Source organism: Paenibacillus sp. FSL K6-1566 (assembly GCF_038050475.1).
Taxonomy (GTDB): Bacteria; Bacillota; Bacilli; order Paenibacillales; family Paenibacillaceae; genus Paenibacillus_AQ; species Paenibacillus_AQ lactis.
The window spans coordinates 3968844-4084186 of sequence record NZ_JBBOSR010000001.1 but is presented as its reverse complement, the minus strand read 5'-3'; the positions used below and the strand labels follow the sequence as shown (position 1 = coordinate 4084186).

Genomic DNA, 115343 nt, shown 5'->3' with positions numbered 1-115343 from the left:
ACCGGCCTGAAGACCCCGCAGCAGCCCCAGTTCGGTTCCGCTGCCGTACAATTGTTTGAAGCCGCTCGTGATGGCTCCGATGGCGTAGTTGCCGATTACGCTGCCGATGCCCATCATCGTGACCGTGAAGGTAATCGCCGTATCGCTCTCCTTCGGGTATCGCTTGGCAATCAGGGCCATAACCGTCGGATAAATCGGAGCGATGCCGATTCCTGCCGCTGCGAATAGAAAGGCATAGGATTCCCCGCCGAAAATGGCGATAAAGGTGCAGATGCCCGTGAATCCCGAGAGGATGATAATCGACAAGGTGAATCCGATCCGGTCCGTAATCGGCCCTAGCAGCAGGCGCGCCGCGGAGAAGCACAGGAAAAATGCGGATAGCATGCCGGCTGCCGCAGCCGGATCCCAGTTGTACGATTTTTCAAGAAAATTAACGAGCCAGCCGCCGACTGCCATTTCCGATACGACGCCGAAGGACAGGATGATGACGATCAGCCACAGCGCCCGATCCTTGATTAATTGCTTCAGAGGCGTCCGCTCGGATTCAGGATGATCGTCGCCCGGAAATTTGCTCATCAGCGCAGGGATCATCGGCAGTACGGAGAGCATCAGCATCGCCAAATACATGCCTCGCCAATCAATGGTGTAGCCGAGAACGGTGACGGTCATCAATCCCGAGGCGAGCATCGGAGCCACGGTAGAGCTGATGCCATAGAAAAAATGGGACAGGTTCATCATCGTTCCCGTATTGCGGACGAATATTCTTGCAGCCAGAATGGCGAGGCCAATCTCCAGCATCCCGTTCCCGATGTACATCAGGAAGTACGAAGCGGTGAACATCGGGTAGCTGTGGGATAGGAAGATGAAAATGCCTGAGACCGCCATCGAACCAAAGGCAAGCATGCTCACCCATTTGATGCCGATCTTGCGGGTCAGGATGGCCGTAAATGAGCAGGCGATCAAATAACCGAGCGCATTGAGCGACAGCAAGGTGCCGATCTGCATTTCATCCAGCCGAAAATCCAGTTGAATCCGGGGAATGGCCGGTCCTTTAATATTTTCCGAAATTCCAAAAATGATAAAGCCGAGGAAGATCGTTGCCAAATGGAGAATGTAGCTTTTTTTCTGCGGGTTGCTTACGGTTGTTTGCAGTTGAGTGTTCATTCGTAATCCCCTATCCTTTATGTTCATATGTTAGCTAAATAGCATGATTGGCGTCACCCCGACATCTTCCCAAGTAATAATCGTGCAGCTTTCTCTTTCATATTGAGTTGGGGTTCTGCGTCCAGCCCGTCCATTATACAACATTTGGACAAGCATCCGGCCGAGCTTAAAAAGAAAGAACTCATAAAGTTTATAACGTCAATGCCGGATATACAACTGAAACAAGAAGAAATCAGGAACAATAGGCCATGTATCTGTTGACATCGGCTGGACTCCATGAGAAAATGTACGCGCGTACATAAAATTGCAGGAGGCATGGTGATTATCGCTAGTCGTAAGGAAGTCGCACAGCTTGCCGGTGTATCGGAAGCCACCGTATCCCGGGTATTAAACGGGGTTGGTCCGATCCGGGAGGAGACCCGGCAGCGGGTGATGGAAGCCGCAGAACGGCTCGGATATACCCCGAACGCGCTGGCCCAAAGCTTTGCGCGCCGCCGGAGCGGCAACCTCGGCGTTGTCATGCCGTATCTGCCGAAAGCACGGATCTTCTCCGCGTATTATTTCTCGGAAATTTTAAGCGGCATTGGCAGTAAAGCGCTGGAGGGCAAATATGATTTATTGATGCTGTTTCGCGAACCGGGCGGCACCATGGACTATTTGAATTTGTTCCGGACTCAGAAGGTCGACGCCTGCATCATCCTTGGAGCCAAGGACGAGGAGGGCGAACGAGCGGCTATCCGGCAGCTGAGCGAAGGAAGACACCCCTATTGCTTGATTAATCAGCACTTTGAAGGGGAGTGCTTTCACGTGATGGACGCCGATCATGTGGAGGGCAGCTACGAAGCCGTGAAACATCTTATTGAGCAGGGCTTTCGGAGGATCGCCTTTCTCAACGGCCCTCCGGAATATTCCAACAGCCGGGATCGTATGTCCGGGTACTGCCGGGCATTGGAAGAGGCGGGAATCGAGCTTGATGAATCGCTGCTGTTCGAAGGTAACTTCAGCCGGAAAAGCGGATTTGCAGCAGCGGAGAAGGTTGCTGCCCGTTTGAAGGGCATCGACGCCGTATTTGCGGCGAATGACCGGATGGCGATCGGGCTTCAGCAGGGCCTGCGCTCGATGGGTGTCCCGGAGGAGGAGATGCCAGCCTTCGTCGGCTATGATGATTCGGATGCCGCCGAGCTCGGAGCCCCGCCGTTAACGAGTGTAAGGGTTCCCTTCTATGAACTGGGCTGCTTGGCCGCTGAGCATGTTCTCGGCATGCTGGAGCAAACGCCGTCTTCCGCTGTGAGCCGTATCCCGCTTCACCGGAAACTGCCTACCCGTCTGGTTATCCGTGCTTCATCGTTGAAACGAAAGTAATGAATAACAAAGGAGGAATGAACAATGAATCAACTGCGAGTCGGAATGATTGGCTACAAATTTATGGGCAAGGCGCACAGCAACGCGTACCGGAGCCTTCCGATGTTTTTCCCGAATGCCCTGAAGCCGGAAATGAAGGCGATCTGCGGCCGCAATGCTTCGGCGGTTCAGGAGGCGGCGGATCAGCTTGGATGGAATGAAAGCATTACCGATTGGCGCGAGCTGATCCAGCGGGAGGACATCGATCTGATTGATATCAATGCTCCTAGCGATGCCCATAAAGAAATTGCGATTGCGGCTGCGAAGGCCGGCAAGCATATTTTCTGCGAAAAGCCCCTGGCGTTAACGCTCGCCGACGCAAGAGAAATGCTTCAGGCAGCCGAGGACGCAGGCGTCCGGCACATGGTCGGGTTCAACTACCGGTTCTCGCCGGCGGTCCGGCTTGCGAAGAAGCTGGTTGACAGCGGCAGACTCGGACAAATCTATCATTTCCGCGCATGGTTTCTGCAGGACTGGATCATGGATCCGCAGTTCCCGCTCGTATGGCGGCTGCAGAAGGAAGTGGCCGGCTCAGGCTCCCATGGCGATCTCGGCGCCCATCTGATCGACCTGGCTCATTATCTGGTCGGCGACATGCAGGAGGTTATTGGGATGAGCGAGACCTTCATCAAGGAGCGTCCGATTGCCAGCGAGATGACGGGGCTGAGCGCCAAAGGCAGCGGGGATGGGCCTAAAGGCAAGGTGACGGTGGACGACGCTACGTTGTTCCTGACCCGGTTTGAGAACGGCGCCCTTGGCAGCTTCGAGGCCACGCGTTTTGCTGCAGGCCATCGCAGTACGAACGCCTTCGAAATCAACGGAAGCCTGGGCAGCGTCAAATTCGATTTTGAACGGATGAACGAGCTGGAGGTTTATTTCACATCCGACGAGGAGGATGTACAGGGCTTCCGGCGGGTGCTTGCAACGGACCCTGTCCATGATTATATGGAGGCTTGGTGGCCGCCGGGGCATACGATCGGTTTCGAGCATACCTTCATCCATGAAGTCCTGGAGCTGTCCCAAGCGATTGCGGAAGGCAGACAGCCTGTCCCTAGCTTTGAGGACGGCGTGAAGTGCCAAGCTGTTCTGGAAGCCGTGGATAAGTCCATTGAAGAACGCCGGTGGGTGTCACTGTCGGAGATGTAAGCAAGACCATACAGAAGAATTCGGTGACTCGCGAAAGCGTGTGGTGTAATTGAGATTGCGATGTTAGAGGTATCATTGTGACGGCAGCCGGTGGAAGCGGATGCGCGAGAGCGTGAGAGCGTTAGCCGAACGAAGACTTTGAACCGGACGTTATCGAGCTTTTATTATACAGATCATATAAAGGAAGTGCGGAGTATGAAAAAGGCATTAATCGTATGGGGCGGATGGGATGGCCATGAGCCGGAGCAGGTGGCAGGCATCTTCGCCGGACTGCTGCGCGAGGCGAAGTTTGACGTTGAGGTTTCAGATACCTTGGATGCGTTCAACGACGGAGAGAAGCTGAAAGAATTGGATCTGATCGTCCCGGTATGGACGATGGGCGACATATCCAAGGAGCAGGTTGCGAATGTATCCGAAGCGGTGCAAGGAGGAACCGGCATCGCCGGATGCCACGGCGGAATGTGCGACTCGTTCCGTAACAATGTCGATTGGCAGTTTATGACCGGCGGCCAGTGGGTCGCGCACCCCGGCAACGACGGCGTTGAATATCTGGTAGAAATCAAGCAAAGCTCCAGCCCGCTGGTTGAAGGCATTCAGGACTTCACGGTGGTATCCGAACAATACTATCTGCATGTCGATCCGGCGGTTGAAGTGCTGGCGACGACCCGTTTTCCGGTCGTATCCGGACCGCATGTGCTGAACAAGGCTGTTGACATGCCGGTTGTCTGGACCAAGCGATGGGGATACGGTCGCGTGTACTACAACTCCTTGGGACATCATGCGGATATCGTGGATATGCCGCAGGTCAAGGAATTGATGCGCAGGGGCCTGCTATGGGCGGCTGAAGGCAAGACCTTGTACGGCGGCGGCGATCTCAAGCTGTTCAACGGCGAGCAAGGGTATACCGGGATGGGAGACAGCCAGTAGGCTGCACAAAAGGAGACGAAGTCATGAACAAGGTTAAAGCAGGGATCATTGGCTGCGGAAAAATCAGCGGCATCTATATGGAAAACTGTCAAAAATTCGATATTCTGGAGCTGAAGGCATGCTCGGATATTGACCGTTCCCGCGCAGAGGAGCAGGCTGCCCATTACGGCATCCCCCACGTATACACGACGGAAGAGCTGTTGGCCGACCCCGAAATCGAAATTGTCATCAATCTCACCATTCCGGCGCTGCATGCCAAGATAACGCTCGATGCGCTGCAAGCCGGGAAGCATGTATACGTGGAAAAGCCCTTGGCCGTCACCCGGGAGGAAGGGCTGGTCGTGCTGGAGACTGCGAGAGAGAAGGGGCTGCTGGTCGGCTGTGCCCCGGAGACCTTCCTCGGAGCGGGGATCCAGACGGCATTAAAGCTCGTCAGGGACGGCAAGATCGGCACGCCGATCGCGGCTACGGCATTTATGATGAGCCGGGGACACGAATTTTGGCATCCGGACCCTGAATTTTATTATGCCGCAGGCGGAGGACCGATGTTTGATATGGGACCATACTATTTGACGGCGCTTGTTCAGCTCCTCGGCCCGATTCGCAGCGTCAGCGGCATGACTGGCAAAGCGTTGACCGAGCGGACCATTACGAGCGAGAAGAAGTATGGGCAGAAGATTCAGGTGGACATTCCGACGCATGTGGCCGGACTGCTCCGGTTCGATAACGGCGCCATCGGGACGCTCATTACCAGCTTTGACGTGTTCGGCGGCAGCACGCTTCCGAATATCGAAATTTACGGCACCCAAGGAACAATGCTTGTACCGGACCCGAATACGTTCGGCGGTTCCGTGAAATACCGCTTGACCGGAGAAAGCGAATGGACCGAGGAGCCGCTTCTGCCGGGTTACGATCAGAACACGAGAGGCATCGGACCTGCGGACATGGCGTACGCTATCCGAAGCGGACGATCCCACCGCGCAAGCGGTGAATTGGCTTATCACGTGCTGGAAGCCATGTGGGCATTCCATGATTCCTCCGATTCGGGCAAGCAGTACGAGATGAAGAGCACTTGCGAGATGCCGGCGCCGCTTCCGCTCGATCTGCCGTTATACACGCTGGATCAATAGAAGCGAATTTTATAAGCGTACATTTAGTATTTTGAATCATGATGAATAGTGAATAAACAAGGGGCTCTGACGAAGGTCTTATGACACTTCGCGAGGGCCCTTTTTCGCGCTAAAGGAACTCAAGTGTTTCCAGGTTAAGCATGTTGTTCACGCTTAAGCAGGACTCTACGCTCCTATTCCTTGACGACAAGGCCGAAGATTCTGGTAAACAAAATAGCCTGTACGGGGGATATAATGCAGCCCTGAAGGTCCTCCAGCGTAACGCCTAAATTATGAAAATCCGTCCGGCTTAGATCGATACCGGCAAGCTTCGTGCCGGAGAACTGCGCCTTATCGATCTGGCATTCGGCAAATTCCACCTTCGAAAGCTCCGAATGATAAAAATCCGATTGGATCAGCGTCGTCGACTGAAAGGATACGCCCTTCATATTGGCAAACCGAAAGGTGGCATAATCGCCTGCGCACTGCTCGAACCGGACGTTTCGAATAGTGGCTGCCGCCAGATCGATGCCTACCAGCTTACAATGATGGAACTCTACGCGATGCAGGATGGCTTCGCTGAAATCGACGTTGGATAGATCGCATTGCCGAAATACGATATCGGTGAGTTCGGCGTGCCGAAGCGAAACCCGTTCGAAGGCCACGTTATCAAACGTCATTTGATCGAATAGCACTTTATGTGCCGTAATATCGGAGAGCGTCTCGTCTTTGCAGGAGAACTGCTGGAATGACGATTCGTCATCAATCCCTGCTTCGGATAGACGGATTGGCTCAAGCTGTTTCGGGAGCTTGGGCTTGATGATCTTTAAGGGTGGTGCTTCTGCATAGGACATGGTACTTCCTCCACATTAGGTATTAGGGGCCAAAGGTTCATGCAAAATCCATGACGACTTCTATGAAAGTCTCGATTCATGGAATCCGATGAAGTTAAAATTATTTTGGCAAATGCAGTATACCATGTCCTTCATTTCTTGTCCGGTCCAGGGTGTTGATCGCTGCATCAAGGATTCCGCCTTTTGAATCCGGAGACCAGGCCAGCAAACTCGCCCGGCCGGAGCCGGCAAGATCCAGAGCCAGCGGGATGATTTCCTTCCCCGGAAGCCATGGCCCAAACCGTCGAGCTTCCGGTCCGAATGTTGTTCCGCTGCTGTACACAATGTACCAATACCCCTGGACCCGATCCATGAGCAACAGGTCATCACACCCGTCCCCATCCACATCCGTAAGGCGAAACGACGTGATGCTGCCGAGCTGGGATGCATCCGTTCTATACCAAACTCCCTCATAGTTGAAGTGACCGCCTTGGTTAACCCAAACCTCGCAGATCTCCTTGGACGGATTCCACAGGACGAGATCGTCCTGCCCATCGCCGTTTACGTCGCCGATGCCTAGAACTAGACGTGGTTCAGGATCATATACGATCCGCTCAGGTAGAAGCAAAGGTTGTTTAAAACCGTGCAGGTCACCGAAGGCAAGAGCGACTTGGCCTGAAGCCCTGTTCCATAACAGCAAGTCATCCCGTCCATCCCCGTTAAAGTCGCCGGTGTATGCATCCCAATCCGCAAAATCCGGCGCATGAAGCCAGACCCCTGATGGATGCATGCTGCCTTCGGCTGTACCGAGTGCTATATGACACTGCCCGAGCTGAGGATACCATACCGCGATATCGTCGATTCCGTCACCGTTGTAATCCCCCACAACTTCCTTGCCGCCGATACGATCGGGCCAGCCAGCCAGAATGGGCCGCATGCTGCAGAGGCCATTATCGATTTTAATCAAGCTGTTGGCGTTTAGCGAAGCACGGTACCAAGTGTCGGAATCAAGCTTGCGGATAAGCAATGCCGCTTCTTGGCGGGCTTGTGAGCCGGGACGGCCTGCAATCGCATGGACCCGGTCGCCGTTACTCCAAGGAAGACTGCTCTCCCTGAAGTCCGGGATAAAGGGCATGAAGGAGGTTACAGAGACAAATGTACGGCCCGAGCGCTTGATGGCGCTAATGATTCTTTTTAACGGAGAGGACGGATCATATTGAGCGGTGCCATCGGCTTGAAGCTTTATATAAGGAAACTCTAAATAAGGATGGTAAAAGAATGACGCCAGCTCTGTCGGCGGAAGCTTCTCTTGCACCGCTTGCTGAATGCGCCGGACATCCCCCTCAATGTTGTCACCCGCTACATAGTACAGCGGCGTGGGCACGTAATAGGTTCCGTTACTCAAGCTATGTCCAGATGGGCTGAAAAGGGCTGCGGCATTTAGGCTTGGTGCATGAGGTGGAGTTTCGTACATCAGTCCACAGCAGCTTTCAAGAATTCGCCGCTGCGCCCGAGAAGCTGTATAATGCGGCGTTTCGAACCAGACGGCAGTAAGCCCGGCCTGCTCCATTAAGCTCCGAGCGAGCTTCAAACGCCGGTAAGCATAGGATCGGGTCAGTTCACGGCGTGAGCTGGCGGCCAACGGGGCATCGTCCGGAGGGCAGTCGTGCAAGCAGCCGTCATAGGCGAATTCGAACCCGTCCCCGGTGGTGGCATTCGCATATTGGTGGGTATATCCATGTACTCCGAATGATGCGCCAAAATGAACCATTTTATGAAGGAGACGGAGGAAACGGACGGATACGGGGTCGTCAGGATCGGTCAACGACCTGTCGATTCCACGAGCAGGGTCTTTATACCGAGGTATGACGGCAAGATGGAACGGTATGGATTGGGTGTGAAGCTCGCTTGCAATCGCGAGCAGCTTGGCTTGCTGTTCTTCCGTTTCGTACCATCCGCCGGGGCTGATGTCTTCAAGCCGGATTAATGCTTTTGACATGAATAAAACTCCTTCGACATTAAAGTGAGTTCACCTTAAGTATATGTATGCGGCGCATGGGCGGGCGCTACGACTGTCCAGCGTAAATGAGAACGCTGTAGAAAATGAACGGAATAATCAGGGAAGATTAAAGAATACTAAGCAGTGCCAATCTTGATATGGAGGTGCAAGCATGAATATACACCGTGCCCAGGAAATTGCCGCTTCGCCGGTTATGGCGAATGTGCTCCTCAACGGAACCCCGATCTATATCCAGCATGTGGACGAGGATCGTGAGACCGCCCGTGTGTTCCCACTTGACCAGCCGGAGAACGAGCAGGAGGTTCCACTGGATCTGTTGATCGAACAATAGCTGTAAAGCTTTACAACCCGAAGCGTTGCGCTTCCGTTTAAGACTGTAAATCATCAGGACAGTGTACTTGACGGAGGAGCAGCCTAGTTAAAAAAAACTAGCAACTACAAGATGGCGGTGCCCGGGATGAAAACCGTGCGCCGACATCTTTTTGTTATCGTCGAATGCTGACTGTAACGCAGATAGCAGTTGATATACGCAGACAGCTATGATTTACACGATATCTGTGATTCGATTTAAAAACTCGTAACTTTTATAGTTGCTATAACTCAAAATGTACCCATAACTCAGAAAACCGTATTTCCAATAGATTCTTGTAACTTAAGTAGTTTGTGACTGACTATACATCGCGTACATGAAAGCATCACTTCGTAAAATAAATTGGGGATTCCGTCAGATCTAAGAACTTTTGGGGGGGCCGGCAAAAGAGAATTGAGAGAAGTAACGGCCGATACCAATATCCGCAGTGCTTTTCCAAAACAGACTGGCGCTACTGATACCACACTGGGGGTTGGTCTTTACAAAGATGCAATAAGTTCGAATATTATTCGGTCACTTATCCAGTTTGACACCTCTTCTATCCCGCAAGGGGCAAATGTGTTGACTGCTGACTTAAATCTCTGGCTAGCATCAGTATCGAATGATACAGATATAAATGTGACTTTACACGCTATAACCAAACCATGGACAGAATACTCGGCCTCTTGGATGTTGATGCTACAAATCTTTGGACAAAACAGGGAGGAGACTACATTACTTCGCAGATGTCCACAACACCTGTTGGACCAATGACTTCACTATTTGCAAACTACAAATGGTCTTTATCTCCAAATTTAATTGAAAGCTGGGCTAAAGATCCTAGTTCAAATAAAGGTTTTTTGATCAAGAGCTCAGCAGAAACAACAAACAGCTATAAAAAGTTTATTTCTGGTGACGATACAACAAACGCAACTTACACGCCGTTGCTCAGTGTAACCTATTACTCGGCTAGTAGACTTGGATTAGAAGATTATTGGACATTTGATAGCCACTCTTTAGCTAATGGGAATAGCTATACAAATCTTGGTACCGGTAATAATGTGATTCAATTTACAGATTACTCACTTACCGGCAGAGGGAATGTATCTCTTGATTTCATCCGAACATATAACTCAAAATCTGTAGAGGCATCACCATTTGGTTATGGTTGGTCATACACCGGGTCTGAGACAATAATCGATGCCTATAAGACTGGTAAGGTATTGTTTACAGATAGTGATGGTACTACACATGAGTTTCAATATAATTCTGTTTCAAAAAATGCAAATAATGCGGTCGATAGCTATGTTTATAATGGTCTAAATCAATTAATTAAAGAAACCAACGCTCTTGGAAAAATATCAAAGTATACGTACGATAATAATGGAAATCTGATCCAGACAAAAACACCTAATGGTAACACTATTTCAACTTCCTATAACAAACTAAACCAGGTAAAATCGATTATTGCAGACGGGGTTCAATGGACATATATTTATGATCCAAATGGCAACCTGATTTCCATTAATAATGATCATCAATTTACTTATACGGATGACGATCAAGTTGAAAGTGAAACAGACCGTGGAAACATAAAAAATTATGAATATGATTCGACTAAATTCCCTGCAAGATCATATTTATAACTTGTTATAATTCCATCTGCTTCTGAAACTTGTTCCAAATGATTCAGCTTATCATATTGATATGACGTCGTACTTCCATTACTGTCCGTTCTACTTATGACATTACCAACGCTATCCGTAATTGTTGTGGTCGTATTGTTTGCAGCGTCTGTTATCATCTGAACATAGTTACCTTTTTCATCATAGCTATACAATACAACTGAATTGTCAGGATAGGTCACTTTCATCAGATTTCCGTAGTTATCATAGGCGTAAGATGTAACTTGTTGTTTGGCATCAGTTATGGTTTCAACATCGCCGTATGCTGTATAAGAATATGTTGTTACGTTATTTTTTGGATCCTTAGCCGTTAAAACATGATTAAACTGATTATACGTATAACTTGAAACGTTTCCTTCTTCATCAGTTTCAGAGAGCATATTTCCGTTTGCGTCAAATGTTCGTCTTACACTCTTTGTTTTCGGATCAATTATCTCGGTGAGATTATAATTGCTGTCAAAAGTGTATTGCGAATTATATCCTTGAGCATCCGTAATGGCTTTCGCCGCATAATTAGAGTCGAGCATGTAATTCGTCGTATTTCCGTTTGGATCTGTAACGGATGCTGTATGAGCAGTTAGATTATAGCTGTATGTTGTACCGGGTCTTGTTTCTAAATCTTGTCCCGATCCATCCGTAACTGGTTCTTGTATTTTTTCCAGCAGCTCTGCATTGTACGTGTACGTTGTTGTACGACTATTTGGATCAATAACAGTTTTTATATAATTGCTGCTATATTGAAACTGTGTGCGACTGTAAGTGCCATCACTGCTATATTGATCTACTGCAATCAGTTTCCCATTCTGATAGGTATAATCTGTTTTACGACCTTCCAAGACAGAATAATCCACTAAACCACTAGCATCATAATTAAAAGTGATTATACGTCCTGATGGATCTGTAATGCTCGTCAGGTTTCCATTCGAATCGTACTGATATGTGATTTTATTCTCATGGAGATCCATTTCATAACTAACTCTAGCTTTAATTATGCTGACATGTTCATCATTTGAAACTGTTTTAAAATGCAATTTATAACCATGTTAATCAGTCAAATCATAACCAATAGTGGCTCCGTAAGAGTTTTTTACTTTGGTTAAAGTTAGATATTTCCCTGCAGGTGAAACATAAGTTCCAAATAATCTGCTCGAGACATTAACTTTCACTGCTGGAACATCATTAAGCTCTAATCTCCAGTATGTCTATAATGAGTTGGATCAAGTTGTTAGCGTTAAGAAAAACAATCAAACCCTTGTGTCTTATGAATATAACGCAGTCGGTGCCTTAACAAAAACTATTCGCGGAAATGGCCTCTTTACGAGAGCTTTGTATGACACCGGGAATCGATTACAGTCATTCGGAAACTATACGGCTAGTGATCAACTAATTAGCCAGCAAAGCTTTACGTATGATGGCAATGGTAATATCTCTAGGATCCAAACAGGTAAAGGGGCCGTTTCTTACACCTACGATGAACGAGACCAACTGACTAAGGAAGTGCTGACTGATGGCACTGAAGTCACTTACGATTATGATAAAGTAGGAAATCGAATACAAAAGTCCGTTACAAAAGGGACTCAAACGAATACAACCAACTACTCGTATAACGAAGGGAATCATTTAGAATCTGTCGATGGACAGACATACAGTTATGACTTCAATGGCAATCTGGTTAATGACGGGCAACACAAGTACATCTATGATGTATTTGATCAACTAATTGAAGTCAAGCAAGCGGAGGAGCAATTCCTATTTAAAGCAAGCTACGATGAGCAAGGAAGACGGATTCAGACCCAGACTGCAGACGGGATAACCAACTATTTTTACGACGGCGATCAGATCACGTATTATACGAAACCGACGGTAACAATAATTTCACAGTTGAATATACTTGGGACAATGCAGGTAATCCGGTTGCAATGACGGTAGATGGCCAGACATATTATTACCATCTGAATGGCCATGGCGATGTCGTTAGCATGACAGATCATAACGGTTTGGTTGTTGCATCATATGAATATGATGCATGGGGTAACATTTTGGCGAAAGATGGAGTCTTAGCTGATAAGAATCCTTATCGTTATGCTGGGTATAGATAGGATGAGTCTACAGGATTATTTTATTTAACTTCCAGATATTATAATGCCAGCCTCGGAAGATTTATTATAAAAGATAAATATTTTGGAATTAATTATGTTCCTTTAAGTTTAAATCAATTTACTTATTCAAATAACAATCCTGTAATGTATACTGATCCAAGTGGATCTTCTGTAAGTGGTGTATTTGGGACAGCTGGTGTTGCTGCGGCCGCAGACGGACCTTTACCAATTGGAGATATAGTAGCTGGTGGAATTCTACTTGGATATGGGATATATAAGGGATTCCAGTGGGCCACTAAACCCAGAGCATCTTTAAGTGATGGTATCCCAAAAAACTATTAAAAGATAAAGATCATGTAGATCTAGGCCAGTTTACTGAGCCTGCAAAAGGAAAGAAAAAGTATACAAACAAGAAAACGGGTTGGTCCATTGAAAAAGATACGGCCGGACACGCAGGTAAAAAATGGAAATTGAAAGATGCGAAGGATAAACGACAAAGATCTCTAGATGGGAATGGGAAAATAATAAGCAAATAACTTATATAAGAAAGGCATGGTTGGTATAAACAAAACTTACCATGCCTGGATATAAAAAAGAATTAACTACGAGGAGGAACATATGTCTATTCAGAACTATTTAAATGAAAGGTTTCCTGGACTAAGCCTCCGTACAGGTATATTTAACTCTTGGTCGTACGGAATTCGTTTTGAATTAGGTGACCCAACAATGAATGATATTGATCATGACCTTTATATGAATCAAGTTTATTTACGAGCAGTGAGCGTTTTCAAGCATTTATTCCCGTTGAATGATGAGATTTATTTATGTGCATATGTACTCAATGAAGATAGCATAAAAATACAAAAAGTAAATTTTTTTAAAAAGTACGTTAAAACGAAAGAATTACTAAAAAAGTTGTCTTTCACTGATGATTATGATAGTGAATATGATCTGAAATATAAAACTTTTTGCTTAAAATGTAAGGTTTCTGATGTAAAATACCTCAATCTAATCAAAGCGATATGCAATAGGGATATGGGGATCAAACCCATCATAAAACATGATATATTTTTTGTTAATATCAATCGTGAAGTAATATTACAAATTTATGATGATAGAGGTTGTGATGTTATCTACACAACAAAGCAAGGGTTACAAGGGGTTTACAAGGATTTTAATAACTGGATTTTGCAATATGATAGAATCGAAATTGATGAGAAGCTATCGTAAATGAATTTTCATGATGGCGAAAGCCACATTAACGTATTTTAAATGGGTTGCTACTTGTAGCGCGTTAGAAACTAATATCAACTAAACCGATAGATAGATAAAAAACGAAACATAGGCGGCAGTTCTTCTAGAATCAAGAGTATAAAAGAAGTCGCTATTCTGAACTTACCCCTATCAGTGTTGCTGTAGAGAAGATCAACGGTAGCGTCCTTGATTCTGGTAAGTTTGGTATTAACGGAACATTCTTTAACTCTACTACTGGGAATCTTCTTGGTGTAGCTGTCAACAATGGTGTGGCTGTAAAAAGCGGGGGAACTCAAACGGCCGATGCTCTGGTAGATTGGCGTATCACAGCCTACAAGACGGGGCGTAATGTATCACTTTAATCCTCGTGAAGGTGGACTGGCACTGGATAATAGAGTTGTCAAAAGTTTCACCGATTATCCTGGCGTTGGTACCAGTAATGCGAAAAGTGTAAAATGGGCTATTGGTGGTATTAGCCTACATCTTACTCAAAACTACTCGAGTACTCAGTATTATAATGCCATTAATGCTTCTCCAGAGTTCGCCGCCAACATCGGTTCGAGTAGTCAGACTGGACGAACGGCAATCGCGTTTGCTGCACTAAACGGTCGCTCGACCATTATCCTTCTAACGATGAAAGATGCAACTCTGTGGGATGTACGTGAATTTTTACGCTCATACGGAGCTACAACAGGGGTTGCGCTCGATGGTGGTGGTTCTTCACAAATCAGATACCGTGTAGATTCCAGTACCGTGGGACAGTGGGAACCTAAACCAGACCCTAACCGATCCGTATATTCCATGGTCACCGTAAACCCAACAACTTGGCTCACAGGTAAAGGATTTTAATCCAAGTGATCATTAAAATTGAAAAGCAAGCTTTAGGGCATACGCCTTAAAGCTTGCTTTTTTTGGTTGCAGCTTAATGCTTCAGTCGCTGATCCAATTGATTTTCCATCCTTCATTCGTCTCGGTGAAGCAGAACATTTGTTTGTCTTCAACAATATTAGAGTCGCCACGCGGGACTTTTTGCTTTTTACTTACTTCAACAACTTTATCATTTGCTCCCACGTCCAGATCACTAACATCCGGATTGAAATCAAGGTTAGTTATTTCGATAACCTCTTTGCCTAGATCATCATGATTCTCCATAGACTTAGGGTCTACATATAACTCGCCATATGCTGTTACATTATTTTCAGCAAAAATGGTTAAGTAGCGATTTAACACTTGAACAATTTCCTGCTCCTCACCCATATAGTCTTCTTCATTCAGATAAGTCGTTGTATTTGTCACGTCATTTTGAGCATCGTCTTTTATGGATGGATTTGTATTTTTATTGGAACTACAACCAACAACGATTAGGGCGACTGCTATTAAATATAATAAAGATTTTTTCATGATGAACCTCCAATCATAAAAAGTATACCTTGCCTACTTTGTAGTTTCCACATCCTCCCCTTATTAATATGACGTTTTTAGGCATCTAAAGGGTTACATACCATCAAAAAGCAGCCACGAATCGTGGCTGCTTTTTGAGCGAAGGAGCTTTCCCGGATTTGAGCACTTGAAGGAGCTCATCCAATAAAATAACTTCTATTCTCCGTTCTTCTCCTATACAGATTGAATTGCTTGTGCAAGCCGTGACAACGATTGATCTAAGCAATCTAACTTCTCACCAATAGTCTGCAAAACATAACGTATCAAAATAAAGCAAAGTGTAACCGGAAAACCGACATTTGTGACCAGCGAAATGATATCTGTAGCTTGCATATCCACTTCGGAACAGATGTTCTTATTCCGGTTGTAAAATATGTCCAAAAAACTCCTATATTAATAGAAGCAGAACAAGAGGGAGGGGGATTTATGGACAGCCAATCAATAATGATTGAGCGTTTCCGCAAGGAGGTATATCGGATAGGATGGCGATTGCAATATCGAAACAGAAGAATACGTCAACATGAATTTTCTTTGTTCGATAACGTCTCTGTACAACATCATACTTCCGATACAATCGATAACCGAATTTTTGTGCAGGATCTTCTTTTAACACTACCCGAAAAAGGGAGAAGCATTATTCATAAACTTTACATCGATGAATTAACAGAAGCCGAGGTGGCGGCGCAGTTACATATAAGTCAGCAGGCGGTGAGTAAATGGAAGAAAAAAATGATTCAACAATTATCACAGACCATGAATTTTTGATTCTATTACAAGCAGCTAAACAAAAAGACTCAGAGGCAATGCTACGAATCATTGAGTTATTTCAGGGGGATATCGAGAATATCAGCAGGACGATCCGTATACCAAGAGAGGATGCGTTGTCGCATATTATTACGGAGTTGTTGGAATACATTCAATCCGAAAATCACTTGTAGCATCAGCGTTTGATTGTTTACGCTGAAGCATAATGCCCGAAAGCTGACGGTGTTGCCTGTCCGGGGATTGACGAATATAATGTCCGTATCACAGAAAAGGAAAAGGATGCCTCCATATAGCGTGAGCCTGTTCGCGCAAGCTCACTGGAGACATCCCCTCACAAAACGTATGATCATTGTATCAAATTACGAGCTGGTTGAGAAGATCCCCGGCGTTTTTTGTTAGGTGTGCAGAAATTGTTCCTAGTCCTTGTTGCATTGCGAGTTTGACGGTGATCGGGAGCCGAAAACGGAAGCTTGTACATGCTACGGGAGAAAAGAGCGTCTTGGTCATCCGAAGACTACGTTGTACGGCTTGCCGGAAGATTCATCATGAGTTACCGGACTGCATTGTGCCTTACAAGCGTTACGAATCAGAATGTGTGGAGAATGTCATTGCGTCTGAACCCACGGAAGTAGATGTTGCCGCAGACAACTCCACACTGTACCGTTGGCGGACTTGGCTTTGCTCAATGGCTACCTACTGGTTAGGGTGCCTAGAGTCCATCGCCATTCGCTTTCATCTAGATGTTGTGAAGGAACCGTCCGCACCTTCACAAACTGCACACCATAGATTCGGACGTTATGTCGGAGATGCCGATGGATGGCTAGCAAGAGTTGTCCGACCTGTTGTGAATTCAAAATTGTGGGTACATACCCGTTCTGCATTCTTGTCCGAAGCCCTCTGAGATAGACTCGTAAACGAATCTACCAAAAGAGGTGTAAACGGATGAAAGATCAGAAGAAAGCGGAACAGATCGCTGCGGATCGTGTGCAGCTCCTTGCCCCGTTGCTTACGGAAGGGCTCGACCCGGCAAAGGCGAGGGAAATCAAGCAAAGAATTTGCGAGCAAATCGGAATATCGGAGAGAACGCTGCGGCGGTATTTAGCAGCCTACCGGCAAGATGGCTTTGGCGGATTAAAGCCGAAGAGCAAAGGAAAACAACCCACAGCCCCCGCCATTCCACCGGAGGTCTTGGAGCAAGCGATCTTGCTGCGGCGGGAAGTGCCAAGTCGCAGTGTTGCCCAGATCATTCAGATCTTGGAATGGGAAGGCCGCGTTAAGCCAGGTCAAATCAAACGGAGCACGCTTCAAGAGAAGCTCACTGAACGTGGTTATAGCACAAGGCATATGCGAATGTATGCAAACTCAGGTGTAGCGGCTCGACGATTCCAACAGCCACACCGCAATCGTCTATGGCACTCGGACATAAAGTACGGTCCGTATCTGCCCATTGGACCGGACGGAGCGATGAAACAAGTGTTTCTCGTTACCTTTATCGACGACGCGACGAGGTTTGTCCTGCACGGTGAGTTTTACCCGGTCATGGACAAGACGATCATTGAAGACAGCTTCCGAAAGGCCATTCAGAAGTACGGTGTTCCGGAAGCCGTGTACTTCGACAACGGGAAGCAGTATCGAACTAAGTGGATGACGCGAACGTGCTCCAAGCTCGGCATTCGCCTTCTGTTTGCTAGGCCATACTCGCCCGAATCAACCGGGAAAGTTGAACGCTTCAACCGGGTGGTAGATTCTTTCCTTAGCGAAGCAGCACTTGAAAAACCAAAGACGCTTGACCGCCTGAATGAATTGTTCGAAGTTTGGCTTTCGGAATGCTACCAGAACAAGCCGCATTCAGCACTTGACAAACGAAGCCCTGAAACCGCCTTTCGAAGTGACAAGAAGGCGCTTCGGTTTGTGGAACTAGAGATACTCGCCAATGCATTCCTTCATTGCGAAACCCGCAAAGTCGACAAAACCGGGTGCATCAGCTTCTTGGAGCGTAAATATGAAGTGGGGCTTCCGTTCATCGGATGTACCGTGGATGTCGTGTATGACCCGGCGGACATCACCGAGCTCGTGATCGAGTACGAAGGTCACGAACCATGGAAGGTAAAGGAACTCGTAATCGGGGAACGTGTCGGGAAACGTCCTCCACTGCCGGATCAACTTCAGCCGCTGCCGGCAGATTCATCGCGGCTGTTAAGCGTTGCTGAAGTACAAAGTCGCGGGCGCCGCGCTGAGCAAGTGCCGGCCATCAGCTTCCGTAAGAAAGGCAAGGTGAATGGCAATGTTTGAGGCATTCTATGAGCTTAGCCGTTCACCGTTCTCCAGGGACATTCTGCCTAGTGAGTTATATGAGTCGGAAATTTTGGAGGAGACGCTGGGGCGGCTAGAATATGCGGCAGAACGGCAATGGTTTGCGGTCGTGACCGGTGACTGCGGAACCGGAAAGACAACAACGATTCGGCGGTTTGCCGAAGAACTGGATCCTGCGAAGTTCAAGGTGCTCTATCTGTCGGATTCAAAACTGACACCGCGGCACTTCTACAAGGGGCTGCTGGAACAACTCGGTTGTGAATCGAAGTTTTATCGCGGGGATGCGAAACGTCAGCTGCATCGAGAGATCGAGCTCATGCGGGGAATTCATGGACTGCAGCCCGTCGTGGTCGTGGATGAAAGTCATCTTTTGGACCGAGAGATGCTGGAGGAAGTTCGCTTTCTACTAAATTTCAAGATGGATGCTCAAAGCCCAATGGCCCTCATCCTCGTCGGGCAAAGTGAATTGTGGGATCGCATTAACCTACAAGCCTACGCTGCGATTCGTCAACGCATCGATCTTCAATGCAAACTTCCGCATTATGACCGGGCCCAAACAGGAGCCTACATCGAGAGACACATGACTTATGCCGGTGCGGAACGAGACATCTTCACTGACGGAGCTATTGACGACATCTATCGTTACTCTGGCGGAGCAGCTAGGCTAATTAACAAAGTATGTACTCATTGCATGCTCTACGGCGCACAGAACAAACACCGCATTATCGACGATCATATGGTTAAGCGCGTCATTCAGGGAGAATTATCATAATTCTCCCTCTCGTATATCCGGATGCGGTCAGATTAACCGTCAATAGCAGGATAACTTACACCATCAATCTCCGGACATTATGCGTTAGCAATAACATTTGATCATCTTTTGGTAACGGATATGTATTCTCTGTAATCTGACTAAATACATTTTCATACATCGTTACTTTGGTCATCTTCATCTCTTTTTCTTTGTTTTTATATCAAATACAAAACTATTTTTCTATAAATTTAAACAGATATATCTTTAGGTACTTTGAACTTGTAAAAAATTGTCGAATCTGATACTAATTTACCTTTTATATATGAAAACATTTACATTATCCCATTGGGAGTAATAAGATAAATTGGCAACTACATAATAGGAGGACATAATTATGAAGAACAGCAAGATTATGGTCACAGCAGCACTAGCAGGCTTATTATCTGTCGGAGGCTTTGCGAATTACGGGCATGCAGAGTCTATGGAACCTGATTCGTCTAATTCAACACAAGTTATTGAACCAGCTGCAATTAAACCAGGTACATGGGCCAGTGCTGGTTTCAAAATAATTAAATATGCTTCTAATACTTGGCTATTTCATCGTGAAGCCACTAAATCGGTTACCGCTGAAGCAATAACTTTAAGCACTGGAGATATAGGCTTTAACAATAACGGAGGATCTGGATATGGTGCATCGACAAAATTCCAAGTCTACGTCAACGAAATTGGACAATTAATAGATGCTTGGCCAGAAACAAACATTTTGAACTACCTAGAAAAACTGTCAATTATAATTACTGACGAACAAAAAGGAACAGATGTTGTTAGCAAAACAGCAACACATCAGCAGCACATCATGTACACAGCCAATCATCACGGTTATTACACTGTTCGGTGGGTCGATGAAGATAAAATGAAGTGGGATCTTTGGTTAAATGTATGGGATAAAGCGTATGGAGGAATCGGAACTTCAAGTGCTACACAGATTCATACACTAGAAAATGCAGCAGGAGACCAGATTAAGGCCAAAAAAATTAACGGTTCTTATTACTTCATCCCTTCGACTGATCATAAGAGCAGTCAAAAGTTTGATGAAAATAAGTCCCTAAGTATGATAGACATTCAAAATCAGTTATATGATAATGTACTACAGAAAGATGTCAATCAGTTTAAAAACTATAATGTTGGGGACAAACTCACTCTGGATGACTCGATTCAATCCATCGAATATGACACCCAAACCAACAGCACGATAATTGGATTCAAAGGTAAAGATGATACTTTGGTAAGATGGGCGTTCAATGGTGATTTGACAAAGGAATACGCAGAAGGTGACGTTCTCAAACTAAAACTAACTGTTGTAACAGAGGCTTCAGAGTTTGAATCTTTAGATTTCATTCAAGAGGCAACATCTAACACTAAAGCTCCAGAGATTACAGACTACTTAGTAAAATAAGGTGTGGTGTGCAGCATGAAATTATTTGCCAAAGTGCTTATCTTTATTCCTCTTTTTTTAATTTTGTATATTGCTGGTAAGTACTTTATTTCTGATCTCTTTAATTTTGGCAATCGACTTTATCAAAACTTGTTCGATGTCATTTATATTGTTCTCTCTATTCTTGTATCACTAATATTCTCGAATATAATAGTTGATAAACTTAATAACAAAAGATAATTGTTAGCAAACCCCTAACTCTTTTTATAGTTAGGACGATGGGTCTTTGTTCAAACTGAAAACGATAGATAAATAAAAATTAAAAAGGCAGCCGGTCGTTGTGATCGGCTGCCTTTTTATATATTGAATTCCTATTTAAGTTCCTCTCTCGATTTCTCTTTGATAACTTAGATAGTCATATTTAATATGATCAAATTGCGATCCAATTTGTGTTAAAACTTCTCTAATCATCTTATCATATCTAGTTTCAAGCCATTCTGATACAAAATTACTCGGTGTATATATGGTAAATGTCTGCTCACGTTTAATACAAAATGTACCTTTAAACCACGTATTAAAAGAAGGTGCCGATACTTTCTTTTTGAATTTAGTCAGTGCCATATCCCAAACGGTTCGGTCCTGCTCTGTGATCTCTCTATCCAAAACCTTAATCTTGTTTCGAAGCTCTTTATCCAGCTCGAGTGGAGTCTTAGTTTTACGGACAACAGTCCCTTTACTAATGACATCCTCATAAACCTCGCTATAATCTATTGATGGATCCAAATTTAGAATCTGATCAAATTGTTCGACGATGCCCTGCATATAACGATCGTGGTCAATCTTAAGCTCAGTTGGGAGCTGCTCATAAAGTTCCATAGGAAGGAAAGGGACTTTCTTTCGAATTTTAAATAATGGACTTTCTTCCATGTTGTTCTTATCCGCATTTAGAACATTAAAAACAAGTACAAAACCATATTTCTCAAGGTTAGCAAGAATTTTTTTCACTGTGTTTCGGCTCTTATTCATCTTTTGTGAGATGAGGTTTATATCGGGCCAGCAATAGTCTTTGTCTCCATAGCAATAGCGCTTAAGATGGCCATACAGCGCGACTCCTTCGGCAGAAAAAAAATGACCCCAGTAATCCCAAATATAATTACTAATGATAGTAGTCATGTGACCATCCACATAGGGGATAGGCTGCCCATGTTTATCGAGTGTAAATCGCTTTATTTCTTCTTCAGGTATGTAAATCTTCTCTAGCTTTTTTTATGTTTACTATAGAATGTTCTGAAATGAAAGAACAGGAATGATGGCAGTCATTCGAGAATGTTCCTTTAGGGACTTGTACGAGCCAAAAGGAGCTCCAAGCGCGGCGCAAGTCCCGAAAAGGGACTTGTCCTGGCCAAAAGGAGCTCCAAAAGCGGAGCAAGTCCCGAAAAGGGACTTATGTAAAGAATGGGGAGGTAATTCAATGTATATCAGAACTGCAGTTGAAGCCGATGCAGAAGGCATCGCAAGCGTGCATGTGAACAGCTGGAAGACGACATACCGGGGGATTGTTGATGAAGCGTACTTGAATTCGCTGTCGGTCTCGGACCGGGAGGAGAGATGGCGCTGGAAAATCGGCAACCTTCGGGATGACGAGGAGCTCTTGGTTGTTGCCGATGATCAAGGGGCCATCTACGGCTTCATGACCTACGGGATGGAGCGTGAGGACAAGCTGCCGCATGAAGGCGAGCTGTACGCGGTCTATTTACTGAATGAGATTCAGGGCCAGGGTTGGGGGAGACGACTGTTCGCAAGGATGAAGGAATTCTTGAGTACCAAGGGCTTTACTTCCTTGATGGTATGGGTCCTTGAGGGGAATTCTGCTCAGGCATTCTACCAGCGTATGGGCGGGCGTGAAATCAAGCGGAAGGAGATCGAAATTGGCGGAAAGATGTATACGGAATTTGCTTTAAAATGGGATTCTATAGAGCAGCTACCGTAACGGGAGGTCTGAGCCGATATCGGAGTGTTTACATCTAAGCATGAATGCAATAAGATAGATAATATACCCCATGGGGTAATGAGTTGAACGATAAGTTAATATGCTCCTTGGATCGAGTCATCTAGCGCCGAGTGAGCGCTTCATCCATGGAACTGTCAACTAACGATTCTCTATTCACGGCCACTCTTTTCATTTTCACGGATACACTCTTCACGGTCATTGCACGGTCATTTTCACGGTCACTCTTTTCATGATTACTCTTAATTGGTTACTCTAAAATGGGTCACTTTGATCAATTACTGCCCTTCATAAATGGTTGCTGTATATAAAAAGTTCCTCTACATAAATGATTTGCCCTACGCAACAGCTATCATCTCAGAACATTGCAAGGAGGTTCCCCAGTGACTGTCATTCCGATTGGCCCGTTTATGATCCGGGCGGATATTGCCGTATTCCTGATCGTTGCCATGGCAGGGTATATGACGCTCCGCGTCCGGTTACATCGTCTTGAGCATAGGGATTGGCTGCTTGATACTTACGTTTATTCGCTGCTGATCGGCTTCGCCGTATGGAAATTCGGTATGCTCATTTGGGACCCGGTGCGTACGCTCCGCCACCCCTTGTCTCTAATTTATATGACCGGCGGAGTGCGCGGAATAGGGCTTGGGAGCCTTGCAGCCGGCATCTACGTCCTCGTTCGGTGGAATAAGATGAGATCACTGGGGTCGCTGTTAATCAAGTCCTTCCTCATGGCCGCACTGGCTGGCGGCTTTGTTTATATACTGCTCGATGGGCCGATCACGGACCGTCCGATCGGGGCCGGGCAGCTACTGGTGATGCTTCTGCTTATCGTTCTGTTGAGCTCCGCCTGGTTAACATTTGATTCTCCCTTACCGCAATGGTTGACATTCGGTCTAGGCAGGAACGGAGCGGTTATGCTTGTGATCGGATCTTTGCTTGTGTGGGCGGTATATAATCACCTGAACGACTCCGTCAACGGCTCGACGGGTGACCGTCCTGCACTAACGGACGATCCCGATGGAATCGCCGAAGGCCTCAAGCCGGGGAAACTTGCGCCTGATTTTGCATTGCAGACAGTAGACGGACAGGAGGTCCGGCTGTCGGATTACCGCGGCCGTACGGTCCTCCTTAATTTCTGGGCTTCCTGGTGCCCGCCGTGTAAAGCGGAAATGCCCTATATGGAGGATTTTTATAATCGGCATAAAGCAGAAGACGTCGTTATTCTAGCCGTTAATATGACGCATCTTGAAGGCAGCATGGAGGACGCTGCATCCTTCGTGGACTCGAATGGTCTCACATTTCCCGTGTTGTATGATCGAGACGGAACGGTAACCGGAACGTACGAGATCACTGCTTATCCGACAACCTATGTGCTGACGCCGAATGGCGTTGTTTCGGGGAGGTACCAAGGAGCCATAAACGAGGAGCTCATGGTCAAGGCTTACCGGCGTGCAAGCGGGTCTTGAACCGAGGGGCAAATCGCGGATTTTTAACGTCCAGGACACCTATCACTGCCGCACACTCTCCAGGAAGAATATAATACACAAACGCTGGGGAGGGGGAAAGTCGAGTGCAGCAAATACCGGTTTCGGCTGATGTATGCCGGGGATACATTGGTAAACAAGTATGCGCGGTCCTGTATGACGGAACTGAAGTTGTAGGCACGATCCGAGGCGTTCATGATCACGGACTTGAGCTTGAGTATGCCTCGAATCCTTCAGCTTCGATTTTGTCTGTAAAAGGGAAAAAAGGAAAGAAAGCTGCGAAATCCAAGAAGGCTGGCGCACAAACGTCTGCGTTTGGGCCGTGGGGTTACGGCGGCTACGGCTATGGCTTCGGCAACGTTCTTGCATGGGAAGCAATCGCCCTGTTGTTCCTGATCCCGTTTTTATTCATTTAGCAGGCTGCAGCAGGAGTTCGGTTGGAAAAAGAATGATCTCCTAAACAAAGGAGATGGAAGAAGACGGGGCGTAAGCGCGGCTTGCCCTGTCTTCTTTCGTATCCAGGCGAAAGATCACCGGCCATGCGATGAACGGTTGATTCGTTGATTGGCGTGCTGTACATAAGCTTGGCCTACCATCCAGGCCGAAAGAATGAATGCTACCAGGAAGAAGAATGCTGCCCCAATGGGAAGTGCCGACCACTCGAACAGCGTGTAACCGAGAAGCGTTTGCCATCCGATTGCCATGAGGCCGAGCAGGTAGGAAATTCCGGTCAGATGGATAACGATGAGCCTTGATGCCGGATTGAGTGTAATCATGGACAGCCATGCTGCAAACGGAACGACCTGCAGGGCGTGAAACCCGAATCCGTGGAGCCAGATAATATTGCCGCCTGCTCCGGTGAAGCGTCCGGTGTTGACGGAGATCCAGATTCCTGCAGCAAACGAGATGATGACGGCGATCATGGCATAGCGTATGCCGAGCACGATTTCCGGATTGGCGTTGAGCACCCGTCTGCGAAAATATTGAACGGCGATGATGACATAAAAGAGGACAAGCAGCAGCGCAACCAGTACGAATATATTGGAAACGGCCTCATCGAAGACCGTCCCGTTCCGAACGAACCGGGGATCGACGCCCCTGAAGTTTTGAACGGTTTCCGCGAAATAGGAATAAAGCGCGAGCAGAATATAACTCCAGCGAAACCAAGCCTTGGACCTGGTTCCCATACCCGAGAAAGGGAGGATCGCTGCGGTCGAAAGCAGAAATATCCCGAGCGCGGCATTAAACGAGAATGCTTTTCCAATATTCCCTTCCGGTGCGACCGGTCCCCCGTATATCAGTACCCAGATCCCGCATATCCCCGCCAGCAGAAATCCGAGCAGTCCTGCGACGATCAACGATTTTTCCTGTTTAAAAATATCTGCAATATGCGTCGGCCCTTCTTGAATCCTGTGATTCATGTTCAACAACACCCTCTCCATTAGACTTTCTCAAATTTACAAGAGAAGAGACCTGTTCTTTAACCGTCCGGAGAGGGATGTTCTGCCGTTCGCAGGGCGGATTTCATCCCCGACTTTGGATGGGAGCTCCTTGATCAACTAAACCGGCAGGCTCTAACGCACAAGCAATAGCAGCATGTACCCGGGCCGGGCCACATCACATCCTAGGACTTGAGGCTGTAACGTCATAGGCAGTTAGCAGAGAACCTTTCCTAGGGCACGATTTTTCGCATAGGATTAAGGACATGCGTAGGGGATGAGCAGAAGGAGGCCCTAGCGGCTAGGACCGAGTTTCCTAGATTTGAAAATGGTATAATTGGCCCCTTTGTTTTATTGCCCATCCCCTGATTTCAGACTAAAATTGAAAAATGTGGTTAATCGTTTGGGGAATCGGTTAATGGTTGATGGGGGTATCCCGCGGGTTCCAATCATGCCGGTAGAATAGGAACACCAAACTTGAATGAAATGACAGACAGAAGGGGCGTTATATCGTTTATGTCCAATCGAATTTTGATTACACCCGAACAGCTGGAACAGGTCTCAACCCAGTTCGCGCAGTCCGGACAACAGAGTCGGGAGATTGTCGATCGTCTATCGCGAAGCATTCTTGAGATGGAGAGCCAGTGGGAAGGAATGACCCGGGAACGGTTCTACGGGGATTATCAACAGGCTAGAGCTACCATGAACAAATATCTCGAATGCCTTCAGACGATCTCTTCGGATCTGAAGCAAATCTCGGTGAAGTTCCGGACAACGGACGAAATGATCAACGGAGCGGGAGCTGTTCCTGCCGGAGGAGTTGGAGCAGGAATCCTGGCAGGCACTGCAGGAGCAGCCGGGGCAGCAGCGTTAGCGGGATCGGCAGGATCTGGAGCTCTCGGCATGACGGCAGCTGCGAACGGCAAACCGGCAGGCGTCCAGACTGCCAGTGCAGAGGACTTACTGGATAAGGCGCTCAAAGGCGTAGAGGCGGAAGGCAGCGTCGTTAAAAATGAAGAGAATGGTCTGTATACCAAAGCGATTACCGGCAGCGCAAGCGCGAATTTAACCGAAGGCGCAAGTGCCAGCGGCGCCGTGGTGGAAGCCGGTTATGAGAACGATTACGTGCAAGGCTCCGTCAGCCTGGTGAAGGGCGAGCTGGAGGCATCGGTGAAGGACGGCACGCTGAGTCTAGGTGCCGAAGCAACGCTGAACAAATACGAAGGCGGGTTCAAAATTCCGCTGCCTTTCACGGACAGAGAGCTCCATATCGGCGGGTCCGCTTCGCTCGGTACGGTCGGAGCGTCGGCAGAGGTCGGGAAAAGCGGCTTGAAATTCCATATACCGCTGGGTCCGGGAGCCAGCCTCGTCGGAGTCGGGGGTTCCATATCCGTCAAGTAAGGGAGGAGTGCCGTACAATGAGCGGTAAACAGCAGCGTTTTAAATACATAATGATCGTCATTGCCATTGTCGGCATATTGGGCACGGTGATTCCGAACCTGCTCGAGACCGATTATGCGGCAGCAGAGAAAGCCGTAATCTGTATTTCCTATCTCCTAGGAGTTCCTCTTGTCGTATTTGTCGTATATAAAATAGGCAGTAGATTAATGAAGGGTTGATGATCATGGAAACGCAAATGGATCAGCGAATGAATCAAGAGCATCAGGGGCAAGGAGAGAAACATTTGCTTCCGATCGGATCGGTTGTCAAATTCAAAGATTGGGATCAGACGCTGATGATTTACGGAAGAATGCAGAACGACTCGAAGACGCTGAAGCGTTGGGATTATGTTGCCTGCTTCTACCCGCATGGCAATCTGACGAAGGATTCCAATATCTTTTTTAACCATAAGGATATTTCCGAAGTCGTCTTTACGGGCTATATCAATGATGAGGAAATTGCCTTCCGGGACGCTTTGCTGGAGGGGATCGAGAAGGCGGACCAAGCTGCTGCAGCTGCGGCGGCGGGGCAGGATAAATAAGAATCGAACGAATCGGCCCGACGAAGAGCTGTCTGTGCGCATAAAGGATGCGTGCGGGCAGCTTTTTGTATTTTTTTAAAGCTCCGTTTTTATAAGTTGCGTCTTTTATAAAGCGGCTGTTCCGCATATTCGGATTGATTTTTGAATGGGTGCTGAATGTTGACTTAGGGGGCAGGTGGATTAGGCAGGTGTGGATTTGGGTTTATTGCTTTTTCAGAAAATTTCACAAAAAAAACAAAACAAAAATCTTTGTTTATTTTTGAAAACAAGCTATTCAAAAACAAACAAACATGATAAGATGAGGGCAAATACAAAGCAATCGAAGACATGAATCGGAGGGGAAGTTTTCATGGTACAGAGCTTATGGGAACATTCGAAGGCGCAGCAGGCGCAGAATACGCGTGAGGAGCTTGTTTACCGCTCGAATCTGATCGGCGCCGACCGCCGTGTCTGTAATTGGGGCGGTGGTAACACGTCAAGCAAAACAACGATTAAGGATTTCCGCGGCAAAGACGTTGAAGTTATGTATGTCAAGGGAAGCGGTTCCGACCTTGCCACGATGAAAGCGGGCAATTTCACAGGTCTGCGAATGGAAGACATCCGGCCGCTGTTTGAACGCGAGTCGATGACGGATGAAGAAATGGTCGCATATCTTGGTCACTGCATGGTCGATGCCAAGGACCCTCGGCCTTCCATCGAAACGCTGCTGCATGCTTTCCTTCCGTTTCCGCATGTGGATCATACCCATCCGGACGCCATTATCAGCTTGTGCTGCGCACATAACGGCAAAGAAATCGCGCAGGAAATTTTCGGAGACCAGTTTGTGTGGGTGCCGTATGTACGTCCTGGCTTCACCCTCTCCAAGATGATTGCCGAGGGCGTGCTCGCCAATCCGAAAGCCGAGCTCGTATTGATGGAGAAGCACGGCCTCGTTACCTGGGGAGATACATCCGAAGCATGCTACGCCCAAACAATACGGATTATTAGCGAGGCGGAGGCGTATATCGAGGCGCGGATCGATGACAGCAAGCTGTTCGGCGGACGGAAGTTTGCTCCTCTGCCTCAGGACGTCCGCAGACGCATTGCCGGCGAGATCATGCCAGCTATTCGCGGCGCGGTGAGCGACAGCAAGAAGATGATCCTGACCTTCGACGACCAGGATGATGTGCTGGATTTCGTATGCGGCAGCGATTCGCCGAAGCTGTCTCAGGTCGGTGCAGCTTGTCCCGATCATCTGGTTCATACGAAGGTGGTTCCGCTCTTTATCGATTGGACGCCGGATGCGGATGACGCCCAAAGGCTGCAAGAGAAGCTTGTAGCTGGAATTGCGGCGTACAAGGAGCAGTATCAGGTTTATTTTGAACGGAACCGGCACGAAGGGGACGTCATGTTCGAAGCCGCCCCGCGCGTTATCCTCATCCCGGGGCTCGGCATGATTAATACCGGCAAGAGCTGGGCGATGTCCCAGGTCAGCGGCGCGCTTTACCACCGTGCCATTGCGGTGATGCGCGGGGCGACAGCGCTGGGTGAATTCGTCTCCCTGAGCGAAAATGAATCCTACAACGTGGAATATTGGCCGCTGGAACTTTACAAGCTGACCCTTGCTCCGGCCGAGGCGGAATTCTCCCGGCAAGTGGCATTCATTACCGGCGGTGCCGGCGGCATCGGCAGCGCAGCGGCTCGCAGGCTCGTCGCCGAGGGGGCGCATGTCGTGCTGGCCGATTTGAATCTGGAAGGCGCGCAGAAGGTTGCGGAAGAGATTAATGCGGCATACGGCGATGGCCGTGCCATTGCCGTAAAAATGGACGTAACCGACGAATCCGCGGTGCAGCAGGCCTATCATGAAACTTCCTTGACGTACGGCGGTGTGGATATCATCGTGAACAATGCAGGTCTTGCGACATCAAGTCCGCTCGATGAGACGTCGTTGAAGGAATGGAACCTGAATATGAATGTACTTGGGACCGGATATTTCCTCGTAGCCAGAGAGGCCTTCAAGCTTATGAAGGTACAAGGCATCGGAGGCAGCATGGTGTTCATCGGCTCCAAGAACTCCATCTATGCCGGCAAGAACGTGACTGCCTACAGCTCCGCGAAAGCGCTGGAGGCGCACTTGGCACGCTGCATCGCGGCCGAGGGCGGAGAGTACGGCATCCGGGTAAATACCATTTTGCCGGATGCCATCCTGCAGGGCTCGGCGATCTGGAACTCGAACTGGAGAAACGAGCGGGCGGCCGCTTACGGCATTGAGCCGGATCAGCTCGAGGAGCATTACCGTAAGCGCACCACGCTGCTGGTTAATATTTATCCGCAGGACATTGCTGAAGGCATCGCCTTTTTCGCATCGTCGAAATCTTCAAAAACAACCGGATGCATGCTGACGATAGATGGTGGGGTTCCTGCCGCATTTACTCGCTGATCAGACAGAAGGCAACAAGCTGGACTCCTTGGTGAAGCATCCAGGCCGTTCAGGCACGGCCATGAAAGGAAGCAGGGGCTTGTCCCCTGCTGACCTTATCTTTTTATGAGGCGGGAGGTACCAAGATGAGGCAGGATATTGCACGGAATTATGAAGAGGCGAAGAAGCAGTACGCATCCCACGGCATCGATGTGGACCAGGCGCTTGCCGAGCTCTCGGACATCAAAATATCCATTCACTGCTGGCAGGGAGACGATGTGCGCGGCTTTTTGTTCCGCGACCAGGAATTGTCGGGCGGCATCTCCGTTACGGGCGAGTATCCGGGCGCCGCAAGTACGCCGGAAGAGCTGCGGGCCGATCTGACCAAGGCGATGTCCATGATACCGGGGACGCACAAGGTCAATTTGCACGCCATTTATGCGGACACGGATGAAAGCGTTGACTTGGATCAATTGGAGCCCAGACATTTTCAAAAATGGGTGGATTGGGCGAAGGAACAGGGCATCGGTCTGGACTTTAACCCAACGTGCTTCTCCCACGACAAGTCCAAGGACGGCTTTACGCTAAGTCACCCGGATCCGGAAATCCGTCAATTCTGGATTGACCATTGCAAGGCTTCCCGGCGGATCGGCGCCTATTTCGGCGAGCAGCTGGGGCAGACCTGCGTCACGAACATCTGGGTTCCGGACGGTTACAAGGATGTTCCGGTTGATAGGATGGCTCCAAGACAGCGGCTCAAGGATGCGCTGGACGAGATTTTCGCCGAAGAGCTGAATCCGGCCTGGAATCTGGATGCGGTGGAGAGCAAGCTGTTCGGTATCGGCTCAGAGGCGTATGTCGTCGGATCCCATGAGTTTTACATGGGGTACGGAATGCGCAATAACAAGCTGATCTGCCTGGATGCAGGCCATTTCCACCCGACGGAAGGAATCGCCGGGAAGCTGTCATCTTTAGCGCTGTTCACGGACGGCATTCTGCTTCATGTTAGCCGCCCGATGCGCTGGGACAGCGATCATGTCGTCATTATGGACGACGAGCTGCTGGAGATTGGAAGAGAGCTCGTGCGGAATCATTTGCTGCCAACGACGCATATCGGCTTGGATTTCTTCGATGGAAGCATCAATCGAATTGCTGCCTGGGTGATCGGAACGCGCAATACGATCAAAGCGCTGCTGAGAGCAAAGCTGGAGCCGACCGAGAAGCTGAAGCAGGCGGAGCTGGATGGCGATTACACCACACGCCTGGCTTTAATGGAAGAGTTCAAATCGTATCCGTTCGGAGCCGTCTGGGATTATTACTGCGAGAAGATGGGCGTGCCCGTTCGGGAGGAATGGCTTGCCGAAGTCAAGCGTTATGAGCAGGATGTGCTGCTGAAGCGATAAAGGGATGCGGCATGCTGCAGTGAAATCAGTATAATTAAACAGCTATGGACCGAAATAGTGATAGCGTTCTCAAGAAAAAGTCTACAACGGGACCAGAAGGAGGCTTGGGATAGGTGAGCGTTCTTGCGTTTGACTTAGGAGCAAGCAGCGGCAGAGCGATGCTCGGGCGGCTGAATAGCCGGACCATCGAAATGAAGGAGATCCACCGGTTTCCGAATGATCCGGTTCGCGTCGGTGACCGGTTTCAGTGGGATATTCTAAGGCTTTATCACGAGATTAAGCAGGGACTGCTCCGGGCAAAAGGGGAACAGGAACTGCCTGCCAGCATCGGCGTCGATTCATGGGCGGTCGACTTCGGCCTCCTTGATGCCCGGGGCGAGCTGCTCATGAACCCTTACCACTATCGGGATCCGGCCACGGAAGGGGTCATGGAGCGGGTGTTCCGCGAAATCCCGCCTGCCGAGATCTTCAGCCGGACAGGAATTCAATTTCTCCCGTTCAATTCCATTTACCAGCTCGTTTCCATTCAGCAGTTAAGGCCATTTCTGCTTCAGGAAGCCGGCAGCTTCCTGATGATTCCCGATCTCCTCCGGTATTTCCTTACCGGAGAGATGGTCAGCGAGTTTACGAACGCCACGACGACCCAGCTGTATAATCCCGTAGCCCGCGGATGGGACGACGAATTACTCAGGAAGCTGCACCTGCCTTCAAACATCTTTCAATCCGTGCTTCAGCCGGGGACGATGGCCGGCAAGCTGCGCGAATCCGTAACCGGCGAGCTCGGGCTTCCTTCGATACCGGTCTACGCGGTTGCGGAGCATGATACCGCCTCTGCCGTCGCAGCCGTTCCGGCGCTGGAACGTTCCTTCGCGTATCTGAGCTGCGGAACCTGGTCCCTGATGGGGACGGAGGTTGAGAGACCGGTCCTGACCGAAAGGGCAAGGGAGCTGAACTTTACGAACGAAGGGGGCGTCTACGGCACATTCCGCCTGCTCAAAAATATCATGGGGCTGTGGATTTTGCAGGAAGCGAAGCGTTCTTGGGAGCTCGAGGGCGTATTGTACTCGTATTCCGAATTGGTTATGATGGCAGAAGCGGAGCCTGCATTCGCCTGCTTTATCGATCCGGACGACCCGGTGTTTCTGCCGGCCGGAGACATGCCGAAACGGATCAGGGAATATGCGGCTCGAACCAACCAGAAGCCGCCGCAAACCCCAGGCGCAATCGTACGATGCATTATGGAGAGTTTGGCGCTGCGTTACCGGCAGGTGCTGGAATTGACCGAGGCGCTGTCCGGTCAAGCCTTCAAGGGGCTGCATATGGTCGGCGGCGGCATTCACAACGAATCGTTGTGCCAGTGGACGGCGAATGCGATCGGCAAGCCGGTATGGGCCGGTCCTGCGGAAGGGAGCGCCGCCGGCAATATGGCGGTGCAATGGATTTCGCTTGGCGAGCTTTCGGATATTTGGGAGGCTCGTGCCGTAATTAGAGACTCCTTCGAGGTTCGCGTATATGAGCCTGCGGATGTCCCGTTATGGGAAGAAGCCTACGGTTTGTTCAAGCAAAGAACCGGAGGGAACACAATACAACAATAGTAAGGATGAGGGCGGTATCATGCTGGTTGCTGAACGATATGAGAAAATTGTACAGTTGGTCAACGAGAGAGGAAGCATCCGTGTTGCGGAACTTAGCCGGATATGCGGCGTGACGGAGGAGACGATTCGCCGGGATTTGGACCGGCTGGAGGAATCGGGACGCCTGCGCCGTTCGCACGGGGGCGCGGTCAGCGTGAAGGATCAACCGGAAATTCATCGGTCGCAACCGGAGGTGCCGTACGCGGAACGGGAAATTATGAATGCGGCGGAGAAGCAGCGGATCGCGGAGGAAGCGGTAACCTTGATTTCGCCGAACGACCGGATCCTGCTGGATGCGAGCTCGACCGCGTGGTATATGGCCCGGATTATTCCGGATATCCCGCTGACCGTGCTGACCAACTCCATCAAGGTGGCGGCTGAGCTTAGCGCCAAGGAGAAGGTGCAGGTCATCTCGACCGGCGGCATTTTGGCCCATCGTTCGCTGTCATTTGTAGGGCCGCTTGCGGAACGGTCGCTGGATGCGTATTACGTGGATAAAGCGTTTCTCTCCTGCAAAGGCGTTCATTTGGAACGGGGGCTCAGCGAATCCAACGAGCTTCAGGCCAGAATCAAGCATAAAATGATGGGCATGACCGATCAGGCCATTGTCTTGGCCGATGCCAGCAAATTCGGCGTTCAGGCTTTTACCCAGGTTGCCGATCTGTCGCAGGTGCACATGATCATCACGGACCGCCGGCTGCCGGATCACGAGGCAGAGCCCTATCAAGCGCTGGGCATCTCGTTTCGATCGGTTTAGTCTTGATCGGCTTGTTCCGTACGGCCCATGTCATACAGTCCCCCGCAAGGGGGGCTTTCTCGATCATTCGACTCGGCAGAGTCATTTTTTATACATCATAATGTGTGCTAAGCGGGGTGGAGGAAGTTGAAAATATCATTATTTGTCACATGCCTCAGCGACGCTTTGTTCCCGCGGGCGGCTGAGTCCATGACCCGGCTGCTGGCGAAATACGGCGTTAAGCTGGAATTTCCGGATATTCAGACCTGCTGCGGTCAACCGGCCTTTAACAGCGGGTATTGGGACGATGCGCGAACTTCTGCGCGCACCATACTCGATGCTTTTGAAGACAGCGATTTTGTGGTTGCCCCTTCGGGCTCGTGCACGTATATGATCCACCATTATTCGGAGCTGTTCAAGGGAGATGCCGAATACCTGGAGAAAGCGAAAGCGCTTCAATCCAAAGTCTATGAATTTTCGCAGTTCCTGGTCGACGTCATGGGCATCTCGGATGTAGGCGCTTATTTTCCGTATAAAGTTACGTATCATCCTTCCTGTCACGGCAGCCGCTTGTTAGGCATCAAGGATGAGCCGATTCGCCTCTTAAACGGCGTTAAGGGCTTAGAGCTGGTTCCGCTGCCCTATGCTGAGGATTGCTGCGGCTTCGGAGGCACCTTTGCCGTGAAGATGGCCGACATTTCCGGTGCGATGGTAACCGAGAAGAGCGACCACGTGCTGGAAACGGAAGCCGAAGTGCTTGTCGGCCTGGATATGGCCTGCCTGCTGAATATTGCAGGCAATCTGCGGCATCGGGGAGAAAAGGTTCGGGTGATGCATCTGGCGGAGCTGCTGTATGAGGGGGTGAGCGTCCATGAGCGCGGCTGAGAAAGGTCAGACGGTAAAGGAGCGTGCCCGCGATGCTTTAGGAAACGATTTTCTGCGCAGCGCGGTCCGGTTTACGACCGAGCGGCTCCGGCTAGGCAAGAAGCTGGCAGCGGAGGAGCATGGCAACTGGGACGATTGGCGTGAGCGTGGGCGGCAGATCCGACTGCATACGATCGCTCATCTGGATTACTACTTGAATGAGTTTGCGGAGAACGCCCGGGCGAACGGCGCTCATGTCCATTTTGCCGATACGGCCGAGGAAGCCGTTGCGATCTCTCTTGAAATCGCTAAGCATGCATCCGCGAAGTCGGTAGTGAAATCGAAGTCAATGGTTTCGGAGGAGCTGCATCTCAATCAGGCGCTCGATTCCATCGGCGTGGAGGCGATTGAAACAGACCTTGGAGAGTACATTATCCAGCTGGCGAATGAAACGCCTTCCCATATCATTATCCCGGCCATTCATAAAAATCGGCATCAAATCGCAGGACTGCTGTCCCGGGAAGCGGGAGAGGATTTGCCTGCGGACACGGCGGTATTGGCCGGCTTTGTCAGAACGAAGCTGCGCGAGAAGTTTTTGGCGGCGGATATCGGTATGACCGGCTGCAATTTCGCGATCGCGGAGACCGGTTCGATGGTGCTGTTCGAGAATGAAGGGAATGCAAGGATGGTCACGACCGTTCCGAAAACGCAGATCACCCTGATGGGGATGGAGCGGATCATTCCTTCCTGGTCAGACCTTGAAGTGATGGCGACATTGCTGCCAAGATCGGCGACGGGCCAGAAGCTGACCGTCTATATGTCGGGGATTACGGGACCGCGGAGGGAGCAGGATGCGGACGGACCGGATCAGATGCACATCATCATTATCGATAACGGCCGATCCCTTCAGCTGGGCGATCCGGAATTTCAGGAGCTGCTGAATTGCATCCGGTGCGGAGCCTGCCTGAATGCTTGTCCGGTATACCGGCATATTGGCGGTCATGCTTATGGCGGCACTTACAGCGGTCCGATCGGCGCCGTGCTGACGCCGGCATTGAAGAAGAACGTCGCGGAATGGGACGATATCGCCAATGCTTCAAGTCTGTGCGGAGCCTGCTATGAGGCGTGTCCGGTCAAGATTCCGCTGCATGATATGCTTGTCTACCTGCGCAGAAGGAAGGTCGAGGCCGGGCGCGGGAACAAGGCGGAGACGCTGGGAATGAAAGGCTTCTCGGTCGTGATGGGGAATGCGAAGCGGTACCGAAATGTCGTCCGGCTGGGTAAGCTCGGTCAGAAGCTCGTCGTTCGCAACGGTGAGATTCGTGCCCGAATCGGGCCGTTGAAGGGATGGAATACGTACCGGGTGACCCCGGAGCTGCCGAAGGATTCATTCCGGGACCGCTGGTCGAAGGTTGAACAGGAGCTGTACAGCGAGTCCGCACCGATGAACCCTGAAGTGGCCGACAGGCTCAGTAAGCTGATGGACCAGCGAAAGAACGGAGGGCATGGTCAATGACGAATCCAGTACAGCCTGACGAGTGGCTGAAGCGACTGGAAGCCCGGTCGCGGGCGAAGCAGGAGACTTTTATGGACGGCATCGCCGCTAAATTGGGCCGGGAGCGGGTTCGGACAAGGCCGAAGCATCCGTTCCGGGGCGCGCCGGATTTCTGGAAGGAATTCCAATTGCCGATTGAGGACCGCATTCGCCAGTTTACGGCGAATTTTGAAGCCGCCGGCGGTCATGTAGTGAGGGTGAAAAACCGGGCGGAGGCGTCAACGTTTATCGTGGATAAAGCTTCCGAGATGAGCGCGGGATCGATCCTGATCAACGACGAAGTGGAGCTCTCCACATTAAACCTTGCGTCGTCGCTTCCGGATGCTATCGTACGCAGCTGGAACGAGGATCAAGATGAGAATTGGCGGGCCGTTGCATCCCGCTCCGATATCGGAATTGTCATTGCGGATTACGCGGCCGCTTATACCGGTTCGCTCGTTGTTACATCTTCGCCAGCCAAGGGGAGATCCGTCAGTTTGCTGCCTACCGTGCTGATGGCGATCGTTCCCGTCGACCGGATGGTTACCCGGTTGGGTGAAATTCTGGTGCGTTTTGATGAAGCGGGGCGGGAGCAGCTGCCTGCAGGTATTCACTTTATATCCGGACCGAGCCGATCCGCCGACATCGAGAACGATCTCACAATCGGTGTTCACGGCCCTGGAATCGTGTTTGCGATATTGGTGGATCATGATTCGGATGCATAGTGCCGTCTGAGGCGCCCATGCCGATGGTCTGCTTCTAAATGGATGACACAGAGTTGCAGGTGGTGGATGGTTCAACCACGGCAAGCAATCGATTGAAATCGATTCATTGACAAGAGGCTGTTCCCGGAAGAATGAACACGGGACAGCCTCTTTGCAGTCAAATCGTTTATTTTCCGTCTTCCAGGGCTTGCAGACGTTTCTCCAGCGCCTTAAGCTGCTCCTGATTTCCAGACAGCATGGACAGGATATCTTTGCGTAATCGGTTGAAAACAATGGCGCATTCCTCCCGCGTAATCGGTGCGCCCGGCCGGCTCCCGTCAAAATAACCGTTCTTGGTCATCTCATCCCAAGCCGCGGCGGCCCAGGGACTTACCACATGAATATCGCGTCCCGGTTGATCCACCTGATTCCCTCCTTTTCGCTGAAGTCCCAATGCCTTAGCAATCCCAGCCGTATGGCCGGCCGCCAAAGCGCTCATAACCTCCTGCCGTTTCAATAGGGCAGCATCCGCTGCAACGTCGACAAACAGATTCTCGGTGAGGACTGCGGGCATCGCGCTTTCGCGAAGCATGTGGAGGTTTTTGGTCTTTTGCCCGCGATCCGTTATCCCCAGCTGCCTCAATGCGGACATGATTTCTGAATGAAGCACATGATGAAATGCGATTGAAGCTGCGGAAGCATGAGGGTACCGATAGCTTTCAAATCCTCCAGAGCCGCCGCCGGCATTGCAGTGAATGGACACGAGAATATCCGCTTTCTCCCGATTGGCTGCAGCGGTCCGGTCCGGCAGTTCAACAAAAACATCGGTAGAGCGGGAGAGGAATACCTTCACGCCGTCATATTCGGATTCCAGTCTTTTTTTGACGGCAAGAGATAATGCAAGCACAATATCCTTCTCCTGCAACCCGTTGGCAGTGGCGCCCGGATCCTTACCTCCATGTCCGGCATCGATCCAAACCTTCTTCAAGATGTTTCACCGCCTTTAAGGATTGTGAGATCCTGATAACCGATCAGCCGATGCGGCGAGCGGAAAGGCCAAGGATTTCTGGCCTTGGGACGGTTGTGTGCAGACCGATACGATGTACCCGCCGCAAGGACAAGGATCATATATTAGGGTACGCCGATTCGGTACATTTGGTGTTTGCTTCTGTCCATCCGGGGGAGAAAAAGAGTTGGGATTACTTTCCTTTCCGCGTCAGCTCGGCCAGCTTATCCCATTGCTCGCTCGTAATCTCGGACAACGCGTTGAACTGCCCGGCACCCTGCAGCCACTCACCGCCATCGATGGTTATGACCTCGCCGTTGATATAGGACGCATAGTCCGAGATCAGATAAGCCGCCAGATCGGCGAGCTCCTCCGGCCGGCCGACCCTGCGGAGAGGGACGCGATCCACCAGCTTCTGTTCAAGCTCGGGGGTGGGAGAAAGCCTGGACCAGGCCCCTTCCGTCGGGAAGGGTCCCGGAGCGACTGCGACCTGTCGTATCCCGTATGGGGCCCATTCTACAGCCAGTGAACGGGTGAGCGCAAGGACGCCTGCCTTCGCGGCGGCGGAAGGAACGACATAGCCTGATCCGGTCGATGCGTAGGTGGTCACAATGTTAAGCATTGTTCCCGGATGGCCTTGATCGATCCAGCGTTTGCCAACTTCGAGCGTAGCATAGAAGGTACCGTGCAGGACGATATTGAGCACGGCATCGACGGCCCGCGGCGACAAGCGTTCGGTCGGACTGATAAAGTTGCCGGCCGCATTGTTGACGAGCACGTCGATCCTCCCGTAATGCGCTTCGGCAGCGTCCACAAGCTCGGCGATTTGGTCGGGATCCCTCACGTCACAGGTCTTATACCATACCTCGAGCCCTTGGCCTCTGAATTCCTCGGCAGTCTGCTTTAACCGTTCTTCGCGGCGCCCGCATAGGGCGAGCCGCGCCCCAAGCTTCGCGAAGGTCTCTCCCATCGCCCGACCCAGTCCGGTAGCTCCGCCTGTAATCAAAACAACCCTTTCCTTAAGCAAATCATTTGCGAACAATCCCATGCTCATCTTCCTTTCGTATTGAGTTCTGGATATGACGTTACGGTTGATGAATTCGTTCATACCTAAAAATTCTGTGCGAACCCGCGATAACCCTCTTAACCATTGGAAACGCTTACGGCTGATGTTTCAATTTCTATGCGGAAGGTTAGGTTATTTAGAAATGTTAGACTAAACGCATATCTCGTCGCTAATTCTACATCCTATAGGACACGATACCATCACGAGACGAGGAGCCTTGCATGAATCTGAAATCATTGACGGACGGGCTGATTCTGAAGACGATTACCGGCAGTACTTCATTACAGATAACGAATCTGGATACCGACTCCCGCAATATAAAGCCGGGCGGTCTGTTCATTTGCGTGCCCGGATTTCGTGTCGACGGACATGACTATGCTCGGGATGCCGTTACTAATGGGGCTGTTGCTGTCGTTGCGGAGCAGGACCTGCCGGATCTCCCTGCGGATGTAACCTGTATCAAGGTCCCGGATGTGCGCCGTGCGCTGCCGATTCTCGCGAACGCTTTTTTTGGGAATCCTACTGGAAGACTTAAACTCATCGGCATTACAGGGACAAACGGCAAGACGACGACCACCCATATGGTGGAAAAGATATTGAATGACTGTGGGCGAAGAACAGGCATTATCGGCACGTTGTATATGCGGGTAGGCGAGCATACGGAGCCCACTCTCAATACGACGCCGGATACGATCCAGCTTCAGCGGTATTTCCATACCATGGCTGCGCTTGGAGCGGAATATGCCGTCCTGGAAGTGTCCTCGCACGGTCTGGATATGGGGCGGGTGCGGGGATCTGATTTTCAAACCGTCGTGTTCACGAACTTGTCCCATGATCATCTGGACTATCATTTGAATATGGACAGCTACCGCAACACGAAGGAGCTCCTCTTCTCCCAATTGGGCAACAGCAGCCGGGATATGCAGAAGAAAGCCGTGCTGAACGCCGATGACGAGGCATCGGCGTATTATGCGAAGCGAACATCAGCGCAGGTCGTGACCTACGGCATAAAGGAGCATGCACACATTCGCGCGGAGGACATCCGCTACTCTTCGGAGGGATGCGACTTTATGGTCCGCTCTCCTTGGGGGGATGGGCGGTTTTCTATGAAAGTCCATGGAACGTACAATGTCTATAACGCGCTGGCAGCGATCGCCGTCGGTTTAGTGGAAGGGCTTCGTTTGGAGGAAATTCGGCACAGTCTTGAGCAATTTGCAGGAGTTCAGGGCCGTTTTCAAGAAATACAAACCAATAAGAGCTTTCGGGTCATGGTCGACTATGCCCATAATCCCGACGGGCTGAAGGCCGCTCTGCAGTCGGCAAGATCCATTACCTCGGGCAAAATGATCTGTGTGCTTGGCTGCAGAGGGGAGCGAGACCGGCTGAAGCGGCCCATCATGGCCGATATCGCCGCCACGCATAGTGACTATGTGTTTTTTACGACAGATAATCCGTTCTCAGAGGATCCGGAGGTCATCCTGGCGGAGATGCTGAACGGTCTGAATGCCCGGGAATCGATCAATTGGGAAGTCGTTCTGAATCGTAAAGAAGCGATCCAGCGAGCGGTGGAGATGGCAGGGGATGAGGACCGCATCATCATTACCGGCCGCGGTCATGAACGGCGTTACGTCGCGGGCGGAACAACCGAGTTGTTCAGCGATGAGGAGATTGTGCTCCACTCGCTTGCCGGATCCGAAGGAGGCATTCAGACTGCGACCGCCCCAGACTTATAAGAGCAGAGGAGTGTTGCGATGAAACGATATGTTTTCATACCGTATGTCTTGATTACGGCGATTATGCTGCTGATGCCGGCATGCTCGGGCAGATCCGTTCCCCCGTCTTCGGGAGGGGAAGAACGTAGGGAAAATGTTGAGCGTGGGACTGGCGGTTCTTACAAAGTGCTTGCCGAGCATTTGGAAACGCCGTGGGCCATTGATTTTCATGGGGAAGTCATCTTTCTTAGCGAACGGGAAGGGAATATCGTTCAAATCCGGGACGGCGATTTATCGAGACTGCCTGTAGTCACGAGCAAGCCGATTGCCTCCATTGGCGAAGGCGGTCTGCTTGGCTTCGTCCTCGCACCCGATTACGAGAAATCGAACGCGGCCTATGCCTATCATACGTATGAACAGGATGGGGCGGTCAAGAACCGGTTGGTGCGTCTTAAAGAGAATGCAACGTTGTGGAAGGAGACGGATTCTCTCATCGAGGACATCCCGGGATCAAATGTGCATAACGGCGGAAGAATCGCGATCGGTCCGGACGGGTTCCTCTACATCACGACCGGAGATGCCGGTAATGGCGAGCTGGCGCAGGATCCGGAGAGCCTGGCGGGGAAAATCCTCCGAATCTCGCTGGATGGCTCGGTTCCAGCCGATAATCCTATGCCGGATTCCTATGTATACTCGTTCGGGCATCGTAATGCACAGGGCCTTGACTGGAATTCCGACGGGGAGCTGTACAGTTCCGAGCACGGGCCTTCTGGGACCCCCGGCGGGCACGATGAAATCAATAAAATCGCCGCCGGCGGCAATTACGGATGGCCTGCGATGATTGGCGACACGAGGAAGAGCGGCATGGAACAGCCAGTATACCATACAGGCGAAACTGCGTTAGCTCCTTCAGGTGTCGCGTTCGACGAGCAGGATTTGCTGTACGTTGCTACCCTTCGAGGCAGCAAGCTGTACCGGTTTGATCCGGACAAGGCCGAGCTTGAAGCGGTGCTGGCGGGCGAGGGAAGACTCCGGGATGTTAAGGTGCAGGACGGCCGAATCTATGTGATTACCAATAATACGGATGGACGGGGAGTGCCTGGTGAACGGGATGACCGGCTGCTTGTACTGGAATTGTAGACGCTCAATCATAATCGATTATTTCGGGAATAGAATAAAGCAGGAAGGTGTACGAGCCTTTGGTTAAAGGGCTCTATCGGGATGAGAGGATTTGCGGACAGGGCGATATAAAAAAGAACGACCCATCCTGTATGGACGGGTCGCCTCGTGGCAAGAATGGATATTACATTTGCGCTTCATGCTGCTTGTTGCGTATGTGGTACACGCATTTTTTGCCGCCTTTGGCCAGACATTCGGTACGCTCCACATCTGCCCCGAGCAGTGACCGGAATAAATCCAGCTCGCAGCGGCAGGCATGCTGATAGCGGCTTGCGACCTGAGAGATGGGGCAGTTTAATTCTTCGAGAATGAACTCTTCTTCGGCGACCTTTTTAATTTCAACCATGTACCCGTTGTCATTCTGAATTTGCGCCAGCGCAGCGACCCGTTCCTCTAACGCGTCCGCAGCGACGGTAGGCGAATATTTGCTTCGCAGCGTCTCTTTCCGCTTATCGAACAGCAGGGAGATCATCTCGTCTCCTGCCTCATCCTGCAGCTCTTGAAGCAGGTCCAGGGCGAGGGAATGATAGTTTCTAGGGAAGAAATCCTCCGCAGATTCGGTAAGACTGTATAGGGAAACGGGTCTGCCCATGGGCTGCTTCACCGTTCGAAATGTAATATAGCCCTCATTCTTTAAGCTCTCCAGATGGCGCCGAACCGCCATTCCGGTAATTCCGAGCGCCTCGGTAATGGACTTTGTGCTCAGCTCGCCGTTTATTTTTAATAATTGCATAATATATTCGCGTGTGCTGTAAGCGACTTCTTGTTCCATAATAATCACCGCCTTGATTCTCGATGAGTAGCTTCCACAGCTGTGTTGATTGAGATGAAAGCAATATGTCTCATCTTATGTCTTTGATGGATAGAAGTCAACCGATTCGCCTGGATTTTCGGCATCCGTCGGGTGCGGCCGATTGACATTCGGCTATGCTCCCTACATAATTATGATATATTTTAGTATACAAAGTATGGAAATTGAAGATTTATGATTTTGCAGCAGATTTCGACCGGACGAATCATGGATGAATGATCACACATGGGAAGGTGGAATAACCGATGTATGTCATTGGATCGGCTTGTATTGAAGAGAAGGCGGGAGAATGCGTTGATGTGTGCCCTGTAGACTGTATCGAGGAAGGCGACGACCAATTCTATATCGATACGGACATTTGCATCTCCTGCGGCGCCTGCGAGGCTGCCTGCCCGGTGGCGGCGATCTATTATTTCGAGGATTTGCCCGAGGATCAGAAGCATTATTTTGATAAAGCGGTTGAGTATTATAGGAGCAAGTAACAGCGCTCCGGTATGAGGCTATCCGCTCTGTTGTTCGTCCGTTTCCGGAATGGAATAGTAAGTGGTAGAAACGGACTCCCAAAGGATCGGCTATCCTCAGACCTTCGCTGGGGGTGTGGGACCTCGCCCTGACCTTCGGTAGGGCGAGCAAACCAAAGGCAAGTGCGAGACAGGCCACCTTGAATGAGGTGGCCATTTTTTGCGCTCCGGTTTGAGGCTATCCGCTCTGTTGTTCGTCCGTTTCCGGAATGGAATATTAAGTGGTAGAAACGGACTTCCAAAGGATCGGCTATCCTCAAACCTTCGCTGGGGGGGACCTCGCCCTGACCTTCGGTAGGGCGAGCAAACCAAAGGCAAGTGCGAGACAGGCCACCTTGAATGAGGTGGCCATTTTTGGCGCTGAGGCTTGGAGATATCCGCTCTGTTGTCGGCGCTCCGGTTTGAGGCTATCCGCTCTGTTGTCCGTCCGTTTCCGGAATGGAATATTAAGTGGTAGAAACGGACTTCCAAAGGATCGGCTATCCTCAAACCTCCGCTGGGGGGTTGGGGGCTCGCCCTGACCTTCGGTTGGGCCTTGCTCTGGGAAGACAACGTCGGCCACCCTAATTGAATAGGGTGGCCTTTTTGTGTGACTCCGGTTTGAGGCTATCCGCTCTGTTGTCCGTCCGTTTCCGGAATGGAATATTGAGTGGTAGAAACGGACTTCCAAAGGATCGGCTATCCTCAAACCTTCGCTGGGGGTTGTGGGACCGCGCCCTGACCTTCGGTAGGGCGAGCAAACCAAAGGCAAGTGCGAGACAGGCCACCCTTGAATGGGTGGCCATTTTTTGCGCTGAGGCTTGGAGATATCCGCTCTCTTGTCCGTCCGTTTCCGGAATGGAATAGTAAGCAGTAGAAACGGACTCCCAAAGGATCGGCTATCCTCAAACCTCCGCTGGTGGTGTGGGGGCTCGCCTCGACCTTCGGTAGGGCTTGCTTGTTGAAAAGCGAAGGCCGCCCATTAGTATGGGGTGGTCCCTTCATAGAAAAAAACATGGAAAAGAGTCTTCTATGCCTTTTTTTTCGCTTAAATAGGTTTTTTTGATAAACGATTAACGTTTCGCATAAGGGAACGCTATCTGGTGTTTCTATATACATAAGCAAACGAAATTGCGAAATCTATGGATTTCATGCTCAGCTCAGGGTTTGTTTGACTTATAGCCAACACTGGTTGATACGGTTCAGAAGGAACGGTATGAATCATAATCGTTCAAGGAGGAGCGAGGTTGATGAAGAAAGACATAGATTAGCAATAGATCGTCCTAATCGCACGGTATTGGACATCTACTGCGTCCCTGCTTTGTGTGTTCCAACGTGTTATTTCAGAATTTCCCTTCAATACCCATCTAATGCCCCGTATAACCGCTCCCTAAACAGCAGTATCAAAACACCAGCCCCATTTTCAATAACTAAAACAACTACCCAAACAACAAGCCCAATATGCGCCAACCCAAAAAACGACCCACTCACTTCCCCGACGCCACCGCAATTAGACACGCAAGCCAACTCACACCATAACACTTAATGGACAAGGCTCAACGGAAAGCAGTTGGAGTTCCCCGCCGCTGGATCAGACCGCTGTTCTTAGAATTCATTTCTTCAGTGGATTAATTTTGACATTCCCGATAGTGACCTTCGCTTTTTTGAAAATTGTTATGTTAGGTACATGTCATATTGTACGCTTGTAAAAACCAAATGTATCCGTACAGGAGAGCTGTGTTTTTTCAGAGTAAAATTGAAATGCTTACATTGGTAATAAAAATTTGAGGAAAATTAAATGTGTCATATATATTGACACATTCATAAATGCCATTTTATTATTAATATCATCACTGGAGAATAAAAATGAAAAATATGATATTTAACACAGAATTTTGATGATTAACCACCTAATAAGTTGGAAGAATGCGCTAATTAATCTATTGATGAAATTAAATAGGGGATGTCTTCATGAAAAAGCATGACCAGGATTTTATGAAGCGGCAGAACAGACTTACGGTGTTCCAGATCATCAAGAATGAACAGCCGATTTCAAGAGCAGCCATTGCGAAGCAGACGGGCATGAGCCCGACGACCGTCAGCCGGATTGTAGCCGAACTGACGGATGAGGGATATGTGCATGAAACGGAGGAGCAGGTTTCCGCCGGGCGCGGAAGAAAATCCTCGCTCATCCGACTGCTGGATACCGCGGTTATTTCGATTGGCGTGGAGCTGGACCGTGATCGGGCGAATATCGGATTCGTCGATATCCAAGGAAACGTTCTGTGCAGCGAGAGTTTCAGCAGACCGCCGAACGAGGAGGCGAGCACGACCGTAGCGAGGATTGGAAGCACGATCGAAGATCTGATTGCGACTGGCGGCATCGACCGCAAGCGCATCGTGGGCATCGGCGTCGGGCTTCCCGGCATCATCGAGGTCCAGGAGGGGATTGTTAAATTCTCCGTACAGCTGGGCTGGAAGAATATCCGCCTCGCCGACCTGCTTCAGGACGTGACCGGGTTTCAGGCTGTCGTGGACAATGAGTTGAAGGTAAAGGCCCTAGCCGAACAGTTGAAGGGCTCCGCCTATGGTTCGAATCGGACGGTTCTCCTCGGCTTTGGTAATGGCGTCGGCTCTGCCTTGATACTGGAAGGCGAAATCTATCGCGGGGTGACGAACAGCGCGGGTGAAATCGGGCATACGACGGTGGACCCGGAAGGCATGATGTGCGACTGCGGTAAGGCCGGTTGTTTGCAGACGTATATTAACATCCCGTCCCTATTATCCGAAGCGAGTAAAATCAAGCCGGTCCGCACGATCGAGGAGCTGTTTGCCGAGCGGCGTGCGGGTACTCACTGGGCCTGCTACTTAATCGATCGCGCCCTTGCGTATATGGCCATCACGGTCAATAACGTGGTCAGCATGTACAACCCGGACAGCGTCATCCTGAGCGGCGAAATCCTGGACAAGTTCCCGGAGGTGCATGAAGAGATCGTCAACCTTTGCTCGAGGTATGTGTGGGAGCCGCTTCAGGGCAGCTTTTCCATCGTCCGTTCGAAGCTGCATGAGGAAGGCGTCATGATCGGCTCGGGTATGGTGGCGCAGGATCGTTATTTTCAATTGAATTAATTCATCAGGAGATCGGGGGAAATAATCATGAGATTTGTTCCATTGGTAGAGGAATACCGCGGCAATGTGCTGGAAAATGTCCATTACGGCGCGGTGAGCGTCGTCGATGAAAGCGGGAAGGTGCTCTATGCGGCAGGCGATCCCCATCATATGACGTTTTTGCGCTCTGCTGCAAAGCCTTTTCAAGCACTGCCGGCTATGAAGCGCCGTATTGACGAAGTATACGGACTGACCGGCGAGGAGACGGCTCTGTTTGCGGCTTCCCACCGGGGAGAGAGCTTCCACATTGATGCCCTTGAATCGCTCATGGGCAAAATTGGCATCCAGGAGGACGCGCTCCACTGCTGCGCTACATACCCCTTGAACGAGGATGCGAAGGCCGAGCGCCATCAGAACCATGAGGCGAAGCGCCGGATTTTCCACAACTGCTCCGGCAAGCATAGCGGAATGATTGCATTGTGCAAGCATATGGGCTGGGATGAAGCGACGTATTACCAACCCGAGCATCCGCTGCAAAAGGAAATCCTTGAAACGCTCGCCGATATCGCGGAAGTTCCGGTATCCTCCATCCCGCAAGGGATTGACGGCTGCGGTCTGCCGATCTTCGCGATTCCGCTGGACCGGATCGCCTATTCATTCTTGAAGCTCGCTTGTCCGGACTTGATCCAGGACCCGGAGACGGCAGAAGCTGCAGCAAGGATCGCGAAGGTGATGAACGAATACCCCGATATCATCGCAGACACGAAATTCGTATGCTCTGCACTTTTGAAGGATGACAACCTGACTGCCAAGGGCGGTGCTAAAGGAGTATACGGCATCGGGCTTCGGAAGGAACGATTGGCGATTTCCCTTAAGGTATCCGACGGTTCCGAGCAGGTATGGCCATGCATCATCGCGACCATTTTGGAGCGGCTGGGTTATAGCAACCAAGCCACGATCGACCGGCTGTACGAGCTCGTGCCGAACGAAATTCTCAACGACGGTGGAACGCTTGTAGGTGAGCGCCGCGCCGTATTTGAATGGAACAAATAGAGGGAGCGTATTTTGAACGCAACAAATAAAGGGTGAGGAATTCGGGTGCTCCTCGATCCATTCCAGGGCATGCCGAGTGAATCTATAGATTCTTTACTACATCAAAGGGGGAGTAAACAATGAGATTCAAGAGTAGAACATGGTCACTGCTCATGCTGTTGCTTGCATTTACAATCGTAGCATCAGCTTGCGGCGGCAAAGGTAGTGGAGGCAGTGAAGGGGCCAGCAACGCCGGCGGGGAAAGCAAACCGGTGACGAAAAACAACAAGGATATCACCATCGGGATCAACGCGAATTTCCTCACGATGGATCCGCATAATGCCGGCGATACGCACTCGATCTCCGGTGCGCGCACGATGTACGAAGGCTTGATGGGTTTCAATGAAAAGATGGAACTCGTTCCGGTCTTGGCTGAAGATTACAAAGTCAGCGAAGACGGTCTGACTTATACGTTTAATCTTCGTAAAAACGTGAAATTCCATGACGGCACCGACTTCAATGCCGAAGCTGTAAAAGCTAACCTGGATCGCATCCTGGACGAAAAGAACAATCTCAGAATGCGCCGCAGCTTCTCGACGGTATCCGACGTGAAAACACCGGATGAGAATACGGTTGTCATAACGCTTAGCCAGCCGTACAGCGCATTTCTGAACAAAACCGCCATGGCGCTCATGATCAGCCCTAAAGCGCTTAAAGACGGCGTGGATGTGACGAAGAATGCGGTAGGAACAGGCGCATACAAGTTCAAGGAATGGGTTCAAGGCGACCGCTTGGTTGTCGTTAAGAATGAAGAATACTGGCAGGAAGGGCTTCCGAAGGTGGACAGCATCACGTTCAAGCCTGTACCGGAGAACGGTTCCCGAATTGCCATGCTGAAGACCGGCGAAGCGGACTTCATCTACCCGATGCCGACGGAGCAAGTATCCGAGGTCGAAGGCGATTCCAACATTGTGGTGGATAAAATCGATTCGACGATCGTTCGCTATATCACGCTGAACACGATGAAGAAGCCGTATGACGATCTGAAGGTTCGTCAAGCGATCAACTATGCAATCGATAAGGATGCCTATATCAAGGTTGTTAAATCCGGTCTTGGATCTAAGCTGAAGTCTTCCATGTCCTCCATGACCCAGTACTATTCGGAGCAATCCGGTTATGACTATGATCCGGAGAAAGCAAAGGCGCTGCTCGCGGAAGCGGGATATCCGGACGGATTCGAAGCCGAGATCTGGGGCGAGAACGATTCCGAGACGATGAAGGGCATGCAGTTTATTCAGCAGCAGCTTGCGCTTGTCGGCATTAAGGTTGAAGTGAAATCGATGGAAGGCGCGACCTTGTCCGATCAGATCAACTCGGCTACGCCGGAAAATGCGAAAATCCAAATGTGGTACGTGAGCTGGTCTCCTTCTTCCGGCGATGCGGACGGTGCGACGAAAGGTCTGTTCAGCAGCGAGTTCTTCCCGCCTGCAGGCTCCAACACCGCATATTACAAAAATGATAATGTCGATCAATGGATCAAGGATGCAAACGCATCGGTTAATCCGGACGAAGCTAAAGAAATCTATGCCAATATCCAGAAGCAAATCTGGGAAGACGCTCCATGGGTGTTCCTGGGCGTAGACCAAGTCATTACGGGTAAACGCGCTTATCTGGATGGCGTGAAAGTATTCCCTGACGGCTCGATCAATGTATTGAATGCCGAAGTGAAGTAATTCTGGCAGCACGGGTTTGCTGAAATGTTGAACTAGGGTGGGCCGCCTCTTTTGATGATAAGGAAGCGGCCCATTTATTTTTAAGGCTGGCATGTTGAAAGGAGGCTTATCCTTTGGGAAGATATGCAATTCAGAGGCTGCTGGGTGTCATCCCTCTGTTATTCATTGTGTCGATACTTGTGTTCATGTTTATTCACCTGATTCCCGGAGACCCGGCACGGCTTGTCGCAGGTAAGGAAGCCACCCTTGAGGAGATCAACGGGATACGGGAGCAGCTGGGACTAAATCTGCCGCTGTGGCAGCAATATGTTAACTATATGGGTGATCTGTTGAAGGGTGACCTGGGTGTTTCCATTACCTCCGGACTGCCGGTCGTGGATATGCTGGAAAGCCGGTTTTTTCCGACGATCGTGCTAACGTTTACGAGTCTTGGCTGGGCGCTGGTCATCGGACTCTTGATCGGGATCGTGTCCGCCGTCAATCGCGGCAAATGGCCGGATTACCTCGGGATGCTCACTGCCATTTCGGGAATCTCCCTGCCGGGCTTCTGGCTGGGTCTCGTTCTGATTCAAATCTTCTCCGTCGAGCTGGGCTGGTTCCCAACCGGCGGCGTTGACAGCTGGCAATCGTATATTCTTCCTTCGTTCACGCTCGGTGCGGGAATTATGTCCATGCTCGCACGGTACTCCCGCACGTCGATGCTTGAATCGATGCGTGAGGATTATGTCCGGACCGGACGGGCGAAGGGTCTGCGGGAATTCGTCGTTGTCGGAAGACACGCGCTGCGCAATTCCTTGATCCAGGTCGTTACGGTAGCCGGGCTTCAATTTGGCTTTTTGCTCGGGGGCTCGGTTATGGTCGAAACCGTATTCAGTATTCCGGGGATGGGCCGGCTGCTGGTCGATTCCATCGCGTTCCGGGATTATACGGTCATTCAGGCGCTGCTCCTGATGTTTGCGACCGAATTTATTCTGATTAACCTGATTGTCGATTTATTATACGGTGTACTGAATCCAAAAATCCGGTATGCATCGAAATAGGAGGGGGAGCTCATGAGCGACAATTCTTCAGTAACGGTCCATTCATCCTCCGTACCGGGGGAGGCTGTGGTGAACAGCCCGGTCAAAGGGAAGTTCAGCACGTTTGTATCCAAGTTTATGAAGCAAAAGCTTGCCGTCGTATCCGGCGTGTTCATCTTGATATTGCTGGTGCTGGCCGTCATCGGCCCGCATATTGTTCCATATCCTCCGAACGAGCCGAACTACGATGCAATGATGCAAGGCCCTTCGGCTGCGCACTGGGCAGGGACCGATGAATACGGACGGGATATTCTCAGCCGTCTGATCGACGGAACCCGGCTGACGATGTCGGTCAGCCTGAGCGCCGTATTTATTTCGGCTATTGCCGGTACGATTTTGGGGCTTATCAGCGGCTATTACGGCGGCTGGATTGACCGCCTGATCATGCGCGGAAGCGACGTTATGTTCTCCTTCCCGGATCTGCTTCTGGCAATCGGCATCGTGGCGATTCTCGGTCCGGGCTTGTCCAATGTCGTCATTGCGGTAGCGGTATTCGGAACGCCTTCCTTCGCCCGAATTATCCGAAGCGTGACGCTGTCCGCGAAAGAATCGCTGTACGTCGAAGCTGCCCGCTCGATGGGCGCGAAAAACAACCGGATCATCTGGAAGCATATCTTCCCTGAAACGGTGCCGAGCATCATCGTCAACGTTTCGATGAAGATCGGCGGAGCCATTCTCGCGGCATCCTCCCTCAGCTTCCTCGGGCTTGGCGCCAAGCCGACGGAGCCGGACTGGGGCGCGATGCTCAGTATGGGACGCGATTATTTAAGCATCGCACCGCACATCGTATATTTTCCGGGTCTGCTCATCTTCTTGACGGTTCTCGCGTTCAACCTGATTGGCGATGGACTCAACGATGCGCTGGATCCGAAGTCGAAGAACGAATAGGGGGGATTGAACGTGACGCAAACATTGCTAGAAGTCAAAGGACTCAAAACCGAATTCAAGCGGGACGGTTCCTCGGTGCTCGCCGTGGCGGGCGTGGACTTTCACATTAACAAAGGCGAAGTGCTTGGGCTCGTGGGCGAATCCGGCTGTGGAAAAAGCGTGACCTCCCTGTCTATCATGAGACTGCTCAAGGATACGCCCGGCCGAATAGCCGGCGGATCGGTCTTGTTTGAGGGCAAGGACCTCGTGCAGCTGCCGGAAAAGGACATGCGCCGCTACCGCGGCAATGAGCTTGCGATGATCTTCCAGGAGCCGATGACCTCGCTTAATCCCGTGCTCCGCATCGGAAAGCAGCTTGAGGAGTCGATCATGCTCCATCTTGGATACGGCCGGAAGAAAGCGCGCGAGCATGCGATCGAATCGCTGAAGCTCGTCGGGATTCCAAGGGCCGATGAAGTGGTTGACGATTATCCGCACCAATTGTCCGGGGGCATGCGGCAGCGGGTCATGATCGCGATGGCGATGGCCTGCAATCCGAAGCTCTTGATCGCGGACGAGCCTACGACGGCGCTTGACGTGACGATCCAGGCACAAATTCTCGAACTGATGAACCGCCTGAAGAAGGAACAGAACATGGGCATGCTGCTTATTACGCATGACCTCGGCGTTGTGGCGGAGATGTGCGACCGGGTGGTCGTCATGTATGCTGGCCGGGTCGTGGAAGAGGCGAGCGTGACCGAGCTGTTCGAGAATCCGCAGCATCCGTATACCAAGGGACTCATCGCCTCGGTGCCGAAGCTTAGACAGAAGGTTCGTCGGCTGGAATCCATTCCGGGCAACGTTCCCGATCTGCGCAACATGCCTCCGGGCTGCAAATTTGCGCCCCGGTGCCCCTATGTGATGGAGCGCTGCTTGTCGCAGGAGCCGCAGCTGCTCCCGGTTGCGAATGAAGCAGATCGAAAGAGCCGGTGCTGGCTGACGCAGGAAGGGCATGCGAAAGGGGGAGAAACGGCATGAACGAATCACCGCTATTAGAAGTACGAAACCTGCAGAAATCATTTACGGTCAAAAAAGGCTTCTTCGGCAGTTCCAAGCAGCTTCGCGCCGTTGACGGAATCTCCTTCGCGATTCGGAAGGGCGAAACCTTCAGTCTCGTCGGAGAGAGCGGCTGCGGCAAGTCGACCACCGGCCGGCTTGTTACGCGCCTGTTAACGCCAAACGACGGCGAGGTTATTTTCAACGGAACCGATATCAGCCGTTTCAACGAGAACCAGATGCGCCCGCTGCGAAAAAATATGCAGATGGTGTTTCAGGATCCTTACGCCTCGTTGAATCCGCGGATGAAGGTGAAGGAGCTCGTAGCGGAGCCGCTGCTGATCCACACGAAGCTAAGCGCAAAGGAACGTGACAAGCTGGCCGGAGAGCTGCTTGAAACGGTGGGTCTGAACAGCTTTCATGCCGAGCGCTACGCCCATGAGTTCAGCGGCGGGCAGCGCCAGCGGATCGGCATTGCACGTGCGCTGTCGGTACGGCCGAGCCTGATCGTAGCGGATGAGCCCGTTTCGGCTCTCGACGTATCGATCCAGTCGCAGGTGCTGAATTTGCTCCAGGATTTGCAGGAAGAGTACGGCCTGACGTATCTGTTCATCTCTCACGATTTAAGCGTCGTCGAGCATATCAGCGATCGGATCGGCGTTATGTATTTGGGAACGCTGGTCGAATCAGCCGATAAGGATACGCTCTATGACCGTCCGCTGCATCCTTATACCCAGGCGCTGCTGTCCTCGGTGCCGGTACCGGATCCTAAGCTGAAGAAAGAACGGATTATTCTGAAGGGGGATCTGCCAAGCCCGGTTAATCCGCCGACGGGATGCCGTTTCCATACCCGCTGCCCTGCCTGCATGGAGGTGTGCAAGCAGAAGGCGCCGGTCTTCCGGGAAGTCGAACCGGGCCATCAGGTGGCCTGCCATTTGTATGATGAGGAGATCATGAAGCAAGCTTAACCGGATCGAAACGCTCGGTTGAAATAGAGCCAGAGGAGGGAAATACGCCGATGAATATCATATTTGATGAATCGCATGTTGCCGATAGCCGGGTCTATGCGATATATGAGGGAGACGAGCCGCCGTTTCGCCTCCCTGATTCCCGAAAACGAAGCGGAAGCTTAACATGGCTGTATGCACGTTCCCGGGATGAGGCGGATTATTTAATCGCAGGCATGGGTTCAAGAGAGCAGCTAACCGTAGAGAAAGTGCGTAAAGCAGCGGCTTCAGTTGCGCGGGCTCTGCTGAAGGAACATAAAACAAGCGCTGTTCTCATCCGTAAACCGCTTGATACGGGTTCGGAGAAAACCAAGCTGACGGAGGCAGAGGAATTCCAGGCCTGGATGGAAGGCTGGTTATACGGATTGTATCGGTTCAATAAGCATCGAGGCATTACGGCAACGGAAGCCACGATTAAGCTTCATATCCGATCGAAGGATTGGGAAGGAATCCCGAGGGAAGAGCTGGATACCCTGCTGTCCATCGCCGCGATCCGCGAACGGGGAACGAGGCTTGCCAGGGACTTGGTCAATGAGTCGCCGGAGACGCTGAATCCGGAAGCGTTCGCTGCTGTATTGGAGGAACACTTCAAGAACACGAAGGCCAAGCTTCATGTATACCGCGGCCACGAGCTCCATGAGCGCCAGATGAATGGACTGCTTGCGGTCGGGAAGGGCAGCCGATTCGAGCCATCCCTGGTTGAAATTTCGTATGACGGCTTGCCGGCTGGACAGAAGGGCCCTCATGTCGTGCTAATCGGCAAAGGCATTACCTTTGACATGGGCGGCATGAACGTCAAGACCGGCAGGGATATAAGCGATGCGCGCATGGATATGGGCGGCGCGGCTGCCGTAGCCGGCGCTATGGAGATTCTGATCTCCCGGAAAGCGCCGGTGAAGGTAACAGCTCTTATCGCGGTTGCCGATAATCTCCCGGACCAGCATGCGATGCTGCCGTCCTCCGTCATCCACTATCCGAACGGCATCAGCGTCCAGGTCGCGAATACGGACGGTGAAGGCAGACTGATCATTGCGGATGCGCTGCTTCATGCGGCAACCCTTCAGGCGGATCAAGTGATCGACATCGCGACGCTGACAGGCAATGTCGGCGCTGCGCTCGGGCTCGAGCTGGCAGGGATCTGGGGCGATGAAGCGATGACCCGTCACCTGGTCGAAATCGGCGAACGCAACGGCGAACGGCTCTGGCCAATGCCGCTTGTGGACGAATACGAGTCCGAGCTGCGGAGCGACTACGCGGATTTGCGCAATGTCGGCACGTCGACCTTGGCCGGCGCAATTACGGCCGCCCTGTTTATCCGGCATTTTGTTCCGGAATCGATGAAGTGGGTCCACATCGACATGGCGGGAACGGTTCAGTACAAGCGGGAGTTTCCGCATGCTGCTGCGGGAGCAACCGGCTACGGCGCCAGGCTGCTGGCGGATTATGTAGAGAAGCAGTTTCATAAGAAACCGGCTTCCGGGAAGGGGTGAGCTCGATGATCCTAGAGGTTATAGCCACGACCGTAGATGACGCCATGACCGCTGAAAATAACGGGGCAGATCGGCTGGAGCTGATCACGGCGATCACGGAAGGCGGACTGACACCGGGAATTGGACTTGTCCAGCAGGTCATCAAGGCAGTAAACATTCCTGTCCATGTGATGGTCCGGCCTCACAGCCGTTCCTTCGTGTACAGCGAGACCGACGTAGCCACCATGATCGCCGAGATTCAGGCGATTCGCAGCGCCGGAGCAGCCGGGGTCGTCCTCGGCGCGCTGACTCCGGACGGGAAGATCGACGAAGAAACGCTGGGTGCTCTCCTGGCGTGGACCGGGGATATGCAGGTGACGTATCACCGCGCCTTTGACGAGTTGGATGATCAGTTCGAAGGTCTGCGCACGTTAATGAAATATCCGGCGGTTACCCGTGTATTGACATCGGGCGGACCCCAGCCGGCACCGCAAGCCATTCCGCAAATTCGACGGCTGGTCGAAGAGGCGCGCGGCAGTCATCTTAAGATTTTGGCGGGCAATGGCTTAACGTGGGAGATCATTCGGGACTTCATCGATCAGACCGGTGTAACAGAAGTGCATTTCGGCTCGGCGGTCCGCTACGGCCGATCCGGACTGAAGCCGATTGATCCGGTTGAGCTTCGGTCGCTGGCAGACAGCATTCATCAATAGATGTAGCAAACATATCGGAAAACAGGTGAACACAAATTGCAAACCATTCTTAATAAACAACAAGAATTTGTAGTTGGCGTTGATCTCGGGGGTACGAAGATCGCGGCTGCGCTCTTTGATTCCGAAGGTCGGCTGCTGAACCGCGAGCAAGTGGAGACGGCAGGCGCCCGAACGGCTGAGGAGGTTGTCGGGAGAATTACGGCGATGATCCGAAGCGTTTCGGGCGGCCACCCGCTGCGGGGTGTCGGGATGGCTTCGCCGGGAGCGGTGAACAGCAGGGAGGGCATCGTCATTTACGGCACGAACTTGCCGGAATGGACGAATGTCCCCTTGAAAGCATGGATGGAACGGGAGCTGAATACCGAAGTCCAGGTATTGAACGATGCCAATGCCGCTGCGTGGGGGGAATATGTACGCGGGGCCGGCGCAGGCTCTACGAACATGGTGTACGTCACGTTCAGCACGGGAATCGGTTCGGGCATCGTGCTGGACGGGAAACTGTTCCTTGGAAGCAATTCCTATGCGGGCGAGCTGGGGCATCACATCATCGATCCAAGTGGACCGCAGTGCAACTGCGGAAGCCGCGGCTGCTGGGAGGTATTTGCATCCGGGACGGCGATCGGCCAGGAAGCTGCCCTGAAGATTCAGGAGCGGACAAGTATGATCGCCGAGCTGGCAGCAGCCGACGGCAGCGTCAATGCCCGGCATGTCTTTGAAGCGAAGAGGCTGGGCGATGCTGTCGCGATCGAGGTCATCGATCGCGCGGTCTACTATATGGCTCTTGGTCTGGTCAACGTCATTCACAGCTTTAATCCGGACCGGATCGTAATCGGAGGGGGAGTCAGCAGAGCCGGTGAGCTTCTATTCCCGGCGCTCCGTGAAATGACGGACAAGCTGGTTATGCCGGCTTATCTAGGAACCTATGAGATCGTTCCCGCCGGTCTGCGGGATGATGTCGGTCTCGTCGGAGCGGCCGCCTTGTTTCAATAGAATGCAAGAATCACAGGCATGTGATGAATTGAAATAAATTATTCTGTTGTGACTCCCGTGCATAATAAAAGCCTCCAACCCGTTTCATAGCGGGCTGGAGGCTTTTTGTTCGTTGCAGATTCCAGATTTGGCATGGCTCCATCGGCGTCATAGGTTGAGGCTGTTCCGATGGTTGTTATGTGGGACGGCGGGAAACGGGGCGATTCATATTCGCGTTCGAAAGTCCGTTAAACGTAATCGAGTGAAGTGCGTAATCCGTCAACCGTCATCCGTTTTCACAATTGGAGTCGATTGTAGGTTTACTTATTCATTTGTTTGTATCCGACAAACAACAAGCGGCTGCCCGCACTTTCCCGCCAGCCGGCGGTAACCGCCGGCTCCAAACCTGCACGCGGCATAACGTTGTAGGCTTGAAGCCGGCGGCTTCCGTTACTCCATGTACTTCGTAGCATCGAAGGGAATCTTCGAATGATGGTTCGCATGCTCGATCAGGGAGGAAAGCTTTGTTACCTCGCGTTCCTTCTTGCGGGCGGCTGCATGATAGGCTTCCGGATCATATAACGCCACATTGAAGAGCGTTACGGCGCCGCCCTCGAGACCCCGGCTGCTCTGGCGCTCCAGCTTCTTGCGGGTGCCGAGATGCGCGAGCTGTCCGATTTCATTGCGCATCTGCTTGGCCAGCTCGATCGCTTCCATGACGGTTATGTTGCTGCCGTTCCACGGGATCGTCTCGGTGGTATTTGAAATCGCCATTAAAAGGTCCAGCTTTCTGAAATCGGCGGAGACGGCATCGATTTCTTCCGTGATGACATCGACACTGCGCGCAGGCACCTCGGCGGTCTCCCCTTTTTCAATAATAGTGCTGCTGTTGTTCAATCGCTCCTGCATCAATTGATTAATCAGTCGATTCATGGCTGCCCGGACAGCCAAAGCTTCCGCCATTGTAATATGACTCATATGTACGCAATCACCTCTCGATTTGATACATTCGTATGGATTAACAAATGAATGTGGGCTTGCGTGGAGCACGCTCCTACGAACGCAAAGTTCCTATATATAGGAATAGACGCTTCCAAATGGAAAAGGTTGCTTACGCGTTCATGATTTTTGCAATAAAATTATCATTTGATGGGATTCGCGGGATCTAAACATCGGTCGACGGCATGTTGGGGAGATCCTATATCTCATGGTTATCTTCCCGATAATCCTAGCCGTTTGACAGCGCCTGCCTCCTGTAAGCTCCAGGCGTCATTCCCGTCAAGCTTTTGAATTTTCGATGAAAATGCGTCAGGGTGTCGTACCCGCAAATTTCCGCGATGCGGCCTATGGGCATCTCGTTCGTGAGCATAAGATCTTTGGCATGCGCGATCCGCTTCGCATTGATATAATCGGTAACCGTTAGGCCGGTGTACTTCTTGAACATTCTGGAGTAATGGGCGGGATCTACCGACGCATGCGCCGACAGTACGGCTAGTCCAATAGGTTGATCCAGATGCTCGTGAATCCATTGAATGGATTCGATCAGCCAAGCGGGTCCAAGCGCCGCAGGGGCCGGCTTCTCTGCAGATGAGACGCTGATATAACGATTGATATACAGCAGGATGGAGCGCAGCTGAAGCACAAGCGCCTCCCGGGATCCTAACCGGGTCTGCCCAATCTCGTCCGACATCGCTTTCAGTCTGTCCTCGATATACATTTGATCGGTCGCTGACAGTTCATAACGATAAGCTCCCGATTTCCGGGAAATTTCGAAGCAATGAAGGGCAGCGTATTGTAAATCGCTGATAGGATCACCTTGGACGAGCGATGGCGCGAAGAATAACGCGCTTGAAATAATCGGATCTTCCGGGTCAGGGAAAGAGCTGTGGATCGTGTTCCCGGGAATGATAAACAGGTCGCCTTCTTTTTTCTCAACTAATTTGTTTTCAATAAAAAAAGTGCCTTTCCCCTGATGTATGTATACCAATTCGTAAAGATCGTGCAGATGGTGGGGCAGCTCCATGCGGGGGCTTTTTTGCGTCCGATAAACCAGCTCCATAGGAAACAAGGGGTCTCCGTTAAAGGCTTTGCGCAAGGGAGTCATGATGATCGTCCTCCTTCACTCTGATACGTTCACAATATCAAAATACGTTATGAATCTGCAAGAATACGCTATTTTTATACACGGATATTGAACATACAATGGGGATATGAAAAGCGATGCAGAAAGGCGGGGGAAGTACATGAAAGTAGATGCCCACCAGCATTATTGGCGGATTGAACGGGGGGATTACGGATGGATCACACCTGAGCTTCCCGTGCTTTACCGGGACTTCCTGCCATCCGATTTAAAACCGCATTTGGATGCGCATCAGCTTGACGGCACGATTGCGGTTCAGGCGGCCCCGACCCTTGAAGAAACGGACTATCTCTTATCTCTGGCCGATCGCGATCCTTCCATTCTCGGCGTGGTGGGGTGGATCGATCTCTTCGATCCGGAGCATCGCCGCCAATATGAACGATTTTCAAAGCATCCAAAGTTTATCGGTTTCCGGATTATGATACAGGATATGCCTGATTCCAGTGCCATTCTGGAGCCGGCGTTTATCGAAGCCTTGAGTATGTATATCCAGGAAGAGGTTCCGATCGATCTTCTTGTTCGAAGCCATCAGCTGGAGCACTTACTGAAGCTCATCCAGCAAGTCCCGGACATGCGGGGCGTGGTGGACCATCTGGGCAAACCACCGATAAGAAGCGGGGAAATTGAGACCTGGGAGAGCTTCATGAAAGGAATCGCACGCTTTCCGGGAATTTACTGCAAGCTGTCCGGCATGGTCACCGAGGCCGAGCATCGGCGGTGGAACCAGGAGGACTTCACAGATTATGTACATAAAGCCATTGCCCTGTTCGGTTCCGAGCGGGTCATGTTCGGAAGCGACTGGCCGGTATGTCTGCTGTCCGCTGAATATAGCCAAGTCGTGCACGTGTTAGAAGCAGCGCTGCCCAAGGCATGGGGAGAGCAGGAGCGGGCCCGATTGTTCGGGTTGAATGCCGTGGAGTTCTACAGGCTCTGAATATCCCAACAACGACGGGGTTGAGGAAATTCCTCTACTCCTTTTCGCTAAGATGCTAGTAATCCTCATTGCTATAAAACGTAATCTCAATAAATAAGGTGGGTTAAGACTATGAAATACCGCAAGCTGGGTCGTACCGGACTGGAGGTTTCCGTATTAAGCTTCGGCGCATCCTCGCTGGGCTCCGTCTTTCGGGAGACGGACGATAGCGAGGGAATCCGAACCGTTCACGCAGCCATTGATGCAGGAATTAATCTGATTGATGTTTCGCCCTATTATGGACTGACGAAGGCGGAAACGGTGCTTGGTCAAGCCATCCGGCAGATCCCCCGGGACAAATTTTACCTGTCCACCAAAGCCGGCCGCTATGGCGAGCAGGATTTTGATTTCACATTCAAGCGGATCATTGCAAGTGCAGATGAGAGCTTGAAACGGTTGAATACCGACTATGTGGATTTCCTCTTCCTGCATGATATTGAGTTCGTGCCCGCACAGATCATTTTGGAGGAGGGTATCCCTGCACTCCAGCATTTAAAAGAACAAGGTAAAATCCGCTTTAGCGGAATTTGCGGTTTGCCGTTACAGCTGTTTGAACAGCTGCTGCCTCAGACGAAGGTGGATGCAATCATTTCGTATTGCCACTATTCTTTAAATGATCATACCTTGACAGATTTGCTGCCGTTGCTTCATCAAGAAGGAATCGGTCTCATTAACGCATCTCCATTGTCAATGGGGCTTCTTAGCCGTCGAGGAGCGCCGTCATGGCATCCGGCTTCGGCGGAAATCAAGGAAGCGTGCAGACAAGCGGCTGAATATTGCGCGAAGGAAGGAATCGATATTGCCAAGCTGGCCGTGCAGTTCTCGACCTCGCATGAGCAGATTCCGACGACGCTGGTCAGTACGGCCAACCCGGATAACATCGTGCGCAATGCCGAATGGACCGAAGAACCTCTGGATCAAAGGTTGGCGGCCGAGGTTTTAAGGATCCTGGAGCCGATTCAAGGCCGGACTTGGATAAGCGGACGCCCGGAATACAATGAAGGGATCAAACCATAAAGGGGGCGGGCATAATGAAGGGAATCGTGTGCAGTCGGATTGGGGAGTTTCAATTCCGCGAGGATTTGCCGGAGCCGCAATTGCTTGAGGGCGAGGCTATCATCAGCGTTAAACGAATCGGGATTTGCGGTACGGATCTTCATGCCTTTAACGGCAATCAGCCGTTCTTTACCTACCCGCGAATTCTCGGTCATGAGCTATCCGGGATGATTGAACAGATCGGGGACAATGAAGCGGGGTTGAAGGCAGGCGACATCGTCTGTGTCATTCCTTACATGCACTGTGGACAATGCATGGCTTGTCTCAGAGGCAAGACCAATTGCTGCAGATCGATGAATGTCATCGGCGTGCATACAGACGGAGGCATGCGGGAGCGCATTTCGGTTCCGATCACCCATTTGGTTCGAGCAGACGGATTATCAATGGATCAGGCGGCCCTGGTAGAACCGTTAGCGATAGGGGCCCATAGTGTCCAAAGGGCGAATGTCACCCGCGGGGATACGGTTTTGGTGATCGGTGCCGGTCCTATCGGACTTGGCGTCATGGTGTTTGCTAAGGAGAAGGGAGCAACCGTTATCGCAATGGACATGAACGCTGAGCGGCTAGCCTTCAGCAAGTCGTGGGCCAAGGCTGATCATATCATCCGGGCCGGGCAAGAATCGTCAAATGAGCTTGCTGCGTTAACGGGTGGAGAGCTTCCCGCCATTGTTTTTGATGCAACCGGAAATCAGCGTTCCATGACCCATGCGTTCAAGTTGGTTGGGCACGGAGGAACCCTGGTGTACGTCGGGTTAATCAACGGAGACATTTCTTTCGAGGATTCCGATTTCCATAAACGGGAGCTGACCTTGATGGGCAGCCGGAATGCGACCAAAGCCGACTTCAATCATGTTATCAAGGCGATGACGGAAAGCGGCCTTGATTTGGAGCGTTATGTCACGCATCGATGCGGATTTGATGAAATGATCGGCGAATTTAAGCAGTGGTTGAACCCTTCTTCCAAGGTGATTAAAGCCGTTGTGGAGCTCTGAACGATCGAACACACGGACAAAAAACATTAAAAATATTGGCAAATGAGCATCGATCATGATAGAAATCATGTGCTTCTATGTTATGATCTTAGGATAATGTCTGTAAGCGTTATCATAACAAGGGAGCAAATGATATTGGGAACATTCAAATCCAAAATACTCATATATAGTTTGCTGTTGGGATCCTTTCCGACAATTCTTATCGGATTCTTCTCTTATTTCATTGCCGCCAAAGACGTGGAGGAGAAGGTGAACGAGGGGAATATGCATCTGTTGAACCAGACCCGGATGAGGGTGGCGCAGGTGCTCGATTCCATGCAAAGAACTGCCCTGCAGTTTGAGAACTCTTCGCTGCTCAAGTCTGTGATGGACAGCAAGTTAAGCGGACAGGACTTTATTAAGGTCCGGGAACTGATGAAGGAAATGTTTAATCTGCAGACGCAGACCATATTAAACCAGGTGTACGTCGTTAATCTGAAGCATGAATGGGTCGTGGATTTAAATTCCCTCAAGCCGCTGGAGGGCTTGAACAAGGCCGAGTTCGAGCAGTATCTGGATACCAATGAAAGCATATTCTGGGCAGCGGGATCGGGGGAAATCTCGCAAACCGCGAATCCGGTGGAGACGGATCATTGGAACAGCGCGGAACGAACGGCAACAACCCTTCGGCTGGTGCATAAAATACCGCTGCTGTCGAAGAACGCGTGGGTCAGTGCCGGATTCGGCACAATGTATTTCTCGTTCTCGAACACGATTTTTTTGTTCTTGTTAAACAGCTCCGTTCCTTTCGGCTTCTTCTCCATGTTGTACAAATCGCCCCGCTGCGGCAGCGTGTCACGGTAAGGCTTAACCTCCTGAGCATCCTTATCCGCATCGATCGTTTCGGTATACGCAGATCATCACCGATGCGCAAACCAAGTTTATTATGGGGCAGATTGACGAGGCCGGCTGGAAGGCTGAGGTGGAGAGATGGAGAAAGAGCGGCGGCGATCAAATGGCCGCAGAATATAAAGAGTCCTATGCGAATCAGCAATAACGGTCATTGATCATGCAAACGGGAGACAAAGCGGGCAAGTAAAAGGAAGTGCCTTTGACGTACTTGACTGCATTGTCTCTCGCTCACGTATAAACGGTATTCATGATCGAAAGAGCATTTCATTGCGGCTGGTTAACATGCAAATTTAATCAATGCAAGTTATCTGGAGAGGCAAGTGATGAACATATGGTTCAAGGCTTGTTGATTGGCGTTCCGATTAGCACGAGATCAAGATGATTCGTTTTAAGCGCGCCGGCCGGCTTGATTTGCAGCACTAGACCATCGCGGTCAAAGCGGCAGGTAAGGATAAACATCTGCTGCTGTTCCAGCAGCTGAATGTGAATCAAGCATGTCGACGAATCTGCCCATACTGCACAGCAAGCGGAGGGAAGGCCGAAAAAAGGATCGGGACCGATATGCCAATCATTCATGGAGCATACAACACGGGAACGACCGGTTTCATGAATGAAGATGAGCTCGCAGGCTTGATCACTGAACGTAAATTGGCAGTCTGTCCATCCTGGCTCGTTAGCTGATAGGCGATAAGGGTGTCCTGAGACTTGTGCGGCTGCATGGGAGAAGGAGCTTCCTTTCGGCAGAAGGAGCTTCAAGGCGCTCAGACGCTGCTTCATCCGGTCATAACCGGCAACATCGAAGGGGCAGGGCTCCTGCATGGAAGAAATCAGATGGGTCCAGACGCTGTCAAGAATCCCTTGGTGCTCATCCCGGTTCAGCATGGTGTTGGCCGTCGACACGAACACGGCGTTATGGTGCGGGCTGACGAGAACGAATTGCCCTCCGGCTCCGAATGCGCAGTAGGCTTGATGCCTGGCCCGCCAGAACTGGTACCCGTAACCGCTTCGTCCTTCCAGCAAAATTCCGGCACTGGAATTATCGACGACCTTGGACGTGCTTTGCTCTACCCAGCCCTCAGGGAGGATCCTCGTCCCATTCCACACCCCGTCCTGCAGATAGAGCTGACCGAATTTGGCCAGATCCTCCGTGGTGCAATAGGCCCCGCTGCCGCCCAGGTTAATTCCGAGCGGACAGGTCTCCCACTCGATATCCTGCATCCCGAGAGGCTGGAACAAGCGGGCATCGAGATAGTCATGTACGGTAGTCCCCGTGACCCGTTGGAGAATGGCGCACAGCGTATGCGTACCTGTCGTATCGTAGGCAAAGACGGTTCCCGGGGGATGGCTCGGCGGCGTATGAAGGTATTCGAATACGATATCCCGGGCCTCCTTATTGGTTGATTTTCTGTGGACGGTTTGCATGCTCAAGAGATGCCGGATGGTCATACTGGCTGTGTACGGATGTACGGTCTCCGGCTGTTTATCCGGAAAAAAATGAATGACCTTGTCATCCAGGGAGATCCGCCCTTCTCCGATGGTAATGCCGACAGCGGCCGATGTCAGGCTCTTGCTGACCGAGAATATCGGATGCCTTAAATCTTTGTGGAACGGGAAGTAATAGCCTTCGGCTGCCACTTTGCCATGCCGAAGGAGCATAAAGCTGTGCAGGTTCATATTTTTGTCCGTCATGTCCTCCATAAAGCGGAGGATGGCGGATGGAGGAATGCCGACCTCCTCCGGACGGACTCGAGGCAGTGCAGTCATGATCATCAACCTTTCAGCTGTTTCTTATTTTTGCGGCTTGTTATTCTTCGTTTCCATCTATGTTACCGAATGGCATACTCCTATTAAAACGGTCTCCGATGTTTAATTCGGGTCATTCTTTGCCTTTTTTGCCGGATTTGAATCCTAGCGGCATTTTTAGCTTCATGAAGGAAGCGAGAGCGGGGAAAGAGAGCATAAAATGCAAAAAATGCGGGGGATTCAGCATCAAACCCGGAATTTTTATCGTTTATGTTTCATTATAATGAAGCTTGAAAATTATACTTCCAAGAAGATTGAGGGGGGATTTGGATGGAAGGGAACCCATGGTCCGTCCGGACGGTGGATACGATCCTCCGTCAAGCGGACGGCGAGGGAGTTCACCCGGAAATTGCCCGCCGGTGGGCGTATGTACCCGGGATGATGCTCATGGCGATCGCCCGTACAGGGGATTTTTATAACAAGGAAGCTTATTTCGACTTCATGAAACGGCATATGGATCTGTTTGTTCAAGAGGATGGAAGCATTCGGGGGTACCGCATTGAGGAGTACAATCTGGACCAAATCAACCAGGGGAAAAATTTGTTTGCCCTGAGGGCCAAATTTCCAGACTCCCGATATGAAAAGGCTTCCCATACGCTGGCCGCCCAGCTCATCAGCCAGCCCAGGACGACGGACGGCGGTTTTTGGCACAAAAAAGTATATCCATTTCAGATGTGGCTGGATGGGCTCTATATGTCTTCGCCGTTCCTGGCTCAGTATGCCCAAACCTACAACCGCCCCGAATTGTTTGACGAGGTGGCACATCAGCTTCTGCTGGTGGAGCGCAGAACCCGGGATCCCAAGACGGGTCTTCTGTATCACGGATGGGATGAAGCGAAGGAACAGGTTTGGGCCGATCCGGAAAGCGGGCGGTCCCCGAACTTTTGGAGCCGGGCTTTGGGCTGGTATGCGATGGCGCTTGTGGACAGTCTGGAGTTTTTCCCGATAGATCATCCGCAGCGCGGTACGATCATTGGCATATTCGAGCGCCTAAGCCGAGCGATGGCACGATGGCAGGAGAAAGAGAGCGGGCTGTGGTTCCAGGTGCTCGATCAGGGCTTCCGGGAAGGCAATTATCTTGAAACCTCCGGCTCCTCCATGTTTATTTACGCTTTGGCCAAGGGCGTTCGGCTCCAGTACCTGGAGCAGCCTTCAATGCCTGTTGCGGAGCGGGCGTACGCCGGTTTGATTCAGCGGTTTGTTGAGGCCGGCGCAACCGGCGTGCATCTTCATTCCATATGCCATGGAGCAGGGCTGAGCGATGACCGCAACGGCTCGTATGAATATTACATCAGTGAACAAGTGGTGTCCGATGCCCAGATTGGCGTGGCGCCTTTCATCCTTGCCAGTCTGGAAATGGAGCGGTTACTAGATTCGTTATAGGAGGAGGGACGCGATGATGCACTCATCGTCAATACTGCAAGCATTACAGAACAAACCTTGGCTGTCGGACCAGGGAGACGGGACGTTCGTGAACCCGGTGCTTCATGCGGATTATTCGGATCCGGATGTGATCCGGGTCGGGGACGATTTCTATATGACGGCTTCCAGCTTCGGCCATCTGCCGGGACTGCCGATTCTGCACTCGAAGGATCTGATTAACTGGAGGATTATTAATCATGTGCTGCCCCGAATGGAGCTGCCGGGCTATGACGTGCCTCAGCATGGGAACGGCGTGTGGGCTCCGGCCCTTCGGTTCCATGACGGCAAGTACTGGGTGTTCTATGGAGATCCGGATGTCGGCATTATGATGAGCACAGCAAGGGACCCGGCAGGCAGCTGGACGCCTCTGCATCTGGTTCAAGAGGGGAAAGGCCTGATCGACCCGTGTCCGTTCTGGGACGATGACGGCCAGGCCTACCTGGTTCACGCGTTCGCCAAAAGCAGATGCGGCATCAAGCACCTATTAAGAATGTGCCGGATGTCCCCGGACGGAATGCGTCTCTTGGATGAAGGTCAGATCGTTTTCGACGGTACCGAGCGCCATCCAACGATGGAAGGTCCGAAGATGTATAAACGGAATGGCTATTATTATATATTTGCTCCCGCCGGGGGTGTATCTACGGGCTGGCAGACCGTGCTTCGATCGACTGCGGTCTTTGGCCCCTACGAGGATAAAATCGTACTGCATCAAGGCGATAGCCCGATTAACGGCCCGCATCAAGGCGGCTGGGTAGAGCTCGCTTCGGGCGAATGCTGGTTCATGCATTTTCAAGACAAAGGGGTATACGGGCGAATCACTCATCTGCAGCCGATGCGCTGGGTCGATGATTGGCCGCAGATCGGTATCGATGCGAATGGGGACGGGATCGGCGAACCGGTTCTTCGTTATCCGAAGCCAAACGTCGGCGGGGAGCATGCGATTCAGGCGCCGGATGACTCGGACGATTTCGAAGGAGCTGAGCTTGGCCTCCAGTGGCAATGGCAGGCCAATCCCAATCCGGCCTGGTACGCATTCGAGAGGGAGAGCCATTTGCGATTATTTGCCTTCCCGGTGCCGGATAACCAGTCCACCCGCACGATCTACGCTGCCCCTCACTTGCTGATGCAGAAATTCCCGGCAGAAGTATTTCAAGCTGAAGCGAGGGTGGACGGAACGGCACTCAAGCCCGGTGAATATGCGGGCCTGATCATATTCGGGCGAACCTTTGCTTATGCAGCCGTTCGGATGAAGGAGGACGGATCCGGCATGGAACTCCTCCGTGCCGAAGGAAACGACCAGGCGGAACATATTGTGTGGTCCGGTGGATTGAGCGAAGGGAAGGTAACGTTGCGGGTGACGGTTCATCCTGGCGCTAAATGCCGCTTCGATTATGCCGCTGCTGACAGTCCTTTCATCCCGTGCGGGAATAAGGAGTTCCAAGCGGAGAAGGGTCACTGGGTCGGAGCGAAGGTCGGATTGTTTGCGGCGAGCCGAGAGGATCACTTACACAGAGGGTATGCGGATATCGACTGGTTCCGGGTTGGAAGAGGAGAGAAATAGAAGCTGGAAGGGCTGCTCCTAGACGGGGAACCCGGCATTGGATCAACCCGAACGGCCCTGAGGCTATCCATGGCGCTTACGGTATTGAAGGGGCGTCGTGCCTGCGATTTTTTTAAAGGTTTTATTAAAGTGGGCAATATGCTCAAATCCGGTTTGCTCGGAGATGAATTGTACGGAATCCCGGCTGCTCACAAGCATCTTCTGGGCTTCACGAATCCGTACCACCTGCAGGTACTCGCGAAAGTGAAAGCCTGTCAGCTTGGTGAACACTCTGCTGAGATAGGAAGGGCTGATGTAAAACTGCTTGGCGATCTGATCGAGCGTAAGCCTTTCATGATAGTTGGATTTGATATACTGGGCGATCTCCGAAATTTTCTGGTGCATCGGATGCTCATATTCTGGGGGCAGCGATTGGAGCGAGGTCTCGATCCGGTGCAGGCGGATGAGCAGCTCGTTCATCCACGAGCGAACCAACGAGCCGTAATGTGCCTGCCCGGATTGACATTCTGCGAGCATCGAGAGGAGCAGCCGTTCGATGTCGGGCTGATGCTTCAACGGAATGCGAACCAGCCTGGATGTCCCGTGATCGAGCAGCTTGGCGACGCCGGCATCGCCCTCTTCGATGAAGCTTCGGGAGAAGCCGATCAGCACCCGCTCGAAGATCAGCTTATCGGAGCTTGCCGTCGAATGCAGATCATGCGGGTTCACGATCATCATATCCCCTTTTTTGACGGTAAACACATTATGGTCCATGAAGTATACCCGCTCTCCATTAAGCAAGTAATACAGCTCGAAGTAGGGATGCTCATGCGGACGGGGCATGCTGCTGGAACCGTTTCGTGACATGTATTGGATGGAGAAATCATCTTCTCCTATGTGGTACTTGGGCTGCAGCCGGTCATTCATTCTCTCTAACTCCTTTGCACACGCGGATCCGATTCTATTGTCATTCGTGAAGCCTGATATACCTGAACAGGTCGGAGACAACGGATACGGCTAGTTGGGTTCGTAGAAATTTATATATCATGGCTGCAGCCGATCTTCAAGGGCTTTGGCTGCAATCGGCAGCATTTTTTATAAGCGCTTACATCTTCATGCGGTATCAATCGAATAAGCAAACTTGAAACTTACTAAAGCGGAGGTAAGCATGAAACAAACAGAAGAAGCAATATGTCCCGACTTGCCTGTAATCCCGGAATACACAGTAATGATCACAGACTATGGCGCAGTAGGAGACGGCGTTTACGACAATACCCTGGCATTTCATCAAGCAATCGAAGCTTGCGCAAAGGCAGGAGGGGGGAAGGTGGTCATCCCTCCGGGGATCTGGCACACCGGTCCGTTAACCCTGCAGAGCCGGATTGAGCTTCACGCTTCTGCCGGCGCGCTTGTCATGTTCAGCAAGCAATTCGAAGCTTATCCGATCCGGATGTCTGCTTATGAGGGCCGGCAGATGTTCCGCTGCCAGTCTCCGCTCGATGGAGAAGGGTTGGAGGATATCGCAATCACCGGCAGCGGCATCTTTGACGGAGGCGGCGAAGCCTGGAGGCCCGTTAAGCAAGGGAAGCTGACGGAAAGCCAGTGGGATCGATTAATTCATACCGGCGGCGTCGTGGATGACGGGGGACTGTGGTGGCCAACGCCGGCTGCCCGGGACGGGATGGAGAACCTGGCCCGGATCGAACAAACAGGCAGCCGGAATCCCCAGGATTATGAGTCTGTCAGAGACTATCTGAGACCCAATCTGCTCAGCTTGAGAAACTGCAAGCGGATTCTGCTCAGCGGCCCTACCTTTCAAAACTCCGCAGCCTGGTGCCTGCATCCTTGGGCATCGGAGCAAATTACCATTCAGAACATTACCGTCCGCAATCCATGGTATGCCCAGAACGGGGACGGACTGGACATCGATTCGTGCAAATACGTGACCGTGGAAAACAGCTCGTTTGATGTAGGAGATGACGCGATCTGTCTGAAGTCCGGAAAAAATGAAGCCGGGCGCCTGCTGGGAAAGCCGAGTGAGCGCATCAGCATCCGGAACTGCACCGTTTATCACGGCCACGGCGGGATCGTTGTCGGCAGTGAAATGTCCGGAGGCATCAAGGATGTGCACGTATCCGATTGCACCTTCATCGGCACCGATATCGGCATCCGGTTTAAAAGCTGCCGCGGACGCGGCGGCGTGGTCGAAAATATCTTCATCGAACGGATCCGGATGCGGGAGATCGACGGGGATGCCATCTCCTTCAATTTATATTACGAAGGGAAAGCCGGCTCCGGCGAATACCAAGCGGAAGCGATGCTCCCCGTTACCGAGGAAACCCCCGTGTTCCGCAATATTGTTATTAAGGATATCGTCTGCAGCGGCGCGCATACTGCGCTCCTCATCAACGGCCTGCCGGAGATGCCGGTGGAGAACGTGACGGTGATGCGGTCGGCCATCACAAGTCGGGAAGGCATTGTATGCCGCAATGGAAAGAACCTGACGATTCAGGATATGGTCCTTCGCAATCAGGAAAATCCGCTCCTTCTCTTTCACCAGAGCCGAAATGTACAGGTGGTGAACGTCAAGGGGGAAAGCGACTCGCTGGATGACCGCTTGCTTGTGGTTACCGGGGAACGGTCCGGGCAAATCGAATGCTCGGGGCTGCATGCCGATAGGGCAGGACAGATTATGATTTCTTCTGAAGTGGAACCGGAGGAGGTCGTGATCAAGTAGCTTTGCTGTTGGATGCATTAAGGTTTAGAAGGGAGGTGATCGAATTATAACCGTTGCAATCTCAATATGATAAGGAGGTACGCCATTGAAAGCTGCAAAATGGCTGAAGCAAATGCTTGTTCTATCGATGAATTTGCTAGAAGCCGGCCCCCCTAGGTGTCGGCTTCTTGCATGGAGGATTTTTCGCCGCGCTTAGAAAACGGAAACAATTTTAACATAAATGTCATGACTATGTGACCTTTCATATAGTAAAAACACTGTTAAAACTCTTTCGATTCGACGGCGATATCTAAAAAACGATAGATTTATCGGATATTATTGACAGTTTGCTAGCTTGTATACTATATTAAGAAAGGGTTACAAAATGTTAATGAATTTTGCCGAATTTCGCTAGAGAAAACGGGGGAACCGTCCTGGGTGAATTATTCTTGTAGTAGAGGGAATATAGGTGACCTTCAGCCGAACCCTTAGCTAACTCCGTAGGCATCGAAGGAGAGAATATATTTTGAAGAAATTGGTCATTTCTTTGCTAGGATCCGCAATCATTTTTTCTTCCGGTGCCGTGACAGCGTTTGCCGATCAGCAGCCTAACTTTCAGCAGCAAGTGAAGCAGTTAGTAGGAACACCGTACAAGTGGGGCGGAACAACCACAAGCGGATTTGATTGCTCCGGATTTATTCTGTATATGTTCCGTAACTTTGATCTTGACCTTCCGCGCACTTCCCAAGGACAAGCCCAAGTAGGCGTGCATGTAGACCAGGAAGAGCTGCGTGTCGGTGATCTGGTATTCTTCAACACGAACGGCAAGGGAATTTCACATGCTGGCGTTTATATTGGAGACGGGCAATTCGCACATGCTTCAAGCAGCAAGGGTGTTCGAATCAGCAAGCTTAGCGACTCTTACTATAAGCCACGTTATGTTACCGCACGCCGGGTGTTAAGCCAAGAGGAATATGCGAAGCTGGTAGGAAGTGTTAGCTAGATCAGCTCATCTTTGATCTTGATCCGGCTCTCTGCACAATGATCGTCTTGCAAGTCCTGGTAAGGAATTCTATGATCGATTTTCAGTGATTGCACCGAATACATACATAATCTTGATGATGACCTCTGTATACGACAGAGGTCATCTTTTTTTGTGCCGGTCATGTGGAAGATTGGCATCGGCTAATTCATAGCTTGTGTCGTTTCAATGGCTGTCAGAGATGCTCGGTTATCACGGAAGCATTGAACAAGCGAACAGGCTGCAGGTCCATAGCGACCGGCAGCCTGTGTAGTGATGATCGGAAGGATGGACTCATCCACGCTTCAACCTTTATTACGGATCACTCTTTGATCACCGCTTCGTTCATGGCGCCTTCGATATCATCACCGTAGACTCTGAATATACCGAGCCGCCACAATGCCGCACCTTTCAGCTGATAGCGCTTGGCCAGACCAAGCTTGTCGTCGATGGAGTTCTCCGTTTCGCTGCCCAGGCTAATTCCAAGCAGAAGCTTGTCCTTAGGGGCTCCGGCATCAAGTGCAAGCTGAATAGCCTGCTGCACTTGCGTGTTCGGTTCCGGCTTCCGGTCTTTGGTGCCAACCGGGTGATACTGGTATGCCATGATAATCAGATCGTCGGCAATCGATGCAAGCGTTTTGTAATCATAGCCTTTATAGGCGCTGTTTAACGGAGGTACGGCCAAGGACAGGGCAGTCCCTTTCGGCAAGGCAGCTCTAAGGTCCTTCACGTATTGGTTCAGCAGCTTCTGCTGGGAGGCGGCATCCAGCTTGAAGCCCAATCCTTCGAAATCCAGCACGACTCCGCCGAACCCATTGTCCGCAACGGCGGCGGTAATCCCGTCGATCGATTTCATCCGCAGCGAGGCGTCGCTCATCATTTTTGTCAGTTCGCCGTTACCGTCCAGTGTATATACCATCAAATAGGGCTTAATGCCCTGTCCTTCCGCATCGGCCACAAGTGTCTGGGGCGTGATGTCTCCGGCGGCTTCCGGCATGCGGTATTCAACCCCTTGAAGGGTGAATTCGCCGTTACGGTCAATTCGGCTCCAGCCAAAGGCGACGGAATTCATCCATTGAATAATATCCCGCTCCTTAAAGGATTCAATGGCATAGAAGGCCCGCAGATGCATTTTGCTTTTTGGTGATTTGAGCGATACGGTGCGCGTTGCCTGATTCCACCTTACGGAAGCCCCGAATTGGCTGCTGAACGAGCTGAGCGGAATCAGCACGCGTCCTTCGCGCATGATCGGCGCTGCGGGCAGCTTGACGTTCTTCTTATTCACCACGGCGGTGGTGCTGCCGACTCTGAGCTGAACCTCGGTTGTGTTATCGTTGCCGGTCTTTACCGCCTGCACGGTTTGGGTCTTGCTGTTCCATTTGATGTCGATGCCCAGTGCCTCGCCCACAGCCCGGAAAGGCACGTAGGTTACGCCTTTCTCAATTCGCGGAGCCGCATCGAACGCAAGCGGAACATCATCCAACAGAACGGAAATGGTTGGTGCCGCATGGGCTGGATGATGATCAGCCGCGGTTCCGAGCAGCGACAAAGAGAGCAGGGAGGCGGCGGCCAGCTTTCCCAATCGTTTTGAGTATCCGATAATAATCTCCCCCACATTCTATGAAAGATAAATGAATCTATGAAACGGTTTACAGCAATGATAGTATAGCAAAATATTGGTAGAATACAAAATAAATAAATAGAGCGGTTTTCAAATGATGTCTGCGTATAGACGGCGTGAGAATAGCCCGGCTTTCGAGTATAATGGTAAGCGTAAATAGGAGTGAATAGTTCCAGGCATTTTAGGAGGATATATCGTGTTTAAATTCTGGAGGAGTAAAAAGAATAGCCATTCGGCCGGTCATCCGTCTGCATCCGGTGGACAGGAGCTGGAGGAGGCTGTTCCCGACAAGCTCATCGAGCTTTCCGGTCGGGAGGTTCACAAGAGCGTTGCTCCCGTGCTTGGGATGACGGTGCTGGATCTGGCCGAGCGGAACGATGTGGATTGGAACTCTTTTTGCAAAAGAGGCACGTGCGCACGCTGCCGATGCCATGTAAGCGTTGGTGTCCAGCATTTGTCGTCACCGAATCAGGCGGAGGAACAGAGGCTGGACCCCGAAGAGCTCGAGGAAGGGTACCGGCTTGGCTGCCAAAGCCGGATCGAATCGGTCGGCCCGATCAAGATTAAGCATGCCCCTTATTTTTAGTAGAATATTTGTACCTTTTAGGTTCAAAAGTGACCGTCCCTCGTCTAATAAATTTTAATGATTGCTCGAGACTCGCTTACAAGGACCATTCGTGCCTCGGCACGAGTCCGTTGTCGGCGGGGGAAGCCGGCAATCCTCGTCACGGGATTGCGCTTGGCGGCCGCATTCGCCGCATAAACGTCAAGCAGGCAGCCGCATCTTAGCGGCTGCCTGCCGGCGTTATTCCGTCAACTGGGCTTGCCGCCGCTGACTTTCCCGATAGGAGGATGGCGTCTGCCCGGTTATTTTTTTGAACAGCATGGAGAAATACTTATCATTCCCATATCCGACCTGCGACGCAATCTCGTGCACGGGGGCATCGGAATCCGACAGCAGACGCTTCGCTTCTTCAATCCGCTTGGAGATTAAGTAGTTGAAGGGCGAATCGCCGAGCTCCTTTTTGAATAGATGGGATAAATAGTGCTGACTGACATACAGCGTGTCGGCGATGTCCTTCAGACTGATGCTCTGGGTGTAGTTGGCATCAATGAATTGCTTGGTTCTCAGCGCAATTTCATGCTTTCCTTTCAACGCCTGGAATTGGTGCTTTACGTCGATAATCCGGTAAATGACCGTAATCAGCGACATAAGCAAATTCGTGCTCAGCGTTTCATAGCCAAGAATTTGAGAATCGCATTCTCGAATGATGTCCGAAAGATAGCTCTCTACCTTGTATGCGTACTTCTCGCATGAAATAACCGGCTCCACGTACGGAGGCAGCAGCATTCCCTGAGGAACGCCCTCGATATGCAGGGAATCGACTCCGCAATAGATGACTTTAAAGGGACTGCTTCCTGCCGACTTCTCCTCATGCGGCACACCCGGATTGTAGATGGCCACATCTCCTTTCCGGAGTTCGTACACCTTGCCCGCGATCCTGAATTCGCCGCGGCCTTCCACGACATACAAAATTTCGCAAAAATCATGGATCTGCGGCGGACCGTAAAAGAAGTCTTCATCCACGACCTGTCCGGCAAAGAGCAGCTGTGGATTTTTCTTGAATCGGAATTGATCGCTTCTGCTGTGTGATATTTCAATCTTCGGCACGTCGTTGTCCCTCCCCAAAGCGAAACTTCCTGTCATTATTATACTGCATAATTGCGTTATCTCGAAATCGTTTTCAGTTCAAGGCCGGCGGTTCACTGTTTTGCTGAATATCCATGGCAACAAAGCAATATAGTGGGTTATCCCGCATATCGAATCTATTTACAATGTGGATATAATCAATGATTTGGGAGGCGTGGCATTATGACGATTGAAAACGATTACAGATGGAGAGACGGATTTCCGAAGATCGGAATCCGGCCGACGATCGACGGGCGGCGAAGAGGCGTGCGGGAATCCCTCGAGGAGCAGACGATGAACCTGGCCAAGGCGGTTGCGGCGCTGCTGTCGGAGCAGCTCCATTATCCGAACGGCGAGCCGGTGGAATGCGTCATTGCCGATACCTGTATCGGCGGAGTGGCCGAGGCGGCGGCAGCCGAGAAAAAATTCAAGCATGCCGATGTCGGTCTTACGATCACGGTGACGCCTTGCTGGTGCTACGGAACGGAAACGATGGATACGGATCCTTCCAGACCGAAGGCGGTCTGGGGCTTTAACGGCACGGGCCGTCCAGGTGCGGTCTATCTGGCAGCGGTGCTGTCCGCTCATGCTCAAAAAGGATTGCCTGCATTCGGTATTTACGGCGAGGATGTGCAGGATGAAGGAGACGCCCGGATTCCGGATGACGTGCAGGAGAAGCTGCTGCGTTTTGCACGTAGCGGGCTGGCTGCTGCCATCATGCGCGGCCAAGCGTATCTGTCCATGGGCTCAGTGTCGATGGGGATCGCCGGCTCGATTGTGGACGACAGCTTCTTCCAGGAATACCTCGGCATGCGGAATGAGTATGTCGATATGAGTGAATTTACCCGCCGGTTGGAAGAGGAAATCTACGACCCTGAGGAGTACAAGCTGGCGCTTGCGTGGGTGAAGGAGAATTGCGTCGAAGGACCGGACAACAACCCGCAGAAGCTTCAGACGTCCCGTGAACGCAAGGACTACGAGTGGGAAACGGTCGTAAAAATGACGCTGATTACGCGCGATCTAATGATCGGTAATCCACGCCTTGCGGAGCTGGGCTTCGAGGAGGAAGCACAAGGACATCATGCGATCGCATCAGGCTTCCAGGGGCAGCGTCAATGGACCGATCACTTCCCGAACGGGGACTTCCTTGAAACCATTCTGAACTCCTCCTTCGACTGGAACGGCAAGCGTTCGCCGTATATTGTGGCGACGGAAAATGACAGCTTGAACGGGGTCGGCATGCTGTTCGGTTATCTGCTTACCAATACGGCTCAGATTTTCGCGGACGTACGGACATACTGGAGCCCGGCTTCGGTTGAACGGGTGACCGGCTACAAGCTTGAAGGGAAAGCAGCGGGCGGCATTCTGCATTTGATCAACTCTGGCTCCGCGGCGCTTGACGGCACAGGTGAACAGCAGCGGGACGGAAAGCCGGTCATGAAGCCGTTCTGGGAGATTACCGACGAAGAAGTGGAACGGACCCTGAAGGCAACGCAGTTCAGACCTGCTTCCCTTGAGTATTTTCGCGGCGGCGGCTTCTCCACGGACTATCTGACACGCGGCGGAATGCCGATGACGATGTTCCGTCTGAATTTGGTCAAGGGCATAGGGCCGGTGCTGCAGATCGCGGAGGGATATTCGGTGGACTTGCCGGCCGAGGTTCATGATACGCTCGATAAGCGTACGGATCCGACATGGCCGACCACCTGGTTCGTTCCGAATATTACGGGCGAAGGCGCGTTCACAAGCGTGTACGAAGTCATGAATCAGTGGGGAGCCAATCACGGGGTCATCAGCTACGGACATATCGGAGCCGACCTGATCACGCTGGCTTCGGTGCTCCGCATACCGGTAAACATGCATAATGTACCGGCTGAGCAGGTATTCCGCCCGCGTGCTTGGGGCTTATTCGGCACAGCCGATCCGGAAAGCGCCGACTTCCGCGCTTGTCAGAACTTCGGTCCGCTGTATAAGTAAAAAGCATTCCAGGGAGAGGAGACGAGACCATGCAAAATATGGAGACACGGCAGCAGCTGTGTAAATATGCGAAAAAAATCGTGGACAACGGCCTAGTCGTCGGACCCGGCGGGAATATCAGCGCTAAGTCGGGGGAGATGATGTACCTGTCCCCGAGCGGCTTCGCGCTGGAGGAAATCGAGCCGGAGCAATGGATCGAGATTCATATACCGACAGGTGAGATCACGGATATCGGGTTGAGACCGTCCTCCGAGGTGCTAATGCACTTGTATGGCTACCGCAGCAACCCGGATATCGGAGCGATGGTGCATACCCATCCGTCCCACTGCATCGCCTTTACGTTAATCGAGAAGGAGCTGCCGGTCATGTTTCCGGATCAGGCCGCTCTCGTGGGCCGGACCGCTTATGTGCCCTATATTATTCCGACAACGGATTTACTCGCCGAAGCGGTTGCGGCCAAGGTGACGGAGGCCAGCTCGATCCTGCTCGGCAACCATGGCCTAGTAACTACAGGGAGAAATTTGCGCGAGGCTTACTACCGGACACAGGTGGTCGAGGAAAGCGCCAAAATTTACTTGAGCGCCAAGGCTGCCGGTCAACCGGTGCCGCTGACGGACCAGGAGGTCGATGACATCGCGGCGCTGGAGAGCGAGGACTACCGGATTCAGCTGCTTCAGAAAATGAAATAATCTAAACATTCATAGCAGCCTGTTTCGTGCTTGAGCATTTTTGTGGGAAGAGGTGAAATCATATGAGCCATTCATCTGCCGTGCTGGCGTTCGATATGGGGGCTAGCAGCGGCCGGGCGCTGCTAGGGGAGATCGCCGTCTCCCCGGACGGCGGCTCGCAGGGGATTCTAAAAATTACGGAGATCCACCGTTTCGCCAATGTCCCCGTGCAGTTCGGAGAGCATATGCACTGGAACACCCCCATGCTGCTGCAGGAGGTAAAGAACGGCATTCGCAAAGCCTTTCAAGCCGGCTATGCCCCGGTCAGCTACGGGATTGATTCGTGGGGCGTCGATTATGGGCTGATTGACCGTAACGGGGAGCTAATCGGGATTCCCTATCATTACCGGGATCCGAGGACGGAAGGCATGGTGGAGGAAACCTGCAGCCAAGTCGGCCGGGAGCGGTTGTTTCAGGAGAGCGGTCTTCAGTTTATGCCGTTTAACACGATCTTCCAATTGAACGCCATGCGGAAGGCAAGCTCTCCGATGCTGGATATCGCGGATGCCCTGCTGCTGACGCCGGATCTGATCAATTATTTTTTGACAGGCGTGAAGGCATGTGAATTTACGATGGCCACCACGACGCAGCTGTATCATGTACGGCAGCGGAAGTGGAACGAACCGCTCATTGAAGAGCTCGGGCTCAATCCTTCCATGTTCATCGAACCGGTGGAGCCGGGCACGTGGATCGGCAATCTGTCCGGTTCAACCGCGAAGGAGCTCGGCGTTCCGCCGATCCGGGCGATCGCGGTGGCATCGCATGATACGGAATCCGCCGTCGTAGCCGTTCCGGCAAGCTCATCGTCTTTTGCCTATCTCGTATGCGGCACATGGTCGCTTCTGGGAACCGAGATGAAGGAACCGCTGCTCCACCCGGACGTATTGAAGGAGGACTTCTCGAATGAAGGCGGAGCCTTCGATACCTTTCAGCTGCTGAAGAACATTATGGGATTGTGGATCCTCCAGGAATGCAAGCGGCAGTGGGATCAGCAAGGCCTGGACTATGGGTACGGCGATTTGGTCCGGTTGGCGGAGGAGGAGGAGGCGTTTCGCAGCTTTATCCAGCCGGACGATCTTCGCTTTATGAATCCGGCGGATATGATTTCGGAAATCCAGACGTATTGCAGGGAAACGGGGCAGCCTGTGCCGGAGAGCACGGGAGCGATGGTTCGCTGCATTCTTGAAAGCCTTGCCTTCCGGTACCGCGAAGTGCTGGAGAGCATGGAGCGTTTGACCGGGACTCGATATGAAGGCTTGCATATGGTCGGCGGTGGGATTCAGAACGAGCTGCTCTGCCGGTTCACGGCAAATGCGCTGGGAAGAACCGTATGGGCCGGTCCGGTCGAAGCAAGCGCGATCGGCAATATGCTCGTGCAATTCATCGCGAACGGAGCCTTGGCAAGCCGGGAGGAAGGAATCGAGCTCGTCAAACGTTCGTTCCCGCTTGCGGTGTACGATCCGGAAGCGGATTCCGAATGGAATGCGATGTTCTCCAAATACCAAGCGGCTACCCGGGAACGCCAGGTCAGCGGTTAATTCGCGGGATCGAGCCGCAAACTGCCGTGCTGTACCGAATCTTGGGGAAATCCGAATAGATCAGGGGGTTGTCTATGTTAAAAGGAATATCCAATCTGATATCACCCGAGCTGTTGAAAATTCTGATGGAAATGGGCCACGGCGATGAAATCGTATTCGGTGATGGCAATTTCCCGGCAGCCAGCCATGCCCGGCGTTTGGTCCGGGCGGACGGTCACGGGATTCCGGAGCTGCTGCAGGCGATCCTGCCGCTGTTCCCGCTGGATACGTATGTAGCATCCCCGGCGGCACTTATGGCGGTTACTCCCGGCGATCCCGTCCAGACCCCGATTTGGGATGAATACCGGAGCATCATCTCCAAGTTTCATCACGCTAAGGTAGAAGTTGAAGAAATGGAGCGCTCGGCTTTCTACGAGCGGGCGAAGCAAGCGTACGCCATCGTCTCGACAGGAGAGAAGGCGCTGTACGCCAATATTATTCTAAAAAAAGGCGTCATCGGGGAGTAAACCCTTGGTGACACAATGCAATGCTAAGTCCGCCCAAGGTTTGCTTGGGCGGACTTTTTATAAACAGCGGTCTCTTGAACCATCAATTAAGCATTATACGACCACTTGGGCATTAAATTGAAAGACCTGAAGGATAACCGGCGTCCCCTCGAGGAGAACGTCGCCAGGGGAATAGAGTGTCAGCGCTTCGGGAGTAACGCTAAAGATTCGGCCCTCCTGCATCATGCCGTTAATGTACAGGTTTGAATAACCGCTTGGCGTTATCTCCATGATATCGGAAACGGCATTACCGTTATCGTCCGTAAACTGGTTCGCCGGGATGATCAGCGGCGGGTCGAGTGCGACCAAGGCGTCGGTTGTATAAAAATAGCGCATGACGTCAGGCGTCACCACGACACCCGGGAGGATGACCTCACCCGGTTCGCCTCGCGGGCCCTGAGGTCCGGGAGCTCCTTGCAAGCCTTGCGGCCCCGGGGGACCTTGCAAGCCTGGCGGACCAGGAAGACCAGCGGGGGCTGGTGGTCCAGGCGGCCCCTGAGGCCCTAGAGGTCCCGGATTGCCCGCATGCCCTTGTTCGCCAGGAGGTCCGGCTGGACCCGGTACTCCGGCAGGTACCTCGGGTCCCTGCAGTCCGGGTGCGCCTCCCGGTCCTTCAGCTCCCGGTAACCCGTGCCCGCCATGGACTTCCTGAGGCCCTCGAGATCCTTGTTGTACAGGAGGGATAACGATATTCTGAGGCGGGCAGACCCTCCCCGCGGCACATTTCCTTCGGCATTTCCGGACGCCCGTTCTTCGGTGGCGGCGTCTCTCGCCCCTGTAAGGGTGTCCTTTATCGCGGCAGCGCTTTTTATACAGTTGAAGGGACCTCTTCAGAATATCACCTCCACTCTTTCATTGATGCAGTATATGTGCGAATGTCATTTTGGGAATGGACGATTGTCTAGTAATGGGTAGACGCTTGCAAATCCGAATGATCGTTAGAGACGCTTCGACAGAAAATGGTGGGATGCCGGAATCAAAATCTATGAAAATAGCATCTAATAAGATAGCAGCTATTGCTGCTAGTCTATGACGAATTTCATAGACCTGAGAGGAGGAGGATGTTATGCCTGTTATTAAACCGGTCATTACGGCGATCGCTACGCCCCCGGTGGCAACGGGAGGCGTCGTTACGACGACGGTCACGCCCGTTGTCTCTCGCTATTTCGCGGTGGTAACGGCAGCCATGATCGGAGCGGCTGCGACCACGATGCCGGCGACGAGCTTTGTTGATGATGCAGGGGCTGCGATCACGGCTTTTCCAGCTCTGACGGGGACGGAATATGTCAATGTGTATATCAACGGCATGCTGCAGCAAAGCTCCCTCTTTACGCTGTCGACAGCGGATTTGGTGCTCGATGCCACGGATGTCCCCGAAGGGATTCCGGTACTGCTTGAGATCGCGAGCTTTACTAATACGGCATCCGCGATTACGACGCAGCCAACGATTTCTGCGCCAACGATAACGATCATCATGTAACGAAGACAGCGGATGGGGAGCTCCTAGCGGATCGGTCGGGAGCTCCCCCGTTGTTTGTGGATTCAGATACATATCGCCTAATTTCTTTGCGCGGAACCACAGGGATGAATAACGCCAGGAAGCAATGCACCTCGCCTGCGCTCAAGCGTTGTTCAACACCCAGCTATCAAGATATGATTTTTTCGACTGACTCTTGTTATTACGAACAAACGGTACTGGTTGCCTCCATCCAGAAGGCCATCAGGCAGCGGCTGCGCAAGAAATAAAAAGGTATTTCACCAAATACAGCGAATTCTCTATGGATATGAACCGATTGGAGGCCATAGCATGAAGCGTTAATCCCCGGCTGCGGTAAGTGGAGTACAGAACGAGGGGGACTTTGGATGTCTTTGGACAAAGAAAACTGGGTTGTGGAAGCAACCATATCCGATATGCAGCGGGCGATGGATGAAGGCTTGATCACTTCATTCGAGCTCGTTGAACTGTATTTGGACCGGATCGGCCGGCATGACGGTCGGCTCCGCTCCATAATCGAGGTGAATCCCGATGCGCTGGCAATTGCACGGAAGCTGGACCAAGAGCGGCGTGAGAAGGGGGCTAGAGGGCCTCTTCACGGGATTCCGATTATTCTGAAGGACAATATCGATACAGGGGACCGGATGCATACAAGTGCCGGTTCGCTCGCACTGGCGGAATCTTTTGCGAAAGACGATGCCTTCATTGCGGCGAGGCTGCGGGAGGCCGGCGCCGTTCTGTTGGGAAAAGCGAATATGACCGAATGGGCAAATTTTATGTCGCCGACGATGTGGGCGGGGTATAGCGCAAGGAACGGGCTGACGCTAAATCCATACGGTCCCGGCGAGCTGTTTGTTGGCGGATCGAGCTCGGGCTCCGCTGCTGCCGTCGCAGCCAATTTAGCTGCTGCAGCGATCGGAACGGAAACATCAGGTTCGATTATCAGCCCGTCCAGCCAGAACAGCCTCGTGGGAATCAAGCCGACGATTGGACTTGTAAGCCGGAGCGGCATCATTCCGATAACCAACACCCAAGACACGGCCGGACCTATGGCTAAAACGGTCACGGATGCGGCCATCCTCCTTGGCGCCATTGTCGGAAGGGATGAGCGCGACGGCGCCACGAAGATCGATCCACGGCAGCACCGACCGGATTATACGGATGCGCTTGTCATTGACGGAGCGAGACATGCGAGGATCGGTATACCAAGATACTACTATAAGCATCTCGATTCGGACAGAATAGACATAGTCGAGTCGGCGATCCGGGTGCTGCGCGAACTGGGTGCGGAAATCGTCGATCCCGTGAATCTTCCTTGCCAAGGGACTCACTGGGATGCGAATGTGCTGCGATACGAGTTCAAGAAATATGTGAATGATTATTTGGCCACGCTGGGCCCAGAGCAGCCGGTGCATTCACTGGCGGAAGTGATCGCATTTAATGAAACGCATGCCGAAACAGCACTGAAGTATGGACAGGATACGCTGATCTGGGCAAATGAAACAAGCGGTACGCTGACGGAAACGGACTACCTGAAGAGCCTAAGGAAGAACAAGGAAATGGCCGGGACCAATGGGATTGACCATGCCTTGAAGGAGCACAAGCTGGATGCCTTGTTGTTTCTGGGTAATGAGTTTGGGGCGGATCTGGCTGCCCGCGCAGGCTATCCGTCGATAACCGTTCCCGGCGGTTATGCGCAGCGAGGCATCATTGCTCCGGGAGGATACATTACAAAAGGGCCGCAGGGAATCACGTTTGTTGGCACGGCATTTAGCGAACCCCAATTAATCAAGCTTGCCTATGCCTTTGAGCAGGCCACACGCCACAGGGTGCCTCCCGCGCTTTAGGAATCCGTCATACAAAGGTGGAAAAGAGGTGCAATGCAATGCCGCGAAAAACGGAATATGTCCCGTTTGGTTATGAACCGCCCACTCCGGCGACAAAGGGAACGTTGATCTTCTATGATCCCTTCGAGCAGGTGCAGGAGCTTGTGGAGCGGGCGGTTCAGACGAAACAGAAGAGAGCATTTTCGAAGCTGGTTCTGTATCCGCTGCATGAGGAGACGATGAAGCGGATGTTCAAGGTCCAGGTCAGCCCATTTTACAAGAGGGAGCAGGGGCTGCAGGAATGGCTGGATGAGAGCGGCGCTTCCTCCGTCGTCGTAGAGTCTTTCGAAGCGAAACGAAAAAAATATACGCCGATAGATACGGCTCTGCGGCATCTGGTCGAAAAGTACGGCGGTCCTCATTTCGTGCTGATGACCCCCGAGATTGCCAATGCGTTCGCATCCTATTCTTCATTTGAGGAATGGATCGTCCGGCTGAGACTGTTACTTGTGTCTGAACCGAGACATCCGCATCCGAGGCTGGAGAAGTTCCGCCACCGGTGGGAGGTCCTGGAGACGGACAGCGAGTCTTAATCCCGAAAGAATCGGGTTAGAACAAAAGGTATACGCTTAGAACAAGCCTTTTCCGCTATGGGAAAGGCTTGTTCGGTGATTGATCCGGAATCTTTTTCAGAAATAGAGCTCAGATCGCCAATCGGAAGGACGCGATATTCAAGGGCCAAAGAGCATCATCATGTCTATAAAAATATGCCCTCTAGTCTGCAGACGTTTGCTTAAGTGGTCTCAAAAAAACGGAAATACCTTCCTGAATCGACAATTGCAGGTCAATGGCAAAGCACGTGTTAGCGTAAAAGCATTTCCATTTCGTGCTTTATTTGATACATTTAAATGAAACGACATCGTAAAGGTAGGGTGCGTGTGCATGAAGCAAGTGACGATCTACGATATAGCCAAGGAGGCTAAGGTCTCTGCCGCCACGGTCTCGAGAGTGCTGAATAACACGGCGCCTGTCAAAGAAAGCACGCGTTCCAAGATCATGCAGATCATCCATAAATATCAGTTCCAGCCGAACGCCCTGGCCCGAAGCTTACTGAAGAAAGAAACAGGGACGATCGGCGTCATCATGCCCGATATCACAAACCCTTTCTTTCCGGAAGTATTCAGCGGCATCGATCGGGCGGCCAGTGAGATGGGCTACACGTTTTTTCTGTGCGATACGCTGGGCGACACTCGGAAAGAGTCGCAGTATTTGCATATGCTGCGGGAGAAACAGGTAGACGGAATTTTATTTCTGGGTGGACGCATTAATTTGTCCAAGTGCGATCCGGAGCTGGCCGAAGAGGTCGTTGAGACGGCATCGCGCATTCCGACGGTGCTCATTAACGGCAATCTTCCGGGCACCTCGCTTCATCGTGTCATTCTGAATGAAGCCAAGGGCGCGGAGCTGGCGACCCAATTTCTTATTGATGCCGGACATCGAAGCATAGCTTTCATTGCAGGGAACGAAGAAATGACGACAACGGCACAGAAGGTACGGGCTTTTCGGCGCGTGATGAAGAAGAACGGTTTGGAGACCGCGAAGGAGAACGTTCTTTACGGGGATTATTCAATGGCATCGGGAGAGAGCTCGATGGAGAAGATTCTTGCGCGGCGGGAACGGCCGACAGCCGTATTCTGCGTGAACGATCTCACGGCCGTCGGGGCGTTGAAGGCAGCCATGAAGGCAGGCGTTTCGGTCCCTGACGAGGTATCGATCGTCGGATTCGATGACATTCCGCTCGCGTCGGCAATCTATCCTGAATTGACAACCGTTTCCCAGCGCATGGATCTGCTCGGCGGTACCGGCGTGCAAGTGCTGCACAAAATGATTCTCAAGGAAAAGGTTAGGATGCTAACCGTCATCGAGCCTGAGCTGATCGTACGGAACAGCACTCGGAGTTTGCGTTGACCGAATCCGTCCTTCCATTCGCAAAAATGAGTTGACACCCGATAAGGCATCGAATAAAATGTGGAAAAAGAAAGCCCTTACAATCAAGTGAGGACACGGCGGATGCTGACCGCTTTCTTTTTTGGACTGTAATGAAACCCGTTTCATGAAATGGGTTTCATTACTCGGGTGAAAGTCAAATTGCGATCGGAGGGGTTATTGGGTGATGAAGAAGTCTTGGCGTATGTTGTTGGCAATGTTGTTGGTGACCGCAATGATGATTTCAGCAGGCTGCGGGGGAAGCGCAGACACCGGAGGAGGGGCAGATTCCGGCGGGGAGGCGGGCAAGGCGGCGGAAGTCAGCTTCTCCTATTGGGGAGGGGACTTCGATAAAGCGCGAATGGAGAAAATCTACGAAGAATTCAAGAAGGTGCATCCCGAAATCAAGGTGAACCTGATCCAAATCCCGAGCGACGGATATGAACAGAAGCAGCTGGCAACGATGGCTGCGGGCAATCCTTATGATGTCGTTCAGCTTGCCGAATCCTTCTACAGCTATGCTTCAAAGGGGACATTGGAAGATCTTACCCCTTATCTTGAACGAGACGGCATCGATACCTCCGATTATTACGATGCCGCCATCCGTGCATACAGCTACCAAGACAAAGTAATGGCAATGCCGATGCGGATGGGAACCATGATATTGCTTTACAACAAAAACCTGTTCGATCAGCATGGACTGCAATACCCGTCGGACGAGTGGACTTGGGACGATTTTTATGCCGCTGCGAAAACGATCACCGATCCTAAAAACAGCATCTTTGGCCTCGGTGGCGTCGGATCGTGGTGGGCAAGCTACCAAACCTGGGTTTATTCTTACGGAGGCAGTCTGCTCAGCGAAGACCGCACGCAATTTACGCTCGATTCGCCGGAAGCGAAGAAAGCGATCCAAACGATTCAAGACATGATATGGAAGGATAACATAGCACCCCAGGCGAGTCAGCTGCTGCAGGGCGTTGATATGTGGACCAGCGGAAAGGTCGGCATGATCATTGACGGACCGTGGCATATTCTCAGCAGCCAGGCCAACATCAAAGACTTCGACTGGGATATCGCACCTGTGCCGAAGGGAGCAAAGGAAGCATCCCCACTGTTCTCCAACGCGTTCGCTATTCCTAAGCTGTCCAAGAACAAGGAGGCGGCATGGGAAGTCGTTAAATTCTGGACCGGCGAGACTGGACAGAAGATCCTGGCTGCGGAGCACGGCGAAATTCCGCCGCTGAAATCGGTGGCGGAATCCGATGCTTACCTGAATATCGGCGACAACCCCCCGGCAAACTTCAAATCCCAGCTGACCTCCGCCCAGCGGGCCTTCGCTCCACAGGCAACCGTCAAATGGGATGAGATCAACCGGGCCGCCGATACGTACCTTGGGCAGATCTTTAATGAACAACGAAGCGTGGACGATGCTTTGGCCGAGATGAAAATCGAAGTTGACCGATTGCTTGAAGAAGCCAAGCAGCTTGAACAGTAGCGAACGTGCCGAAGGAGGGCGGGGGATGCCCCGCTTCCTTCATAAAACCAATGATTTGGAGGGAAGCATCATGGTCAAGACGCGGCGGGCACGCTCGCTAGCTAAACGGGAATCGAGAAATTTCTGGTTGTATACATCTCCCTGGATCATCGGGTTTGTGGCGTTTACGGCGTTTCCGTTCCTTTCCTCGTTCATTCTCAGCTTCATGCAATGGGACGTCCTCTCGCCGCCGAAGTTCGTCGGGATCGATAACTATGTGCAGCTCTCGCAAGACAAAACATACTTCTGGAAAGACCTCAACAATACGCTGTATTATGCGCTGATCGGTGTTCCGCTGACGATCATTCTGGGACTAGCGGTGTCCGTGCTGTTGTCCAAACCGATCCGCGGCATTAACTTCTATCGCATCGTCTTTTATTTGCCTGCCGTATTCGGCGGAGTCGCGGTTTTGAAGCTCTGGACTTACCTGCTCTCGCCGGGAACGGGCGACGGCATGAATCCCGGGCTGATCAATGCGATGCTCGGCTGGTTCGGCATACAGGGTCCCGGCTGGTCCCAGGATCCGCACTGGGCCAAGCCGGCCGTATTGCTGGTCGGTTTATGGGGCGTCGGGGGCAGCATGATGATCTGGCTGCCGGCGCTTGCCTCGGTTCCGAAAGATTTGCTCGAGGCGGGCGAAATCGACGGAGCCAACCGGTTCCAGCGGTTTTGGCGCATTACGGTTCCGCTGATCACGCCGGCGATCTTTTTCCAGCTTACCATGGGCATTATCGGTTCATTCCAAATTTTCATGGAGCCCGTCATCATGCCGGGATCTTCCAAGACATGGACAGACAGCCTGATGGTCGTTCTGTTCGACAACGCATTCCGGTTCTATAAGATGGGGTACGCTTCGGCGATCGCCTGGGTCATATTCATCATGATTATGCTCGTGACCTTGGTGAACCTGTATTTTTCAAGAAGGTGGGTCTATTATGAGTCGAAATAACGCGGCCGCAACGGAAAAAGGCACTCCGGTCCGCCGGCAGAGCACGAAGCTCATGCGTGATGTACGGCTGATGCTGCGATATGCGGTCCTCACGATGGGAGCGATATTATTCCTGCTGCCTTTGATATGGACCATCTCAGGTTCGCTGAAGCCTCCCGGGGAAATATTCACGGTTCCGATTCGCTGGATCCCTTCGGATTTTCAATGGGATACTTATGTACGGCTGTTCAGCGTGTTCCCGTTCTGGATTTACGTCAAAAATACGCTGATTATCGTAGCATTTGCCTTGATCGGCCAATTGGCATCCTCCGTGCTGGTGGCTTACGGTTTCGCCCGATTCCGGCACCGGCTGAACGGCCCGTTGTTCATCCTCGTCCTGTCGACGATGATGATTCCTGGCCAGGTGACGATGATACCGCAATATTTGATCTACAAAGAGCTCAGCTGGATCGACACATACCTGCCGCTCATCGTTCCGAACTATTTTGCGGCGGCGATTAACATCTTTCTGCTGCGCCAATTCATGCTGACCATCCCGAAAGAGCTGGATGAGTCGGCGAAGATCGACGGCGCGAATTCCTTCGGAATCCTGGTCCGGATCATTATGCCGATGTGCCTGCCGATTCTCGTCACCATCGGCATTTGGACGATTAACAGCAACTGGAACGATTTTATGGGGCCTTTGATTTACTTGAGTACCCCGGAGAAATATACGCTTCAGATGGGCATTTACAATCTGAATGCAGGCCGGCAGGGGCTGACCGATTACGGGCTGATGTTCGCCGCGTCGTTGGTTACGCTGCTTCCGAGCCTTCTGCTCTTCGCCTTCGGCCAGAAATATTTCATGAGCGGCATTAAGATCGGCGGAGCGCTTAAGGGTTGAGAACGATGTGTTCGTGTGGAACGTAGAACGAAGAACCAAGAACGAAGAACGAAGAACGAAGAACGAAGAACCAAGAACCAAGAACGAAGACCAAAGAATAACAGCGAGGAATAACAGCCCTTTGCGGCAACTCGGATCAGGCAATGGCGGGTACCGAAGATGCCGCAGAGGCTTCATGAGAAATGGAGGCAATATGAAACACACGGAGACGATACCACGGATCGAATTAAGCAAAGAGGGAATCTATATTGACGGCCAAGCGGTTGTCCTCCTAAGCGCATCCTTGTTTTATTTCCGGCTGCCGCGGGCGGAATGGCTCGATCGGATGAGGAAGGTAAGAGAGGCGGGCTACCATGCGATCGATGTGTATTTCCCCTGGAATTTTCACGAACCCGAACCGGGTCAATGGGAGTTTGAAGAGGACAAGGATGCCGGGGCTTTCCTGCGAATGGCAGCGGAAGAAGGGCTGTACGTAATCGCCCGGCCGGGTCCGTATATCTGCTCGGAATGGGACGGAGGGGCATTGCCCGCTTACCTGTTCACGCGAAGCGGGATGAAGCTGCGGGACAACGATCCTCAGTTCTTGGCCGAAACGGCGAAATGGTACGGCCGGATCATGCCCATCCTGAGGCGGTATGAGTATGGCCGGGAGGGAACGGTGATCTGCGTACAGCTGGATAACGAGCTGGACTTCTATGCTTGCGAAGATCCGAAAGGGTATATGTCGGCATTGCGGGATTTGGCTCGGGCAGAAGGCATCGGCGTGCCGCTGATCGCCTGCGCCGGTCAGGGCGACCTTTTTCGCGCCTCCGGCTATGCGGAAGGCATCGTTCCGACCTGTAATTTTTATCCGGACGATGTGCAGCCGGATTTTGAGGAGAAGGTGAGGGCGTATCAGCAGCGGCTCAGCAAGTTGGGGTTTCCGCTGCTCGCGACCGAAACGAATCGATCCCATTACTTGCTCCGACGCCTGCTCGTTAGCGGCGCGAAGCTGTTGGGTCCGTATTTGCAGGTATCGGGCACCGACTTTGGATTCACCAATGCGGCCAATAACTGGGGCGATCCGCTGGCAATGCTGACCTCGGATTATGATTTCGGCGGCATGATATCCCCCGAGGGGCATCTCCGCCCCGAAATCCATGAAGGGCGGATGCTGGGACGCCTCATATCGACCTACGGCACCGGATTGGCGTCAGGAACACCGGATGAAGCAACTGCGCAAGAGATACGCACCTCCGGGATTCAACCCGGCGTACTTGCCGGGCCGCACGTTATTCGTTTTCCCCAAGGCGGCATCGTGTTTGCTTTGGCCAACTTGACCGGTGTGGAAGCGGAAGCAACGGTATCCTTCGACACCGGTTCCCTCCGGCACACTTTGCCGTTTCGGATCGGTGCCCGCGAATGCCCGTTCTTCCCGCTGGGCGTCCCAATGGAAACATGGGGATACAGCGGCGTGCTCGAATATGCCAATGCCGAGCTGGTATGGGTGACCTTGGACCAAACGACATCGGAACGATACATGATCTTCCAAAGCGATCATCAAACGGAAGTTTGTTTCCGGTTTGAGCGAGGCTCGAAAGTGGAGGTCACTAGCGATGGCTCTGAAGTCGACATGATGAACGACGGCTGCCGCTTGCGATTCATGCATCAGGACGGCAGCCGCGTTGCTTGCCTGACCTATGAGGATGGCCGTCGATTATTCGTAGCGGTGTGTACCAGAGATGAAGCGCTTCGACTCACCGGAATCAGGCAAGGCCGGCTGCTGCTGGAGGATAGGATCGCTTGGCTGCAGCCTGCTGCAGCTCCCGTCGACATCGCTTGGACTGCTTCGGAGCTGCCACCCGATGCACCTTTGTTCGATCAGACCACCGTTCTCGGAAAAGCGCCGGACCATCTGGAGTATTACGGGATCTACAGGGGATTTGGCTGGTATGAAGCCGTGTTGGCGGCTCCGACGGGAGACGGGTACTGCGGTTTGATGCTGGAGGAAGCGAGCGACATTGTGTCGGTTTATGTAATCGGACGTTATGAAGGAACGCATGTGCCGGCGGGAGGCATATGCTATTTGCCGGGAAAATGGACCGGTCAGGATCCGCTTGCGCTGACCGTTCGCGCGGAAATTTGGGGGCATACCAATTTCGACGACAACCGCCTTCCTTCCATCCGACTTCATAGCACGAAAGGGATCAAGGGAGTGACGGCTGTCCGCCGAATTCGCAGGCTAACCGACAACTGGAGGTTCAAGGCCGAAAGCACGGATGCTCTATTGTCAGAAGCGGAGAAGGGAGATCGGGCATTTGCAGAAGGGACCGACGATGCTTCGTGGACGGTCATCGGCTGGGGCGCATGGATGGATACTGCGGTTCATGCACGAGGCTGGTACCGCAAAACGATTGCAATATCCGAGGATGCCGATGCAGCCATCCTGCATTTCCGCGATCTCCAGTGCACGGTCAAGGTATATATCAATGGGCGCGAGCACGGGGTGATCAATCCACGCAATCCCTTCCTCCGGTTGGATACCGGAGAACGATCGCTCACCATCGCCTGCGAAGTGAATCGCCACTATGCTTCCTCAGCGGGCGAGATTCTGCTGTATGAAGGAACCCGCGCGGAGGAGTGGACGTTGACAGGGGGGGAAGAGCAAGCTTTCTGGGAGCATGCTATGGCCTCCATGAAGGAAGCTTCCACCATCCTGCTCCCGTATCCTTTGCGGTCCGGCGGGACGTCATGGCTGCATGCAGTGGTGCCGGATTCCAATCATGGCCGCGGATGGCGTGTGCGTGTAGACGGAAAAAACCTGAAGCTGACGGTGTTCTTTAACGGCCGGGTTGTCGGACGGCTGTGGACCCCGGATTCCTCGGAACGGCCCGTATTTTCCGGCGGGGACCAGACATCGTTTTTGCTTCCGGGAAGCTGGTTTGCCAAGGGAGCGGAGAATCGGCTTGCTATATATGCGGAAGCCGTGGAAAGGGAGAGCGACGGGATCCTCCGGCTGCTGGAATTCTTCCCGGTCCAATCATAGGAGGGCAGAGCTAGCATCCATCTGGCTGGGTAAGCTCTTTCCTGATTCTGTTGAGATAACCGCTGTATCCTGCTTATTCATTTGCCGGTCCGTACCTAACGTCGGACCGGCTTGCTATTTCTATGTGCCATAGGTACCAATGCAAATGGAGTACAGCCGCTTACCTTAACTCTTTTTCAATATATCCGGATTAGTCAATACGGAATCCAGCCGCAGTGTTCGGGACTGCGGCTGGATTGTGTTGATATGATTTTTACAATGAAGGAAAGTGGTTAGGCTAACTCCAAGATCACCATCTGGTGATTTTCCAAGACCGGAACGGTGTAGCTGATTTCACCATTAGCTTTTGTATCAAAAGGGAGTTCCTCCATCGAAGGGGCGATATACACCCGTTTGACCAATGCGGAGGAGGGGAGACGCAGGGCGACCGAAACGTTCCGCAGCGGCACGATGTCCTCGATAACCTCAACCCGCCCTTTCAGTACCGGCGATGCATACAACAGGTGGTTGACATATCGGTTCTCCGTCCCTTGGTACTGGAGGGTCGCAATGCCCCGGGCAGGTAAATCACATCGCAGGGAAGGCTGGGGGAGCAGGCGGCCGAGTGCATGGAGCACCATCTCTTTCAGGATGAGGTGACCGTTATCGGCATACTCGCTGAACACATTCCAGGCCATGTAGATCCCGTTTGAACTTTCGATCATACCCGGTCCGTTGTCCTCCCCAGCGCTTGGAGTGTGCATATGCGAGCAAAATGTGAAAACGTCGCGGTTGAAATATGGATGCTCCCGGCTGCCAAGTGCCCGCCCGCCGTTCAATTCGACCTGCTGTCCTTCGCCATACATAACAAACGAAGCGGGGAGCAGGGAACCCGGCGTAAAATCCGGACGGAAATAGGAAGGGCGGTAGGGACTTGCTCCCTTCCAATCCAGCCCCAGGTCCAGCATATACGCGTTGCCGGCCGGGTTCAGGCCCGAACGTCCCGTTGCCAGAATTTTGCCGCCGTTATCGGTAAATGAGCGGATGGCCTCTGCTAGTTGCGGCCATACCGGAACTTCATCGGGCAAAATAAGCACCTTGTAGCGCCCGAAATCTGCTTCAGCATCCACGATGTCGTATAAATAATGGCCCTCATTCAGCATGCGCACAGCTCCGGCATCGGCCAGATTCGTCCGGTCCTCCGACTTCCGGACATCCGGGCAAGCTTCCCAAGCGGCTTCCAGCGACAGGACCGCGATGTCCGCCACGGATGCAACGCCGCTGCACCACGGCTCTCTGGCTTTCACCTCCGAGTAGGCGTCGCCGATCAGAGCATACGTTGCTTCATCCATGAAGCCTGACGGATGGAGCTGGTCGCCGATCGAGCATTTGGCGCCGTGAGCGAGACTTAGCGCCGTTTCGAACCGAAGCGCATTCGGATGCTTGTAGCCGCCGAATTCGCCCCAGGAGGTATGGAATTTTCCCGTCATGCCTAGATACTCCATGCCGAGCGTCTGGGCATAACGCGCCGACAGGGGGAAGTGGTCGTACCCCCAGCCTCCGGTCGGCAGCGATTCCAGCTCCAGATGGCTGTTGACATGGGCGAGGTCGCGGCGGCCCCGGCGTTGATGGCCGCTGTTATGAAAGACGGGAAGACCGGGCTTCACAGCGTCCACCGTTTCCCGCACAAGCCGGGTATAATTCAGGTAGATCGACTCGCCCAAGGCAGCTACGGCTGCTTCGTCCCGCGGATCTTGACCGGCATTCCGCAGCGAAGCGACGCAGTATTGGCATCTGCATTTACGGATGCCGACGATGTCAAGGAATATGCCATCGGCATCATAGCGGGTGACAACCTCTCGGATCTGCGCCAGCAGAATGTCCAGGTAAGGTGTATTGAAGCAGAACTCGTGATAGCCTGGTGTCATGAAATCCTTCACCCAGCGCGTCCGGTCTTCCGCATCCCGAATCAGCCATTCGGGATGGCGGCGAGCCAGCTTTTCATCGAGGCCGGCCGATAGGTATACCGGCGTTTTGACGCCGATTTCATGCGCGGCAGCAATCATCTCGCCCAGCAAATCGAAGGCTAGATGAGGGTGCATTTCGTTGGCTTCGCTGGGGTGATATGCCCAGCCATGATGGCATTTTGAAAAGACCGTGATGGAGTCGACGTGCCCCAATCGAAGCATGTTCTGGAACTGGGATTTGGAGAAGCGGCTTCCGATGCCCGGAATGGCCTCCGACGTATGAAAATCGAGATGAACCTGACGGAATCGCATGCGTGGTCAGCCCCTTTGCATATTCATGAGAACGGTTTCTTGTGCTCCAATGTAACTCTTTTCCAGCCTTCGAACCAGTGATAATATAGACTTTGACTAGCACAAAATGAACTTATGCGAGAGAGGAGCCTGCTGTTTTGCTATGCCTTGAATTCGCGATTCCGCCGCTGCCGCAATTCGTGACGGCGGGACATGCCGTATGGAAGCCGGGAGATCGGCACTTCGCCCGCACCTTCGGCGTCTATGACCTGCTGTTGGTTACGAGGGGAACGTTCTATATGACCGAAGAGGGAACCGAATACGAGATCAGCCCGGGCAAGCTGCTTGTGCTGGAGGCGGGCCTTCCTCATATCGGGCATCGATCCTGCGAAGAGGATACGGAGATTTACTGGGTGCATTTCATCCATGGGCATGCTGCGACGCGCATCCGGCAAGAAGACATTCCCTGGTCCGTGCTGCTGTCCAAAGGCACGGTCGAGGACGTCGAGCCCCCAGCGCAGCAGCGCATGTATTTACCGAAGTTTGCCGCTGTGGACGTGCAGGCGATCGAGCCGATCCTCCGCGGGTTGAACGATACCCATAACAGACTGAACGGGGAAAACGCGATTCTGCTCCATCTTCTGCTCGCCAAACTGTTCGCCGCATTGCAGGCGGAATGCGCGCGGACGTCTGCACCCGAGCCCTCCGAACGGCTGGCCAGGGCTGCCGTTGCATATTTGAATGAACATTGGAAGGAGCCGTTCGACAGAGCGTCGCTCGAGGAGGAGCTGCATTTCCAGGCAGGCTATATTGCGAGATGCATGAAAAAGCATATCGGTAAAACGCCGCTTCAATACGTGCTGCATTTGCGCCTGGAGGAGGCCAAGAAACTGCTGGGCGGCACGGTGCTTGGCATTTCCGAGATCGCGTACAGGGTGGGGATTCGAGATGCCAATTACATGACTCGCCTGTTTACCGCCAAGCATGGTGTGACGCCGGGGGCGTATCGGCGGATGCTGCAGCGGCAGCGGGATGAAGGGGAGGCGGGGCCGAAAATCCCGATTGACAACGATTTTCCCGCAGGCTTATAGTAAAGCCACCCAACTTATGCATGGAGAGTGGTCCAATGAACATGCTGCAGACGCTCCGCTCTCGCAAATATTTGCAGCGGATCTTGTTAAGTTTTATGCTCGTTGTCGCGATGCTGGCCGTGGCTTCCTTACTCCTGAATACATCTGCACGCGATAAGGTGTTAAGCCTGCAGAATGAAGCCGATCGCAAGCTGCTCACCCAAATCGATTACAATATCGAGAACATGAACGGCATCGTGAAGGATTTGGCGGTCTCGTTGTACAATGACGAGGAGCTGATCGCGCTCAAATCCGGGTCGGACTATAAGCAAAGCATCTTAAAGATTGAGCGGCTCAACCGGACGGTTGCCGCATCGCCGTATTTGCATGCAGCCGTTTTTTACAACGGCAAGCAGAGCCGGTTCTTCTCGTCGCTAAGCCACGACATGGACACGAGCGTCCTGTACGGAGCACTGGAAGCGTATATGGCTTCCCGTGCCGATTTGCCGAAGCTGCAGCTCATCCCGCTCGATCTTGATGGGGAGCAGGAAGGCTTCGATGTGTTTGCTTTTTTTGTCTACGACGGACCGAGTCTCGGTTCGGTCAATCGCAACGCGCTCATCTTGACGGTGAAGCCGGGGTGGATGCTTGACAATGTGAAAGCGCTTAATCGTGTGGCTGAACGGGAAGACGACGTTCTGTTCGTCACCGACGGCGAAGGGCAAGTGCTGATGGCGGGGGATCGCACACTGCCGGACGGACTGGACATCAAGAACGATCTGCTCGGACGCATGGGCGCAGCGGAAAACACGCCGGGCTCCTTTATTCATGAGCAGGGGGAGAAAAAATACAAGGTCACCTATTTGAGCAAAGGCTTGAACCACTGGCAGATCATCAGCCTGCAGGACTATGATGACGTGCTCGGGAGCGTCCGGCAAATGAGATGGACGGAAATAACCGTCACCTTCTCCGTGTCCCTATTGGCATTACTCCTGTCGGTATTCATTTCGCTGCGGCTGTATAAGCCGGTCGGTCGGCTGCTCACACTCGTTCCCCACGACGGACGCGGTCACGCCAAAGCGAAGGATGAGCTGTCGCTCATCACGGAGAATGTTACGGAAATGATCGGCAAGCTCAAGGGGCTGGAGCAGGAGCGCCTCTCACAGTGGAATATCGCCAAGGCATATCATATGCGGAGTTTGATCAGTCACAGCGAGAGCATGGACGAAGCTGCCTTCCTGCGCATCAAGGATCAGTACGGAATGGATATCGCGTTTCCTTCGCCGCTGCGGTTAGCGCTCGTGCAGATTGACGATCTGCAGGGCTTGGCGCGGCAGCCGGGCTCGCAGTCCGAGTCGCTGTATTACTTCGCCATAGCGAACATCGGCCAGGAGCTGCTCTCGCGCGGCGGAACGTGTGAAGCTGCGGATATGAAGAGCGGCCATCTTGTCTTTATCGCAGGCGGCGAACAAGCGACGCTCGAATCGCTGCATGAACGGTTCAGGGAGCTACAGCAAACGATCCTCCGCTATTATCGGATCACGTTTACCGTAACGCTGAGCGAAACGTTCGAGGATTACCGTCAGCTGACGAAGCATTACCATCTAGCCCAGAAGCATGCCAGCTACCGTATGATTTTTGGCAAAGGAGCGGTGATTCGGCCTGAGATGATCATCCGAAACGAACGGAACCCGTCGTTCGGCATTCCGAAGGAGCTGGAGCGCCGGTTGACCGAAGGGCTGAAAGGCGGGAATCCCGACGAGACGGAGCAAGCCATCCGAAGCTTGCGGGAGCTGCTTGGCGAGCTCAGCTTTGACAACATGTTCTCGGCGCTGCTCCATCTTACGATGACCCTGAGCCATACGCTGAGCGAAATGAATAACCATAATCTGAACCCGGTATCGGTCGATCTGCAGGCCATCAATCGGCGCATTCTCGAGAAAGAGACGCTGGACGAGATCGAGGGCGTTCTTCTTGACGTCGTTCGGGATGTGTTCGAGCAGCGGCGCAGCGCCCGCGAAGATAAGAACCGTCTGCTGGCTGACACTGTCAAAGAGATGATCGACAAGCATTACGCCGACCCGGACCTCAACGTTCAGAAGATTGCCGACATGCTGAAGATGAGCGCCGTCTACTTGGGTCAGGTGTTCAAAGCCCAGGAGGGAACGACTGTCGTCGACCAGATTAACGCTACCCGCCTGGCCCGGGCTCAGCATTATTTGGAACAGCAGCATTTGACCGTAGCCGAAATTATGGAGAAGGTGGGCTTCGGCAATGAAAGCTATTTCTATCGGCTGTTCAAGCGCCGTTATGGCACGACACCGAAGGAGTACCGCCTGAAGTCGGCCATCGACCGCAGCACTTAATCCGAGAATCGGCAGCTTTCCATACGACCCGCAAATGAAGATGACCGTTTGCGGGTTTTTGGCATGCCCTTGTCTTCAATTCGGCCGTCTTCTGTGCCTTAGCCCGGTTCGTCCTGCACCCTTTCGAAGGGAGAGGACATCTGTACAGTAAACCTGAATCCTTACAGGCAGCTGTACAGCAATCGGGAATCCCTACAGTCCGCCCGTACAGCTATCCAAAAAATGTACAGTAACGCAAGGCCGAGGCTTGCGCTATCGTTAAACATGCAAAGCCTGGGATGCAGGCGAGAAGCGCATAACGAAAGAGAGGGGCTTTGGCTATGTTGAACAATGTTTCACGATCGGTCGAGACCGGGACGGCTCACCGGTCGGTTCCGGAACCCGAACGGACGCCCGCGCCCCCAGGGGCACGTAAGCGAAAGTCGGTGATACGCAGGGAGCTGCAGCATTTTCGGAACAATCGGGAGCTGTTCCTGCTCTCCCTGCCGGGGATTTTGTATAAGTTGATTTTTGCTTATATTCCGATGGTCGGCTTGATCATTGCCTTCAAGCATTACCGCTACGATCTCGGCATATTTGGCAGCGAATGGGTAGGATTGGAGAACTTCCGCTATCTGTTCTCGACCGATACGGCTTGGCGTATCACACGCAACACCGTGCTGTACAATGCCGCTTACATCGTTGTGACGACCGCGGCCGCGCTGCTGCTGGCGATCTTTATGAACGAGATCCGGGCGAAATGGAGCAAATTTTATCAGACCGCTTTATTCCTGCCGCACTTCTTGTCATGGGTGCTCGTCGGATACGTGGCCTACGCCTTCCTGAACCATTCCGACGGCTTCATCAACCGGACCCTGCAGATGTTCGGCATCGATCCGGTCAGCTGGTACCAGACGGCCGAGGCGTGGCCGGCAATCCTCATCCTTGTCCATTTATGGAAAGCGGTCGGGTTCAACACGCTCATCTATTTCGCCGGCATTATCGGCATTAACAGCGAGTATTACGAAGCGGCCCGCATCGACGGGGCGACGAAGTGGCAGATGGCTGCCAAAATTACCGTCCCGCTGCTGGCCCCGCTGGTCATCATCCTATTGATTCTCTCAATCGGCAGCATGTTCCGCGGCGATTTCGGTCTGCATTACTTCATTCCGAACAACTCCGGGTTCCTGTACGGCTCCACGGATATTATCGACACGTACGTGTACCGGGCGCTGCGCGAGATCGGCAATGTCAGCATGTCGGCGGCTACGGGCTTTTACCAGTCGGTGGTCGGCTTCGTGCTTGTGCTTGTCGCGAACGGAATCGTGCGCAAAATCAATCCCGACCATTCCCTGTGGTAAGAAAGGAGGAGACACCCGGTGCCTAAAAAGTTCGAGCTTTCCAAAATGATCATTCACTTGCTGTTTGCCCTGCTTTCCTTGGCGGTTGTCCTTCCGTTCCTGCTTGTTATCGCCGTGTCGTTCACCGACGAAGCGTCGCTCACCGAAAACGGGTATCAGTTTTTGCCCAAATCCTTCAGCTTGGAGGCGTACCGCTACCTTCTGGATGCACCCGACATTCTGCTGCGGGCATACGGGGTAACGGTCACGGTGACCGTGATCGGAGCGCTGGCGGGTCTGCTGCTTACCGCGATGACCGCATACGTCATTTCCAGGCCGGATTACCGCTACAACCGGGCGACAACGTTTTACGTCTTTTTCACGATGCTGTTCAGCGGAGGCCTCGTTCCTTCCTACATTCTGATCACGCAGTACCTGCATTTGAAAGACAGCTTGCTTGCTCTGATTCTTCCGGTGCTGCTGTCTCCGTTCAACATTATGGTCATGAAAGGCTTCATGTCCAAAATTCCGCTGGAAATCGTGGAATCCGCGAAAATCGACGGCGCGCGGGAGCTCCGCATCTTTTTCGGGATTATTCTGCCTCTGTCCACACCGGCCCTTGCCACGCTCGGGTTGCTGATATCGTTCACGTACTGGAACGAGTGGTTTAACGCCATGCTGTACATCGACGATCCGAACAAGGTGCCGCTGCAGCTGCTGCTCGTGCGGACGTTGTCCAGCATCGAGTTCATCACCTCCAATTCGGAATTTACGCAGCAGCTGGGGATCGATCTGTCCAGCTTTCCGAACAATTCGGCAAGAATGGCGATTGCGGTGCTGGCCGGCGGGCCGATGCTGGTCATCTTTCCGTTTTTCCAGCGATTTTTCGTGAAAGGGCTTACGGTTGGCTCCCTCAAGGGTTAACATAGAACAACCAATAAACGTGTAGGAGGTCATGTCATGAAAAAAAGACTGTTAGGGCTGCTGGCGATCGCCTTGATCGCGATGACCGCGCTCGCCGGCTGCGGCGGGAATGGCGGAAGCGGCACGGACGGCGGAGGAACGCCGGAAGCGCAAGGAACAACGCCGGAGGCAGGCGGAACAAGCGGGCTTGAGCCCGTCGAGCTCACATGGTATTATCCGCTGCTTCAGCTTCAGCCCGACCAGAAGAAGGTCGAAGAGGAGATCAACAAAATCGTCAAAGAAAAGCTGAACGCCACCGTCAAGCTGATGCCGGTCGCCCTGGGGGATTACGTGCAGAAGATGAACACCGTTCTGGCTGCGGGCGAGAAGTTCGATATCCTGTGGACCGGCTACATGCTGAAACCGGAGGAGCTGGTACGCAAGGGTGCCATTCAGCCGCTGAACGGGCTCTTGGACCAATACGCGCCGGAGCTGAAAGCGGACGTTCCGCAGGTCATGTGGGAGGGCCTCTCGGTTGACGGGGAAATTTACGGCGTCCCGAATCAGCAGATCAACGGTTCGCGTTACGGGTTCATCGTACAGAAGCGGTTTGCCGATAAATACGGCCTGGATCCTTCGACAATTAAAAGCATAGCGGATATCGAGCCGTTCCTCGAACAAATCAAGCAAAACGAGCCGGGCATCATTCCGATCGGCCTGTTCGGCGGCTCATTCGTCAACCCTCAGGCGCATGATGATGAGTATTGGGTCGTTCCGGGACTGGACGATCACTTCTACATCAAAACAGATGACCCGACCTATACGCTTTACCGCTACCCCGAGGAGGAGCTGGGCAATTTCCGTTTGGCCAGCAAGTGGTATAAGGCAGGCTACATCCACAAGGACGCCGCTACGGAAAAAATGACCGACTATCAATCCAAAGGCCAGATTGCGGTAGAGTTCGACGTCACGTTAAAGCCGGGCGTCGAGGCGGAAGTGAAAGCGAAGAACGGCGGCAACGACGTCGTCATCATCCCGCTTAGCGATTGGTTCTCCAACGGCTATTCGGCGACGACCAATCAGTCGATCAGCCGCACTTCGCCAAATCCGGAACGGGCCATGATGCTGCTGAATCTGATCAACACCGACAAGGAGCTTTATAATCTGCTGTGCAACGGCTTGGAGGGCGTACATTACGAGAAGCTAAGCGGCGAGTACATCAAGCCGATGGCGGATTCCAGATACCGCCCGAACATGGATTGGGTGTTCGGCAGCGTCTTCAATTCCTACCTGAAGGAAGGACAGCCGGAAAACATTTGGGAGGAAACGAAAAAAATCAACACGAGCTCCGAAATTAACCCGGTGGGTGCTTTCAAGTTCAATTCGGAGCCGGTCAGCACGGAGATCGCCAACCTGAACGCCGTATGGGGCGAATACAAGCGGGGGCTCGTGACCGGCACGCTTGATTTCGAGGAGACTTGGCCCGTGCTGTACGGCAAGCTGAAGGAAGCGGGTGAAGATCGGTATGTGGAGGAGGTGACGCGACAATTCGAGCAATTCCTGAAAGAGAAGGGCTTGAAATAATCGTCGGCCCGGACAAACGTTAAAGGATAGGCACCTAAGCGCCCGAGAGAAACCTGCTGTCCTGGGACGACTATGCCGTGCTTCGCGGTATGGCTGTCCGTACCCCACTTGGAGGAAGGAGAGCAAATGATGAAAAAGCTTTTGCTTGCTGCGCTGGCTGCAAGCCTGCTATTCGCGCTGCATCCGTTTGCACTGATGACCGACACGGCATCGGCCTACGGCAATCCGCACGGGACGGCCTATTACGTCGCTCCGGACGGAAGTGATTCGAACAAAGGGACGAAGAACAAACCGTTTCGAACGTTGGAAAAAGCGCGGGATACCATCCGTGCGCTGAAAGCAAAGAAAGGGCTGCCGAGGGGAGGCGTCACGGTCTATCTTCGCGAAGGGCGTTACGAGCGGACGGCAAGCTTCGAGCTGAACGCCCAGGATTCGGGGGAAGCCGGCAAGCCGATCACGTACACGGCTTATCCGGGTGAGACGGTCATATTGTCCGGCTCAAGGAGGCTTGAGAAATCCGCGTTCGTTCCGGTTACCGACACGGCCATTTTGAATCGCATCATTAGCGAGGAGGCCAGAAGCAAAGTCCTGGTCGCCGACCTGGCTTCACTTGGCATCACGGATTACGGAGAGATGAGCCGGCACGGATATTATTTGGCCAACGATTTGAGCAAGGTTCCGCCGATGGAGCTGTACGTCGGTGGGGAAGGGATGACATTGGCGCGCTGGCCGAACGAGGGAACGGTGCAAATGGACGAAATCCTCGATCCCGGACCGACTCGAAAAAGTCCGGACGGGGAGGTTCATAAGCGGGGCGGCACTTTCACTTACACGTATGACAGGCCGCAATATTGGACGCAGGCGGATGATATTTGGCTGGACGGCATTTTCGGGTATAGCTGGGAATGGTCCTACAACCAAATCGCCGCCATCGACACGGAAGCCAAGAGCATAACGCTCCGTTACGGCGAGATGAGCGGCATCTTCAAGAATTGGTACCCGGATTTCCATTTTGCGCAAAACCTGCTCGAGGAGATCGATATGCCAGGCGAGTATTATATCGACCGCCAAACCGGGAAGCTGTATTTTCTGCCGAACGCCGAATTTATGACCGCCGATCCATCCATTGAAGTAACGATGCTGAAAACACCGATGATCAATGCGATCGATGCATCCTATATTGATTTCTCCGAGCTTATTCTGGAGAACGGGCGCGATTCGGCGGTTGTGTTCATGGGCGGAAGCCACATGCGCATTCTGCAAAGCGAAATCCGCAATTTCACCAACAGCGGCGTGCTGGTGAACACCCAGAGCCGATTCCATTATAACGACTTTGCCGGAGTGCCGGGAACAGACCATAAGATCGAGAACACCCACATCCATCATATCGGGGGCACTGCCGTGACGCTGACAGGTGGCGACAAGACTACCCTCGCTCCGGGCAACAACGCGGTGGAGAATTCGCACATTCATGACTTCGCTTATTATCATAAAGCTTACAACCCCGGCGTGCTCTTGTCCGGAGTGGGCAACCGCATGTCGAACAACGAGCTGCATGACGCACCGCATCCCGGCGTGCTGATATTCGGCAATGATCATCTGGTGGAGTACAACAACATTTACGACGTATGCAAAACGTTCTCCGATCTCGGCGCCATTTATATGAACGCCGGCGAGACGCCGCAGCAGCGCGGCACCGTCATACGCCGCAATTACTTCCACCATATCGGGGAGAGCAAGCCTGGCGTTGAAGGCGTCTATCCCGACAACTTCACGATGGGGCTGAAGATCGACGAGAATATATTCTACAAAATGGGCAACTCGGCGATCAAAAATAACGGCGGGGCCCATATCTTGACCCGCAACAATATTTTCGTAGACAGCAAGGTTCCGTACGACTATGCCGACTTGTTCCTCGGCGACGAGCCGGACGATCAGGTGCCGCTGAATTACATGCCGAAATGGAGGGCGCTGTTCGAAGCCAACAACGACTTTGTCGGCACGCCGTACCTGGCCAAGTATCCGGAACTCGCGAACTTTTTCACGGAAAACCGCTATTATCCGGATACGAATACATTCCACGGCAACGTCGTCTACAATCCGACGGTTCCACGCAGTTCGACGACGAACGAGGAAGGCGCGTACGACAAATTCAATCTTGTCCAATATGCGGATAACTGGGTAACCGACGAGGATCCCGGCTTCGTCAACTTGGCGGGAGGCGACCTGTCGCTTCGACCGGATGCTCAAGTATTCGAGGCGATACCCGGCTTTCCCGATATCCCGTTCCATGAGATCGGCATCCACGGGAAAGCGGGCACGACCAACAGCCCGGACGGATACCCGGTCGAAGGCGTCGTGGTTTATGACGACGAGGTTACGGTGGACCGGTGGAAAACGGTAAAGCTGCGCACGGCGGTTCTGCCATGGAACGCCGATAATCCGAAGCTGGTCTTCACATCGACGGATCCCGCCATCGCTGCGGTCGACGATAACGGCATCGTTACAGGTCAGGAGGTCGGCCAGACGGTCATTACGGTGGCATCGGCGGAGAATCCGCAGCTCACGGCAACGGTGGACGTTACGGTCGAGGCCGGAGACGGCATCATGGATTTCACCGATTTCGAGTCAGGGGCTAACGGCTGGCCGCAGGATGCGAACCGCAGCATCGTCAAGGAAGGGGACAACCGCTGGTACAAAATTCTTAATGGCGCTACCGCTCTAAGCGCCAAAACCTTTTCCGATTATGAGCTGAGCTTCAAGCTGAAGACGCCGGAGTCGATCGGGGAAAACGCGACGCTGTACGTGTTCGACCGCCAGGCCGGCAGCGGCTCTACCCGCGTCGGCTACAAAACCCGCCCGGACGGCTCATCATCCTGGCTGCTGTATAACGCCGCTTGGACGATTCTTCACGAAGTGAAGCTGCCCGGCCACGATTTAAAGCCGAATACGGAGTACGAGATCAAAATCCTTGTGCATGGCGGCGAGATCAGCGTGTACGTGGACGGCCAATTCCGCCTGAAGGCTGCCGATCCCGGCCATAACGAGGCGGGCAAGGTCGGATTCTACGTGAACAACGTCACCCACATGCTGTTTGACGACATCCGGTTCAAAGCGCTGACGACGGAGCTGGCCGGCATTATTCCTTCGGAACGCGAAGTGCGGCTTGCCGCCGGGGAGCAGCGGCAGCTTGAGCTGACGTTCGACCCCGCCGGCACCCCGGACACCGGCGTGATCTGGCAATCCGCCGATCCGGCCGTAGCGGAGGTGAGCGATACGGGGGTCGTCAGCGCCGTATATGAAGGCGAGACGACCGTCACGGCCGTATCCGTTGCCAATCCGCTCGTCAAAGCGGATATCAAGGTAACCGTTTCGAGCATCATGCATGAAACCGATTTTGAGACAGGGGGCAATGGATGGCCGGTAGACCCGAACCGGAGCATCGCTGCGGATGCGGACGGCAATCGGCGCTACAAAATTTTGAACGGGGCAACAGGGCTGCTGGACAGGGCTTTCCAATCGTATGAGCTTGATTTCACCCTGAAGACCCCGGCTTCCATGCCGGACGACGGTACGATGTATGTCTTTGATCGGCAGGATGCCACCGGCTCGACTCGAATCGGCTATCGTACGCGTCCTGACGGAACATCCGCCTGGATTCTGTATGATACGGCTTGGCAGAAGATCGCCGAGTCCGCCTTGCCGCATCGGGACCTGCAGCCGGACACGGAATATGCAGTCAAGATTATCGTGAAGGACGGAGACGTTGCGGTTTACGTCGACGGCGAGTCAAGACTGGCCGGCACTGATCCGAATCACAGGCCATCCGGGAAAGTGGGCTTTTACGTGAGCGGTTTCGATTATATGCTGTTTGACAACATTCGCTTCACCGTGGTCTCTTAAATGCGGCGCTTCCTCCCGCGATCGGGGGGCAGCGCCTTTTATATCGGGAATCGGGCAAGTGAAGTTTGTAGCAGACACAATTCCTGTGACAGTGGCTAACTCATAAATTCACGTTTGGAGGTGTGTTATGAAGCGCTGCTTATATAGAGCCGAGGGAATCGGGAACATGGACGCCGTTTCCGGTTTACGCGAGGAGCGGATTAGGTTTGCGGCCGAGAAAGCCATGGAACGTCAGCATGTATCCAGAATGAGCTTGTTTGCGAACGGAAGCGGATTGTTCCTATATTACGAATGCCTACGCGGGCCGGTACGCCCGGAAAGCTTGCTGCCGGAAGCCGATGCCTGGCTGGTGGCATGGCCCGGCGCAGAACCGGGACGGAGGTGGGCGCCGATGATCGATATTTTTCATTATCAATCCCCCGTTTCGGAGCTGCACTGGAAGCGCAGGAACGAAAACATCTTGCCGTACGGAAGGATCGCTCGTTTAAAGCCGGAAGAGGCTGCAAGCTACGTGTATTACCATTATCAATACCAGGAAGAGCGGCCGGGCGACGGCGACAAGTATGGGATCATCGGCATGCACGAGACGGTGCTCTTCTTCTATTCCGAGCTCCCGGCCACGATCGAGCCCGCCCCGTACGAAGGAAAGCTGAACACGAAGCTTCGACCGGACAATTGGGCAGAGGTGATGGAGCCTCATTTCATCAAATGGGGGGATGTTCCAGCTGAACAGGAGATTTGGCGGGAGCTGGAGCTGGTGCTGGACTTGCGAGTTTATGATGAAAGGAAGGGAATGAACGATGCGTAATCGGGTGTGTCTGAACGGGGAATGGGATTTTATGCCGTTGTATGGCCAGACGCAGTGGAGGCGGCTGCCGGATGAGCTTGTATACGAATCGCGGCGGGTGCAAGTCCCGTCCAGCTGGCGGCGCTCCTACAGGCAGGCGAATGGCAAAACGTTCGGTGAAATTCCCGAGCACGGATATGCTCCGATGGACCTTTACGGCTACCCGAAAGAATGGGACGAAGCGGAGGCTGGCGTGCTGCATCGAAGCTTTCGGATTCCCGAGGACATGGCCGGGCAGCGAATCGTGCTGCGCCTGGACGGCATTATGCAAAAGGCCGTCATCTTTCTCGATCGGGAAGAAGTTGCCGTATGGGAAGACGGCTATCTGCCGCTGCGATTAGATATTACGCCTAAGGTCGGCCAGGGGCGTGAGCATCATCTCCATGTCGTATGCGGAAGCTTCGACAAAGTGACGCTCCCGTCTGGCATGGAGAAGGTGACAGGTCTGACGGGCTCCTGGTTTGGCAATGTCGCCCGGGGGATATGGCAGGATATATATTTGGAGAGCTATCCTCCCCTATCCATAGAGGATGTTACGATCCGTACATCCGTCCGGAAAGGCCGGTTTGAGCTGGATGTGTTGGCCGGAACAACCGATCCGGAGGCGGCCTCAGACTCGCTCCGCGTCAGAGTGAATATCCGGGAAATCGGAGTGATATCGCAGCGGGATGATCAGCTGCTGAATCATCGAGATTTCCCTGGCAGCGGGAGCGGCCGGCAAGCGGCTGATGATGGCAAACCGCTGCAGGTTTTCACGCTCGGAGGAACGGGCACGGAGCGTGAGATGCTCGAACACGGAAGCGGCACGGCTCGAAGAGGGCTCGCCCAAGGGGGACCGCCGGTCCTTCAAGCGGAGCGGCCGGCGGAGCACTTCGTTTTTGAAGCGGCTTCACATCTCCGGCTGTGCGTAAACGATCGCGGCGGAGCTGTTTACCGTGCCGCTTTCAGCCTGGATTGGCGGGATGCCAAGCTGTGGGACCCGGATACGCCGTTTCTGTATGCGGCCGAAGTTGAATTGCTGGATGGCGGGCAGGTTGTCGATCAACGTGTTGAAGTGTTTGGATTCCGCGAGTTTTGGTGCGAAGGCCCGCGGTTTATGCTGAATGGCATCCCGATCCGGCTTCGCGGCGATTCATGGCATTTTCAAGGCGGGCTGCAGCAGACGGAAGCGTACATCCGTAATTGGTACCGGATGTGCCGTTCCGTCGGGATCAACAGCGTTCGTCTGCATGCCGAGCCGTATCCGGAGGATTACGTGCGGATCGCCGACGAAGAAGGGATGCTGATCGTCGACGAAACGGCAATATATGGATCGGCCAAATCGATGCTTGCCGACCATCCCGACTATATAGCCAACTGCCGCATGCATGTTTTGCGGCTCGTTCGCCGGGACAAGAATCACCCGTCGGTCATCATGTGGAGCCTGCAGAACGAAATGCGCTGGGTGGACGGACGGGACGGTTACAAGCTGCATATGCCCTGCTTCATCCAAGCGATCCGGGAACTGGACGCAACGCGTCCGATCGTCGCCGAAGGAGACAACCGGTTGCTGCCCAAAGCGCATACGGAAGTGGAAAGCCGACATTACAACATAGACGGCACGATAGCTCAGTGGGACCGGTCCGTTCCGCTGACCTACGGCGAACACGGAGGATGGTGGTACATCTGTCCGCAGAACAGCAGCCAGTATGTTGGGCTGAGGGCATACCGGGATACGGACGAGAGTGCGGCAGGACTGGCTCAGAAGGAGCGCTTATTCGTAGAGTATGCGCGGCGGCAAGGCGTCTCCGGCATATCGACGTTCAATTTCGCGCATTACTTCATGAGGGCGATGCCGGAGCGCGATGCTGCGGTTCCGCCGTCGGTACCGGGCTTGCCCGGTGTAAAGCCCCGAAGGATCCCGGCTTATTCGCTGACGATCAACAACGGACTGCTGCCTGATCATCCGATGTACGCGCCCAATCCGGCGTTCGCCATCATGGCCGAGGCGTTTAAGCCGGTCACGATGTTCGCTTCTGAATATAATCGCTGCTTCTATGATGATGCGCCCATCACCCGACATTTTGACGTCTTCAATGATACGCTCTCGGAGCAGGAGGTACGGATTGAATGCAAGATCATACAGGGAGAGGCGGTCGTTCATGAGCAGGTCTTCGCCTTCCGTCAAGAGCCTGCCGAATCTAGAACAATCGGGATAGCCTGGACTCCCGCACCCGTCAAGAGAGAAGGGGCGGCCGTGCTTTCGGCAGTGCTGCTCCATGGCGGGCGGCGGATGCATGAGCTTCGCGTAGAGTACCGGCTCGTGTCAGCCTGTTTGCTCCGCGATCCCGTCGACGTCGAACGTCCGGCCGCCTACTGGGGATCGGAAGAGGATTACGACATCCTCCGCAGGCTCGTTCCCGGCTGCGAACGGGTGGATCGCGAGGCGATCGCCCAGCTGCCGGCCGCTGGCTTGCTCATCATCGGCAGCAGGACGGTGGACCCGGACGGCTCGCTCGAGGATTTGCTGAAAGACTTCGTTGCTCGAGGCGGACATCTGGTGATGCTGGAGCAGACCGGGCTGTCGCTGGGACGGCTAACGCTGTCGCGAAGACCGTTCCTTCGTGCCCATGCCGGCGATTACCGCCATCCGGTTCTGTCGGGAATCGGAGACGAGGATTTAATGTTCTGGCAGGAGGAGCTATGCGAGGAAGGACCGCTGCCGATCATTCGCGCCGCATTCGAGAAGCCGGCAGCCGGGGATTTCACCATGCTTCTGGAATGCGGCGCAGGCGATTTCGGCGACGGCGGGGATCTATGGACCCCGCTTTTGGAATACCGAAACGGCCGCGGCTTGTTGCTGGCGAACCAGCTGGAGCTGATGGCCAATATCGCTCGTGCTCCGCAAGCCTGCTTGCTGCTTCGCAACCTGCTTGCTTACGCGGGCCGCGCAGATGGATTAACCGGGGATGACGCTGGGCCCGCAGGCGCGTTGGTTCGGCCTGGCGGAGAGGCAGCGGCATTTCTCGACAAGCTGCAGCTGCGCTGCGCCTTGCTTGATGCCGAGGCGCTGATGGAATCTGCACCGGCTGGTGAAGGTGACGGTTTTGCCCAAACTGCAAAGGATCTCCGCATGCTGGTTGTAGAGGCTTGCCTGCTCGATGTCCCTGGTCTCGCCGAGGCAATCAGGCATTATGCCGAAGCCGGTGGACGGGTGCTTGTCCTGCCGGCGGAGCCATGCGAGCAGGAGGCGCTTGCCCGGCTGCTGGGCCGGTCGGTGTTTGTGGAGCCGCATGAAACGTTCCATCTGGCTGCGGGCGACGCCGGGGAGCTGGTGAGCGGCTTCAGTCCGGTTGATCTGTTCGGCTTTGACAAAGTGTTTCTGTCGCCGCGGGACGCCGCCAACCGGCCCCTAGCCTCGCACCGGCTGGAGGTGCAGGAAGCAACGACATTGTTGGCCAGCGTCGAAGGGACCGCCTGGAAGGATTACTTCGTGAACGGCTACACTTCGGAGTACAGCCGCCTCGCGCTGGTTGAGCTGAATCGCATCAAGGCGCGCGGATCCGGGGCATTCCTGATCGAGGTCAAGGCGGGCGGCGGCTCCATCCTGTGCTCACAGCTGTCGCTTGACGCTGACAGCGACAAGGCACGAAGGCTGTACGCACGTTTGTTGGCCAATCTTGGCGCGGACTTTGACGACGGCTTCCTTGAGAGCGAGAAGGATGACGGGGCATGGTCCGTGGAGGCGGTCATGGCGCTGCCCTGCCCGACCTATGCCGACTACGAAGCGATGAAGGCATATTATACCGATCCTGATTTTTCGCTGAACAATTTAGGGGAGGGCCTTTACGGCTGGATGCAGAAAAAAGAGCGCAGGAGAGCGGATGGAGCTTTGCTCATCCGGGATGCGGGCAAGGATCCGTGGTTTTTGAGCTGCTTCGTATGGGTGCCGGGTGAATCCGCAGCGCCTCGCGCGGGACGACTGCAGATTCAGACCGGCGCGCCGTACGTTATCTATTTGAACGGCGAACGGGTCCCGAATCCGGAACGCGAGATTACCCTGGCGGGAGGACTTAACCGGCTGATCGCGATTGTTCGCGGAACGGGCGGAGATTTGGCGATCGGAATGATCTTCCGGCATGCGGATGGGACGTACATGAAGGATTTGGAATACCGAATGACGCTGAACGAGGTTGAGCCGAAATGACGGGGGTCTTTACGGGGGCTGAAGTTTGAGGTTGCCCCGGCGAACGACGGCCGCTTAGGATCCTGACCGTGATGGTGCCGAATACCCATCTTCAAAATCAAGCGGCTTCTTGCGTGTGAATCGAATAGAGGCACTAGGTAACGTGGACAGGAACAACACAGCCCTTCCGACTTCCTTAAGGGAAGCGAAAGGGCTGATTGTTTTTCGTTTTTTTTTGAAAAGATGTTGATCTGTTCGACAGGGCGGATACGAGCCAACATGAGCAACGGTGCGATAGGACATATTGAGCTGCCTTTGGCACCCTCTCGATCTTGGCCATTGCCGATCATAGCTATGTAAATTGAAAGGGACTGCTCCCTCTGGGGAACAGTCCTATCGTAATCCGCGTGAGCCATTTGGAAGTCTCATAGATTTAGGTTCCAGTCCCAACGCGGGTAAGTTTACTGATGATTTTGCGGACGCTTTCTCCGGACAGGAAGTAGGTCCGTTCTAATTCTTCAATGGTCCGGCCCTTGCAGTAGGCCCGGTACATTTCCTTATTGCGACGTTCGATGCGTTCTCGGGAACCGCTTAATTCACCCCAGCCGGCTCTTTGCTCGCTTTGTTTCGGTATGTAGAGAAGTTCTCCGTCTATATACTGTTGAATTTGCTGCAGCAGCTCGGGGGGAAGCACTTCTCTACCGTTTTTGTAATGGCCCATCGATGCCCTCCTCTTTCTGTATGAATGTTCAAGCTATCGCTGAGTGTCAAAACAATTGTATTGATCATGCTTGCCCTCCTCCTTTCGAATTTATAATTTGTTGTGTTTACGAATTGGAAAACAGATATAGGGAGCCCCGGGGGCTCCCATGGGAACGGGTATTCGCTTTAAGCGAATACCACCTCGTGGATCTGAATCATTGCGCTTCAGCCTCCTTTCCGCTCATTTCGTCGGCCCGACCTCTATATTAAGCCATAGATTGGTGGAAATTTGCAATAGATAAAACAATAATAATTGTTTTTTACCAGACATTCGTAAGGTGAACGTTGGATTCTGGTCAAGGGAGCCGAGGGCAGGTGGTGCGTGACTGGATTATATAATATAGTTACTTCAGAATGCAAAATAAAAGGAGCTTTCGCGTATGTCCACACACGATACGCATGTTCAGGAATTAATCACGCTGAAGACCATTGCCGAAACGTTGAACGAATCGAATGAGTTAATCCCCATGCTGGATGTGGTGATTGGGAAGCTGCTGGAGCTGACAGGACTTACGACCGGTTGGCTGTTCTTAGTGGAGGATCCGGGAACGCATGAATTCATTGCCGGCCGGAATTTGCCGCCTGCCCTCCGCAGGGAGGACGACAAGCCCATGCGCTGCGGCAGCTGTTGGTGCCTGGAGCGTTATGACGACGGCCGTTTGAGGAATGCCGTAAACATTTTGAATTGCAAACGTCTGGATAACGCCGTCCGGTACCAGTGGGGCGATACGGAAGGCATTACCCACCATGCAACCGTTCCTTTGCGATCCGGCAGCCGCAGGTTCGGCGTGTTGAATGTAGCTGCCCCCGGGAAGCTGCACTTCTCCAAAGAGGAGCTGGCGCTCTTGGAGTCGGTGGCTTACCAAATCGGCAGCGCTATCGAACGCATGCGTCTATACACAGCCGAGCAGCGTCGCGCGGATTTGTTCGCCCGGCTCGGAGAGTATAGCGGCGCACTCGGTGCTTATGCTTCCCAAGCGGTGGATCGGGCCGAATTAACGAAGCAGGTCATGAGCTTAATCGGCCGTTATTTTGATTGGCCTGTGGCCGCATTGCTGGAACCCGCCGGCAACGAAGTGACGCTCAGAGCCCTATACAGCGGAGGGCAAACCACGCTGCCCCATGCCAAATTTCCACTTGCCGATACCGCACGAACCCGCTCCCGGAAGGGGAGAGTCACGACGGATCCGATAAGTGCCGAAGACGCCCAGCGGCTTGCGGATCACTTGGCTAAAGAGGGATGGATCTCATCCGTTACCCGAGCGGTTGCTGTCCCGCTGGCGGCAGCAGGTGATTCCGAAAAGGGACTGCTTCTGGTAGCGTATAACCCCTACCGGGATTCGTACCGGGCGGACCTCGGGGTGATTGAGGCTCTGGCTGAACATATCGGGATGACGCTTCAGCGGTTCCGTCTGGAGGAGAACCGACGGGAGCTCGCAAGGATGGATGAGCGAAATCGTCTAGCCCGGGACCTGCACGACTCGGTAAGTCAAACCCTCTTCTCCCTGGTGATGATGTCCAAGGGGGTAGGCGGTATGCTTGCCGGGGAGCCGAACGAAACAGACAGTATGCTGCAGGACACGATCCATGATATTCAGTCGTTATCGCAAAGCGCTCTGAAGGAAATGCGGGAGCTGATCATGCAGCTTCGTCCGCCCGGACTCGAGGAAGGGCTTATGACAGGGCTTAAGCAATACGGGGAACGATTGAGGCTTCATGTGCGTTCGCATATCAGCGGGATACAGGAGCTTCCTCGTATCGTGGAAGAAGCTTTGTGGAGGATCGGCCAAGAGGCGCTGAACAATGTGAGCAAGCATGCGGATACCAAGGAAGTAACGATAGCTTTATCCCTCCAGGAGGATGAAGTCGAGCTTCGGATTGAGGACCGTGGGCGAGGGATTACCAAGCAGCGATTGAACGAGCTGACAAAGCATTCCATCGGGCTGTCCAGCATGCGCGAGCGCGCTGAAACGCTAGGAGGACGATTCCGGTTATACAGTGTACACAGGGAGGGAACCATCATTGAGGTTATGCTGCCCTTGAGGGAGAGATTAACAGAGAAGGAGGGGGACCGATGATTCGATTGATGATCGCTGACGATCATGCCATGGTTCGCCGGGGGCTTCAGGTTTTTCTGGCAACGCAGCCGGATATCGAAATGGTCGGTGAAGCCGCGAATGGCGAGGAGACGCTGGAGACGGCCAAACAAGTAAATCCCGATATCGTGTTAATGGACTTGAATATGCCTGTTCTCAATGGCATCGATACGACGGCACGATTAAAAAAAGAACAGCCTGACATTAAAGTCATTGTGCTGACCTCGTTTGTCGATTATGACCACGTTCTGCCCGCCATTCGGGCGGGAGCCCGCGGATATCTCTTGAAGGATATTGAGCCGGAGGAGCTGGTAGCCGCGATCAGACGGGTGTTCCAAGGGCAGGTCGAGCTGCATCCTGATGCTGCAGGTCTGCTTATGACGCATGTGACTTCGCCGGCAGGAGCTGAAGAAGCCAGCGGACCCGCTCATTCGGGAAAGGCTGCACAGGAGCTGGATAAGCTCACCCGGCGCGAGCAAGAGGTCCTGCAGCTGATAGCATCAGGCATGAATAATAGGGAAATCAGTGACGCCCTTCACATTACGGAGAAAACGGTCAAAACCCATGTCAGTCATCTGCTCGATAAGCTGGGGGTTGCCGACCGGACGCAGGCAGCCATTTACGCGCTAAAGCATGGAATTGTATAAGGTGTCGGGAATGAATTGGATCTGATGAACGCCAACTTTTCTAAGACTAAAGTTGTAGAAGCTCTCAGCCGAAGGCATGAGAGCTTTTGCTTGTAAAATCACTCCATATGCTGACGATTTCGATCGCTTGCCTCCTCTACAATGTACATAACAAGCTTTCAAATACGAGCAGGGGAGGCAGTACAAATGAAGATCGTGATCATCGCGGGCAGCAACCGCAAGGAAGCAACAAGCACCATTTTGGCGAAAGCCCTTCAAGCACAAATGAACCTGGGGTCCGTGGAAACGGAGCTGTTTAACTTGTATGAAACTCCGCTTCCCTTCTATTCCCCAGACGAGATATTTAACCGTCATGAGGGCGTTCGTGAGCTGCAGCGTCTGTTAATGGAGGCCGACGGCATTATTTTGACTACACCGGAGTATCACGGAGGGATGAGCGGAGTGCTGAAGAACGCCTTGGATCATATGGGGCAGATGCATTTCTCGGGTAAGCCGGTTCTATCCGTAAGCTCGGCGGGCGGCGCGGTCGGTGTGAGTTCGTTGCAGCAGATGCAGGCTACGGTACGCAATCTGCACGGAATTAACAGTCCGGAGTGGATTTCCATCGGGGGGTCTCAGCGCAATCTTTACGAATCGGAAGCGGCAGAAGGAACGATCGTCCTGGATTATCGAGCCAAGGAAGCCCTCGCTATCTTCATGGAGCTGGTCAAGAAGATCAGCAGCAAAGAGGAGGTCGAAGCCTTATGATTACCCATTTCGCCTGTTTGAAATTAAAGACGGTTTCGATCCAGGGGGTGAAGCAATTCTACCATGATCTGCTTCATTTCCCTGTCGCAAGGGAAAGCGAGAACGAGATCGAGTTTCAGCCAACGCCTGATTTTACGCTGAAATTTGAGGAAGCTGGTGAACCGATAACCCCTGTCCACATGGCGTTTGAGGTGGCTTATTCCCAGTTTGAATTCATTGTTCAGAAGCTTGGGGAGCAGATGCCCTTATTAAAAGGGCCGGACGGAAAAATTGTTGCTTCAATCGATTCCAGTGTGAACGTGTACTTCAGGGATGGAGACGGGAATTTGCTCGAATTTCTTGCCCATCCGTATTTGAAGGAAGATGTGCTCGTTCCGTATGGCACTTACGGTGTCCTGTATTTGCGGGAGGTAGGGCTGCCCGTGGAAGACCCGGTAGCTGCAAGATTATGGATGAAACAGACGCTCGGGTTAACGATTGCCAAGGAGTCTGATCAATTTGCTTTTGTTATTGGCGGAACGGCCCACGCCGTTGTTGTATCAACCATGCGCAAATGGATCCCAATCGCGATGTATGCGCTGGCGCCTTCACTGGAAATAACATATGGCGTGACAGACGAACGCTTTCTGGATCGGGTTCGGTCATCCTTGGATCGCCGGATGATTATATCGGATACCGAAGCAGGTCTTCATTTCAGAATGTACGGGTACAGCATCCGATTGAAGGTCACTAGCTTCCCCAAGGATATTGCGGTCAGGCTGAATTTGCCGCACGCAGCCGAAGGGGAGGAGGTGAATTCGGTCATTGGCGACGAATTTCTTGAGGAAGGTCTGACGGCTTTGAGCCGGGGCGGCGAGGTCGGATGGTTTGAAGGGCATGTCGGCGGAGCTTATTTGGCAGCTTATTATATGCAAAAAGAGCATGACCTTCCGCAGGAGGTATTGCAGGGGCTGGCTGCCAATTGCCGCCACTTGCGCAGTCGGCATGAAGATTGGTTTAAGCCCTATCCTCCCGAAACTGCGCAGCCAGAGCTGATGGAACGATTGATTGAAGGCTTGCTGCCTAACCTGACAAATCTGAGCACCTCCGGACATGGGGTAACCTTAGGCGTACTCGCGCTAAAGGCGCTGCGGGACCGTCCGGACTTGCTGACTCCGTCCATCGTTCGAGGCATCCTAAAGCTGATGGAAGATGCAGGCGGAGAACATAAACTTGCACGCTATTACGGAATCGATGATTATACGCAGCTGAATCGATCGGAAAATTTGCTCTCGGACATCCCGCCTTACCGGGATGCATCGGATCTGGCAGTTCGTGCCCTTTCCGAGCTGGAACTCGTCCTGCCGGATCAACATGTTGAAGGCGAGTTTTACTTTTTTGCCGGTGAACTGGAGCATGGCGTTACCCATGCCCATGCGCTGATTGAACTGGAACGGCTCGGATACGCCGAGCTGGCAAAGCTCGGTCAAGGCAATCATCGGCTGCAAATGAAGCTTAACCGCCTAAGGCCTGAAGCGCTATCGAACCAGGGGGTAAACATCGCCGAGGAAGCCTCGATTACGGAAGCAAGCTATTGGAACAGACAATATGAAGATCCACATGCCATCAAAGTGCCTTATGCTGCATTGTCCCTGCTCCAATATGTGCCGCCGGAGAGAAGATCAGATATGGAACGCGGTGTGTGTAGGCTGCTGTCGTTAATGAAGTAGGATAAAAGTTATTTTAAACGTCGGAAGATATGGTAATCATATCAAGCAGGGTATCGTCAATGGAACATTTATGTGCTAAAAAAGCACGGAACTGGAGGGAATCATGAAAGTTGCAATCGTTGTAGGAAGCATTAGAAAAGAGTCGTACAACCGGAAGCTGGCGGAATATTTGAAAAAGCGGTATGCGGATCAGATCACATTTGAAATTGCGGATATTCGCCCGCTTCCTTTTTACGATGAAGACATTGAGCTGGACCCGCCTAAGGCCGTCAAGGAGTTTAAAGAGCAGATTGCTGCCGCGGACGCGGTATTATGGATCACGCCGGAGTATAATTATTCCATACCGGGCGTGCTCAAGAACGCGCTGGATTGGTTATCGCGCGTCGATAAGGTTATGAACGGAAAGCCGTCATGGATCATGGGCGCATCGATGGGTCAGCTGGGAACG

Annotated in this window: 95 protein-coding genes, 1 pseudogene and 1 riboswitch (2 of these 97 cut by a window edge); of the genes and pseudogenes, 76 read left to right on the top strand and 20 right to left on the bottom strand. The window is 52.5% G+C overall.

Annotated elements, in window-relative coordinates; all coding sequences use genetic code 11:
* Positions 1-1164, bottom strand: the 5' portion of a protein-coding gene (locus tag NST08_RS17870) for an MFS transporter (protein WP_028407261.1). Its footprint begins 90 nt before the window's first position; only the first 1164 of its 1254 coding nucleotides appear in the window; the start codon lies at positions 1162-1164; its stop codon lies off the left edge, out of view.
* Between the two features lie 315 nt (positions 1165-1479).
* Between NST08_RS17870 and NST08_RS17865 the strand changes: the two genes are divergently transcribed.
* The 4 genes from NST08_RS17865 (at position 1480) to NST08_RS17850 (ending at position 5768) form a co-directional block, all read left to right on the top strand.
* A complete protein-coding gene (locus NST08_RS17865; RefSeq protein ID WP_341342108.1) occupies positions 1480-2526 on the top strand; it encodes a LacI family DNA-binding transcriptional regulator in 1047 nt (348 codons plus the stop codon).
* Positions 2527-2550: 24 nt separating this feature from the next.
* A complete protein-coding gene (locus NST08_RS17860) occupies positions 2551-3711 on the top strand; it encodes a Gfo/Idh/MocA family protein (RefSeq protein WP_007128524.1) in 1161 nt (386 codons plus the stop codon).
* Between the two features lie 195 nt (positions 3712-3906).
* A complete protein-coding gene (locus tag NST08_RS17855; RefSeq protein ID WP_007128523.1) occupies positions 3907-4638 on the top strand; it encodes a ThuA domain-containing protein in 732 nt (243 codons plus the stop codon).
* A gap of 23 nt (positions 4639-4661) precedes the next feature.
* Entirely contained in the window at positions 4662-5768 is a 1107-nt protein-coding gene (locus NST08_RS17850) for a Gfo/Idh/MocA family protein (RefSeq protein ID WP_341033082.1), read from the top strand.
* Positions 5769-5941: 173 nt separating this feature from the next.
* On the opposite strand, the gene NST08_RS17845 is transcribed toward NST08_RS17850, so the two are convergent.
* Positions 5942-6601, bottom strand: a complete 660-nt coding sequence (locus NST08_RS17845; protein WP_341033083.1) for a pentapeptide repeat-containing protein — start codon at positions 6599-6601, stop codon at positions 5942-5944.
* A 100-nt stretch (positions 6602-6701) separates the two neighbouring features.
* Positions 6702-8579: a DUF2334 domain-containing protein gene (locus NST08_RS17840; RefSeq protein ID WP_341342107.1), complete on the bottom strand. Its 1878-nt coding sequence runs from the start codon at positions 8577-8579 to the stop codon at positions 6702-6704.
* A 172-nt stretch (positions 8580-8751) separates the two neighbouring features.
* Between NST08_RS17840 and NST08_RS17835 the strand changes: the two genes are divergently transcribed.
* The 3 genes from NST08_RS17835 (at position 8752) to NST08_RS17830 (ending at position 10595) form a co-directional block, all read left to right on the top strand.
* Entirely contained in the window at positions 8752-8931 is a 180-nt protein-coding gene (locus NST08_RS17835; protein WP_007128519.1) for a small acid-soluble spore protein H, read from the top strand.
* Positions 8932-9312: 381 nt separating this feature from the next.
* The gene (locus tag NST08_RS29935) at positions 9313-9723 is read left to right on the top strand and encodes a DNRLRE domain-containing protein (protein ID WP_445933635.1); all 411 of its coding nucleotides are present in this window, start codon (positions 9313-9315) and stop codon (positions 9721-9723) included.
* The gene (locus NST08_RS17830; protein WP_341033086.1) at positions 9636-10595 is read left to right on the top strand and encodes a DUF6531 domain-containing protein; all 960 of its coding nucleotides are present in this window, start codon (positions 9636-9638) and stop codon (positions 10593-10595) included. The genes NST08_RS29935 and NST08_RS17830 overlap by 88 nt, the downstream gene beginning before the upstream one ends.
* On the opposite strand, the gene NST08_RS17825 is transcribed toward NST08_RS17830, so the two are convergent.
* Positions 10550-11665, bottom strand: coding sequence for a hypothetical protein (locus tag NST08_RS17825; RefSeq protein WP_341342106.1), 1116 nt, complete (start codon positions 11663-11665; stop codon positions 10550-10552). The genes NST08_RS17830 and NST08_RS17825 overlap by 46 nt on opposite strands.
* Before the next feature lie 181 nt (positions 11666-11846).
* Between NST08_RS17825 and NST08_RS17820 the strand changes: the two genes are divergently transcribed.
* The 4 genes and pseudogenes from NST08_RS17820 to NST08_RS17810 all read left to right on the top strand — a co-directional run bounded on the left by NST08_RS17820 (position 11847) and on the right by NST08_RS17810 (position 14836).
* Positions 11847-12557, top strand: coding sequence for an RHS repeat domain-containing protein (locus tag NST08_RS17820; protein WP_341342105.1), 711 nt, complete (start codon positions 11847-11849; stop codon positions 12555-12557).
* Between the two features lie 188 nt (positions 12558-12745).
* Positions 12746-13075, top strand: a pseudogene (locus NST08_RS29930) (RHS repeat-associated core domain-containing protein); the annotation flags it as partial.
* Positions 13076-13351: 276 nt separating this feature from the next.
* Positions 13352-13963 carry a DUF3885 domain-containing protein gene (locus NST08_RS17815; RefSeq protein ID WP_341342104.1) on the top strand — a complete coding sequence of 204 codons (612 nt, stop codon included), beginning with the start codon at positions 13352-13354 and terminating at the stop codon, positions 13961-13963.
* 372 nt (positions 13964-14335) lie between these two features.
* Entirely contained in the window at positions 14336-14836 is a 501-nt protein-coding gene (locus tag NST08_RS17810) for a phosphodiester glycosidase family protein (RefSeq protein WP_341033092.1), read from the top strand.
* An 81-nt stretch (positions 14837-14917) separates the two neighbouring features.
* Here the strand turns inward: NST08_RS17810 and NST08_RS17805 are convergent, their stop codons facing one another.
* Positions 14918-15388, bottom strand: a complete 471-nt coding sequence (locus NST08_RS17805; RefSeq protein ID WP_341342103.1) for a hypothetical protein — start codon at positions 15386-15388, stop codon at positions 14918-14920.
* A 465-nt stretch (positions 15389-15853) separates the two neighbouring features.
* On the opposite strand from NST08_RS17805, the gene NST08_RS17800 reads away from it, so the two are divergent.
* The 5 genes from NST08_RS17800 (at position 15854) to NST08_RS17780 (ending at position 20715) form a co-directional block, all read left to right on the top strand.
* Positions 15854-16192, top strand: a complete 339-nt coding sequence (locus tag NST08_RS17800) for a sigma factor-like helix-turn-helix DNA-binding protein (RefSeq protein ID WP_341342102.1) — start codon at positions 15854-15856, stop codon at positions 16190-16192.
* A 349-nt stretch (positions 16193-16541) separates the two neighbouring features.
* Complete coding sequence (locus NST08_RS17795; RefSeq protein WP_341341391.1) at positions 16542-17093, top strand: DUF6431 domain-containing protein; 552 nt, start codon at positions 16542-16544, stop codon at positions 17091-17093.
* Positions 17094-17134: 41 nt separating this feature from the next.
* The gene (locus NST08_RS17790; protein ID WP_251537694.1) at positions 17135-18484 is read left to right on the top strand and encodes a DDE-type integrase/transposase/recombinase; all 1350 of its coding nucleotides are present in this window, start codon (positions 17135-17137) and stop codon (positions 18482-18484) included.
* The gene (locus tag NST08_RS17785; protein WP_251537695.1) at positions 18477-19277 is read left to right on the top strand and encodes an ExeA family protein; all 801 of its coding nucleotides are present in this window, start codon (positions 18477-18479) and stop codon (positions 19275-19277) included. The genes NST08_RS17790 and NST08_RS17785 overlap by 8 nt, the downstream gene beginning before the upstream one ends.
* 376 nt (positions 19278-19653) lie before the next feature.
* Positions 19654-20715, top strand: coding sequence for a hypothetical protein (locus tag NST08_RS17780; RefSeq protein WP_341342101.1), 1062 nt, complete (start codon positions 19654-19656; stop codon positions 20713-20715).
* Positions 20716-21069: 354 nt separating this feature from the next.
* On the opposite strand, the gene NST08_RS17775 is transcribed toward NST08_RS17780, so the two are convergent.
* Positions 21070-21867 carry a helix-turn-helix domain-containing protein gene (locus NST08_RS17775; RefSeq protein WP_341342100.1) on the bottom strand — a complete coding sequence of 266 codons (798 nt, stop codon included), beginning with the start codon at positions 21865-21867 and terminating at the stop codon, positions 21070-21072.
* 298 nt (positions 21868-22165) lie between these two features.
* On the opposite strand from NST08_RS17775, the gene NST08_RS17770 reads away from it, so the two are divergent.
* The 3 genes from NST08_RS17770 to NST08_RS17760 all read left to right on the top strand — a co-directional run bounded on the left by NST08_RS17770 (position 22166) and on the right by NST08_RS17760 (position 24605).
* Complete coding sequence (locus tag NST08_RS17770; protein WP_213617181.1) at positions 22166-22684, top strand: GNAT family N-acetyltransferase; 519 nt, start codon at positions 22166-22168, stop codon at positions 22682-22684.
* Between the two features lie 401 nt (positions 22685-23085).
* Entirely contained in the window at positions 23086-24171 is a 1086-nt protein-coding gene (locus tag NST08_RS17765) for a peroxiredoxin family protein (RefSeq protein ID WP_341342099.1), read from the top strand.
* A gap of 104 nt (positions 24172-24275) precedes the next feature.
* Positions 24276-24605, top strand: a complete 330-nt coding sequence (locus NST08_RS17760; RefSeq protein ID WP_007128516.1) for a hypothetical protein — start codon at positions 24276-24278, stop codon at positions 24603-24605.
* Between the two features lie 114 nt (positions 24606-24719).
* Here NST08_RS17760 and NST08_RS17755 read toward each other — a convergent pair whose 3' ends face one another.
* The gene (locus NST08_RS17755; protein ID WP_144879641.1) at positions 24720-25610 is read right to left on the bottom strand and encodes a hypothetical protein; all 891 of its coding nucleotides are present in this window, start codon (positions 25608-25610) and stop codon (positions 24720-24722) included.
* A gap of 534 nt (positions 25611-26144) precedes the next feature.
* Between NST08_RS17755 and NST08_RS17750 the strand changes: the two genes are divergently transcribed.
* The 10 genes from NST08_RS17750 (at position 26145) to NST08_RS17705 (ending at position 36903) form a co-directional block, all read left to right on the top strand.
* A complete protein-coding gene (locus tag NST08_RS17750; protein ID WP_341342098.1) occupies positions 26145-27029 on the top strand; it encodes a WXG100 family type VII secretion target in 885 nt (294 codons plus the stop codon).
* Positions 27030-27046: 17 nt separating this feature from the next.
* Positions 27047-27247, top strand: coding sequence for a hypothetical protein (locus NST08_RS17745; RefSeq protein WP_007128513.1), 201 nt, complete (start codon positions 27047-27049; stop codon positions 27245-27247).
* Positions 27248-27276: 29 nt separating this feature from the next.
* A complete protein-coding gene (locus NST08_RS17740; RefSeq protein WP_028407249.1) occupies positions 27277-27609 on the top strand; it encodes a DUF4176 domain-containing protein in 333 nt (110 codons plus the stop codon).
* 349 nt (positions 27610-27958) lie between these two features.
* Entirely contained in the window at positions 27959-30028 is a 2070-nt protein-coding gene (locus NST08_RS17735; RefSeq protein WP_341342097.1) for a bifunctional aldolase/short-chain dehydrogenase, read from the top strand.
* 125 nt (positions 30029-30153) lie between these two features.
* Positions 30154-31410, top strand: a complete 1257-nt coding sequence (rhaA, locus tag NST08_RS17730; RefSeq protein ID WP_007128510.1) for an L-rhamnose isomerase — start codon at positions 30154-30156, stop codon at positions 31408-31410.
* 113 nt (positions 31411-31523) lie between these two features.
* Positions 31524-33005: a rhamnulokinase gene (locus NST08_RS17725; protein WP_210095460.1), complete on the top strand. Its 1482-nt coding sequence runs from the start codon at positions 31524-31526 to the stop codon at positions 33003-33005.
* 19 nt (positions 33006-33024) lie between these two features.
* Positions 33025-33801 (top strand): DeoR/GlpR family DNA-binding transcription regulator, encoded by a 777-nt coding sequence (locus NST08_RS17720; protein ID WP_007128508.1) that lies wholly within the window; start codon positions 33025-33027, stop codon positions 33799-33801.
* Positions 33802-33927: 126 nt separating this feature from the next.
* Positions 33928-34665, top strand: coding sequence for a (Fe-S)-binding protein (locus tag NST08_RS17715; RefSeq protein WP_007128507.1), 738 nt, complete (start codon positions 33928-33930; stop codon positions 34663-34665).
* On the top strand, positions 34652-36160 hold the full coding sequence (locus NST08_RS17710; RefSeq protein ID WP_007128506.1) for a LutB/LldF family L-lactate oxidation iron-sulfur protein: 1509 nt from the start codon (positions 34652-34654) through the stop codon (positions 36158-36160). Before NST08_RS17715 ends, NST08_RS17710 begins: the two co-directional genes overlap by 14 nt.
* Positions 36157-36903, top strand: a complete 747-nt coding sequence (locus NST08_RS17705; RefSeq protein WP_341342096.1) for a LutC/YkgG family protein — start codon at positions 36157-36159, stop codon at positions 36901-36903. Before NST08_RS17710 ends, NST08_RS17705 begins: the two co-directional genes overlap by 4 nt.
* A 166-nt stretch (positions 36904-37069) precedes the next feature.
* Here NST08_RS17705 and NST08_RS17700 read toward each other — a convergent pair whose 3' ends face one another.
* Both NST08_RS17700 and NST08_RS17695 read right to left on the bottom strand, forming a co-directional pair.
* On the bottom strand, positions 37070-37870 hold the full coding sequence (locus tag NST08_RS17700; RefSeq protein WP_341342095.1) for an N-acetylmuramoyl-L-alanine amidase: 801 nt from the start codon (positions 37868-37870) through the stop codon (positions 37070-37072).
* A gap of 211 nt (positions 37871-38081) precedes the next feature.
* Positions 38082-38936: an SDR family oxidoreductase gene (locus NST08_RS17695; RefSeq protein ID WP_341342094.1), complete on the bottom strand. Its 855-nt coding sequence runs from the start codon at positions 38934-38936 to the stop codon at positions 38082-38084.
* Between the two features lie 239 nt (positions 38937-39175).
* On the opposite strand from NST08_RS17695, the gene NST08_RS17690 reads away from it, so the two are divergent.
* Positions 39176-40687 (top strand): UDP-N-acetylmuramoyl-L-alanyl-D-glutamate--2,6-diaminopimelate ligase, encoded by a 1512-nt coding sequence (locus tag NST08_RS17690; RefSeq protein WP_341342093.1) that lies wholly within the window; start codon positions 39176-39178, stop codon positions 40685-40687.
* An 18-nt stretch (positions 40688-40705) separates the two neighbouring features.
* Entirely contained in the window at positions 40706-41806 is a 1101-nt protein-coding gene (locus NST08_RS17685) for a PQQ-dependent sugar dehydrogenase (RefSeq protein ID WP_341342092.1), read from the top strand.
* A 163-nt stretch (positions 41807-41969) separates the two neighbouring features.
* On the opposite strand, the gene NST08_RS17680 is transcribed toward NST08_RS17685, so the two are convergent.
* A complete protein-coding gene (locus tag NST08_RS17680; RefSeq protein WP_341342091.1) occupies positions 41970-42617 on the bottom strand; it encodes a helix-turn-helix transcriptional regulator in 648 nt (215 codons plus the stop codon).
* A gap of 284 nt (positions 42618-42901) precedes the next feature.
* On the opposite strand from NST08_RS17680, the gene NST08_RS17675 reads away from it, so the two are divergent.
* The 11 genes from NST08_RS17675 (at position 42902) to NST08_RS17625 (ending at position 56210) form a co-directional block, all read left to right on the top strand.
* Positions 42902-43138, top strand: coding sequence for an indolepyruvate ferredoxin oxidoreductase subunit alpha (locus NST08_RS17675; protein WP_007128499.1), 237 nt, complete (start codon positions 42902-42904; stop codon positions 43136-43138).
* Between the two features lie 1989 nt (positions 43139-45127).
* Complete coding sequence (locus NST08_RS17670; RefSeq protein ID WP_341033106.1) at positions 45128-46285, top strand: ROK family transcriptional regulator; 1158 nt, start codon at positions 45128-45130, stop codon at positions 46283-46285.
* Between the two features lie 27 nt (positions 46286-46312).
* Complete coding sequence (locus NST08_RS17665; protein WP_007128496.1) at positions 46313-47317, top strand: asparaginase; 1005 nt, start codon at positions 46313-46315, stop codon at positions 47315-47317.
* A gap of 119 nt (positions 47318-47436) precedes the next feature.
* Complete coding sequence (locus tag NST08_RS17660; protein ID WP_341342090.1) at positions 47437-49029, top strand: glutathione ABC transporter substrate-binding protein; 1593 nt, start codon at positions 47437-47439, stop codon at positions 49027-49029.
* Between the two features lie 113 nt (positions 49030-49142).
* A complete protein-coding gene (locus tag NST08_RS17655; RefSeq protein ID WP_007128494.1) occupies positions 49143-50069 on the top strand; it encodes an ABC transporter permease subunit in 927 nt (308 codons plus the stop codon).
* 12 nt (positions 50070-50081) lie between these two features.
* A complete protein-coding gene (locus NST08_RS17650) occupies positions 50082-50996 on the top strand; it encodes an ABC transporter permease (protein WP_007128493.1) in 915 nt (304 codons plus the stop codon).
* A gap of 12 nt (positions 50997-51008) precedes the next feature.
* On the top strand, positions 51009-52013 hold the full coding sequence (locus NST08_RS17645; RefSeq protein ID WP_341342089.1) for an ABC transporter ATP-binding protein: 1005 nt from the start codon (positions 51009-51011) through the stop codon (positions 52011-52013).
* Positions 52010-52999, top strand: coding sequence for an ABC transporter ATP-binding protein (locus NST08_RS17640; RefSeq protein ID WP_341342088.1), 990 nt, complete (start codon positions 52010-52012; stop codon positions 52997-52999). The genes NST08_RS17645 and NST08_RS17640 overlap by 4 nt, the downstream gene beginning before the upstream one ends.
* A 50-nt stretch (positions 53000-53049) precedes the next feature.
* The gene (locus NST08_RS17635) at positions 53050-54528 is read left to right on the top strand and encodes a M17 family metallopeptidase (protein WP_210095456.1); all 1479 of its coding nucleotides are present in this window, start codon (positions 53050-53052) and stop codon (positions 54526-54528) included.
* Positions 54529-54533: 5 nt separating this feature from the next.
* Positions 54534-55220 (top strand): copper homeostasis protein CutC, encoded by a 687-nt coding sequence (locus NST08_RS17630; protein ID WP_007128489.1) that lies wholly within the window; start codon positions 54534-54536, stop codon positions 55218-55220.
* 36 nt (positions 55221-55256) lie between these two features.
* On the top strand, positions 55257-56210 hold the full coding sequence (locus NST08_RS17625) for an ROK family protein (protein WP_007128488.1): 954 nt from the start codon (positions 55257-55259) through the stop codon (positions 56208-56210).
* 299 nt (positions 56211-56509) lie between these two features.
* On the opposite strand, the gene NST08_RS17620 is transcribed toward NST08_RS17625, so the two are convergent.
* The 3 genes from NST08_RS17620 to NST08_RS17610 form a co-directional block, all read right to left on the bottom strand.
* Complete coding sequence (locus NST08_RS17620; RefSeq protein ID WP_167324088.1) at positions 56510-56662, bottom strand: hypothetical protein; 153 nt, start codon at positions 56660-56662, stop codon at positions 56510-56512.
* Positions 56640-57167, bottom strand: coding sequence for a hypothetical protein (locus NST08_RS17615; protein ID WP_028407236.1), 528 nt, complete (start codon positions 57165-57167; stop codon positions 56640-56642). The genes NST08_RS17620 and NST08_RS17615 overlap by 23 nt, the downstream gene beginning before the upstream one ends.
* A gap of 250 nt (positions 57168-57417) precedes the next feature.
* Positions 57418-58293 (bottom strand): AraC family transcriptional regulator, encoded by an 876-nt coding sequence (locus NST08_RS17610; RefSeq protein ID WP_210095455.1) that lies wholly within the window; start codon positions 58291-58293, stop codon positions 57418-57420.
* A 139-nt stretch (positions 58294-58432) separates the two neighbouring features.
* Between NST08_RS17610 and NST08_RS17605 the strand changes: the two genes are divergently transcribed.
* The 4 genes from NST08_RS17605 to NST08_RS17590 all read left to right on the top strand — a co-directional run bounded on the left by NST08_RS17605 (position 58433) and on the right by NST08_RS17590 (position 62193).
* Positions 58433-59263 (top strand): amidohydrolase family protein, encoded by an 831-nt coding sequence (locus tag NST08_RS17605; RefSeq protein WP_210095454.1) that lies wholly within the window; start codon positions 58433-58435, stop codon positions 59261-59263.
* A gap of 111 nt (positions 59264-59374) precedes the next feature.
* Positions 59375-60319, top strand: coding sequence for an aldo/keto reductase (locus NST08_RS17600; protein WP_341342087.1), 945 nt, complete (start codon positions 59375-59377; stop codon positions 60317-60319).
* Positions 60320-60333: 14 nt separating this feature from the next.
* Complete coding sequence (locus NST08_RS17595) at positions 60334-61350, top strand: zinc-binding alcohol dehydrogenase family protein (protein ID WP_341342086.1); 1017 nt, start codon at positions 60334-60336, stop codon at positions 61348-61350.
* A 135-nt stretch (positions 61351-61485) separates the two neighbouring features.
* Complete coding sequence (locus NST08_RS17590) at positions 61486-62193, top strand: hypothetical protein (protein ID WP_341342085.1); 708 nt, start codon at positions 61486-61488, stop codon at positions 62191-62193.
* Positions 62194-62577: 384 nt separating this feature from the next.
* Here the strand turns inward: NST08_RS17590 and NST08_RS17585 are convergent, their stop codons facing one another.
* A complete protein-coding gene (locus NST08_RS17585) occupies positions 62578-64005 on the bottom strand; it encodes a serine hydrolase domain-containing protein (RefSeq protein WP_341342084.1) in 1428 nt (475 codons plus the stop codon).
* 309 nt (positions 64006-64314) lie between these two features.
* Here NST08_RS17585 and NST08_RS17580 point away from each other — a divergent pair, with 309 nt between their 5' ends.
* Positions 64315-65427 (top strand): glycoside hydrolase family 88/105 protein, encoded by a 1113-nt coding sequence (locus tag NST08_RS17580; RefSeq protein WP_341342083.1) that lies wholly within the window; start codon positions 64315-64317, stop codon positions 65425-65427.
* 13 nt (positions 65428-65440) lie between these two features.
* Positions 65441-67027, top strand: coding sequence for a glycoside hydrolase family 43 protein (locus NST08_RS17575; protein ID WP_341342082.1), 1587 nt, complete (start codon positions 65441-65443; stop codon positions 67025-67027).
* 63 nt (positions 67028-67090) lie between these two features.
* Here the strand turns inward: NST08_RS17575 and NST08_RS17570 are convergent, their stop codons facing one another.
* Positions 67091-67933, bottom strand: a complete 843-nt coding sequence (locus NST08_RS17570) for a helix-turn-helix domain-containing protein (RefSeq protein ID WP_213616649.1) — start codon at positions 67931-67933, stop codon at positions 67091-67093.
* Positions 67934-68174: 241 nt separating this feature from the next.
* On the opposite strand from NST08_RS17570, the gene NST08_RS17565 reads away from it, so the two are divergent.
* Together NST08_RS17565 and NST08_RS17560 are read left to right on the top strand one after the other, a co-directional pair.
* Positions 68175-69743 carry a glycoside hydrolase family 28 protein gene (locus NST08_RS17565; protein WP_341342081.1) on the top strand — a complete coding sequence of 523 codons (1569 nt, stop codon included), beginning with the start codon at positions 68175-68177 and terminating at the stop codon, positions 69741-69743.
* Positions 69744-70111: 368 nt separating this feature from the next.
* Positions 70112-70245: riboswitch (cyclic di-AMP (ydaO/yuaA leader) on the top strand.
* 3 nt (positions 70246-70248) lie between these two features.
* Complete coding sequence (locus NST08_RS17560) at positions 70249-70725, top strand: C40 family peptidase (RefSeq protein WP_007128475.1); 477 nt, start codon at positions 70249-70251, stop codon at positions 70723-70725.
* 340 nt (positions 70726-71065) lie between these two features.
* Here the strand turns inward: NST08_RS17560 and NST08_RS17555 are convergent, their stop codons facing one another.
* The gene (locus NST08_RS17555; protein ID WP_210095451.1) at positions 71066-72325 is read right to left on the bottom strand and encodes a stalk domain-containing protein; all 1260 of its coding nucleotides are present in this window, start codon (positions 72323-72325) and stop codon (positions 71066-71068) included.
* A gap of 235 nt (positions 72326-72560) precedes the next feature.
* Between NST08_RS17555 and NST08_RS17550 the strand changes: the two genes are divergently transcribed.
* Positions 72561-72950: a 2Fe-2S iron-sulfur cluster-binding protein gene (locus tag NST08_RS17550; RefSeq protein ID WP_007128473.1), complete on the top strand. Its 390-nt coding sequence runs from the start codon at positions 72561-72563 to the stop codon at positions 72948-72950.
* A 219-nt stretch (positions 72951-73169) separates the two neighbouring features.
* Here NST08_RS17550 and NST08_RS17545 read toward each other — a convergent pair whose 3' ends face one another.
* Complete coding sequence (locus tag NST08_RS17545) at positions 73170-74036, bottom strand: AraC family transcriptional regulator (RefSeq protein WP_007128472.1); 867 nt, start codon at positions 74034-74036, stop codon at positions 73170-73172.
* A gap of 201 nt (positions 74037-74237) precedes the next feature.
* On the opposite strand from NST08_RS17545, the gene NST08_RS17540 reads away from it, so the two are divergent.
* The 4 genes from NST08_RS17540 (at position 74238) to fucU (ending at position 78803) form a co-directional block, all read left to right on the top strand.
* On the top strand, positions 74238-76031 hold the full coding sequence (locus NST08_RS17540) for an L-fucose isomerase (protein ID WP_007128471.1): 1794 nt from the start codon (positions 74238-74240) through the stop codon (positions 76029-76031).
* A 29-nt stretch (positions 76032-76060) separates the two neighbouring features.
* Positions 76061-76720 carry a class II aldolase/adducin family protein gene (locus NST08_RS17535; RefSeq protein ID WP_341342080.1) on the top strand — a complete coding sequence of 220 codons (660 nt, stop codon included), beginning with the start codon at positions 76061-76063 and terminating at the stop codon, positions 76718-76720.
* Between the two features lie 62 nt (positions 76721-76782).
* The gene (locus NST08_RS17530) at positions 76783-78297 is read left to right on the top strand and encodes a rhamnulokinase (protein ID WP_341342079.1); all 1515 of its coding nucleotides are present in this window, start codon (positions 76783-76785) and stop codon (positions 78295-78297) included.
* Positions 78298-78371: 74 nt separating this feature from the next.
* Positions 78372-78803 carry an L-fucose mutarotase gene (gene fucU, locus NST08_RS17525; protein ID WP_341342078.1) on the top strand — a complete coding sequence of 144 codons (432 nt, stop codon included), beginning with the start codon at positions 78372-78374 and terminating at the stop codon, positions 78801-78803.
* A gap of 93 nt (positions 78804-78896) precedes the next feature.
* On the opposite strand, the gene NST08_RS17520 is transcribed toward fucU, so the two are convergent.
* Positions 78897-79262 (bottom strand): DUF4183 domain-containing protein, encoded by a 366-nt coding sequence (locus tag NST08_RS17520; RefSeq protein WP_341342077.1) that lies wholly within the window; start codon positions 79260-79262, stop codon positions 78897-78899.
* Positions 79263-79908: 646 nt separating this feature from the next.
* On the opposite strand from NST08_RS17520, the gene NST08_RS17515 reads away from it, so the two are divergent.
* The 8 genes from NST08_RS17515 to NST08_RS17480 all read left to right on the top strand — a co-directional run bounded on the left by NST08_RS17515 (position 79909) and on the right by NST08_RS17480 (position 90540).
* Positions 79909-80322 carry a DUF4183 domain-containing protein gene (locus NST08_RS17515; protein ID WP_007128465.1) on the top strand — a complete coding sequence of 138 codons (414 nt, stop codon included), beginning with the start codon at positions 79909-79911 and terminating at the stop codon, positions 80320-80322.
* Positions 80323-80705: 383 nt separating this feature from the next.
* Positions 80706-82184, top strand: coding sequence for an amidase family protein (locus NST08_RS17510; RefSeq protein WP_341342076.1), 1479 nt, complete (start codon positions 80706-80708; stop codon positions 82182-82184).
* A 38-nt stretch (positions 82185-82222) separates the two neighbouring features.
* On the top strand, positions 82223-82756 hold the full coding sequence (locus NST08_RS17505; RefSeq protein ID WP_007128463.1) for a hypothetical protein: 534 nt from the start codon (positions 82223-82225) through the stop codon (positions 82754-82756).
* Between the two features lie 349 nt (positions 82757-83105).
* Complete coding sequence (locus NST08_RS17500) at positions 83106-84131, top strand: LacI family DNA-binding transcriptional regulator (RefSeq protein ID WP_007128462.1); 1026 nt, start codon at positions 83106-83108, stop codon at positions 84129-84131.
* Positions 84132-84354: 223 nt separating this feature from the next.
* Positions 84355-85644, top strand: a complete 1290-nt coding sequence (locus tag NST08_RS17495) for an ABC transporter substrate-binding protein (protein WP_341342075.1) — start codon at positions 84355-84357, stop codon at positions 85642-85644.
* A 25-nt stretch (positions 85645-85669) separates the two neighbouring features.
* A complete protein-coding gene (locus NST08_RS17490) occupies positions 85670-86632 on the top strand; it encodes a carbohydrate ABC transporter permease (protein ID WP_007128460.1) in 963 nt (320 codons plus the stop codon).
* Complete coding sequence (locus NST08_RS17485) at positions 86619-87515, top strand: carbohydrate ABC transporter permease (protein WP_051425248.1); 897 nt, start codon at positions 86619-86621, stop codon at positions 87513-87515. Before NST08_RS17490 ends, NST08_RS17485 begins: the two co-directional genes overlap by 14 nt.
* 193 nt (positions 87516-87708) lie before the next feature.
* Positions 87709-90540 (top strand): beta-galactosidase, encoded by a 2832-nt coding sequence (locus tag NST08_RS17480; RefSeq protein WP_341342074.1) that lies wholly within the window; start codon positions 87709-87711, stop codon positions 90538-90540.
* Between the two features lie 272 nt (positions 90541-90812).
* Here the strand turns inward: NST08_RS17480 and NST08_RS17475 are convergent, their stop codons facing one another.
* Positions 90813-92798: an alpha-amylase family protein gene (locus NST08_RS17475; protein WP_341342073.1), complete on the bottom strand. Its 1986-nt coding sequence runs from the start codon at positions 92796-92798 to the stop codon at positions 90813-90815.
* A gap of 137 nt (positions 92799-92935) precedes the next feature.
* On the opposite strand from NST08_RS17475, the gene NST08_RS17470 reads away from it, so the two are divergent.
* The 8 genes from NST08_RS17470 to NST08_RS17435 all read left to right on the top strand — a co-directional run bounded on the left by NST08_RS17470 (position 92936) and on the right by NST08_RS17435 (position 108955).
* The gene (locus tag NST08_RS17470) at positions 92936-93868 is read left to right on the top strand and encodes an AraC family transcriptional regulator (protein WP_007128456.1); all 933 of its coding nucleotides are present in this window, start codon (positions 92936-92938) and stop codon (positions 93866-93868) included.
* A gap of 35 nt (positions 93869-93903) precedes the next feature.
* Positions 93904-96213 (top strand): AraC family transcriptional regulator, encoded by a 2310-nt coding sequence (locus NST08_RS17465; RefSeq protein ID WP_341342072.1) that lies wholly within the window; start codon positions 93904-93906, stop codon positions 96211-96213.
* Positions 96214-96533: 320 nt separating this feature from the next.
* Positions 96534-97553: an ABC transporter permease gene (locus NST08_RS17460; protein ID WP_341342071.1), complete on the top strand. Its 1020-nt coding sequence runs from the start codon at positions 96534-96536 to the stop codon at positions 97551-97553.
* 18 nt (positions 97554-97571) lie between these two features.
* Positions 97572-98456: a carbohydrate ABC transporter permease gene (locus tag NST08_RS17455; RefSeq protein WP_341342070.1), complete on the top strand. Its 885-nt coding sequence runs from the start codon at positions 97572-97574 to the stop codon at positions 98454-98456.
* A gap of 36 nt (positions 98457-98492) precedes the next feature.
* Complete coding sequence (locus NST08_RS17450; protein WP_341342069.1) at positions 98493-100019, top strand: ABC transporter substrate-binding protein; 1527 nt, start codon at positions 98493-98495, stop codon at positions 100017-100019.
* A gap of 126 nt (positions 100020-100145) precedes the next feature.
* Entirely contained in the window at positions 100146-103922 is a 3777-nt protein-coding gene (locus NST08_RS17445) for an Ig-like domain-containing protein (RefSeq protein ID WP_341342068.1), read from the top strand.
* Positions 103923-104049: 127 nt separating this feature from the next.
* Complete coding sequence (locus NST08_RS17440) at positions 104050-104730, top strand: hypothetical protein (protein WP_341342067.1); 681 nt, start codon at positions 104050-104052, stop codon at positions 104728-104730.
* Positions 104723-108955, top strand: coding sequence for a glycoside hydrolase family 2 protein (locus NST08_RS17435; protein ID WP_341342066.1), 4233 nt, complete (start codon positions 104723-104725; stop codon positions 108953-108955). Before NST08_RS17440 ends, NST08_RS17435 begins: the two co-directional genes overlap by 8 nt.
* Positions 108956-109367: 412 nt before the next feature.
* On the opposite strand, the gene NST08_RS17430 is transcribed toward NST08_RS17435, so the two are convergent.
* Positions 109368-109655, bottom strand: coding sequence for a CD3324 family protein (locus NST08_RS17430; protein ID WP_007128446.1), 288 nt, complete (start codon positions 109653-109655; stop codon positions 109368-109370).
* A 421-nt stretch (positions 109656-110076) separates the two neighbouring features.
* Between NST08_RS17430 and NST08_RS17425 the strand changes: the two genes are divergently transcribed.
* The 5 genes from NST08_RS17425 to NST08_RS17405 all read left to right on the top strand — a co-directional run.
* Positions 110077-111774: a GAF domain-containing sensor histidine kinase gene (locus NST08_RS17425; RefSeq protein WP_341342065.1), complete on the top strand. Its 1698-nt coding sequence runs from the start codon at positions 110077-110079 to the stop codon at positions 111772-111774.
* Complete coding sequence (locus NST08_RS17420; protein WP_007128444.1) at positions 111771-112439, top strand: response regulator; 669 nt, start codon at positions 111771-111773, stop codon at positions 112437-112439. Before NST08_RS17425 ends, NST08_RS17420 begins: the two co-directional genes overlap by 4 nt.
* Positions 112440-112625: 186 nt before the next feature.
* Entirely contained in the window at positions 112626-113186 is a 561-nt protein-coding gene (locus NST08_RS17415) for an NADPH-dependent FMN reductase (protein ID WP_007128443.1), read from the top strand.
* Positions 113183-114895 carry a hypothetical protein gene (locus tag NST08_RS17410; protein WP_007128442.1) on the top strand — a complete coding sequence of 571 codons (1713 nt, stop codon included), beginning with the start codon at positions 113183-113185 and terminating at the stop codon, positions 114893-114895. The genes NST08_RS17415 and NST08_RS17410 overlap by 4 nt, the downstream gene beginning before the upstream one ends.
* 103 nt (positions 114896-114998) lie before the next feature.
* On the top strand, positions 114999-115343 hold the 5' portion of the coding sequence (locus NST08_RS17405) for an NADPH-dependent FMN reductase (RefSeq protein WP_007128441.1). Its footprint extends 198 nt past the window's final position; 345 of the gene's 543 nt are visible here — the first part of the coding sequence; it begins with the start codon at positions 114999-115001; its stop codon lies off the right edge, out of view.

Coding starts and splice junctions, on each gene's coding strand:
- NST08_RS17710 (WP_007128506.1), top strand. CDS start 34,652: ATGAGCGCGGCTGAGAAAGGTCAGACGGTAAAGGAGCGTGCCCGCGAT.
- NST08_RS17745 (WP_007128513.1), top strand. CDS start 27,047: ATGAGCGGTAAACAGCAGCGTTTTAAATACATAATGATCGTCATTGCC.
- NST08_RS17585 (WP_341342084.1), bottom strand. CDS start 64,005: ATGACTGCACTGCCTCGAGTCCGTCCGGAGGAGGTCGGCATTCCTCCA.
- NST08_RS17485 (WP_051425248.1), top strand. CDS start 86,619: ATGAGTCGAAATAACGCGGCCGCAACGGAAAAAGGCACTCCGGTCCGC.
- NST08_RS17860 (WP_007128524.1), top strand. CDS start 2,551: ATGAATCAACTGCGAGTCGGAATGATTGGCTACAAATTTATGGGCAAG.
- NST08_RS17770 (WP_213617181.1), top strand. CDS start 22,166: ATGTATATCAGAACTGCAGTTGAAGCCGATGCAGAAGGCATCGCAAGC.
- NST08_RS17790 (WP_251537694.1), top strand. CDS start 17,135: ATGAAAGATCAGAAGAAAGCGGAACAGATCGCTGCGGATCGTGTGCAG.
- NST08_RS17635 (WP_210095456.1), top strand. CDS start 53,050: ATGAATATCATATTTGATGAATCGCATGTTGCCGATAGCCGGGTCTAT.
- NST08_RS17680 (WP_341342091.1), bottom strand. CDS start 42,617: ATGGAACAAGAAGTCGCTTACAGCACACGCGAATATATTATGCAATTA.
- NST08_RS17505 (WP_007128463.1), top strand. CDS start 82,223: ATGCCGCGAAAAACGGAATATGTCCCGTTTGGTTATGAACCGCCCACT.
- NST08_RS17810 (WP_341033092.1), top strand. CDS start 14,336: ATGTATCACTTTAATCCTCGTGAAGGTGGACTGGCACTGGATAATAGA.
- NST08_RS17580 (WP_341342083.1), top strand. CDS start 64,315: ATGGAAGGGAACCCATGGTCCGTCCGGACGGTGGATACGATCCTCCGT.
- NST08_RS17475 (WP_341342073.1), bottom strand. CDS start 92,798: ATGCGATTCCGTCAGGTTCATCTCGATTTTCATACGTCGGAGGCCATT.
- NST08_RS17675 (WP_007128499.1), top strand. CDS start 42,902: ATGTATGTCATTGGATCGGCTTGTATTGAAGAGAAGGCGGGAGAATGC.
- NST08_RS17690 (WP_341342093.1), top strand. CDS start 39,176: ATGAATCTGAAATCATTGACGGACGGGCTGATTCTGAAGACGATTACC.
- NST08_RS17535 (WP_341342080.1), top strand. CDS start 76,061: ATGCAAAATATGGAGACACGGCAGCAGCTGTGTAAATATGCGAAAAAA.
- NST08_RS17705 (WP_341342096.1), top strand. CDS start 36,157: ATGACGAATCCAGTACAGCCTGACGAGTGGCTGAAGCGACTGGAAGCC.
- NST08_RS17805 (WP_341342103.1), bottom strand. CDS start 15,388: ATGAAAAAATCTTTATTATATTTAATAGCAGTCGCCCTAATCGTTGTT.
- NST08_RS17435 (WP_341342066.1), top strand. CDS start 104,723: ATGCGTAATCGGGTGTGTCTGAACGGGGAATGGGATTTTATGCCGTTG.
- NST08_RS17865 (WP_341342108.1), top strand. CDS start 1,480: ATGGTGATTATCGCTAGTCGTAAGGAAGTCGCACAGCTTGCCGGTGTA.
- NST08_RS17450 (WP_341342069.1), top strand. CDS start 98,493: ATGAAAAAAAGACTGTTAGGGCTGCTGGCGATCGCCTTGATCGCGATG.
- NST08_RS17500 (WP_007128462.1), top strand. CDS start 83,106: ATGAAGCAAGTGACGATCTACGATATAGCCAAGGAGGCTAAGGTCTCT.
- NST08_RS17490 (WP_007128460.1), top strand. CDS start 85,670: ATGCCCCGCTTCCTTCATAAAACCAATGATTTGGAGGGAAGCATCATG.
- NST08_RS17800 (WP_341342102.1), top strand. CDS start 15,854: ATGGACAGCCAATCAATAATGATTGAGCGTTTCCGCAAGGAGGTATAT.
- NST08_RS17420 (WP_007128444.1), top strand. CDS start 111,771: ATGATTCGATTGATGATCGCTGACGATCATGCCATGGTTCGCCGGGGG.
- NST08_RS17480 (WP_341342074.1), top strand. CDS start 87,709: ATGAAACACACGGAGACGATACCACGGATCGAATTAAGCAAAGAGGGA.
- NST08_RS17740 (WP_028407249.1), top strand. CDS start 27,277: ATGAATCAAGAGCATCAGGGGCAAGGAGAGAAACATTTGCTTCCGATC.
- fucU (WP_341342078.1), top strand. CDS start 78,372: ATGTTAAAAGGAATATCCAATCTGATATCACCCGAGCTGTTGAAAATT.
- NST08_RS17670 (WP_341033106.1), top strand. CDS start 45,128: ATGAAAAAGCATGACCAGGATTTTATGAAGCGGCAGAACAGACTTACG.
- NST08_RS17685 (WP_341342092.1), top strand. CDS start 40,706: ATGAAACGATATGTTTTCATACCGTATGTCTTGATTACGGCGATTATG.
- NST08_RS17775 (WP_341342100.1), bottom strand. CDS start 21,867: ATGACTACTATCATTAGTAATTATATTTGGGATTACTGGGGTCATTTT.
- NST08_RS17600 (WP_341342087.1), top strand. CDS start 59,375: ATGAAATACCGCAAGCTGGGTCGTACCGGACTGGAGGTTTCCGTATTA.
- NST08_RS17735 (WP_341342097.1), top strand. CDS start 27,959: ATGGTACAGAGCTTATGGGAACATTCGAAGGCGCAGCAGGCGCAGAAT.
- NST08_RS17665 (WP_007128496.1), top strand. CDS start 46,313: ATGAGATTTGTTCCATTGGTAGAGGAATACCGCGGCAATGTGCTGGAA.
- NST08_RS17850 (WP_341033082.1), top strand. CDS start 4,662: ATGAACAAGGTTAAAGCAGGGATCATTGGCTGCGGAAAAATCAGCGGC.
- NST08_RS17575 (WP_341342082.1), top strand. CDS start 65,441: ATGATGCACTCATCGTCAATACTGCAAGCATTACAGAACAAACCTTGG.
- NST08_RS17615 (WP_028407236.1), bottom strand. CDS start 57,167: ATGAGTCATATTACAATGGCGGAAGCTTTGGCTGTCCGGGCAGCCATG.
- NST08_RS17540 (WP_007128471.1), top strand. CDS start 74,238: ATGACGATTGAAAACGATTACAGATGGAGAGACGGATTTCCGAAGATC.
- NST08_RS17570 (WP_213616649.1), bottom strand. CDS start 67,933: ATGAATGACCGGCTGCAGCCCAAGTACCACATAGGAGAAGATGATTTC.
- NST08_RS17415 (WP_007128443.1), top strand. CDS start 112,626: ATGAAGATCGTGATCATCGCGGGCAGCAACCGCAAGGAAGCAACAAGC.
- NST08_RS17465 (WP_341342072.1), top strand. CDS start 93,904: ATGAACATGCTGCAGACGCTCCGCTCTCGCAAATATTTGCAGCGGATC.
- NST08_RS17720 (WP_007128508.1), top strand. CDS start 33,025: ATGCTGGTTGCTGAACGATATGAGAAAATTGTACAGTTGGTCAACGAG.
- NST08_RS17430 (WP_007128446.1), bottom strand. CDS start 109,655: ATGGGCCATTACAAAAACGGTAGAGAAGTGCTTCCCCCCGAGCTGCTG.
- NST08_RS17845 (WP_341033083.1), bottom strand. CDS start 6,601: ATGTCCTATGCAGAAGCACCACCCTTAAAGATCATCAAGCCCAAGCTC.
- rhaA (WP_007128510.1), top strand. CDS start 30,154: ATGAGGCAGGATATTGCACGGAATTATGAAGAGGCGAAGAAGCAGTAC.
- NST08_RS17815 (WP_341342104.1), top strand. CDS start 13,352: ATGTCTATTCAGAACTATTTAAATGAAAGGTTTCCTGGACTAAGCCTC.
- NST08_RS17515 (WP_007128465.1), top strand. CDS start 79,909: ATGCCTGTTATTAAACCGGTCATTACGGCGATCGCTACGCCCCCGGTG.
- NST08_RS17755 (WP_144879641.1), bottom strand. CDS start 25,610: ATGAATCACAGGATTCAAGAAGGGCCGACGCATATTGCAGATATTTTT.
- NST08_RS17565 (WP_341342081.1), top strand. CDS start 68,175: ATGAAACAAACAGAAGAAGCAATATGTCCCGACTTGCCTGTAATCCCG.
- NST08_RS17445 (WP_341342068.1), top strand. CDS start 100,146: ATGATGAAAAAGCTTTTGCTTGCTGCGCTGGCTGCAAGCCTGCTATTC.
- NST08_RS17620 (WP_167324088.1), bottom strand. CDS start 56,662: ATGCTACGAAGTACATGGAGTAACGGAAGCCGCCGGCTTCAAGCCTAC.
- NST08_RS17835 (WP_007128519.1), top strand. CDS start 8,752: ATGAATATACACCGTGCCCAGGAAATTGCCGCTTCGCCGGTTATGGCG.
- NST08_RS17410 (WP_007128442.1), top strand. CDS start 113,183: ATGATTACCCATTTCGCCTGTTTGAAATTAAAGACGGTTTCGATCCAG.
- NST08_RS17510 (WP_341342076.1), top strand. CDS start 80,706: ATGTCTTTGGACAAAGAAAACTGGGTTGTGGAAGCAACCATATCCGAT.
- NST08_RS17840 (WP_341342107.1), bottom strand. CDS start 8,579: ATGTCAAAAGCATTAATCCGGCTTGAAGACATCAGCCCCGGCGGATGG.
- NST08_RS17530 (WP_341342079.1), top strand. CDS start 76,783: ATGAGCCATTCATCTGCCGTGCTGGCGTTCGATATGGGGGCTAGCAGC.
- NST08_RS17610 (WP_210095455.1), bottom strand. CDS start 58,293: ATGACTCCCTTGCGCAAAGCCTTTAACGGAGACCCCTTGTTTCCTATG.
- NST08_RS17595 (WP_341342086.1), top strand. CDS start 60,334: ATGAAGGGAATCGTGTGCAGTCGGATTGGGGAGTTTCAATTCCGCGAG.
- NST08_RS17660 (WP_341342090.1), top strand. CDS start 47,437: ATGAGATTCAAGAGTAGAACATGGTCACTGCTCATGCTGTTGCTTGCA.
- NST08_RS17495 (WP_341342075.1), top strand. CDS start 84,355: ATGTTGTTGGCAATGTTGTTGGTGACCGCAATGATGATTTCAGCAGGC.
- NST08_RS17640 (WP_341342088.1), top strand. CDS start 52,010: ATGAACGAATCACCGCTATTAGAAGTACGAAACCTGCAGAAATCATTT.
- NST08_RS17425 (WP_341342065.1), top strand. CDS start 110,077: ATGTCCACACACGATACGCATGTTCAGGAATTAATCACGCTGAAGACC.
- NST08_RS17630 (WP_007128489.1), top strand. CDS start 54,534: ATGATCCTAGAGGTTATAGCCACGACCGTAGATGACGCCATGACCGCT.
- NST08_RS17750 (WP_341342098.1), top strand. CDS start 26,145: ATGTCCAATCGAATTTTGATTACACCCGAACAGCTGGAACAGGTCTCA.
- NST08_RS17650 (WP_007128493.1), top strand. CDS start 50,082: ATGAGCGACAATTCTTCAGTAACGGTCCATTCATCCTCCGTACCGGGG.
- NST08_RS17785 (WP_251537695.1), top strand. CDS start 18,477: ATGTTTGAGGCATTCTATGAGCTTAGCCGTTCACCGTTCTCCAGGGAC.
- NST08_RS17440 (WP_341342067.1), top strand. CDS start 104,050: ATGAAGCGCTGCTTATATAGAGCCGAGGGAATCGGGAACATGGACGCC.
- NST08_RS17460 (WP_341342071.1), top strand. CDS start 96,534: ATGTTGAACAATGTTTCACGATCGGTCGAGACCGGGACGGCTCACCGG.
- NST08_RS17605 (WP_210095454.1), top strand. CDS start 58,433: ATGAAAGTAGATGCCCACCAGCATTATTGGCGGATTGAACGGGGGGAT.
- NST08_RS17855 (WP_007128523.1), top strand. CDS start 3,907: ATGAAAAAGGCATTAATCGTATGGGGCGGATGGGATGGCCATGAGCCG.
- NST08_RS17695 (WP_341342094.1), bottom strand. CDS start 38,936: ATGGGATTGTTCGCAAATGATTTGCTTAAGGAAAGGGTTGTTTTGATT.
- NST08_RS17780 (WP_341342101.1), top strand. CDS start 19,654: ATGAAGAACAGCAAGATTATGGTCACAGCAGCACTAGCAGGCTTATTA.